Origin of the sequence: Pseudomonas syringae (assembly GCF_021605415.1) — a bacterium.
Lineage (GTDB): Bacteria > Pseudomonadota > Gammaproteobacteria > Pseudomonadales > Pseudomonadaceae > Aquipseudomonas > Aquipseudomonas syringae_S.
This window is the reverse complement of the sequence record NZ_WKEQ01000001.1, coordinates 56,486-171,828: the sequence shown is the minus strand read 5'-3', so window position 1 is coordinate 171,828 and position 115,343 is coordinate 56,486. Positions and strand designations below refer to the sequence as shown.

The following is a 115,343-nucleotide window of genomic DNA, read 5'->3' as shown; positions in this document are numbered from 1 at the left end:
AGCAGCTCCTGGGTCAGGCGTTCAAGCAAGGCGAAGCGGTTGCCTTCGACGTGGGCGATGATCGCCTTGGTGATCGTGCGGTAATTGAGCGCATGGTCGATGTCGTTGTCGCGCACGGCTTCTTGCGCGGCGTACAGGATGGTGAGGTTGATCAGCACATCCTGCTTGTTGAGGATTTCGTCCTCGTTGATTCCGATAAAGGTGCGCAGGCGCAAATCCTTGACCCGGATACGCGCCATTCCCGGTTGAAGTTGTGGCATTGCTACTTGCTCCGTCCAATCAATTGCAGGAACTCCTGACGGGTGTTGCTCGAATCGCGAAAGGCGCCAAGCATCACCGAGGTGTTCATGGTCGAGTTCTGTTTTTCAACACCGCGCATCATCATGCACATGTGCTTTGCTTCGATGACCACCGCGACGCCGGCGGCATGGGTCACTTCCTGCACGGCGTCGGCGATTTGTCGCGTGAGGTTCTCCTGGATCTGCAGGCGTCGGGCGAACATGTCCACCAACCGCGCGATCTTCGACAATCCCAGCACTTTGCCCGTCGGAATATAAGCCACATGGGCCTTGCCAATGAAGGGCAGCAGGTGATGTTCGCACAGCGAATACAGCTCAATGTCGGCGACGATGATCATTTCATCGGTATCGGAGTCGAATAAAGCGCCGTTGACGATCTCTGCAACGCTTTGTTCATAACCATGACACAGATACTGCATGGCTTTGGCCGCACGAACCGGGGTGTCGCGCAATCCTTCGCGATCAGGGTTTTCGCCCAGGTCAACGAGGATTTCACGGTAATGCTGGGGCAGGGTAAGCGACATGGAAAATCCTCGCGGGGCGGCGTTATTTGACGTGCCGTCCGCCGTTGACGGTCAGGGTTGTACCGGTGACATAGGGGTTGTCGAGCAAATAGCGCAGGCTGTGATAAAACACTTCGCTGCCGGGCTCGATGCCCAGTGCGGATTTGGCCAGCGCTTTGGCACGGTACGCCGCGTCGTCGTCGGGATTGAACAATAGCAGGGCAGGCGCGATACCGTTGACCTTGATGTCGGGCGCATAGCGAGCGGCGAAGGACAGGGTCAGGCTGTCGAGCCCGGCTTTGCTCGCGCAATAACCGATGTGTTTGCTGCTGCCCTTGCGGGTGACGTCGTCACTGATGTGTACGATGTCCGCCGGCGTCGAGCGTTTAAGCAGGTCGGCGCAATGCAGATTGATCAGGTAGGGGGCGAGCATGTGAACATTGACCATGCGACTGAATGCTTCGGCTTCGTTGCCCGGCGATTCCGCCAGCCATTCAGAAGCGTTGTGCACAACGGCGCGCAGGCTGTCGGTGCGGATTTTCAGTTCATCGATAAAGGCGAGGATGCCGGCCTCATCGGAGAAATCCGCGTGAAGGGCGATGGCACCGAGATCGCGCAGCGTTTGCACGCCCGGACGCTCGCTGCGGTAGGTGAAGATCACACGGTGGCCGTCTTCCAGCAGACGCCGCGCGCAGTGCAGGCCAACACGTTGGCCGGCACCGGTGATGAGGATCGGGGCGGAAGACTGGGTCATGTATGGCTCGCGTCGCAGTTCGAGGAAAAACTATAACAGCGACGGGCCAGAAAAAGCCCCTACAGGGCATCGCCCATTCCCATGTAGGAGCTGTTGAGTGAAACGAGGCTGAGATCTTTACCTGTTTTGTGACACAGCTTCAGCAGATAATCGCCTGGCCGGCGTACTGTGCAGCCAGTTGGCCAGCAGCCGCGTTGACAGCGGAATAAACAGGTAAACCATCAACGGCGTCAGACACAAGGTGCTGATGAATACGCGCGGCAGCAGGCTCATGTCACCGAGCAGCGGGCCCAGGACAAAGTTGAACAACAGCGATACAGGAAAAAACGCCAGCCAGATGGCCACGGCTTGTTTCCAGCGCGGTGGTCGCTGATCGGTCGCGCCGAACCAGCCTTCGATGCCGCTGACGCGGTGTTCGGTCGGATGGGCAAACAGGTCACTGCCTCGGGCCAGCCACGCAGTGCGTGACGCCGAATGCTCCCAGGCGTGCAGGGTCTGCTCATCGACAAAACGGAATATGATCTGGAATTCGTCATCATCGGGTGGCGGCGCTAGCACGCCAGAGCCGAGATAGCCGGGAAAGTCGGTAGCCAGTTGCTCGCCTTCGCGCAGCCAGGCGATCAGATCCTGATAGCGACCATCGGCGACGCGACGTGCAACCATCAGCGTGACGGGGGAAGTAGACATTGTGTATCTCCGTATTTCAAGCGCGTCTCTCCGGGTAGGAAATTCGCCATACGCAGCGCCGGGGTAAAGGGCTGCGCTTTGAACAAGCAAGGATTATTCCGTAATTTCGCGAATATGCCAGTGACTTTGGTCGATTGATCGCTGCTTGCTTGTCTACTGCACATAGGCGTTAGAATGGGATCCAATTATTTTGAAAGGGAGAGTACCTGCACGATGCCTGTTTTGACGGATCCTGCCCAGATATTGCGGGCGCCTGGCACGCTGGAGCGCGAGGAGCTTTTCCCTATTCGTGAGGTCGCGCGACTCACCGGCGTCAACCCGGTCACGCTGCGGGCATGGGAGCGGCGTTATGGTTTGATCGTTCCGACGCGAACCGAAAGCGGGCATCGGCTGTATTCAATGACCGATATCGAGCGTGTTCGCAGCATTCTCGACTGGATCGATCGTGGGGTCGCGGTCAGTAAAGTTGGTAAGATCCTGGCCAAAATCGAACCGCTGAAAGTGCTCTCGCATTACATCCCCGATGATCTGGTACAGGCCGATTATCTGGAGTGGCAGTTGCAGATTCAGCGCGCGGTCAGTTCATTTGATGATGTCGAGCTGGATCGGGTTTATGGCCAGGTTTTTTCCTCGTATCCACTGACCGTTGTCTTTCAAGACATCCTTATGCCGTTCTGGCGCCAGTTGTTGCAGCGACAGGATGCTTTCGGGCAAACCAGCGAGTGGCTGTTTTTCGATGATTTCCTGCGAATGCGGGTGCTGCAGCGGATCATCATGATGCGCGGTTCCCGTCCTCGAAACGTGATTGTCAGCGCATTGTCCAGCCAATGCCGTGAGCTTGAACTGCTAGTCGCCGCGCTGTTTTTAAGTGGCAATGATTCCGGCGTACGCGTATTGACCACCGGCCAGCCGTTCGACGAACTCACGCTGATTTGCGAAAAAATCAAGCCTCAAGTTCTGGTGCTGTTTTCCAATCATGTGCCGACTCCGGACATGCCAAAACGCTTGAAACGTCTGGCATTGAGTCTGGATTGTCAATTATTGCTGGCGGGCGATGCGTCTGATCTGGCGCAAGAGTCTTTCGCGGGTTCGTCGATCGGATGTCTAGGCAATGAAGGCGTATTGATGCGTCAGCGCCTGACGCAATTCATGGCGGGCAGCCTGAATACCTGAAACTCAGCTATGGACAGCGGGATGAGTGAGGCGATGTTGTTGCAGAATGAACTGACGCAGACGTTCGGTTTCATCGCTGTCGCTCTGGCTCAGTTCGTAGGCGTAGAAGCCGTGCTCGGTTTCACGCTCGAACGTGCCGCGCAGGGAAATCCGCTCATAACCTGAAGGACTGAACCACAGGGCAAAATGCTTTGGCGGCTTGGTCTTGTTGCGCACTTCCAGCAGCACACCCTTGTGTGACACCTCATGCACCCAAAGCACGCCGGGCTGACCTTTGGCGTTTTCCAGCGCCACCGGTTCTTCGAGCACCAGGCGCCATGGCCGCACCATCGGCCCATCTTCGTAGATGCTCGGTACGCCCAGACGTAAATGCAGGGCGTGGAACTCGTCTTCTACCAGATGCAGCGGGAAGGTCATTTGCTGATTTTCGAAGTTGGCCTGGATAGTGACCTGCTCATGAGCAGCAAGGCGCGTGAGCAAATCCCGAATCTGCGAGCCACCGTTGACGAGCAGGCTCGATGTCGCATCCCGCACATTCAGTTGCGGGTTGTGCTGCATGGTCTGGATGAAATCCAGCTCGTCCTGTGTCAGAAGGGTGTCACGCTGCATGGCAAACTCGAAGTGATTAGTTACAAAGTCAGTGGTGATTGTAGTTAATGACAATTAGTTCGCAGTTTTGTTTGCACCGTTCGTCGCTTTACATGCAGCCAGCTCGGCTTCCAGCGCTGCAACCCTTGATTCCAGCTGCGCCACACGCTGCTGAGCCTTGACCTGAACGGTCACATCTTTTTGCACGCCGATGAAATACGTTTGCCCGTCATCAGCGTTTTTTACCGTTGAAAGCGACAGCTCGTTCCAGAATGGCGTGCCATCCTTGCGGTAATTACGCAAAACCTCCCGGCATGAACCGTTTTTGCTCAATGCCTCTCGAATCAGCGTAAGGCTTTGCTGATCCCGATCGCCTGCCTGAAGAAAGCGGCAGTCCTGATACAGGATTTCCTCGCTGCTATAGCCCGTCATGCGCTCGAAAGCGGGATTCACGTAAATAAGGATGTTGTCGTTCTCACCTTCTCTTTCTGCCACGACGATGCCGTCGTTCGACGCGTTGATCACCAGTTGCAGAAGGTTGGCGCTGATCATTTGCGAATCACTTTATGGTTGTAGTGCCTGGCATTCTAAAAGATCGCCGGGCGCTGTCTACTGGCCATTAGCGCCGTTGAGAGCCAATCGCAACATTGTGTCTTCGGCTGCTACAATCGCCGCTCTTTTTTCCGTTTCAGGATCAGATTGATGAAAGTCGCCATCCTCTCCGGCTCGGTGTACGGCACCGCCGAAGAAGTCGCTCGTCACGCCCAGAACCTGTTGAAAGACGCCGGTTTTGAAATCTTTTACAACGCCCGCGCCAGCCTTGCCGATCTGCAAGCGTTTGCCCCCCAAGCGCTTCTTGCGGTGACCTCGACCACCGGGATGGGTGAACTGCCTGACAATCTTCAGCCGTTGTATTCGTCAATCCGCGATCAGCTGCCGGCTGCCTGGCGTGGCTTGCCGGGCGCGGTCATTGCGCTGGGCGATGCCAGTTACGGCGACACCTTCTGCGGCGGTGGCGAGCAGATGCGTGAGCTGTTCGAAGAGCTGGGCGTGCGTGAAGTGCAGGACATGCTGCGTATCGACGCCAGCGAAAGCGTCACCCCGGAAACCGACGCCGAGCCTTGGCTGGCGCAATTGATCGAAACGCTCAAGGGTTGACCGCGTGCTCGTTGCCGCGCTCGATGAGCGCGGCAACGCTTGAAATGAATCCGGACCACCTTTATTGCTGACTCGTTCAGTCATCAAGCTGGCTGCCAATGCAACTACGCGAATCGGAGAGGCTGACTAGACTGCTGACAGGTGCAAAACAATAAGAACGCAGAGGTGCATACAGTGAGCGTAGCCCCCGTCCAACCGTCCCTTAATGTCAAAGACCAGGTCAGTGCTGCGGAGTGGCAGGCCCGCGTCGATCTCGCCGCCTGCTATCGACTGGTCGCGCTGCATGGCTGGGATGATCTGATCTTCACTCACATTTCCGCCAAGGTGCCCGGCACCGAAGACTTCCTCATCAACCCGTTCGGTTTGATGTTTCATGAGATCACCGCTTCGAGCCTGGTGAAGGTCGATCAGAGCGGCAAAAAACTCATGGACAGCCCTTACGAAATCAATCCCGCCGGTTACACCATCCACAGTGCCGTCCACGAAGTGCGTCACGACGTGGTGTGCGTGCTGCATACCCATACCGCGTCCGGCGTGGCCGTGTCGGCGCAAAAGCAGGGCGTGCTGCCGATCAGCCAGCAGTCGTTGTTTGTGCTGTCCAGTCTTGCTTATCACGCCTACGAAGGTGTGGCGCTGAACCATGAGGAGAAGGCGCGTTTGCAGGCGGACCTTGGCGACAACAGTTTTCTGATGTTGCACAACCACGGCCTGCTGACCTGCGGCGGCACGATTGCCGATACCTTCCTGATGATGTTCACCTTTCAGCGTGCCTGCGATATTCAGGTAATGGCGCAAACCGGCGGTGCTGAGCTGATCGCCATCGAACCGCAGATTCTGGCGGGCGCCAAACAAATGATTGCCGGCGTCACCAAAAGCGCCCAAGGCATGGGAGGCGCGCTGGCCTGGCCGGCGCTGCTGCGCAAACTCGATAAACAAGACCCGGGGTTCAGACTCTAATGCCCCTCGCCGAGATTCCGCTCAGCGTCTGGCGCAAACACGGCCAGACCTTCGACTTCCGTGGCCACGCGATCCGTTACTGGACGGCCGGGCAGGGCGAGCCATTGTTGCTGATCCACGGTTTTCCGACCGCCAGTTGGGATTGGCATTACTTGTGGCAACCGCTGACCCAGCGCTACCGGGTGATCGCCTGCGACATGCTCGGCTTCGGCGATTCGGCCAAACCGACGGATCACACGTATAGCCTGTTGGAACAAGCCGATCTGCAACAAGCCTTGCTCGCGCATCTGCGCCTGGAACAACCGGTGCACATTTTCGCTCACGATTATGGCGACAGCGTTGCCCAGGAATTGCTCGCGCGCCACTACGAAGGGCTGATCGACGTCGCCAGTTGCGTGTTTCTCAACGGTGGGTTGTTTCCGGAAACCCATCGGCCGGTGCTGATGCAAAAACTGTTGATGAGCCCGTTGGGCTGGATGATCGGTCGCGCTTTCAGCCGAGAGGGCATGGTCAAGAATTTCAGCCAGATCTTCGGCCCGCAGACGCGTCCGAGTGAAAGCGAGCTGGATGATTTCTGGAGCCTGATCGACAGCAATCGCGGCACCCGGATCATGCACAAGTTGATCAGCTACATTCCTGAACGGCGAGTGCAGCGTGATCGCTGGGTCGCCGCCATGCAGCGCGGTGAGATCCCGTTACGGGTAATTGATGGAGAAGTCGATCCAATCTCGGGCGCGCACATGGTCGAGCGTTATCGGCAACTCATTCCTGACCCTGACACCGTGCTGCTGCGCGGCATCGGCCACTACCCGCAGACTGAAGCGCCGGCTCAGGTACTCAAGCATTACTTGGAATTTCGCGACCAATATGTCTTGCCGCCACGCAAAGTGGCGTATTCCTGAAAAGATCGCAGCCGTCGGAATACACCCTGTAGCCGCTGCCGAAGGCTGCGATCTTTTGATTTCGCGTTCCATCATCCCCCCACCTTATCGCGCACCATTCAGCGCCAGCCGTATTCGTTGTGACCGAAACCCTCGTGCCTGACACTCGCAGCACTGTCCTCAGGCCTGCTGGAGTCACCCTCGATGAATGAATCTGTACGTTTCGAAGATAAAGTCGTGATCGTCACCGGCGCCGGTGGCGGCCTCGGTCGTGCCCACGCGCTGCTGTTCGCCAAGCAAGGCGCCAAAGTGTTGGTGAACGACCTCGGTGGCTCCGCCCAAGGCGAGGGCGCCAACGCATCCGCCGCTGACCGCGTGGTTGCGGAAATCCGCGAGGCCGGCGGCATTGCCGAAGCCAACCACGACTCCGTCACCGACGGCGACAAACTGGTGCAGAACGCCCTCGACAGGTTTGGCCGCGTCGACGTGGTGGTCAATAACGCCGGCATCCTGCGCGACAAGACCTTCCACAAAATGGACGACGCCGACTGGGATCTGGTTTACCGCGTCCACGTCGAAGGCGCCTACAAAGTCACCCGCGCCGCGTGGCCGCACATGCGCGAGCAAAACTATGGTCGCGTGATCTTCACCGCGTCGACCTCCGGAATCTACGGCAACTTCGGCCAATCCAACTACGGCATGGCCAAACTCGGCCTCTACGGCCTGACTCGCACCCTTGCCATCGAAGGCCGCAAGCACAACATCCTCGTCAACGCCATTGCCCCCACCGGTGGCACGCGCATGACCGAAGGCCTGATCCCGCCGCAAGTGTTCGAACAACTCAAACCGGAACTGGTCAGCCCGTTGGTGGTGTACCTCGCCAGTGAAAACTGCGAAGAAACCTCGGGCCTGTTCGAAGTCGGCGGTGGCTGGATGGGCAAGGTGCGCTGGGAACGCAGCCTCGGCGCCGGATTCGATCCGCGCGCGGGTTTCTCTCCGGAAGACGTCGCGGCCAACTTCCAGCAGATTTGCGACTTCGAGGGTGCGGCGCATCCGAAAGACAACATTGAAGCGCTGAAGGAAATGATGGCGAATTTGCAGAAGTATTCGTTGTAACCGGACAACGCCACCAGGGGGGATTCTGGTGGCGGGTCAGCGCTTTACACGTATCGGTTTTCAACCATGAACTTCGGTGGTTTCCAGTTGGGGCCTTTGATGGACAAACCATTCTCCCCACTGGCTAGAACACCCGTGGTCAATAGCCGCGTGTAAGCCCTTTCAAGCGCTCCGTATTCTTTAAGCATTTCGCTGTTGTGGAGCCTGATCATCATGTCCAGATGTGGATTGGATTTGAACAGTGCAAATACAGTGACAATGTCATCCAGGGTTTCATTTTTGATGATCTGTTCGATGCTGTTCATATCCACATTTCCTTCAGTAGACGCTTGTATTCAAGCTCATCTTGTTCAAGGGCGGCTTCCAGCGCCTCTGGCGTGTAAAGCAGACTTGGGTCGTCCTTCATTTTGAAATCTTCCAGCGTTGCTGTAGGCACATCTTTCCATGCAGGAGATTTTTTGATCCGGCATTTCGTTAGTGTTCTGACCAGATTCAATACTTACGAATATTTATTATTTTTCAGGAACTCGGGCGCTTTCCAGTTAGGTCCCTTAACTGCTACGGCGCCTTCACCATTGGCCAAAATGCCTTCTTCGAACAGTCTTGCGTAGATTTTGAGCAGCTCCCCGCTGGCGATGACTTCGAATCGGTAACGCCCAAACATTCGATCTAACGATGGGATAGCAGAGCCAAGTGCGAAAACAGTCAATGCGTCTTCTATTGATTCATTTTGAATGATCTGTTCGACCCTGTTCATCACTTGCCCCCTTTAAGTAAGTTGTTGAAAAAATCTTCATCCTGTCTGTCCGCAGCCGCAATGGCGTCTTTCGTGTAAAGGAGAGATTCATCATTTGTGAGCTCGAAATCTTCCAAAGTGGCTGTGTGCGCATTGTTCCATAGTGAAGACTCCTTGTCGGGTTTGAATCCGTCTTTTAGCCCTAGTGCTCGAAATCTTTCCAACTCTCGAATCTCATGAGAGTAATAGCGCAAATCTGTATCAGACGGCTCCATGTATCCGCTCATTATTTTTTCCAGGCGCCGGATCATTATGTCGTTGGCGTCAGATTGGTCGAGTCGTGCAATGTGTAATTTAACGCCATCAATCCCGGCTTGAGTGATGAATGTCGTACGCCAATCCAATCTAAGTGTCGGACCACCGGCTTGCTCCGGATTGTAATAGCGACCACTGTATTTCCCTCTGACGGAGGCTCCCTCATAAGGACTACTGAACACCACATACAGCGGTGGAATCCCCGAATCGTCCGGAAAAACGATGATAAATCTGTCCCAGCCCTCCACCAGTACGGGATGCAGATCCAGTCGCCCCTCAACTGGAAAAATCGGAGCGCCCGAATAATCGGGTGTTTCGGTGTCAGTAACAGGCAGCTCAGTCGTACTGCTTGCAGGCGAGAGTGCGGGAGTCCAGGTCAGGAAATCTGTCGGGGAGTCCGGTAGGACTGTTTCATAGACGTCATTAAATAAATCGTACGTCCCGTGTAGCACCGGGACGCTGCTGCGAGCGTCAAAGTCGTCAGCAGAAACGACGAACACCTCTGCCCCGGTATCTACGTGCCTTATCCCCAAACCGACGGGTAGATCCAGCGCCCCTTGGCGATCCGCAATCTCGCGCAAGCGCTCGACATTTTCTAAGGCCAGTTCGGCAAGCGGTACGCTCATGGAGAAGCGTTCTCCATTGCCCAGGCGCGAAGGCATCAGCAGGGCGGCAAAGCCTACGAGCACCGGGCCCAGCATCGTGGTTGCCGCAGTTGTGACTGTCAAAACGGCTGATCGCAGAGTCGTGAGTATTGCCAACTCCGTTGCGGGAGCAAGACGGATCGCATTTGAAGCAAAAGAAAAGACCGGGCTGGAAGCTGCAGCGTGGCCCGATGCGGGGTAGACCTTGTGAAGTTCTCCCTGCCGAGGAGAATCACTTCTTTCGTGCTGCTCTGAATCCTTTTGTTCGAGCATTTCTTTTTGTTGATGGATCTTCTTTGTTGCAAGTTGAGCCTGCCGCTTCGCCATGGCAGTAGCGGTATGGATAACTTTCCAGCGTGTCTCCAGACTCTGTCGTTCTGTCTCCAGTCGTATTTGGATGTGCTCGATTTTCTGCTCCATTTCAGTCTGAAGAAGTTGTTGTTCTTGTTCGAATTGCTCCGCAGCCGCTTGCATATCCTCTTCGGCTTTGGTTAATGCCGTTCGCAACGCTGCAACCTTTATCTTTTCTTGGGCTTCTGCCTCGGCATTGATTCGCGCAGTTTCGGCAGCTCGTTGCGCTTGCTGGACGGCTAGTTGTCGGGCTTCTTGCAGTGCTGCCAGCCGGGCCGCTTCGCGAGCGTTGATTTCGTTTTGCTCTACTTGTCTGCGCGCCGCCTCTGCAAGGTTTTTCTGACGCTGTTGTTCTGCGGCGACGCGCGCGCGTTCGGCAGCCTGGCGAGCGCTTTCTGCCGCTGCCGCTTGTGCCTGATCGTTGCCTTGCACAGCGGCCAGCCATTTATGCACATCAACCTGTTGCTGGTTGAGCATCTGGATTGACTGCGACAGCAACTTGGCTTCGTGGGCGGCCTTGTATGACGACGTCCAGGCCTTCATGGCAATACCCGTTGGGTCGACTTCGCGGTGGTTGCCCCGTGCTTTTTTGTAGTAATCGTTAAAGTTTTTATTGATTGGAGACTCTCCAAAAAACTGATGGGCAAGAGCAGTCTTTTGATGAAGTTCGGCAGTTTTTCTGGCAATCAGCGTCTGACGCACGCCTAACTCTCGGATAATCGCTTGTGCGGGAGGAAGCGGATGTGTGGGTACTTGTAGCCGGGTCGCGGCGAGGTCGTGCTCGATGGATTGCGCCAATTGCTGTAGCCGGTTCCGAACCTCCTGCTCAGTTCTCGATTTGCTGGCCAGATACTCTTTCGAATTGACGACGACATTGATCGGCACGCCAAACATACCGCTGTCGGGGATGATTGGAGACGTCCCGTAAGTGATTGGAGTGTTTTCTGGTGCCGGCGCGGTTGTATGAACTGCTTCGGTTAATACAAAGGGGGGAGTATTTTGCATATTCATGTCCTTTGAGTCTGCGTGATGAAAGCATGGCGTCCGTGCCATTTGTAGTTGGTCTTTTAAAGTTACAACGAAACTTAAAGTGAAGTTTCCGAATGCGGTGTGAGTAAAGTTTTCCTGTATTGGAAGAGGTTTCAGGATGTTAAATGGAATCGTGTTTTAATCTTTTAATTTATAGGAATCTTCTGATGGTCTTTTCAGAATCTTCTCTCAGGGCTGTGCCCCCAACTTTTCAACAGGCATAAAAAAGGCCGCTGCAAACGCAGCGGCCAAGGTAAGACGTTGGATCAAGGAGCTACAAATCAACGTCAGTGAACACCGGGGCGATGAATCGAACGACGCTTCAATCCATCTGAAATCTGACGCCGCTGGCGGTGAGTGACTCACCCGCCGGGGCTTCGCGCTTTCTGGCGGTCTGCCGTGAAAGCGGGGCCAGAATAAGCCGCTGATGCGAAAGGAAAAATAGCCGACTCAGAGATGCACTGTTACGGGGCATGTAACAGTGCCGCGCATCCGAAGTGCGCATCATCCGTTGTTTTGATAGTGCGCCATCCAGCCGATGCATGACCCGCGCAATACCCCGTGCCGCAAGGGCACTCATCCTTTCGAGGTACAGCGCGAATACCTCCTTGGTGCGCTTATCGATCCCGGTACACCGCAGTAGGGTGGGGCCTTCTGTCACTCACCGGGGAAGACGCATGACAAAAACAACAATGCGCGCCATCTTCACGCCGCAAGCGCTGGCCGCTGCGGTGGCCATGGGCTGCTGCGCCCAGGCGCACGCGGTTTCATTCAACATCGGGGAAATCGAGGGCACGTTCGACTCCTCGCTGTCGGTTGGCGCGAGCTGGGGCCTGCGCGATGCCGACAGTTCGCTGGTCGGCACCGTCAACGGCGGCACCGGGCAGTCTTCCACGGGCGACGACGGGCGCCTGAACTTCAAGAAAGGCGAAACCTTTTCGAAGATCTTCAAGGGCATCCACGACCTCGAACTGAAGTACGGCGACACTGGCGTCTTCGTGCGCGGTAAATATTGGTATGACTTCGAACTCAAGGACGAAGACCGCGAGTTCAAGCAAATCAGCGATAAGGGCCGCAAGGAGGGCGCCAAGTCCTCGGGCGGGGAAATCCTCGATGCCTTCGTCTACCACAACTACTCCATCGCCGACCTGCCGGGCACCGTGCGCGCCGGCAAGCAAGTGGTGAGCTGGGGCGAGAGCACCTTCATCGGCAACTCGATCAACAGCATCAACCCGATTGACGTTTCAGCGTTTCGCCGTCCGGGTGCGGAGATCAAGGAAGGCCTGATTCCGGTGAACATGCTGTTCGGTTCCCAGAGCCTGACCGACAAGCTTTCCGTGGAAGGTTTCTACCAACTTGAATGGGATCAGACCGTTCTCGACAACTGCGGCACTTTCTTCGGTGTCGATGTGGCGGCGGATGGTTGCAACAACGGTTACACCGTGGGCAGTCCGGCAGTTGCGCCGCTCGTGCCGCTGACCCAGGCGTTTGGCCAGGGCATTCAGGTCACGCAGGAAGGCGTGGTGATTCCCCGTGGCGGCGACCGTGATGCGCGGGATTCCGGGCAATGGGGTACGGCGCTGCGCTGGCTCGGCGATGACACTGAATATGGCCTGTACTTCATGAACTACCACAGCCGCACGCCAACGGTTGGGACGACCACGGCGGGTCTGTCGACGCTGGCGGCGTTGCCGGCGATGGTCGGCATTGCCAACGGTCTGGCGCCCGGCAGCGGCGCGGGACTGGCGCAAAGTGTGATGCTCGGACGCGGCCAGTATTACCTCGAATACCCGGAAGACATCCGCCTGTACGGTGCCAGTTTTTCCACTACCTTGCCGACCGGCACTGCGTGGACCGGTGAGATCAGCTATCGCCCGAATGCTCCCGTGCAGGTCAACACCAACGACCTGACCCTGGCGTTGGTCAACCCGATCGCCGGCGGCACCGCTTCGCCACTCGCGACATCGCCTGGCGCTGACAACAAAGGCTATCGCCGCAAGGAAGTGACGCAACTGCAAAGCACCCTCACGCACTTCTTCGATCAGGTGCTCGGTGCCCAACGGCTGACCCTGGTCGGCGAGGCGGCGGTGGTTCACGTTGGCGGTCTGGAGTCGCGCGACACGATTCGTTACGGCCGCGACTCGGTCTACGGCCAGTACGGTTTCGGCGGCGACACCGACGGCTTTGTCACCTCGACCTCGTGGGGCTATCGCGCCCGGGCGATCCTCGATTACGCCAACGTGATCGGTGGCATCAACCTCAAGCCGAACCTGTCCTGGTCCCATGACGTCGCCGGTTACGGCCCTAACGGTCTGTTCAACGAAGGCGCCAAGGCGATCAGCGTCGGCGTCGATGCCGACTACCGCAACACCTACACCGCGAGCCTCAGTTACACCGACTTTTTCGGCGGTGACTACAACGTCCTCGAAGACCGTGACTTCGTGGCCCTGAGCTTTGGCGTGAACTTCTGATCTGCGAGAAGGATGAATTTAATGCGCAAGATGATTCTGCAATGCGGCGTGCTGGCCCTGAGCCTGCTGGCTGCGAACGTGATGGCGGCGGTGTCGCCGGACGAAGCCAATAAACTCGGCACCAGCCTGACGCCGTTGGGCGCCGAGAAGGCCGGCAATGCTGACGGCTCGATTCCGGCCTGGACCGGTGGCATCGCGAAAAACGCGGCGGCAGTGGACAGCAAGGGCTTCCTGGCCGACCCGTTTGCCAACGAAAAACCGTTGTTCACCATCACCGCGGCCAATGTCGACAAATACAAGGACAAGCTCTCCGAAGGGCAGGTGGCGATGTTCAAGCGCTATCCGGAAACCTACAAGATCCCGGTCTATCCGACTCATCGCAGCGTCGGGGCGCCGGCCGACATTTACGAATCGGCCAAGCGCAGCGCGCTCAACGTGACCACCATCAATGATGGTAACGGTCTGGCCAACTTCACCGGCAACCGCTATTACGCCTTCCCGATTCCGAAGAATGGCGTCGAAGTGCTCTGGAACCACATCACCCGATATCACGGCGGCAACGTGAAGCGCATCATCACGCAGGTCACGCCGCAGACCAACGGCAGCTACACGCCGATCCGCTTCGAAGAAGAGATCGCCGTGCCGCAACTGATGAAGGATCTGGATGCGGACAAAGCCGCCAACGTGCTGACCTTCTTCAAGCAGTCGGTGACGGCGCCGGCGCGTCTGGCGGGCAACGTGCTGCTGGTGCACGAAACCCTGGACCAAGTGAAGGAGCCGCGTCTGGCGTGGATCTACAACGCCGGCCAGCGCCGGGTTCGCCGCGCACCGCAGGTGGCGTACGACGGCCCGGGCACGGCGGCTGACGGGCTGCGTACCTCCGACAACTTCGACATGTTTTCCGGTGCACCGGATCGCTACGACTGGAAACTGGTCGGCAAGAAGGAAATGTACATCCCGTACAACAGCTTCAAGCTTGATTCGCCAGCCTTGAAGTACGACGACATCGTCAAGGCCGGGCACATTAATCAGGATCTGACCCGTTATGAGTTGCACCGTGTCTGGGAAGTGATCGGGACAGTCAAGGCGAACGAGCGGCATATCTACGCCAAACGCCATATGTACATCGATGAAGACAGCTGGCAGGTGGCGCTGGTCGATCACTACGACGGTCGTGGTCAGCTGTGGCGGGTGGCCGAGGGGCATTCTCAGTACTACTACGATCATCAGACCCAGGGCTACACGCTCGAAGCGCTCTACGACATCATTGCCGGTCGCTACATCGCCCTGGGGATGAAAAACGAAGAGAAGCGCAGCTACGTATTCGGCTGGGACGCGAAAGCGGCGGACTACACGCCGTCAGCCCTGCGTGCCGAGGGTGTACGGTAAGCGTTCTGCTAAAAAAGCCCGATACAAGGCGACCCCATGGGTCGCCTTTTTTATGGGCCGCAATCAGCGTGCTGAATACTCGTCAACAAGCGCCGTAGAGCGGGCTAGGGTGAGGCCATAACGATAAAAAGGCTCTCCCGATGACCGCCATGACGCAGCGCCTGGATCGCCCGGGGTTTGTTCCACGTCTTTCCATCCATCATCAGGCTCGCCTGCGTTTAAGCGAGCCGTTGCTCGCCTCGACCGCCCGTGTTCGCTTGATTTGTGCGCCCGCCGGCAGTGGCAAAAGCGCGCTGCTCACGGAGTGCCTGTTACAGGCGCCTGCCCATTGCGCAGTTATCTGGGTGCCGCTGGCTGGCGCGGGATTGAGTGTCGGCGATTTTTGCGAGCGCCTGGGGCAAGCGTTGGGCATTCAGGCCCGCGATGAAGCGTCATTGCTGGGGGAGTTCGCCCGTTGGCAGGCGCCCACCTGGTTGTTCCTGGACGATTACTGCCGCATTCCCGATGCTGCTTTAGATGCGTTGCTTGATCGACTTTTGGCGGTCAGCAGTCCCGCGCTGACCTGGTGGATCGGCACGCGGCGACGTCCGCAATGCAACTGGCCGCGATTGTTGCTCGATGATGAACTCTATGAGTGCGAAAGCGTGACGCTGGCGCTGAACCTCTGTGAAGTCGCGCACTTGCTCCACCACTTGCCGGTCGAACAGGCCGAGAGTGTCGCTGCCCGGATCATGCAGCGCACTGGTGGCTGGTGCGCCGGTGTGCGCATGGTATTGCTGCAAAAGTGCGACTGGTCGCAAAAGGCTCCACCGCAGCAACGGGTCGATACGTTGCTCGATTATCTGCAGCACGAACTCTTTAACAGCCTTTCGCCCGAGTTGGCCGAAGCCTGGCGGGTGCTGGCGCATTTGCCACGCTTTAACGCCGAGCTTTGCGATCACCTGTTCGGCGCCGGTGATGGCTCAAATTATCTTCATCAATTGCAAACGCTTGGCTGCTTCATCGAACCGTGGCAGTCGTCATCCGACTGGTTGCAGATTTTCGTGCCGTTGTCGCAGTTGATGCGCGCCGAGCAATGGCCGGCGGGTCGCTCTTGGCACCGTCGGGCATGCCAGTGGTTTGCGAGCCGGGAAGACTGGAGGTCAGCCTTCGAACAGGCGTTGCTGGCGCAAGAGTTCGAAGTCGCGGTCAGCCTGTTGCAGCATTTCAACTTCGAGCAATTGTTTGAAGAGCAGACCGTCGTGCTGCTGTTGCGCCTGCACGAGCAGCAGGGCGAGGAGTTGATGCTCGCATCGCCGCAATTGGTCGGGCTGATTGCGGCAGCCTTGATGTTTGCCGGGCGTTTCGAACAGGCCGAGGTGTGCATCGAATGCCTGTCGCGGTTCATGCCGCAGCCGACGGCGGAACAGCAGCGGCAATTGATCGCCCGATGGCAGGCGCAGCGGGGCTGGCTCCTGCATTTGCAGGGCCAGATGGCGGCGGCGCGAGCGCATTTCCATCAGGCCTTGGCCGAGCTCGACCCGCAGGCCTGGCCGACCCGTTTGATGTGCCTGTCAGGGCAGACCCAACAAGCGTTGTTGTGCGGCGAACTGGAACAGGCGCACGCGATCAATCGCGAAGCCTTGTGCCTGGCGCGGGCGCAAGGCTCGTTGCTGTTTGAGGGCTTGCTGGAACTTGATCACGCGCAGTTGCTGGAACAACGCGGCGCGCCGGCACGTGCCGCCAGTCTGTTGGCCGACATGCATGATCTGCTGGGTCAGCGCGCGGAACGGCCAGTGCCCCTGCTTGGGCGCATCGCTTTGCGTCGAGGGCGGTTGGCGTTGTGCATGGGGCAGGAAGAGGACGCGGCCGGTTTTTTCCAGAGCGGACTGGATGACTGCCTGCGCAGTCATGACAAGCGAGTGCTCTATGGTTTTCTTGGATTGGCCGAACTCGCCGCGAACCGAGGCGATTATGCCCAGGCATTCGTACGCCTGCGTGATGCCGAGCGACTCATGCAACAGCGGCAGATTCCGGACACCGTTTACCGAGGTGTTCTTTTGCAGATCAGCAGCCACATCTGGTTGCAGCAAGGGCGCCCGGAACTGGCGCACGAAGCGCTGAGCCGCCTGCTTAAACACTATCGCGGGACTCACGCGTTGCAGGCACCACCGGCGACCCTGGAGTTGATCGCCCGGGTGGAATATTTGCTGGTACTGGCTGAAACGCAACTGCAGCAAAGCGATCAGCCAAAGGAACATCTTCGATCCATGCTGCAAGAGGCCCGTCAGCACGGCAGGGTGCATCTGCAAGCGGAATTGCTGCTGGTGCTGGCGCAGGTGGCCTGGCGGGTGGGTGATCTGACGCTGGCACAACAGGCGCTCGGGGAGGGACGGGCGTTGGCACAGCGTTGCCAACTGCATCAGGCACTGCATGAATTGAATCGGCGACAGCCCGATTTGTGTATCGGTCATCTCGCGAGTGAACTGGCTGGTGACCCACTGTCGGCGGCCAGGGATGACCATGCATTAAGTCGGCGCGAACTTGAGGTATTGACGCTGATCGCCCAGGGCAACTCCAATCAGCAAATCGCTGAAAGACTTTATATCTCCGTACATACGGTCAAAACTCATGCGCGCCGCATTCATGGAAAGTTGGGCGTAGAGCGCAGGACGCAGGCTGTTGCGAAAGCGAAAGCATTAAGCCTGTTATAAAACACGCGTTACGTTTGGACGTATTCAATCGCTGTAATACAGCGGTGGTTTATTTGTTCTGCGCATTTTGCTTAAGTCGGTCCGAATTTAATTAACGGGTATAACCATGCCCGTTCGAACCGATAGGCAGGATAAAGCGATGAACAGGATGTTTCCAAGTTTGATGCTCGACAGCATGCATCAAATGGTTGATAGCGCGACTGAGTTGGGCAAGGCGAAGTTGGCAGCAGAACACCTCGACAAGTTGTTGGTGTCAATCCCGATGTTCAAGAAAATGGTACTTGAGCTGTTCAGCGAAAAACTCTCCCGTTTGATACCGGGCGTCGAAGCTGATCAGGTTTTCATTGCCAGAGGTACATCGACAAAAAATATCGAAGTGCGGCCGGTTGGATCATTGACCAATGTTTTGTTCGAATGCCTGTTTCAGCGAATTTCGCCTAACTATGTAATCGGTGATGACGGTGTGTACGACCGCCCCGATACCCACGCTCCGGAACACCAGATCGCCGGGTTAAAAATTGTTGATGTTGAAACCTTGATTGACAACCTGCGTACCAAGCTCGACTGGGAGCATGTTGCTCGGCTGGATCAATACTGGAGGGCTCCGGTTGGTGTTCAGTCGATGTCGTCCACACACAAGGAAATCTTGCATCAGGCCATGGCCCGGATGTTGATGGCCGAGCTGTCGCTCAGCGTATTTGCGGGACGACTGGATGCCGCTATGGCAGCGCGGATGGCGCAGGCGTTAAGCGCCCCTGGCGCTGCGCGATACGAGGTTGCGGTGAGGGATGGCAAAACCCTGAGTGGTAGCTTTGTACTGGACTCGAGCGGCGTGGCGTCTTCCGAAATCCCATTGGGCAGCGATAACTACGGCTACATCTTATATACATCCGGGCGAGGTTTTGAGTACTTCGCCAACAGCATCGAAATGCACACGGTGTTGTGTGAGCGTCTTTCTGTGACAGGTAACTCGATTACCTTTCCGTTTCTTCAGCAAAGTGCTTTTGATTATGGCGTTGATAGCGCGCTGAAACAGCAGCGAGCCGAAATCAAACGTCTGCTTGGTTATGACAATGGTGGAGTTTCGGGTACGGCTCTGGCACTTGCACTTGATCGTCAGCAACATTTGTTGTCGATACAGTCCGGGGTAATGATGAACCTTGAGTCGCTGCGTAAAGATATACAGCGCATGGAGTGGACGGGGTGGTTGAAAGAGGCGCCCGTTCAGGTACAAAACAAGTACGTTGAACTTGAAGCCTCCATGACCCGGTACGACATCGACTTCAAACGTTCGCACGGGCCTTATTTTTCACTGCGGGACTACACCCGTGAACAAGTGGCGGATTGGTTGAACGTTGCGTTGGGCATCGAACTTGACTCCGACAATATCCGGGTTCATACAACTTACGATATCAACGTTGGCGGCAAGACAATCCGACAGAAAGACAACAGGACATTGACCGAATTTGTCTGCTACGGCGTGCACGACGTCGGTCATGCCCTGCAAATATCCCTGGAAGGTGCCGAAGGAACCGGCCTGACGGCCGACAACCTCGAACGCTGGATGAGTGGCAACAATGTGCGCAAGGGGTTCGTCGAGACGCGTTCGGTGAATCCTAGCGCCGAATATTTCCAGGCGTTCTGCAACAAAATTCACAGCCGCCTGCTGTTTGATCTCTGGGTCGCGCGGCATTCCGGGCTATTCAGTCAGGCCGATTTTGATCTGGTCAGTCGGGCGGTCAGCGGTGATCAATCACTGTTCATCAAAGGTGTCAGCTACTCGCAAGGCATTCAGCCTTTGCGCGATGTGCTGGTCTTCCAGGATCTGCAGCACGATGACGGCCCACAACAGGTTTATCTGAGAAACCCCCAAGGTGTGTTTGGGTTCTTGCGCTTCAATCGCTTCAGCGATTTCAGGGTCCAGTTGCTCCGGTGGATGATCGATGACACCGCGTATGCCTCATCACTGGTTCATCCTGATGACTGGGCGCGAGTCAGCCTGGAACTTCGCCAACGGCGCGAGCAATGGGCAGTCGGAGCGGTGGCGTTGGACACCACGCAGAATCCCTTGGCCGATGCCGTGAAATGCGATTATCGCTACGCCCTGGCAACGGCTGGGCGCATTGCCCCGCCAGCGTTTCGAGAGGTTACGCCAGCTGTTCGTCAGCGCCACGCGCGACTCAACACTGAACTCAAGGCGTTGTACACCGTTGGGCTTCAGGAAACCGGGTTTGTATCTTTCGAAGTGTTCTCGCGCAAGCTGATCAAGGAGCGGGTCGAGCAAGTGCTTCAATCCCGTGGCATTCATGTCCAGGTCGACCCCGACCAAGTATTCGTCCAGACAACGGAACAGACCACCTACAGTCTGTCTGAGCTTATTTTCCGACAACTCAGCTTCGAACCGCCGAGCAGCCCGCATTACGACCCGCGTGACTATCCGAGGTTTTACTGGTCGGGCGCGCACCCTGCGCTGGATGCACTGTCGATTCGGGACATCGCCAGTTGGTCGAAAACGTTACGTGCGGGCGAGCAATACATTGATCACTTGAAGCAGCAGTACACGCCGATAAATCGCCAGTACGCGTTCAAACAAGCGGTGTATTTCCAGCGGCAACTGGCTGAAATGGCGCAGGCTGCGCTGTCTCAGTTCTTCGACGCAAGCTTAAGTGTTCAGCAATACAAAAGCCTGGATCGCCTCATCACCGGGCTGCACACACCTGAAGCGCAAAGGCTGGGCGATCCCGTGGTCAAGACTGAAAGCGTCTATGAGTTCTGGCTCAATGCCAACCGTCGTGTGGACGGCGTGTATTTGTTCCGGACAGTCAACTCCGTGGGGATCGAAGATTTCATCTACACGCCAGATGCTCCGGATGGCCTGGCGTTTCGTAGTGCCGACGATTTCGCCTGGTCGATTCGCGACCGCTATAGAGGGCTGCGCAATTACTACATTGAGCGGGTAAGGTTTGTTGAGAAAAAAAGCGTCAACGGTCTTTTCGACAAGATCTTCGCGACAACGGATCCTGTTGTCGTTGCGCCACAGATCGGCGCCCGGGTCAGGGATCTACGCGTCGCTTACGCTGCCCATGTCGACAAAGTCATCCATGATGTGGATGAGCAAACCACGAGCCTTGGCGAAATCATCGGCAAGCTGATCTATGACAACGTGAAACTGGCGCTCGCTGTGATCAGCATCGTCGTTCCACCGGCAGGGCTGGTGCTGACGGCAGTGGAGACGGCGAAAAACATCTACGACGGTTTGTATGCGCTGCGCTATGAAGACAATGAAAAAGCGTTTACCCATCTCAAGGATGCATTGATCGGATTGGCGACGCTGGGCAAAGCAGCAGCAGGCACGGCCAGTGTGACCAGTGCGCAAAAAACCCTGATCGATCTGTTCGGCGATGCCAACACGTTGGTGGAGCTGGTAGGGCAAGCGACTGGGCAAACCCTTGGCAAAGATCGCTTGCTGGAGATCATTCAGCAGGTATTGGATGAAAAAATAGCGGGCAGCAGCCAGACCATCATTGTCTGATTACGGCGATTGGTGTGGGCACTCAATCTTGCGGTCGAGTGCCTGAAGGTCAGTTTGCGCGGGCTGGCTCAAACCCCATTCGCCAGCTAACGGCCTGCGTCGCCGCCAGCAAACGCTGCGCCGCCGGGCCGTTTTCGTCGGCATGAAATAACGAGGTCGGGCCGACGATGGTCATCACGGCGGCAACCTGGCCCACTGCATTAAACACCGGCGCGGACAAAGCATCCACGCCCGGCATCAGCAAACCGTGAACGTGGTGCAAGCCGCGTTCGCGGATCTGTTCGCACAAACTTGCGTAAGTCACGTCGTCAGCGAGTGGATGACCGACGACGTTGGTTTCCAGATCCCGCAATTCATCGGTTTCCCGAGACGGGAGAAACGCGCTGAACACCAGACCGGTGGATGAACTGAGGAGCGGCAACACTGAACCCAATTGCGTCACTACCGTCACCGCGCGCACGGCCGGCTCGATGTGAACAACAGTCGCGCCTTGATTGCCCCACACCGCCAGAAAACAGGTTTCGTTGAGTTCGTCGCGCAGTTCGGCCAAGGGCAGGGCGGCGACTTTCAGCACGTCCATACTGTTGAGTGCGGCCAGACCGACGCGCAGCGCTTCACGACCGAGGCCGTAATGGTTGGTGGCGCTGTTCTGTTCGGCAAACCCCGAGGCGATCAGCGCTTGCAAGTAACGGTGAACCTTACTTGCCGGCATTTGCACATGTTCCGCCAGGCGCGACAACGAAGTGGCGGGCGATAACTCAGCCAGAGCCTTGAGGATATCGGTGCCGACCTCGGCGGAGCGAACCTTTTGTTTGCCGTTGCTTTCGCTGGTTTTTTCCATGGGAGTGCCGGGTTACGAAACGAGTGGGCGTCTTTATAGCTTGACGCTGGATGTCGAGCAAATTACGTTATGCGTAATCCGATTACGATAAAAATAACCGCGGCGTGCCAAGACCTCTGTTGTAGAGCGTCGGCCATTGCCGCCTCCCTGTTCAGGAGGCTCCATGAACCTCGATTCAACGTCGTCGACGCTGGCTTATCAGTCCGGTTTCGGCAATGAATTCAGCAGTGAAGCACTGCCCGGCGCGCTGCCCGTCGGCCAGAACTCCCCGCAAAAAGCCCCTTACGGTCTCTACACCGAACTGTTCTCCGGCACGGCTTTCACCATGAGTCGCGGCGAAACGCGGCGCACCTGGATGTACCGCATTCAGCCGTCGGCCAATCACCCGGCCTTCGTCAAACTCGATCGGCAACTGGCCGGCGGCCCATTGGGCGACGTGACGCCAAACCGCCTGCGCTGGAATCCACTGGACATGCCGGGTGAGCCGACCGATTTCATCGATGGCCTGGTGAGCATGGCGGCCAATGCCAGTGCGGATAAACCGGCCGGGATCAGCATCTTCAGTTACCGCGCCAATCGTTCGATGGAGCGTGTGTTCTTCAATGCCGACGGCGAACTGTTGCTGGTGCCTGAGCAAGGACGATTGCGTATTGCCACGGAGCTGGGCGTGCTGGACGTCGGACCGCTGGAAATCGTCGTGCTGCCGCGCGGCTTGAAATTTCGCGTCGAACTGCTCGATGCACAAGCACGCGGTTATGTCGCCGAAAACCATGGCGCGCCCTTGCGGCTTCCGGATCTGGGCCCGATTGGCAGCAATGGCCTGGCCAATCCACGGGACTTCCTGACCCCGGTGGCGCATTACGAAGACCTCAAACAACCCACCACGCTGGTGCAGAAATTCCTTGGCCAATTGTGGGGCTGTGAATTGAATCACTCGCCGCTGAACGTGGTCGCATGGCACGGCAATAACGTGCCGTACAAATACGATCTGCGTCGCTTCAACACGATTGGCACGGTCAGTTTCGATCATCCGGATCCGTCGATCTTCACCGTGCTGACCTCGCCGACCAGCGTGCATGGCTTGGCGAATCTCGACTTTGTGATTTTCCCGCCGCGCTGGATGGTGGCCGAGAACACCTTCCGTCCACCGTGGTTCCACCGCAACCTGATGAACGAATTCATGGGTCTGATCCAGGGCGAATACGACGCCAAGGCCGAAGGTTTCCTGCCTGGCGGTGCCTCGCTGCACAGCTGCATGAGCGCGCACGGCCCTGACGGTGAAACCTGCATGAAGGCGATCAGCGCCGATCTCAAACCGGCGAAAATCGACAACACCATGGCCTTCATGTTCGAGACCAGCCAAGTGCTGCGCCCAAGCCGCTTCGCCCTCGACTGCCCGCAACTGCAATCCAGTTATGACGCCTGCTGGGCCACACTGCCCGCCTCATTCGACCCGACCCGGAGATAACCCATGACCCAGACTTCCATTGCCCGCAGCTGGGTTGTTTCCGCCAACGGTCATGCCGATTTCCCGTTGCAGAACCTGCCGCTGGGCGTGTTCAGCATCAACGGCTCGGTCCCGCGCAGCGGTGTTGCTATCGGCGCACACATTTTCGATCTCGAAGCGGCGCTGGACGCCGGCCTGTTCGACGGTGTCGCGAAGGCGGCCGTCGAAGCCACGCGCGGCGGTCAACTGAATGCGTTTTTCGAACTCGGTCGCCCGGCCCGGGTTGCCCTGCGTAAACGTCTGCTGGAGTTGTTCAGCGACGGCAGTGCGCTGCGCGGCAAGATCGAAGCCCAAGGCGCGAAGTGGCTGCCATTGGCTGCCGATTGCCAGATGCATCTGCCGGCCCGGATCAGCGATTACACCGATTTCTATGTCGGCATCGAGCACGCGCAAAACGTCGGCAAACTGTTTCGACCGGACAACCCGCTGCTGCCGAACTACAAATACGTGCCGATCGGTTATCACGGCCGCGCTTCCACCGTGCGGCCGTCCGGCACTGAGGTCCGTCGTCCGAAAGGCCAGACCCTGCCGGCCGGTCAGACCGAGCCGACCTTCGGCCCCTGCGCGCGTCTGGACTATGAGCTGGAACTGGGGATCTGGATCGGCCAGGGCAACGAGATGGGCGAGTCGATCGCCATTGGCGATGCCGCTGAGCATATTGCCGGTTTCTGTCTGCTCAACGACTGGTCGGCGCGGGATATCCAGGCCTGGGAATATCAGCCGCTGGGGCCATTTCTGTCGAAGAGCTTCATCACCAGCGTCTCGCCGTGGGTAGTGACGGCCGAAGCGCTGGAGCCGTTCCGTCGCCCACAACCCGCGCGTCCGCAGGGCGATCCGCAACCGCTGGCGTATCTGCTCGACCAGCGTGATCAGGCCGCCGGTGCTTTCGACATCGAACTGGAAGTCCTGCTGCTCACCGAGGCCATGCGCGAGCAAAATCTTCCCGCGCATCGTTTGACCTTGAGCAATACACGGCACATGTACTGGACCGTCGCGCAAATGGTCGCGCACCACAGCGTTAACGGCTGCCAGTTGCAGGCCGGCGATCTGTTCGGTTCGGGCACGTTGTCGGGGCCTGAAGACGGTCAGTTCGGCAGTCTGCTGGAAATCACCGAGGGCGGCAAAAAGCCGATCGAGCTAGCCTCCGGCGAAGTGCGTAAGTTCCTGGAAGACGGCGACGAAATTATCCTGCGCGCCCGTTGCGCCCGTGACGGTTTTGCCTCCATCGGTTTCGGCGAATGCCGAGGCAAAATCGTGGCGGCGCACTGACAGGAGCGGGTAATGGATCTCTACACCTATTACCGTTCCACGTCGTCGTATCGGGTGCGCATCGCGCTGGCGCTCAAGGGCCTGGATTATCAGGCGCTGCCGGTGAATCTCATCGCCCCGGTGGGAGGAGAGCATCGTCAACCGGCGTATTTGGCGATCAATCCGCAGGGCCGCGTGCCGGCCTTGCGTACCGATGATGGCGCGCTGTTGATTCAATCGCCGGCGATCATCGAGTTCCTGGAGGAACGTTATCCACAGGTGCCGCTATTGCCCGGGGATCTGGTCGCTCGTGCGCGAGTGCGTGGCGTGGCGGCGGTGATCGGTTGCGATGTGCATCCGTTGCACAACGTCAGCGTATTGAATCGTTTGCGGCAACTCGGTCATGACGAGCCGCAAGTGGTCGAGTGGATCAGCCACTGGATCGGTCAAGGTCTGGCGACGGTGGAGCAGTTGATCGGCGACGCCGGTTACTGCTTCGGCGAACAGCCGGGGTTGGCCGACGTGTATCTGATTCCACAGCTGTATGCGGCCGAGCGTTTCAACGTCGATCTTGAGGCTTACCCTCGGATTCGTCGCGTGGCCGCTCTCGCTGCAACGCATCCCGCGTTCATCAAGGCGCACCCCGCCAACCAGCCCGACACCCCGTAACCCATGTAGAAGCCGGGCTTGCCCGCGAAGAAGGTGTGCCAGACAAATTATCTGCACCTGACACACCCATTTCGCGGCCAAGCCACACGATCGCCTGTAGGAGCGAGGGGCTGTCTCTGAGTGTGTTGGAGCAGAAATCCTTGTGGGAGCTGGCTTGCCAGCGATGGCGGTTGTGTGAGCCAGCATCTTCATCAGCTGACCCGGCGCTTTCGCGAGCAGGCTCGCTCCTGCAGGGGTTAATGAACTACCGAGTTGGGTGGCAAATGCCCGAGCCGTTCGGTCAGGCGCAACCGCTGGATCGGATCTTCACTGAGCAGCAGGGCATGTTCCAGGTCGAATCGCTCGGCGCTGGGGCAATCGAGCCGCTGATACAGGCTGGCGCGGGCCAGGTAATCGGCGGCGCTGGCATTGCCCAGTTCCAGCACGCGTTCGGCGTCCATCAGTGCGGCGATGAAATCGTCGTGTGTCAGGTGCAACTGACGCAGATTGCGGGACAGGCGCTGGAGCATCTGAACCGGCGTGGCGGTTGCCAGATGTTCGGCATTGAGCTTCATCTGCGAGCCGTACTGACGCTGCAACAACTCGCGGCAGTCGTTTGGATACAGACGTCGACCGCCACACGGATCAAGCAAATGATCGGCGCCGGGCACCCGCAGCAGGAAGTGTCCGGGGAAGTTGACACCCACCAGCGGAATCTCCAGCCCCCGCGCCAATTCCAGCGCAATCAATGCCAGCGCGAGGGGCTGTCCGCGACGGGTTTGCATTACCTTGTGCAACAACGCAGCTTGCGGGCGCAGCGGGGTGAAATCGTCCTTGGCATAACCCAGGTCGTTCATGCGTCGCAGCAGCGGTTGCGCCAGTTCGCTGACCGGCATCATTGGCAAGCCGTAACTGACCCGTTGCTGCAGCTCGGTGAAGTCCTGCAACAAGGCGTGTGGGTTGGCCTCTTTATCGTGCTCGGCCGCCATCCACAGCGCAGCTTCGAACAGCGCGGGAGGGGAACGATGCAAACAGTCGAGGAAACGTTGGCGCGGGCTCATCAAAATCTCCGGAGAATGCCTCGTTTTAGCCCCGTCTCCGCTATTCGTCCAGTGCCGCGCTGCACTCGCGTCGAGTTATGCCGCAAAGCCCGGTTTGCAGCCCGTGCTTATTCCGGTGCGCTCCAGCAATTTTTTGTTGCAAGCCTATACTGGCGTCTACAAGAAGTGATTCGGGAGCCTGTCGATGTTTGCTCTCATGCAAAGCACTCGCCTGGAATCGCTGCATCTTAGCGTTGACCCGGTCTCCGGGTTGAAGGCGGTCATTGCTATTCATAACAGTCGCCTCGGGCCAGCCCTTGGCGGATGTCGTTACCTTGCCTATCCCAACGACGAATCTGCTGTCGAGGACGCGGTGCGCCTGGCCAAGGGCATGAGCTACAAGGCCGCGCTTGCCGGTCTGGAGCAGGGCGGCGGGGTGGCAGTGATCGTGCGTCCGGCCCATGTCGAAAACCGCGCGGCGCTGTTCGAAGCGTTCGGCCGTTGCATCGACCAACTGGACGGTCGCTACATCACCGCCATCGACAGCGGCACCTCGGTGGCGGACATGGATTGCATCGCCCAGCAGACCCGACATGTCACCAGCACCACCTCTGCCGGAGACCCGGCGCCTCATGCGGCGATGGGCGTTTTCGCCGGCATTCGCGCAACAGCGATGGCGCGCCTGGGCAGCGATAATCTCGAAGGTTTGCGCGTGGCGATTCAGGGCCTGGGCAATGTCGGTTATGCACTGGCCGAACAGCTTCATGCTGTTGGCGCCGAGCTGCTGGTCAGCGACATTGATCACGGCAAGGTGTTACTGGCGATGGAACAACTCAATGCCCATCCGATTGCCAACGACGCATTGCTCAGCACGCCGTGCGACATTCTTGCGCCATGCGGTCTGGGCGGTGTGCTGAATCGCAACAGCGTCGCGCAGTTGCGCTGCGCGGCGGTGGCGGGTTCGGCGAATAATCAACTGACTCATCTGGACGTCGCCGATCAACTGGAGCGGCGCGGCATTCTTTATGCGCCGGATTATGTGATCAATGCGGGCGCGTTGATTTATGTGTCGCTCAAGCATCGCGGCGAAGAATTGCCGACGATCACGGCGCACCTGTCGAAGATCAGCTCGCGGTTGACCGAGGTGTTTGCCCATGCGCAGGCGGAGAAGCGTTCGCCGGCGCGGGTGGCGGATGAGTTGGCGGAGCGGGTTTTGTATCGGTGATTTTTGGGGAGGGGAATAACAAAGATTTGAGTATCAAAAGATTTGAAGATCAAAAGATCGCAGCCTTCGGCACTCCTACAAGGGGTAGGGTGTTGGGGCTGCGATCTTTTTATTTTGCGGCTTTGGGTGCCTTGGCCGGTTTGACCGGTTCGGCGGGTTCTGCCACTTCTTCAGTTGCTACGGGCTCGGCCGGTGTGTTGATCAGCTCCGACAGTGCATCGGGCTGGCTCTTGAACGCCTTGGCAAATACATCGCGATTTTTCGCCATGTAGATCCCGACTTCATCCACCTGCTGCTCGTTCAGCGACGGCACGGCTTTTTGCAACACTTCAGCCAGCAATTCGGCGAGTTCGAGCATTTTGTCATGACGGTCAGCTTCGGCTTTATCCATGAACAAGCGCTCCAGATCTCGGCTGCTGCGGTATACCACTTCGACGGCCATTCACCACCTCACATGCCTTCACGATTAATTGTCTTGCGACTACTGTATCTATATACAGCGAAAAGGATAAGCGAATCCTTTGCCTTTGGGTAGTGGCTTTTTAATGTAGACCGGATTCAGGGTTTGTCAGCCCCAGGCTCATGCCTGGTGCGACCAAACGCCACGGCGCGCGTTTGCTGGCGGCTCGCCATGATGTCGTGGCCTTCTTTCTGCATGAATTCCCATGAACGCAGAAAACTGTCACGTCCAACCGGCAACATCCGCTCGAATCGGGCTAAGGAATCTTCATCGTGAAAATCAACTGGGCCGAGAAACTGCGGCAAAACGTGCATCAACTGGCCGAGTCCCTGGGCAACCTGTTCGTCGAAACCTTCCACTACCTGGCGTTGTTCGCCATTGGTGCGGTGACGGCATGGGCGGCGGTAATGGAATTCCTCGGGATGCTCGAGGTGGGGCACATCAAGATCGATGACATTCTGTTGCTGTTCATCTATCTGGAACTGGGCGCGATGGTCGGGATTTATTTCAAGACCAACCACATGCCCGTGCGCTTCCTGATCTACGTGGCGATCACGGCGCTGACTCGCCTGCTGATCTCCAATGTCTCGCACCACAATCCGCCGGACATGGGCATCCTGTATCTGTGCGGCGGGATCTTGCTGCTGGCGTTTTCGATCCTGGTGGTGCGCTACGCGTCTTCGCAGTTTCCTTCAGTGAAGATCGACAACCCGCACCGCAAGATCGGCACGGGTTCGAGTGAACACCCGGAGGTCGAGAAGGGCGAGCTTTAAAGGCGCGCTGACTGCGGCAGGCTTTCAACCTGCCGTGGTGGCGGCGTCGGGCTGTTGCCGCCAGTCATGGCTTCCAGAATCGCCACGGCGCTGTGGCCTTGTTCGATGGCGATGCCGAACTGAATACTTTGCACCAGCCGCTTGAGGCGTTCCGGATCGTTACGCTGTTCGGCACTGATCATGCGTTTGGCCACGATTCGACCGCTGTTGGACAGGGTCAGCATGATGCTGCCGTCCAGGCCCTGAATGCTCAGGTTGATTTGATAATCCGGCGCGAAGGCATCGGTAATCATCTGAAAAGGGTTGTCCATGATGCGTCACCGCCTGATTGAACGTGCAGTTGTTGACTGGCTTTGATCAGGATTAGTTCGCAATACCAGACCATTGGCCGCTCCGTGGCTTTTGCTTCCGTGAGGAGCTGCCGCAAGCTCGGGCCTGCGGCAGCTCCTACAGAGACATAGCAAGGCGTGTGCCGGAAAGATTGTCGAACAATAAACACGGCTGGAAGCCGGCGAACTTTGCAGTTCGCCGGTTTTTTTTCGGCTCGTTTCAGGGCAGGAACGAGAAGATGATCGCTGACAGTGCAATCAGGCCGATCAGCACCACAAACACGTTGGAGACCTGTCCCGAATACTGGCGCAAGGCCGGCACGCGGCGGATGGCGTACATCGGCATCAGGAACAACAGACAGGCAATCACCGGCCCGCCGAGGGTTTCAATCATGCCCAGAATGCTTGGGTTGAACGTCGCCACGGCCCAGCAGCTGAGGATCATGAACAGCGCGGTTGCGCGGTTCAGCCAGCTCGTCGACATGACCCGGCCACGGCTGCGCAAACTCTTGACGATCATGCCCTGGAAACCTTCGCTGGCACCGATGTAGTGGCCGAGAAAGGACTTGGTGATTGCCACCAGCGCGATCAGCGGTGCGGCGTAGGCGATGACCGGGGTCTGGAAGTGGTTGGCCAGGTACGACAGGATCGAAATGTTCTGCGCCTTGGCGGCCGCGAGATCCGCCGGCGACAGTGCCAGCACGCAACTGAAGCAGAAGAACATCACCGTCACCACCATCATCCCGTGGGCCATGGCGAGAATGCCGCTGCTCTTGCGCTCGGCCTCGGCGCCGTAGCGTTGTTTCTGCTCAACGGCGAAGGCGGAAATGATCGGCGAGTGGTTGAACGAGAAGACCATCACCGGGATCGCGAGCCACAACGTCTTGAAGAACATTGGCAGCGGCATGCCTTCCCGGGCGCTGGCGAAGAAGGCGCCATTCCAGTTCGGAATCAGGCTAAGACCCAGCAACAACAACGCGGCGACGAACGGATAAACCAGCACGCTCATGGCTTTGACGATGACGTGTTGGCCGCAGCGCACGATGGCCATCAGACCGAGGATCAGCGCCAGCGACAACACCGCGCGCGGCGGCGGGGCAATGTGCAATTGGTGTTCGAGGAAACTGCTCAACGTGTTGGTCAGCGCGACGCTGTACACCAGCAGGATCGGAAAGATTGCAAAGAAATACAGCAGCGTGATCAGTTTGCCGGCGCCGATGCCGAAGTGTTCTTCCACCACTTCGGTGATGTCCCCGGAGCGTCCGGACAACACGAAGCGGGTCAAGCCTCGGTGCGCGAAGAAGGTCATCGGAAAGGCCAGCAAGGCCAGGATCAACAATGGCCAGAACCCGCCGACTCCGGCGTTGATCGGCAGAAACAACGTGCCGGCACCGATGGCCGTGCCGTAGAGGCCGAGCATCCAGGTGGTGTCGAATTTGCTCCAGCCCTTGTGGGTCGTTTCGGTATTGCGCGTGAGGTCTACAGCAGGATTTTCGGCAGCAGGTGTACGTACATCGCTCATCGTTTTTGCCTCGTTATTGTTCTTGCTCGGGCTCACGTGTTGTGGACGGTCAGGGAACGCTCCTCAGCATTCCACCCAGTTCACCGCCAGGCCGCCCCGTGAAGTCTCTTTGTATTTGTCGTGCATGTCGGCACCGGTATCGCGCATGGTGCGGATCACCCGGTCGAGGGAAATGAAGTGTTTGCCGTCGCCACGCAGGGCCATTTGCGTGGCATTGATCGCTTTCACCGCCGCGATGGCGTTGCGCTCGATACATGGCACTTGCACCAGACCGCCGACCGGATCGCAAGTCAGGCCTAGGTTGTGCTCGAGGCCGATTTCGGCGGCGTTTTCCAGCTGTTCCGGGCTGGCGCCGAGAATCTCAGCCAGACCGGCAGCGGCCATTGCGCAGGCCGAGCCGACTTCGCCCTGACAACCCACCTCGGCGCCAGAGATCGAGGCATTCTTCTTACACAAAATGCCGACGGCGGCAGCGCCGAGAAAGAAGGAGACGACGTCGTCATCGGACGCGTCCGGGTTGAATTTCATGTAGTAGTGCAAAACCGCCGGAATGATCCCCGCCGCACCGTTGGTTGGCGCGGTGACCATGCGCCCGCCGGCGGCGTTTTCTTCGTTGACGGCGAGGGCGAACAGGTTGACCCATTCCATCGCCGACAGCGTCGAACTGATCACATTCGGCTTGCCGATTTCCAACAGGCTGCGGTGCAATTTCGCCGCGCGACGCGGCACATTCAGACCGCCCGGCAGGATGCCTTCGTGGCGCATTCCCTGTTCGACACACTCACGCATGACCGACCAGATGTGCAGCAAGCCTTGGCGGATCTCTGCGTCGCTGCGCCAGGCTCGCTCATTGGCCATCATCAGTTCGCCGACGCGCAAATTGTGCCGGTTGCACAACGCCAACAGCTCGGCGGCGCTGGAAAAGTCGTAAGGCAATTCCACATCGCCTGTCGGCGCCACGCCAGACTCGGCTTCGGCCGCTTCGATGATGAAACCGCCGCCCACCGAGTAGTACGTTTGCGCGAACAGCTCGCCGGTTTCGCCAAAGGCTGTCAGCGACATGGCATTGGGATGGTAGGGCAGGCTCTCGTCGAGTAGCAGGAGATCGGACTGCCAGTTGAAGGCAATCGTCTGTTGGCCTGCGAGCGACAATTGGCCGCTTTCGCGCAACTGCTGGATGCGTGGATCAATCGTGTTCGGGTCGATGCTGTCCGGCCATTCACCCATCAGGCCCATCACGCAGGCGCGGTCGGTGGCGTGACCGACGCCAGTGGCGGAAAGCGAACCGTAGAGGCGGATTTCCACGCGCCGTACGTCGCCCAACAGATATTGATTGATCAGCGCTTGTGCGAAGGTCGCCGCGGCGCGCATCGGCCCGACAGTGTGGGAGCTGGACGGACCGATGCCGACTTTGAAGAGATCGAAAACACTGATAGCCATGCTAAACCCTGACAGGTAATGGAGTAGGAATCGCTGCCATTTTTTGTAGGACAAGCGCAATGTCGGCGATACTGCCTAGCTCGGTTCAGCGTGACCAACGAAACTTCCTAAGACAGCCTTTAGCAGGACTAAACAATGAGTCGTCAATTGCATGCCCAGACATACGTCTGGCTGCAGGTGTTCGCCTGTGCCGCGCGGCACTTGTCCTTCACCCGTTGCGCGGAGGAATTGCACATCACGCCGGGAGCGGTGAGCCAGCAAATCCGACAACTGGAAGAGCGCTTGGGCTTTCGTCTGTTCCACCGCCGGGCGCGAGGTGTTGAATTGAGCGCCGAAGGCCAGCGACTGGCCATTACGGTAAACGAGGCTTACGGCAGCATCGACGCTGAATTGCGGCGCCTGGACGCGGGCATGATCAGCGGGATTTTGCGCGTTCGTTCGATTCCGTCGTTCCTCAGCAAGTGGCTGACGCCACGTCTGCCGCGCCTGCAGCAGCGCTATCCGGATATTCAGTTGCGACTGGTCGCGGAAGACAGCAGCGTGCCGTTGCACGAGGGCGATTTCGATCTGGCCATCGACTTGAACGACGGCAGCTACCCGGGTCTGTTATCCACAGCCTTGCTGGACGAGCAGATTTTTCCGGTGTGTGCGCCGAGCCTGCTGCGCGGGCGTCCGCCGCTACATGGGCCGGCGAATCTGGGGCACTTTCCCTTGTTGCACGACATCACGGCCTGGCGCGGCAGCTATGAATATGCGGAGTGGGAGTTTTATCTCAATGCCATCGGATTCGAAGGCGCGGATGTTCGCCGCGGGCACACGTTTAATCGTAATCACCTGACCATCGAAGCGGCGATTGCCGGCATGGGCGTGGCGATTGCCCGGCGTACGCTGCTTAACGACGAGCTGGAGCGAGGCACGCTGATTGTGCCGTTCGGCGTCGCGGTGCCGAATCACAAACGCTACGTGCTGCTCTACGCACCGGGCGCGCTGAGCCATCCGGGCGTGCGTGCCGTGCATGACTGGCTGGTGGAGGAAGCGGAGATATTTCGCGGCTTGCACCCGTTGAATGACGGGCAACTGTGAGCAGATTTTGCAACAAGGCGAGGCGAAGCAACTCCCGACCTTACCAGTGACGTGTCCCGTTGTCCGGGTTTATTTGCGAAAGCATATTTATCTTTTTCCAGGGGTTGAAATGTTCGGCGGTCGGGCCGATTGTTGTAATCAAGAGGTCACGAAATATCTGTTCAAGGCCTTTTGCGAGCTAGCTGAATTAAGGGATGAACTATGCAAATCCAAGTCAATAGCGATAACCATGTTCAAGGCAGTAAACGACTGGAGGAGTGGGTACGTACTACCATTGAGAGCACGCTCGACCGCTACCAGGAAGACCTGACCCGTGTCGAAGTTCACCTGAGTGACGAGAACGGTGAAAAAGCGGGTCCCCACGACATGCGCTGCCAACTGGAAGCGCGGCCAAAAGGCCATCAGCCGATTTCCGTTACCCATAAAGCCGACTCGCTGGAACTGGCGATCGATGGGGCGGCTGAAAAGCTCGAACATGCGCTGGAGCACCTGTTTGGCAAGTTGCGCGGCAAACCACGCGCCGCTGTGGTGCCGTTCGAGAGACCATCAGCCGATGCGCTGCTGGAAGAGGAATTTCTGGAGAATGAACAGGCAGCGATCAACAGTTGATCCGCTGATTCAAGTCACCCATTGAGAACGGGCCTGCGATTGCAGGCCCGTTTTGGTTTCTGGCACAAGAACGTGTCATCCACCGGCCGGCTTCTCCGACAGCGAATTCGCGGCGTACACCATGCCTGCGCAGGAACTGCCGCAGGCTGCGATCTTTTGTCCTTCGGCAATCGAAGGCTTTTGCGTTTGAGAATATTTATCATTAATATCGCCTCTCATCCGTTCGGCCTGTAAGCCGGACACCTTACGTTTCAAGGTCGAACATGAAAGGCAAACTCGCCGCATGTGCCGTTCCGTGCTGATCGGTCTGCCACCGGAACCCGGTGACGATGAAGCGCGCGGGTCACGTGCGCATTTTCTTCAGGTATTCCTGTCGCAGCGCTCGCAAATGGAAGCGTTGGTGAACAGGCGTGTCGGCTGCCGGGCGACGGCGGCAGATCTGGTGCAGGATCTGTTTGTGCGTTTCTGGCGGCGGCCGCTGGTGCAGGTTGATGAACTCGGCACGTATCTGCTGCGCTGCGCCGGTAATATCGCCATCGACCATTTGCGCAGCGAAGGCACGCGGGCGCGGATTAACGAAGGCTGGCAACCGGATGAGCCGGACAGCCGTGGCAGCGAACCGCAAGCGGCGCTGGAGGCGGGCAACGATCTGCGCCATGTGGAAGCAGCGCTGCGCGCTTTGCCCGAAAAAACCCGGCAGATATTTTTGCTCAATCGCATCCACGGTCGCAAATACGCCGAAATCGCCAACGCCATGGGCCTTTCGCAAAGTGCCGTGGAAAAACATATGATGCGCGCCCTTGAGGCCTGCAAGGCCAGCCTGCGCGAACCCGCGCCACGCACGCCAGGGAAAGCATCGTGAACCCCACCGATAGCGCCGCACCGACGCCCGAACAGGAAGCGGCCGCACTTGCCTGGCTGAGCCTGCTGCATGATCGGCCCAGCACCGGCGATCAGTTGACCTTCAGCCAATGGCTGCATGCCGACCCTGCTCACGCCGAGGCTTACGCTCAGGCACAAGTGGTTTGGGAGCTGAGCGAAAGCCCCGCGCGCACCTTGGCCAATGAAGATGCTCTCGCGTTGCAAGGCTTGCTCAATGCAATGGATCGACCTCGCTACCAAAACGCCCGGCGCTGGTCTGGCGCGCTGGCGATGGCTGCTTGTCTGCTGCTGGTAATCGGTGTCGGCGCCGGTTGGCAGCCACAGCGCTGGATCGATGATCTGGGCGCTGATTTTGTATCGGCTCCCGGTGAAATTCGCACCGTGACGCTGGCCGATCAGTCGCAAGTGACCCTTGATGCCGACAGCGCCATCGCCGTGAATTTCAGCGGTGGCGAGCGCCATGTACGACTGCGCCGAGGGGCGGGATTTTTCAGCGTGACCCACACCGGTGAGCCGTTTGTGGTCGACGCCGAGAAAGGTCAGACGCGGGTGCTGGGTACGCAGTTCGAAGTACGCCTGCAATCATACGGCGCGCAGGTCACGGTGTTGTCGGGCCGGGTTGGCGTCACGGCAGATCGCGATGCTGAACCACAGATCCTCACCGCCGGTCAGCAAGTGGCCTACGGCGAAGGTTCTGCGCAAAAACTTCACGCCGTCGACAGCAAGGCGCAACTGGCCTGGCGCCAGGGTTGGCTGACGTATTACAAGGCGACGCTGGCGGAGGTTGTCGAGGATTTACGGCGTTATTACCCAGGGCGGATCCTGCTGCTCAACGATGACCTGGCCGCCCGCAAAATCAGCGGCAGTTTCCCCAGCAACGATCCGCACGCGGTGTTGAGTTCGCTGCAAGGAGTGATGGGGTTCGAGCAGCATCAGGTGCTGGGGCATCTGATTATTCTGCGCTGACTGCAAAATCAAAAGATCGCAGCCTTCGACAGCCCCGACACAGAACCATGTAGGAGTTGCCGAAGGCTGCGATCTTTTGATCAAAAAAAATAAAAAAAACCAGTGAGGTAAACCCGAACCCCATCCGTGTAGATGACAGAAAGTGCGATTCATTCGCATCCGCAGCGATTCTACACAGGTCATGAGCAATGAAGTCCAGGGCAAAATCGGGTTCGGTCAAACAGTGGTTCGGTGCGCAGGCACTGAGTTTTTCAGCGTTGGCATTGCTGCCCATCAGCGTGGCGCTGGCTGCGGAGACCGTCAGCACGCAGTCACGCGAGCAGTTCAATTTCGCCCTCGCCGCCAAACCGCTGCCCCAGGCTTTGGACGACTTCGCCCGCGTGACCGGACAGAGCGTGGTTTATACCGACGAGGCGCCATACGGCCTCAATGCTCCAGCAGTCAACGGTTCGATGAGCGCCGAGCAAGCGTTGCAACGACTGCTCAGTGGTTCCGGCCTGACTTTCCGCCGCACCGACAACCACACCCTGGCCCTTGAACCACAACCCACTGCAGGCACCTTGAACCTTGGCGCTACCAACATCACGTCGGTGCGCGACGACTCGATGAGCTATCAGCCGCCGCAAACCACTTCGGTGATGCGCTCCTCGGCGTCTCTCCAGGAAATCCCGCAGACGGTCAATGTCATCCCGGCCCAAGTCATCCGCGACCAGGCGCCGCGCAATCTTGACGACGCCCTGGCTAACGTCAGCGGTATCACTCAGGGCAACACGTTGGCGAGCACCCAGGATTCGGTGATGACCCGCGGCTTCGGCGACAACCGCAACGGCTCGATCATGCGTGACGGCATGCCGATCGTGCAGGGCCGTGGCATGAACGCCACGGTGGATCGTGTCGAAGTGCTCAAGGGCCCGGCATCGCTGCTGTACGGCATTCAGGATCCCGGCGGCGTGGTCAACATGGTCAGCAAGAAGCCTGAAATGGAGCAGTACAACGCCCTTACCGCGCGCGGTTCGACCTATGGCGACGGCAAGAACGGCAGCGGCGGTACATTCGACAGCACGGGTGCCTTGGGCGAATCCGGCCTGGCGTATCGGATGGTGCTGGATCACGAGGACGAAGATTACTGGCGCAATTTCGGCACCCATCGCGAGACGCTGATCGCGCCGTCGCTGGCCTGGTATGGCGATAGCACCCAGCTGCTGTTCGCCTATGAACACCGTGAGTTCTTGACCCCGTTCGATCGCGGCACAGTGATCGATCCGCGCACCAATCATCCGTTGGATATTTCTCGCAACGAGCGTCTCGATGAGCCATTCAACGACATGGAAGGGCGCTCGGATCTTTATCATTTCGAGGCCGACCACGAACTCAACGACGACTGGAAAGCCCACTTCGGCTACAGCTGGAATCGCGAAACCTACGACGCCAGCCAGGTGCGCGTGACCGCCATCGACACCACAAAAGGCACATTGACCCGCAGCATGGACGGCACGCAAAACGCGCTCTCCACCGACCGTTTCACCACCGCCAGTCTCGAAGGCAAAGTCAGCGCGCTGGGCATGCAACACGACCTGGTGTTCGGCGTCGATGACGAGTACCGCAAGATTTACCGCGCCGATCTGATCCGGCAGAAAAGCCTGAGCACCTTCAGCTACGTCAATCCGGTGTATGGCCGTGAAGTCGAGGGCACCACGGTCAGCGCGGCGGACAGTGCGCAGACCGATATTCTGCGCAGCGATTCGCTGTTCCTGCAGGACTCTATCCATCTCAACGATCAATGGATTCTGGTCGCCGGCGGGCGCTTCCAGAAATATGACCAGTACGCCGGCAAAGGCGTGCCGTTCAAGGCCAATACTGACAGCAACGGGCAGAAATGGGTGCCGCGTGCCGGCCTCGTCTACCGCTATACCGACGCATTGTCTTTCTACGGCAGCTACACCGAATCGTTCAAACCCAACTCGACCATTGCGCCATTGAGCGGCAGCAGCACCGTGCTTGACGGCAGCCTGGCGCCAGAAGAAGCGAAGTCGTGGGAACTGGGTGCGCGGCTGGATATGCCCGGCCGCATCACGGGCAACGTCGCGCTGTTCGATATCAAGAAACGCAACGTGCTGGTGGCCAACTCCGAAGGCCCGACGACGATTTACAGTGCGGCCGGTGAGGTGCGATCACGTGGCCTGGAAGTGGATCTGAGCGGCCAGCTTACGGATCGCTGGAGCATGATCGGCAGCTACGCCTACACCGATGCCGAGGTCACCGAAGATCCGGATTACAAAGGCAAGAAACTGCAAAACGTTGCGCGTAATTCCGGTTCGCTGTCGGCGGTGTACGACTTCGGCAGTGTGATCGGCGGCGATCAGTTGCGAGTCGGTGCGGGCGCGCGGTATGTCGGTGAGCGCGCGGGGAATGCGGTCAATGATTTCGATCTGCCGAGCTATACGGTTGCGGATGCCTTTGCCACTTATGACACGCGTGTCGAAGGACAGAAGGTGAAGTTTCAGCTCAACGTGAAAAACCTGTTTGACCGTACTTACTACACATCGGCGGCGAGCCGGTTCTTTGTGTCGATGGGGGATTCCCGGCAGGTTTCGCTGTCGACTACGTTGGAGTTTTAAGAACACAGGTCAACAGATCGCACCCTGCGGCAGCTCCACGGATCCTGCCGCAGGCTGCGATCTTTTGATGTGACTTACCGCAAAAACGCCTGCCGATACTCACCCGGCGTCCCACCCAGCGCCTGGCGAAACCGGTTGGCAAAATGACTGGCACTGGCAAACCCGCACGCCAGGGCAATCTCACCCAACGGCAACGTCGTGCAACGCAACAGATCCCGCGCGCGACTCAGGCGCCGAGCCAGTACGTATTGGTGCGGCGGCAGTCCAAAGCTCACCCGGAACATCCGTGCAAAATGGTATTCGGACAACGCGCACAAAGTTGCCAGTTGCCCGAGGCTGATCGCCTCCGCCAACTGACTGTCGATGAACTGCACCAAGTGGCGTCGCTGATGCGCCGCCAATCCGCCCTTGAGCCGCACCCCCTGGCGCGCATTTACCTGACTGAGCAGGGCATGGCTGAGCATTTCGTGGGCAAGGCTACTGGTCAGCAAACGTTCGGCCGGTTCCTCCCAATTGAGTGCGATGAGTTGCCGAAAGCGCTGCGCCTGCTGCGCGTCGTCCAGGAATGTCTGCTCCCGCAATTGCAGCTCCCGTGGCTCACGATCCAGCAGCGTCACGCAGCCCAAGGCAAACTGTTCAGCGCTGAAATACAAATGAGCGAGGCGAATATCGCCATTGATCACCCAGCCCGACTGATGATCCGCCGGCAGGACGCACAGCTTGTCCGGACCGCCCGTGATCCCCGGTTGTCCCCGGCGAAAAGTACCAGTGCCGCCGGCGATGTAGCAGGACAGCGTGTGATGGCTCGGCGCTTCGTATTCCTGGGCGTCGTGATGGTTACTCCACAAAGCTGCGGACAAGCCGTCACCAAGCTCGGCGCTGTGCTCCAGGCGAGCATTTGGCGAGCGGTTGAGGGCTTGAAAGATTTGCAGGGTATCCAGGGCCATGATCGGGTTCTCTTCAACGCCTTGCATCCTACTCCGTAGACTTCGCGCTGCCAGCCCGCGCAGCGACAAAAGCGCAAGTTTGTGCAAGCGCGCCTGATCCGGCGAGGCAGACACTGAAGGTCTATTCAGGAGCCTTTGCCATGAACCTTTCGTTGTATTTGCTGACCGTGCTGATCTGGGGAACCACCTGGATTGCCTTGAAGTGGCAGTTGGGCGTAGTGGCCATTCCGGTCTCGATCGTCTACCGCTTCGGACTTGCCGCATTGGTGCTGTTCGCGGTGTTGCTGATCAGCCGTCGCTTGCAGCCCATGAACCGTCGCGGCCATCTGATCTGCCTGGCACAAGGCTTGTGCCTGTTTTGCGTTAACTTCATGTGCTTTCTGACGGCGAGTCAGTGGATACCCAGCGGTCTGGTCGCGGTGGTGTTTTCGACGGCTACGTTGTGGAACGCGCTCAACGCACGGGTGTTCTTCGGCCAGAAAATTGCCCGCAATGTGTTGATGGGCGGCGCCCTCGGCCTGTTCGGTCTGGGGCTGTTGTTCTGGCCGGAACTGGCCGGGCACGCGGCCAGTCCTGAAACCTTGCTCGGCCTGGGGCTGGCACTGTGCGGCACCTTGTGTTTTTCGGCGGGCAACATGCTCTCGAGTCTGCAACAAAAGGCCGGGCTCAGACCGCTGACGACCAATGCCTGGGGCATGGCCTATGGCGCTGCCATGTTGACCGCGTGGTGCCTGGTCAAGGGCATCCCGTTCGAGATGGACTGGTCATCGCGTTACGTCGGCGCCCTGTTGTATCTGGTGATTCCGGGATCCGTGATCGGCTTCACGGCCTATCTGACCTTGGTCGGGCGGATGGGCCCCGAGCGTGCGGCTTACTGCACCGTGCTGTTTCCCGTCGTGGCGCTGAACGTTTCCGCGTATGCCGAGGGTTACCAATGGACGGCACCCGCATTGGCGGGACTGGTATTGGTCATGCTGGGGAATGTACTGGTGTTTCGAAAACCTAAAATCTGGGTTCCGCCTCAGCACGGAAAACTGGCATAGCCCTCAAGGGTCGGGCGCTGGTTGTCAGCGCTCGACTTTCATCGCGATATAAATCATCAGCGGCAAGATGAAGTCGACGATATGCCGCGCCCAGTCCTTGGCATTCCAGGTGGTCGAAGTGTCCATGTCAAACCATTCGACCCCGATGACTTGCAAGCACACGTAATAAATGAACATGGCAATTAGCAAACCAATAATCGAAAACTTTTTGGCTTCGTGAAAGTCTTCAGCGGACGCGTTTATCTTTTTCAAAAGATGGTAAGTGCCTAACAGGCAGAATGCCGTATAAGTCACTTCCATGGTGATGACAAACCAATAGATTCGATGGTGCAGCAAAGGTGAGGTTATGGCGCGATAACGGATGCTTTCGTTTTGCTGCGTGGTGTCCATGCTGAGGATATGTCCGACGTATTCGTAATTCGACGCGTAGTCGGTAAAGTTGTGGTACATCACCAGTAAGCCGAAGAAACTGATGTAGGCCATTAAAATAAGTTTGCTGTAGCGAATGAGCTGGTTGGTGGTCAAGTTGTTCAAGATGTTCTCCATAACGATATATCGTGGTTACGATAAGTCGGGAGAGTTTATTACGGCTTTTTTTACTTTGGCGCTGGATTCGATTGCAACTTATGTGAAACGACAACTTTATTAATTACGGGAAATGACCCCTGAGTCATTTCCCGCATTGATCAACCGCGCCACACCTGGGGGTTGACCAGGTCTTGCGGACGCTCGCCCAACAGAGCGCTGCGCAAGTTGGACAGCGCACGGTTGGCCATGGCTTCGCGGGTTTCATGGGTAGCCGAGCCGATGTGCGGCAACGTCACGGCGTTTTTCAGCTGAAACAGCGGCGATTCTGCCAGCGGCTCTTTTTCGTAAACATCCAGACCCGCACCGCGAATGCGGTTGCTCTGCAGCGCTTCGATCAACGCCGGCTCGTCCACTACCGGGCCACGGGCGATGTTGACAAGGATGGCGCCCGGTTTCATCAAGGCCAATTCTCGGTGGCTGATGAGGTGGCGGGTCTTTTCGCTCAGTGGCACCACGAGGCAGACGAAATCGGCTTCAGCCAAGAGTTCGTCAAGACTGCGGAACTGCGCGCCGAGTTGTTGCTCAAGGTCGGTCTTGCGACTGTTGCCGCTGTAAATGATCGGCATGTTGAAACCCAGTCGGCCACGTCGGGCGATGGCGGCACCGATGTTGCCCATGCCGACGATGCCCAATGTCTTGCCGTGCACATCGCTGCCGAACAGCGGTGCGCCGACGCTGGCTTGCCATTGGCCGGCTTTGGTCCAGGCATCCAGTTCGGCGACGCGGCGGGCGCTGCTCATGATCAGGGCGAAGGCCAAGTCAGCGGTGCTTTCGGTGAGGACGTCAGGGGTGTTGGTGAGCATGATGCCGCGTTCGTTGAAGTAGTCGACGTCGTAATTGTCGTAGCCGACCGAGACGCTGGAAACCACTTCGAGTTTTGTCGCGATTTCCAGTTGTGCCCGGCCGAGCTTGCGCCCGACGCCGATCAGACCGTGGGCGTGGGGCAGGGCTTCGTTGAATTGGGCGTTGATGTCGCCGCTCTTTGGGGTCGGCACGATGACGTCGAACTCTTGTTGCAGGCGTTCGATCATTGGGGGGGTGATGCGGCTGAAGGCCAGGACTGTTTTTTTCATTGGGCTTAGGCTCGTCGGGGCTCTGAAATTGCCAAGCACGCTAACATTGTTTTTCGGCGTTTGTCTTGGCTTGGCGGCCTCTGGGGCGACCAGGTTCTCGGGGTTTTGGGTGCATATCCGTTGCTGCGGTAGTGGCGGCTTGGGGTTTCGCCCTTACGGCGAGTCCCTTTTGGCAAACGCCGGAATGCCGGCCCAGCCCAAAGGAACCAAAAGGTCTCGCCTCGGCGCTGCGCGCCAATCCCCGGGTGAACACCTCCACTCAGCCTTCCGAAGGGGCGGGCGAGTCAAGATCAAGAGCGACAGCCGAGCTGACGCTCATCCTGTTGAGTGGTGAAGAGCCTATGTGCGGCAGCTCAAATCACTGTGGGAGCTGGCTTGCCAGCGATGGCGGCCTGGCAGCCGACCAATCCATTCCGTTGTGCCCATTTTCCGTGGAGCTGCCGAAGGCTGCGATCTTTTGATTTGAGCGTTAGATGGTAAACCGCAGGTTAGCTTGATTTGACTTTCGGTTTGAGGGGGCGCGGTCTTTAAAGCTAATGTTAATTTGAATGGTTAAGTCCGTGACTGAACCTGTACCTGAGATTGTTGGTGCCTTCCAGGACGCGTCGGGTTTTAGCATGGCGGCGGCAAAAACTGAGTGCAACACCTGACCTTTCCGGTACGGTGCTGCCCCTATGTCTTATACCGAACTCAGCGTTGAAGAGCGCGCCACCATTCAAATCAGTCATGCCCAAGGCTTCAGCCTGCGTAGGATTGCCTGCTTGATCAACCGATCCCCTTCGACCATCAGCCGGGAGCTGCGCCGCAATCGAGATGTCTGTGGCGGCTACTCGGCCCACGCGGCCCAGCAGCAGATGCAGGCTCGCCGCCAGGTGTGTCGACCGAAGCGAAAGCTGTTGCGGGGTGGTGAGCGCTTCGAGTTGGTGGCGCATATGCTCCGTGAGCGTTTGTCTCCCGAGCAGATTGCCGGCAAGCTGCGCAGCATGAACATTCCCAGCCTCAGAGATGCCTACGTCTGTCGCGAGACGATCTATAACGCGATCTATGCCCTGCCGGTCGGTGAACTGCGCAAGGAGCTGATCATCTGCCTGCGGCAAAGCAAGACGACACGCCGACCGCGCTCTGGTGGTGTGGATCGGCGCGGCCAGATTCCCGAGATGGTCAGCATCCATGTGCGCCCACCGGAGATCGAAGACCGGCTAATGCCAGGGCATTGGGAAGGCGACTTGATCAAGGGCAAAGCCAACGCCTCGTGTGTAGGCACGCTGGTGGAGCGAACCAGTGGCTACCTGATGCTGGTGAAGATGAACGACGCGACGGCGACCTCGGCGATGGAAGGCTTCAGTGCAGCGCTCAATGGCATGCCGCTGGCGATGCGCAAGAGCATGACCTACGACCAGGGTCGAGAAATGGCGCGGCATGCTGAAATCACCCAGCAGACTGGGGTGGCGATTTACTTCTGCGACCCGCACAGCCCTTGGCAGCGCGGTAGCAACGAAAACATCAATGGCCTGATCCGCCAGTACCTGCCCAAAGGCACAGACCTGTCGGTACACAGCCAGGAAGAACTGAATGCCATCGCACTGCAACTGAACATGCGTCCGCGTAAGCGCTTCGACTTCAAATGCCCAATCGAAGTTATGGGCGAGGTGATGCAGAAGGCCATGGCTATGCGGCATGATGCTCCAGCTTCAATTCAATGACCGTGTTGCACTCAGCTCCTGCAACCGCCCATCTTAAAAGTCTAAAGTTGAATGCGTTCCGGCATATAAAGTTGGGGTTTTAGATGAATATGGGATTTGTAAGGTGCTCAGCCTCGTTTGTTGTCAGCGTTCATTTTGGTTGTAAGCACTATCGCAAATAGTGATGAAAGCCTGTCAACTTTTACAGTGTTGCATCATGTGGCTTTAGTTGATGCTTGTTCGGCGGTCGTTGCTAATAATCAAGAGGTGGTTTTTATGGATATGCCATTGGCATCATTGGAAAATACAAAGGCGCCTACCGGAAAAATCACGGGAACTTTACAAGGCGAGGAATTCAGCGTGCCCGTCGCGGGATTTCTGTTATCGGAGATCACCGGTTATATGGTCATTCGCGGAAATACGCCGACCGGGCAATCGTCAATGAAAGTCGTACAAATTTTTCTCTCAGATAATGTGACTACCGGACGCCATGAGCTGGACAGTCGCGGACTGTTCAAAAGACTTTATTATGCGAAGTCTCAAGGGGCTGAAATGGAATATTACAACGGCATAGAAGGCGGTGGTTATAACAGTTATATCAATGTTACTCACTTTGATCGGAAGGCAGGGACAATCGTCGCGTCACTTGATGTGACGTGCAAGCCGGCGAATGAGAACAACCCTGTTAACCTGAAAGTTGAGCTAACGGTAGATGCCGGAGGGCTTGAATTCGAACTCCCCCTTGAGGGGGATCGTTTGTAATCCTGCTTTAACGACGCCAACGGGAATGGTGGGGAAAGCGATTTTTCAGTGCTGAAGAATCGCTTTCCTGTTATTGACGGTAGTGAGAATCCGAGTCTGGCACTGGATCGCAACTGTTTGGCATAGCTGATGCCATCCGTCAAAACGATGCAAACTCGTCATCGTCACGTCACTAGCGGGAACCGCCTCAGTTCGCCACTCTCACCCCACCCAGACTCCCGCTCAATTCATACGCCGCCAGTTCCGCCTGATGCGCCGCCAATATCTCCGGCAGTGACCCGCGCAAGTACTCAACCCAGGTTTTGATCTTCGCATCCAGATACTGGCGCGACGGGTAGATCGCGTACAGGTTCAGTTCTTGCGAACGGTAGTTCGGCATGACGCGCACCAGCGTGCCGTTGCGCAGGCCGTCGATCGCTGCGTACACCGGCAGCACGCCGACGCCCATGCCGCTGGTGATCGCGGTTTTCATGGCGTCGGCGGAGTTGACCAGGAACGGTGAGCTGTTGATGGTGACCATTTCCTGGCCTTCCGGGCCGTCGAAGGCCCATTTTTCCAGGGGGATGACGGGGCTGACCAGGCGCAGGCAGGCGTGGTTGAGCAGGTCGCTGGGTTTTTGTGCGCTGCCATTGGCTTTCACGTAGGCCGGCGAGGCGCAGACGATGCTGTAGGTGATGCCCAGGCGTTGCGAGACGAAGCCGGAGTCAGGCAGTTCGCTGGCGAGCACGATGGACACGTCGTAGCCCTCGTCGAGCAAGTCCGGCACGCGGTTGGCCAGGGTCAGGTCGAAGGTCACATCCGGGTGCGTTTTGCGGTAGCGGGCGATGGCGTCGATGACGAAGTGCTGGCCAATGCCGGTCATGGTGTGGACTTTCAGCTGTCCGGCGGGGCGGGCGTGGGCGTCGCTCGCCTCGGCTTCGGCTTCTTCGACGTAGGCGAGGATTTGTTCGCAACGCAGCAGGTAGCGTTTGCCCGCTTCGGTCAATGCGATGCGGCGGGTGGTGCGGTTGAGCAAACGGGTTTGCAGGTGGGCTTCCAGATTGGAGACCGCGCGCGAGACGTTGGCGGTGGTGGTGTCGAGTTGCACGGCGGCGGCGGTGAAGCTACCGGCTTCGGCCACACAACTGAAGGCGCGCATGTTTTGCAAAGTGTCCATGGGGTGCTCTCAAGGGAGGTGGCAAATTGTGACACGAAGTTACCGGGGTAGAGACCCCCGACCTTGGGATTATCTCGTTAACCGTAACAAAGATTCACAGGATTCCCAGCTTATCGCCGTGAAATCCACCCCATAGAATTGCGCCGATCCTGTAGGAGCTGCCGCAGGCTGCGATCTTTTGATCTTGAAACACAACATCAAAAGATCGCAGCCTGCGGCAGCTCCTACAGGGGATCTTTTCCAACCTCAGGAATTCGCAGCTGTGCCGCGTCGCATCTACAGAGCGCTTATGCCGCTCAGTGTTCTGGCTTTCTCTTTGGCAATCGGCGGCTGCATTGGAACCGGAGGCATCGCCCCGCAGGGGGAGGCATTGGAGGCCAATTCACTGGCCACCGACGACGCCATCGCCCACGCCGCCCGTGACGCAAACTGGCCCACCGCGCAGTGGTGGCAGGCCTACGGCGACCCGCAGTTGAATCGCTGGATCGATCTCGCCGTGCAAGGCAGCCCGACCATGGCCATGGCCATCGCGCGGGTGCGTCAGGCCAAATCCATGGCCGGTGTTGCCGAAGCGGCCGAGTCGTTGCAGGTCAATGGCGAGTCGACCCTCAAGCGTCACAACTGGCCGACCGATCAGTTCTACGGCCCCGGTGAGCTGGCCAACAGCACCACCTGGGACAACAACGCGGCGCTGGGCTTCAGCTATGCCCTCGACCTCTGGGGCAAGGAAAGCAACGCCAGTGAGCGCGCGGTGGATCTTGCTCACATGAGCGCTGCCGAAGCGCGTCTGGCGCAGCTGGAATTGCAGAACAACATCGTCCGCGCCTACATCGAGCTGTCGCTGCACTACGCGCAACGGGACATCGTCGCCGCCACTCTGGCGCAGCAGCAACAGATTCTCGATCTGGCGCAGAAGCGTTTGAGTGGCGGGATCGGCACGCATTTCGAAGTCAGTCAGGCCGAAACGCCGTTGCCGGAAACCCATCGGCAACTGGATGCGCTGGACGAAGAAATCGCTTTGAGCCGAAATCAGCTCGCCGCACTGGCCGGCAAAGGCCCGGGAGAGGGCGCGCAATTGCAGCGTCCGACCCTGGCGCTCGGCGCCGCGCTGAAACTGCCGTCGGCATTGCCCGCCGAACTGCTTGGCCAGCGTCCGGACGTGGTCGCCAGTCGCTGGCAGGTCGCGGCGCAGGCGCGCGGTATCGAAGTGGCCCACGCCGGTTTCTATCCCAATGTCGATCTGGTCGGCAGCCTCGGCTACATGGCCACCGGCGGTGGGGCGCTGGAGTTTTTGACCGGCAAGAAACTCAATTACACCGTCGGGCCGGCGATCTCGTTGCCGATCTTTGACGGCGGCCGATTGCGCGCTGAACTGGGCGAGGCGTCCGCCGGTTATGACATGGCCGTGGCGCATTACAACCAGACTCTGGTCAATGCGCTGAAGAATATCTCCGATCAGTTGATCCGCCGCGAGTCGATGGACAAGCAGCAAGGCTTCGCCGCCGAATCCGTGGCCACCGCGCAGAAGACTTACGACATCGCGATGATCGCGTACCAGCGCGGCCTCACTGATTACCTCAATGTGCTCAACGCCCAAACCTTGTTGTTCAAGCAGCAGCAAGTGCAGCAACAAGTTCAGGCCGCGCGATTGAGTGCCCATGCCGAACTGGTGACGGCCCTCGGTGGCGGACTCGGGGCTGGCAACGACGTACCAAGCGCCGAGAAAACCCAAGCCCCGAAAACCCCGGCACTCCTTCGATGAATACAATGATCAATGTGGGAGCGGGCTTGCTCGCGAAGGCAGTTTCTCATTCAACATTGAAGTTGACTGGGGATACGCCTTCGCGAGCAAGCCCGCTCCCACAGGTGTTCGGCTTCATTGAGTTTTTGAGCACGATCCTATGACTTCCTTGCCCGCACCTTTGCGCTGGCTCTATTCGCTCGAATGGCGTCGGGGTCTTTTCGACTGGGCGCGCAGCGACGGCGTGACTTGGGTCTACATCTTCAAGGTGTTGATTGCCGCGTTTCTTACCCTGTGGCTGGCGATGCGACTGGAGTTGCCGCAACCGCGCACGGCGATGATTACCGTGTTCATCGTCATGCAGCCGCAAAGCGGTCAGGTGTTTGCCAAAAGCTTCTATCGCTTCCTCGGCACGCTCACCGGGTCGGCCGTGATGGTGGCGCTGATCGCCTTGTTCGCGCAGAACACCGAACTGTTCCTCGGCTCGTTGGCGATCTGGGTCGGTATCTGCTCGGCCGGCGCCGCTCGCTGCCGCAACTTTCGCGCGTACGGTTTTGTGCTCGCGGGCTACACCGCAGCAATGGTCGGTTTGCCGGCACTGGCGCACCCGGACGGCGCATTCATGGCGGCGGTGTGGCGCGTGCTGGAAATCTCCCTCGGCATTCTTTGCTCGACCCTGGTCAGCGCCGCGATCCTGCCGCAAACCGCCAGCGCGGCAATGCGTAACGCGTTGTATCAGCGCTTTGGCGTGTTCGCGCTGTTTGTCACCGACGGCCTGCGCGGACGCAGCCACGCGGAATCGTTCGAGGCCAGCAACGTGCGCTTCATCGCTGAAGCCGTGGGGCTGGAAGGTCTGCGCAGCGTGACGGTGTTCGAAGATCCGCACATGCGTCGGCGCAACGGTCGGCTGAGTCGTTTGAACAGCGAATTCATGGGCATCACCACACGCTTCAATGCCTTGCATCAGTTGCTCGAACGCCTGCGTGTCAATGACGAAGAACACGTCGTCGCGGCGATCAAACCGGGTTTGCAGGACTTGGCCGAAGTGCTCGACGGCTTTAGCGGCCGTGCGTTGACCAGCCCCGATGCCGCGCGCCTGGTGGCGGCGCTCACGGCCTACAAGGAAGGCTTGCCGGCGCGGGTGCGCAGCTTGCGGGCGATCTTTCAGGAGAGCGCGCCGAGCGACGCCGAGCAACTGGATTTCCATACGGCGTATGAGCTGCTGTATCGCTTCGTCGACGACCTGCACAGTTATGCACAGACCCACGCTTCACTGGCCGATCACCGCCACGAACGGGAGCGTTGGGACGAACCCTTCACCCCGCAAACCAACTGGTGGGCGGCAGCGGCTTCGGGGATTCGAGCGTCGTTCATTCTGATCGTGCTGGGCAGTTATTGGGTCGCCACCGCCTGGCCGAGCGGCGCGACCATGACCCTGATTGCTGCCGCCACTGTGGGCTTGTCTGCCGCTACGCCGAATCCGAAACGCATGGCGTTTCAAATGGCCTGCGGCACCTTTCTCGGAGCATTGATCGGCTTCGTCGAGATGTTTTTCATCTTCCCGTGGATCGACGGTTTCCCATTGCTGTGTGTGATGCTTGCGCCGGTCATCGTACTCGGTTCGTTCCTGACGTCGCGGCCGCAATACGCCGGTGTCGGCCTTGGCTTGCTGATCTTTTTCAGCACCGGTTCGGTGCCGGACAACCTGACCATTTACAACCCTTACGCCTTCATCAACGACTACATCGCGATGGTCATGGGCATGCTGGTGTGCGCCGCCGCCGGGGCGATTATTCTGCCGCCGAACAGCCGCTGGTTATGGCAACGCCTGGAGCAGGATCTGCGCGGCCAAGTGGTGTACGCAATCAGCGGCAAGCTCAAGGGGCTGGCGTCGAGTTTCGAAAGCCGCACCCGTGACTTGCTGCACCAGGCCTATGGGCTCGCGGCAGGTCAGCCGACAGTGCAGAAAAACCTGCTGCGCTGGATGTTCGTGGTGCTTGAAGTCGGTCACGCGATCATTGAACTGCGCAAGGAACAGGCGGTTCTTCCGGTGCACCCGGCGTATGCCGAGTCGCAACCGTGGCGCCAGGCGATCCGAGTGATGGGCCGCTCGTTGATGCGCCTTTTCTTGCAGCCGACCCCGAGCAATCTTGAGCGCGCACTCATCGCCGTCGACCATGCGATCAGTCGTGTGGCAGCCACCGACGAACCGTTCGCGCCGCATTTCGATACCTCGGCGCTGCGCCGAGTGAAGAGCTACCTGCACTTCATCCGCACCTCGCTGCTCGATCCGCAATCACCCCTCGCCGCACTGGCCGCCGCCAAGCCACAAGGACTCGTTCATGCCTCGTGAAATCGCGTTCCACGGCGTGTACATGCCGACCATGACCCTGATGTTTTTCATCGCTGCGGCACTGGCCTGGGCGCTGGATCGGTTCCTTTCGGGGTTCGACTTGTACCGTTTCTTCTGGCACCCGGCGCTGCTGCGCCTGAGTCTGTTTACCTGTCTGTTCGGCGCCATGGCGCTGACTGTCTACCGTTGAGACCGTTCTGATGAAAAAGTTTTTCAGCCTGCTCGCGACCCTGCTGGTGCTGGCCCTGGCATTGTGGATCGGCCGAACTTTGTGGGTGCATTACATGGACACCCCGTGGACCCGCGACGGTCGCGTGCGCGCGGACATCATCAACGTCGCGGCAGACGTCACCGGTGAAGTGGTCGAAGTGCCGGTGCGCGACAACCAGCTGGTGAAGAAGGGCGATCTGCTGATGCGCATCGACCCTGAGCATTATCGCCTCGCGGTCAAACAGGCGCAGTCGATGGTCGCGTCACGCAAGGCCACCTGGGAGATGCGCAAGGTCAACGCCCATCGCCGCGCCGATCTGGACAACCTGGTGATCTCCAGGGAGAACCGTGACGACGCCAGCAACATCGCCGACTCGGCCCTGGCTGACTATCAACATGCCCAGGCACAACTGGAAGCCGCCGAACTCAACCTCAAACGCACCGAAGTGCGCGCGGCGGTAGACGGTTACGTGACCAATCTGAATGTCCATCGCGGCGATTACGCGCGCATCGGCGAAGCGAAAATGGCCGTCGTCGACATGAACTCGTTCTGGGTCTACGGCTTCTTCGAAGAAACCAAACTGCCCCACGTAAAAGTCGGCGACAAGGCCGATATGCAACTGATGAGCGGCGAAGTGCTCAAGGGCCATGTGGAAAGCATTTCACGCGGCATCTACGACCGCGACAACCCCGAAAGCCGCGAGCTGATCGCCGACGTCAATCCAACCTTCAACTGGGTGCGCCTGGCGCAACGCGTGCCGGTGCGCATTCACATCGATGAAGTGCCCGAGGGCGTGCTGTTGGCGGCGGGGATTACGTGCACGGTGGTGGTGACGCAATCTCCGGCGCGTTAGCGGAACCTTTGAGGCATCATGCAAGGTAATTGATCAGCTTGCCGGTCGATCCTCCTCCAACGCCGGTGGTATTGCCTGTCCACATGAATGTGTTGTCCACCCGCGCTGAAAGAATGATCGGCTGTTGTGAGGATTCGGTGTCTTCCGACACGAAACCGCCATCGCCGAATCCATCATCGACGCTACCGTCATCCATCCAGCGGGAAATGTAGATGTAATGGCGGCCCGTGGAGGTAATAACCTTTCCATCGGTTTGTACCAGACCGCAAATCCAGGCGTTGTCTATTTCGGGATGATACTTGGCCACATGAGGTTTGCCGTTGTTGAACGCCGGATCCTCGGAGCCATTGGTCGTAATGCCGACTAACAACCCCAGAGTACTTGGATGGTTTTGAGAGCCGGCTTGTCCGATGCCAATGAAGCCACGGGACGTGGCGACCAGGTCGTTGAATCGGGTCACTTGGTCTTCAAGGCCGACGCTGTAATAACCCGGTGAATTGCGGCGGCCGAAACTGACATCGAGAATACCTTGGCTATCGAAGCGTGCGATGACCGCTGTCTCGCGCGCTGGCTGAAAGAATCCATGACCCGCCACGACGATTTTTCCATCCGGTTGTGAAAGGCACGCCGTGATGGCGGTAGCTGCATTCGGATCTTGCACTTTAAAGTCCAGGCGACCCGTTTGATTGAAAGTAAGATCCAGCCTGCCATTGAGCTCGATGCGCAAAAGGCAGCCGGTGGTTTGGGTGTAATGATCAAAATCGTAATAGGTCGTGGAAACAAGCAGCTTTCCATCGGACTGCTGTACGACTCTGGACAAATCTGGCATGCAAAGCTCATTGCCTTTGTTTTCGATGACGAGATGCCCTTGATCGGCGAACGTCGTATCCAGGGTGTAATCGCTGGAATAGCAGGCCATCGCCAAATGTGGAATCGGCTCCGGTCCCTGATAAGTGAAGCGGACACCGAGCATCAATAGGCGTCCATCTGCAAGTCGCAGAAGTCTGCCTCCCCCATGACTCTCTCCGCCCGGAAATCGATCGGTTATTAATCCTCCGTTGGCGAAATTAATGTCCAGGTTTCCAGTAGGGCTAAACCGTGCCAATCCGTAAACAGTGTGGGCATCCGATATTTGCAAATTCACGCTCAGCAGGATCTTGTTGTCAGGGAGCACCAGAGAGCCCTTGATCAGGCGGACGGGAAGGTCATCAGGCCAAGGAAGCTTGCTCAGCGTAACTTCACCATCAGTGCCAAATGTGGTGTCGCGATCGCCCGCGTGGCTTGGGGATTTCTTGATATCCATAAACACCTCTGGATGACGTAAGAACCGTTGGGTATTCATCCGGGTTGCACGAGGTGACCTGAGATGCAGCCATGCACGTTCCAGCTCCGGCTGCGTCGGAGTCTGGAATTCAGAGGGTGGGGTGTCTACTGTCAGAGTTGACAGGTAGAGGCGGTTTACAGACAGACGGTCGTGAGCGTTGGCCTCTGTTTACTTCGGTCAGCGCTCACATCCCAGGCAACTCAAAGCTGTCCGCGCAATCCGAAGCGCTTCATCAACACTGACTCAAGAATGCCTTTGGGCAACAACGTCGCCAGCAACGGCAATGCCCGGCTGCCGTTACCAATGCGCAGCATCCTCGGCGGCTTGCTCTGCCGCACTGCTTTGAACAATTCAGCCGCAAACTCACTGGCCGGCGTCGGTTTGTCCTGCGAAGCCTTGGCCCTTGCGCGAATACCTTCACGCAACGGAAACCATGGCGATTGTTCGCTAATCAACTGCTCGGCCTCATGCCCGGCGTTTTTGGCGAAGCTTGATTCGATGGCGCCGGGCTGAACTTCCATCACCCGAATGCCGAACGGCGCCAGTTCCATGCGCAGCGCGTCGCTCAGGGCATGGACGGCGGCTTTCGAGGCGCAATAGGCGCCGGCGAACGGGGTGACGAGGACGCCGGAAACGCTGCCGATGTTCACCACCAGGCCCTTCGCCCGGCGCAGTACCGGAAATAGCGCACGGGTGACGCCGACAATCGAAAACACGTTGGTTTCGAACTGTCTCTGCATCGCCGACACCCCGCCATCGAGCAACGGCCCCATGGCACCGTAACCGGCGTTGTTGATCAATACGTCGAGGCCGCCGCGCTCTTGGTTGATGCGCTCGGCCAACTGTTCCAGCGCTTGCGCATTGTTGACGTCAAGTTGCACGGCGATAAACCCGGCGGCGCTCAGCGTGGCGACGTCTTCAGCCTTGCGCGCGCTGGCCCAGACTTCATAACCGGCGGATTTGAAAACATCGGCGAGGGCGCGGCCGATGCCGCTGGAGCATCCAGTGATTAACGCAACGGGCATGGCGCATTCCTTGTGCGAAACAGTGGGAGAGGCAATCAGTCGGAGAAACTACCCTGCAATCGTTCGGCGCGGAATTCCAGGGTTTGCGGGCGGTAACCGGGGCGTAGCGGCGGCATCGGCAAGCAGTCTTGCCAGTTGCCGCCGGCCTGCAATTCGCCGGGGCCACGATAGCGCGGGGCCGAGTATTGATTGTCGGCGAGATTGACGGTGTCACCGGGCGCATAGGCCGCGATGCGCCAACGCAACTCGGTCAGCGGCACGCTGTTACCGTTGTTCATGGTCAGCCGTAGCGGACGATCCGCCGGACATTGTTCTGGCGCATAGATGATGCGCAATTCAAGGCGCGCCAGTTGCTTGACCTCGCGGTTATCCAGCCACACAACCCACATCGCCACCAATCCCAGCCCGATAGCGGCGGCTACCGAGACAGGCAATGCCTTGGCCGGGTACCGCAACAGCAGGATCAACCAGGTGATGACCAGCAGGATGCCGATGAACATGAATGAGCGCTCCAAAAAGACCTGGCCCCCATCCTACCGAAGGGCCGCAGGAATAGACATTCGCCCTGCACGCGAACCCGCCGTTGGTCGGTACTGTAATTTCTGACAGTAGCCACATCGGAGCCTGTCCTTTAGAAGTCAGGTGTCGATCACACCGAGCTGACGAGCGCGACATGACATGACACTGCACCACAAGACACCGGCATTGACCGCCACCGATCCACGTGGTTTGGCGATTCGTACAATCGCCTATTGGCGTTGCGTGGAAAGCGCGCCCGTCGAGAGCCGGGTCGAGCGCAGCGTCCATGACGCAGCGGGGCGGGTGGTCGAGCATTGGGATGCGCGTTTGTGGGCGTTGCAAGCGTCTGACCCGCAGACACCGGCAAATCTTCGCAGTGTTTATTCCCTGACCGGTCAGGTCGTGCAAACGGTCAGCGTCGATGCCGGCACGCAAATCGAGCTGCGCGGTCCTGGTGCTGAAATCCTGTGGGGATGGGACAGCCGTGAAATCGCCCGCGAGGTTGCCCATGACGTCCTGGTACGGCCGATAGCGATATTTGAAGCAGGCGCGGGCGAACCCAGGCAATGCGTTGAGCGTTTGACTTATGGGCGGCCTGGCGCGGGCGATCCGCTGCATAACCAGCTTGGGCAATTGATCCGCCATGATGACCCGGCAGGCAGTCTGTTGCTCGACGGGTTTTCGCTCAACGCACAATGCACCGAGAGCACCCGCCATTTCACCCTTGATCCGGTAATGCCGGACTGGCCGGAGGCTGTGGTGGATCGTCAGCGCTTGCTGGAACCAGGCCCCGGCGCGTCTTCGCGCTGGCGGTTTGGAGCGTTGGGCCATGTGCTGGAGCAAAGCGATGCGCGTGGTAATCGCCATGCATTCAGGCTGACTGTCGAGGGTCGAACACAGGCGAGCCGTTTGCTGTTGCGCGGGCAAACCGTCGAGCAGTGGCTGGTCGGCGATATCGCTTATGACGCTGACGGTCATGTCGAATTCGAACGCGCCGGTAACGGGGTTCGGACCCGTCTGGCTTATCGCCCCGAGGACGGACGCTTGATGGCTCGACACACAGAAGATGCCAACGGCCGGATCCTTCAGCATTTGCTCTACGGTTACGATCCGATGGGGAACGTGCTGAGCATCGAGGATCAGGCGCAGCCGATCCGTTACTTCGCCAACCAGCGCATCGATCCGATCAGGCAATTCGGCTACGACAGCCTTTATCAACTGATTGAAGCGAGCGGCTGGGAAGCGGGCACGCCATTCCAGGGGCCGGAATCCGTCAGCCGCTCGAATCCGGCGGCGGTCAGCAATTACCGGCAAACCTATCATTACGATGTCGCCGGCAATTTGCTGGAACTGGTGCATGTCGGCGCCCAGCAGCATGGTCACCGGATGAAGGCGGCGCGCTACAACAATCGCTGCTTGCCGTATCGCAATGGTTTGCCGCCCACCGAAGAGGAGATTGCGGCGGGATTCGATGCGCGGGGCAATCTGCTGATCCTGGATCCGGGGCGGCAATTGCTGTGGAATCTGCGCAACCAGTTGCAGTCGGTCAGCCCGGTGGAGCGTGACCAGGAGGTGTGCCTCTATGACGGCGCGGGGCAGCGGGTGCGCAAGATCCGCTCGTTACGAACCCGTGCCCGTACCGTTGTGGCCGACGTGCGTTATTTGCCCGGGCTGGAATTACGCACCCATAACGGCACCGGCGAAATCCTCGAAGTCGTCATTGGGCAGACCAGTCTTAACAGTGTGCGATTGCTGCACTGGGAAAGCCCGCCGCCCTCGGGCATCAATGATCGCTACCGCTATGCCCACACCGATCATCTGGGCTCGGTGTGTCTGGAGCTGACAGCGGATGCGCGGATCATCAGCGACGAACATTTTTATCCCTTCGGCGAGACGGCCATTCTGGCCGGGGCCGATACGGTCGAGGTCAGCTACAAGGTTGTGCGCTATTCGGGGAAGGAGCGCGATGCGACCGGGCTGTATTACTACGGTTACCGTTTCTACATCCCTTGGCTGCAACGTTGGGTCAATGCCGATCCCAACGGTTTCATCGACGGCCCGAACCTGTTCCGGATGGTGGGTAACTCGCCCATTGGCCATGTGGACAGAGACGGTGGCGTGAAGGTCGACGCTTCAGCGTTGACTGACAGCGTGTCGAAGCAGCAGACGCTCTTGAGTACTGTGGACAGAACTGCTTCGGACATGCGCGATGCACTGCTCAATCATGTCTATCCGCAACAGCGATTTCGCGCCCTCGCAAGACGTGTCACTACTCAACTCGTCGGCAACAGCATCATCGCCGGTGGCAAGGCGTTGGGCGGGGCGGGCGGAAGTGCCGTAGGCGGCTTGTTCGGGCCGGCAGGCGTGGCGACAGGCGCAATGATCGGCCAGCACCTTGGCGAAAAAGCGGCCGATTCGCTGGTATCCAGGGTGATCGACACCTATCGGCTGGATCGTGCGATCAACTTCAAAGGAACTGAAATGAATCCGAAGGCACTGGTGGAAAGTGTCGAACCGAAAAAATCGATGAGCCTGACCACTTTGGGGCACGACTTGTCCGCGTATGACCCCCGTCATCCTGAGGGGCGGTCGCTTCTTGTCGGGAAAGTCGGTAAAGCGCTGGCTGACAAAGCGGTTGAAAAAGTCGCCGACAAATTGGGCGCGCAGGCGCCGGGTCTGATCAAGACAGGCGTCGAGTTTTATCGCGCCAGACGAGGGCTGAACGCGACAGCATTGAGCGAAGCCTTCGAGCAGACACCGGTGGTGATCGACATGCTGGAATTCAGGATGCAGGCGATCGCATTAGAGTTCGCCGGATCCGGCGCAATGGATCCGCAGGTGTTCGAAGACATCGCGCAACTGTCGCTGCAAACACCCTCGGTGATTGAAAAACTCAAGCGCAATCAAGACACCGTCGCGTTGGTTGCACCTACCCCCTACGCGGGGCGCCACCAATCGCTCAGGGCTCGAACCCGAGCCACTGCCCCCCGGCAGGTTTCAATGGGTTGAGACGAAAAAAAGCACCCGCCCAACCCGCTGCGGATGGGGGATCGCAGCGGGCTGGACGGGGGCTTCTTGTGTTGCCGGACGCTTACTGCGCGATGGTTTTCACCGACACGCCGCGCTCGATCGGCGTGGAGCGACCGTAGATATCTTCGAAACGCTCGATATCGTCTTCGCCCAGGTAGCTGCCCGATTGCACTTCGATGATTTCCAGCGGGATCTTGCCCGGGTTACGCAGGCGATGCACCGAGGCGATCGGGATGTAGGTCGACTGGTTTTCGCACAGCAGGAACACGTTTTCATCGCAGGTCACTTCGGCAGTGCCGCTGACGACGATCCAGTGCTCGGCGCGGTGGTGGTGCATTTGCAGCGACAGGCACGCACCCGGCTTGACCGAGATGTGCTTGACCTGGAAACGCCCGCCCATGTCCACCGAGTCGTAGGAACCCCACGGACGGTAAACTTCGCAGTGGTTCTGGGTTTCGCTGCGGCCCTGCTCGTTGAGCGTGTTGACCATCTGCTTGACGCCCTGAACCTTGTCCTTGTGGGCGATCATCATGGCGTCCTTGGTTTCGACCACCACGATGTTTTCCAGACCGATCACCGACACCAGTTTGCCGTTACCGTGGATCATGCAGTTTTTGCTGTCCTGCACAACGACGTCGCCCTTGGTGACGTTGCCATTGGCGTCTTTTTCATTGACTTCCCATAGCGACGACCAGCAGCCGACATCGCTCCAGCCGGCGGTCAGCGGCACCACGCAGGCGCGCTGGGTTTTTTCCATCACTGAGTAGTCGATGGAATTGTCCGGGCAGCAGGCGAAAGTGGCTTCGTCGAAGGTGATGGTGTCCGGGTCCTGTTCGCTGCGCTCAAGGGTCAGCAGGCAGGTGTCGTAGATGTCCGGATCGTGCTTTTTCAGCTCTTCGAGGAAACGGCTGGCGCGGAACAGGAACATGCCGCTGTTCCAGTAGTAGCCGCCGGATTCGACGTATTCGGTGGCACGCTTCACGTCAGGTTTTTCGACGAAGTGCGAGACGCGGCTGACGCCTTCGGGCAGCAGCGAATCGTTCGCCGACTTGATGTAACCGTAACCGGTTTCCGGTTTGGTGGCCGGTACGCCGAACAGCACCATCTCGCCGTTTTCAGCAGCGACAGTGGCCAGGGCCAGCGCACGTTGCAGGGCTTTCTGGTCTTCGAGCACGTGGTCGGCCGGCAGCACCAGCATCAGTTCATCACGGCCTTCATTGACCAGCATCATCGCAGTCAGAGCCACGGCCGGCGCGGTGTTGCGACCGAACGGTTCCATCAGGATGCGCTGCACTTCCAGCTTACGGCTGGCCAACTGCTCGTTGACGATGAAGCGGTGATCCTTGTTGCAGACCACGATCGGCGTGTCCATGCCTTCGAACACGAGGCGCTCGAGGGTTTGCTGGAACAGCGTGTGTTCGCCGGTCAGGGCGAGGAATTGTTTAGGGAACTGTTTACGGGAAAGCGGCCAAAGACGTGAGCCGCTACCACCTGACAAGATCACCGGAATCATATTGTTACTCCTAATAAATGCAGTTGGGAGCTACAAGCTGCAAGCAGCGAGTTAGAAGCGCTTGCAGCTTGTGGCTTGTAGCTGATAGCTCGCGCGTTTAGCGCGTCGACACTGGGCGTTTTACCCAGACTGGCGACAGGCTGCTGCCGCTGCCGGTGACGTACAGCACTGCTGCTTCACCGCGCTCCAGGGCGACCGGTTTGACGTCGCCGACTTTCTTGTCGCCTTCGTACAGCGCCAGGCTGACTTTGACCGGGTTGATTTCACGCTCGCCACGGCCTTTGGCGGCCACGGTCTTGACCACTTCGGTCTTGCCGTCGGCAGTTTTCAGGGTCAGCGGTTTGTCGCTGAGGTTTTGCACGCGTACCAGGGATTTCTGCTTGTTCTTGAACGGCGGCTCTTCGATCAGTTGCGGCGCGCCGGAAGCGTTGTTGACCAGGGTGTAGTAGTGATCACCGGCAAGTTTTACCGGCAGGGTCTGGCTGCCGACCTTGGCGCTGTAATCGCCGCCCGGCATGAAGCTGAAGTCGCTGCTGGCCAGTGGCGCAACGTCGCTCAGGCTGGTGCTGCCGACGGTGGCGCTGACTTCAGCGTTACTGGCGTTGTAGACACGCACGAAGGTCGAGCCTTTCGGTGCTGTCGGGCCGTACAGGGCGGCGTCGCCACCGGCAAATGCAGCTACGGAAAGCACGCTGAGGCCAGCAACCAGAGCGAAGCTTTTAGCGAGACGACGAGGAGTAGTAGTGAAAGTCATGGTGTACCTCTCTTTCAGTTTTGCGCCCGGTCGGGCGTCTCGGATTTAGTGTTTACAGCTACGTTTTGTTGGCGTGCGCCGGCTTGTTTGAGCTCTGCGACCCACTGCGGGTCGGCGTCACCGATTTCGTTGTTCACAGGCAGATATCGTTCAGGAAACTCCCAGATCAGCACTTGTGGCGGGCTGTTCTTGAAGTCGTCACTTTTCAGGTAGCTGAGCATCGGCAGAATCGGGCCATGGCCGTCTTCGGCGTAATTGACCACGTCGCTGTGCAGCGCTTGTTTCAGCGCACCGACGAAATTCCAGTTGGGGTTGGCGCTGTAGCTGGTGCCGATCAACGCAACCGGTACTTCGCTGTTGGCGAACAACGCATCGTCCCCGGCAGGCTGATCGCCAGCCGCCACGGTGTTGCGTTTTTGCAGCGGCTCCGGATTCGGCATCATGTTTTCAAACAGCGGGTCGAGCGGCAGGAACAGACGCAGGTCGCCCTTGTGCGTGATCTTCTCCGCTGGCGTGGTAACGAAGCGCTGTGGTTCGCCGCTGAGCGGAGATTTGTCGGCGATGGTCTTGGCCAGGGCATTGGCGGCGATTTCCGCGCCTTCCGGCGTCCAGTGCGTGTCGGTGCGCAGGAACACTTGCTGACCGTTCTGCTTGGCCTGTTGCAGCGGCTGCAGCAGGTCAGGGGCAAGGATCTTGTCCGCCGCGACGCGCTGGTGGAAATCCTGATAAAGGTTGGCGTGGATGCTCGACGGTTTCACTTCACCCAGATGTTCCGGGTACAAACGAGCCTTGGCCGGCACAATCGCCATCACCAGTTTCACGCCTTTGTCTTTCAGGGTCTGGCGCACACCTTCGACCAGTGCGTAGTTGCCTTGCAGGTTCAGCTCTTCGTTGACGATCGGGTTGAATTCCTCGTCGCTGTACAACCACTGATCGCGACCGAGTACCACGCCCGGACGACCTTCGTTGAACAGCTTGAAATCCAGCGCGGCCCAGAGGTTGGTACCCAGACGCTTGATCGGAAACTCGTCGTCGTAGTGCGTTTCCACGGCTTTGGTCCAGCGACCGTTGAGCACCGTGGCATCGGCATTGGTGCTGAAGCCGAAGAAGCTGCGCACCGACCACAGGCCAAGCACCGCGAGCGTCACCAGAAACAGCGCGATGTAGAAAATGCGTAATGAGCGGGTCATGTCAGATCCCTCAGAACTGGAAGTAAAGGAACGGCGAGAAGCTTTGCGCCGAGAGTTTGAGAATCGAGGCGATGAACAGCAGCAGGATCAGGCCGCGCATCACGTAGCGGGACCAGTCCGCTGTCCAGTAGGCCGGTTGCACCTGGGCTTCGACGCCGACGGTGTAGCCAGGTTCATGGATGCTCGCCGGGTTTTCACCAGGAGCGGCTTTGATCATTCCCGGGGTCGCCGTCGCAGGGCCGTTGGCCTCAACATCGACTTCAGGTTTGGTCTTGGCTGGCGGCTGGTTGGTGTACAGATCGCGCAGGCCGAAGAACGCCAATGTTGCGTACGCAACGACGAGGGTCGCCACTTGCAGACCGGTAAGGCTGGCCTGATTGAGTTCCGACAGCGACCACTCGCCGAAGCTGAACATCGCGCCGTACATGCGGCCGGCGACGTGCAGGTTCTCTGCGCGGAAGATCACCCAGCCCATCACCACCAGCAGGAACGTCAGTGCCCAACGGATCGGATTGAGGCTGCGTGGCGACGTATTCAGCCCCAAGGCTTTTTCAATCGCCAGCCACATGCCGTGCCAGGCGCCCCAGATGATGTAAGTGATGTTCGCGCCGTGCCACAGACCGCCGAGCAGCATGGTCAGGAACAGGTTGCGATAGGTCATCAGCGTGCCTTTACGGTTACCGCCGAGGGTGATGTAGAGGTAGTCACGCAGCCAGGTCGACAGGCTGATGTGCCAGCGGCGCCAGAACTCGGTGATCGACTGGCTGATGTACGGCTGCTTGAAGTTTTCCATGAAGCGGAAACCCATCATCAAGCCCAGGCCGATGGCCATGTCGCTGTAACCGGAGAAGTCGAAATACAGCTGCGCGGTGTAGGCCAATGCGCCGAGCCAGGCATCGCCCGTGGTCGGGTTTTGCAGGGCAAAGCAGTGGTCGGCAACCACCGCCAGGGTGTCGGCGATAAAGACTTTCTTGATGAAACCCTGCATGAACCGCGTGCAGCCCTCGGAGAACTTGTCGAGGGTGTGCGTGCGGTTGTTGAACTGGTCGGCCAAGTCACGGAAACGCAGCACCGGGCCGGCAATCAGGTGCGGAAAGATCGCCACGAACGCTGCGAAGTCGATCAGGTTACGGGTGGCCGGGGTGTCGCCGCGATACACATCGATGATGTAGCTGATGGACTCGAAGATGTAGAACGAGATACCGATCGGCAACAGCACGTGGGTCAGGATGAACGGCTCAAGACCGACCGACGTCATCATCGTGTTGATGCTGTCGACGCCGAAGTTGGCGTACTTGAAATAGCCGAGGATGCACAGGTCGACGGCCACGCCGAGCAGCAGCCAGCGCTGGGCCGGTTTGGTGCGCACACCGGCGGCACCGACTTTCAGGCCGATCCAGTAATTCCACAAGGTGACGGCGGCGAACAACGCCAGGAAGTCCACCCGCCACCACGCATAGAACACGTAGCTGGCGATCAGCAGCAGCAGATTGCGATAGCGTTGCCCGCTCAAGTAGTACAAGCCGAGAAAGATCGGCAAGAACAGAAACAGGAACACGTTGGATGAAAATACCATCCCGATCTCTCCATGTTTGAATCAACAGTCAAGGGCCAAAGCCCCCCCAAACCCCCCGTGGTATTGGAGGGGTGAAACGGTGTTTTTGTCAGAGTGTGTGATCGTTCCCACGCTCTGCGTGGGAACGATCAGCGACTAACTGCCTTTGTTACCTTTTTCACGCGAAGGGTCGTAGACCTTGGTCAGATCCCCGCCGAGGCGGAAGGTCTTGAACGGTTGCATGTCGTGCTTTTTCTCCAGGACATCCGCCGGGCAGGTGTAAAGGGAGCAGAACGGCTCAAGCCAGGCCCATTTCATGTCCTTCTTGAGGTCGGTCATGTCCTGTTTCTTGCCGTTCTTCTCTTCAAATTCGTCCGGGTCTTTTGCCCCGGCGAGAACGCGATCGCCCAGGCGCTTCAGCGCGCCGTTGTTTTCCTGACGCAGATCCACACCGTTGACCTGAGCGAAACTGGCGATCATCGCCAGCGGCGGCAGGGCATAGTTGTGGTAGGCGAGGGCGCGTTGCTGGCGCTTGAGTTCGTTCGGCAGGTAACCGTCGGCATCGACTTGATTGACGCCGACCTTGTATTCCTTCACCGCCCAGTCAAACAGGTCGCGGCGGTTGGTAGCGACGGACGTCGCCATCACCGACCAGGCGGCCCAGTACGAGTGGTTGTTGGTTTTTTCCAGCGGCAGGTTGTCCCAGTCGCTGATGACCTGCTCGGCCATCTTGCTAAACCATGCTTCGATCTGCTGCGCTTGCTGCGGGTGTTGATCCAGCGGATGCGAGTCGGAGAACTTCAGGTGAATGTACGAAGACGCCATGCTGCCCAGCGCCCATTTGCGCATCGATTTGCCGGTGTGGTTGAAGTCTTTCGACATCAACGCATCGGCCTTCGCCCACGCGGTCAGCCAGTTGAGCGTGCACTCAAGCTGTTCCGGACGACCGTCGCGCATGTACTGCATGACGCGCTTGGCGGTGCCGCGTTCCAGCGTGGTGATGTCTTTGGTGGTCTCGCGAAAGGCTTTTTCCGACTGCTTGTTCAGCGTCGAGCGAGCCTTGTCCGAGCCTTCGTATTTGCTGCGAAATTGCAGCGGGCCGGTGTACGGCGTCGGCATCGCGTCGCAGCCTTCGCTTTTGTCGCCGGTCTTGAATTTATCCACAGGCGCGAAATAACCCTGGGGTGGACGCAGTGGCGCGGCGGCCTGGGTCGCTCCGGCGAACATCGCCAGAGTGAGCAGGGATGGCGCGAGCCAATGTTTGATCGTTCGATTTCGCATAGCAGACCTCATTGCCCGGCCTGAGCGGTTTGTTGCCCAGCGCCCGGGAATACGTTGCGTTTGCAGATTTTCGCTTCGACTTTCTGAGGCGCGGCACCCGCTTCGGGACCCTGGACTTCGACCGCCAGCAGGTTTTGCGAGCCCCAGTCTTCGTCAGTGCGCAGCTCAAAGGCGAAACGACCGTCGGTGTCGGAGGTTTCCGGTTTATCGATCTTGATGTCCTCGTGGCGACCGTTCATGTACCAGAGGGTGGCTTGCAGGGTTTTCACCGAGGTGTCGGCGAAACGGATGTCGACCTGATGGTTGGCGTTTTGCAGGTTCATGTTCTTGCTGTTGACCATCAGCTCTTGCTTGGTGCCCGGCTTCAGGGTGGCGCTGCCGGTCATTTGTGCATCTTTGCCTTCGCAGCCGTTGTCGAGCAGGGCCATCATCTGGCGATAGATGGTTTCCTGGTCGAGGCGATACAGTGGCGAGAATTCCCAGATGAGAATTTTCGGTGGGGTCTTCTGGAATTCGTCGCTGCCCAGGTACTGCAACATCGAGCCTTCCAGGCCGCCGCCGGGGAAGGCGACATTGAGAATGTCGGCACCGATGGCCTCTTGGAGGAAGCCGGCGAAGTTATAGTTCTTGCCGCTGTGGGACGTACCGACCAACGTGATTTGTGGGTTGCCGGAATCGCCGAACAGGTCGCCGTCTCCCGCCTCGCCTTTCGGTTCGGTGGTGAACTGATCCATGTACTGAATTGCGTAACTGGTGCCGCAGAGTTGCCCGGCCATGTTGTGCAAAGTGCCGGTCTTGCCCATGCGTCCAGACTTCTTGGTCTCGAATTCACGCTTGGGAATGTCGGCGAAGGCGGGAATCTGCTTGACCTTCTCGGCGACGATTTTGGCTGTGCGCTGAGCGCCGTATGGCGTCCAGTGCTGGTCACCGCGAAAGTAGAAGTCGTGGGCGGGCAGGGTGTCGGGCAACGATTCGTTGGTCAGCGGCGACAAGTCCGGCACTACGTAACCCATCTTGGCAAAACGGCCGAGCATGGTTTTGTAATTGCCCAGTGCCTTGTCGAAATCGAACGAGGCTTTCTCTTGCGGGTTGAGCTTGTTGCGGTTCACCAGGCCACGGGTCGGCTGGTACACGATGACCAGTTCGACGCCTTTGGCCTTGAACGCATCGTGCAACTGTTGCATGCGTTTGTAGCCGGCCGGCGTGGTGTTGAATTCAGTGCGCAGGTCTTCCTGAGTCCGGAACAGCCAGTCGCCTTGCGCCTGCACCAACGTGGTGAAGTTTTGCTGATAACGCGTGGTGTAATTCTTCGCGTCATGGGCAGCGGGGCACAGGCTGCAGCAAGGCTCGGCCGTGAATTTCGGTGCCTGGATTTCATCGGCACGGGCGCCGTTGCTGGCCGCCAGAATGCCCACGGTCAGGGCCGACAGGCTGAGTAATTTGATCAAGTGTGGGTGCATAAAATTATCCTCAGTCCTGCAATTCGGTCTGGCGTTCGACAGGGTCGATCAGCACGGCTTTCTGCTGGCGCACCAGCAAGTCGAGAATTTCATCCTGGCGCTCGCCGAGGATGCCGTTGAAGCTGATGCCGCTGGATTTGGTCGGCGCCAGCATCGACACGCGATACAGCTCGACACTCAAGGGCGAGTCGATGGACAGCGGGCCGCTGCCGTTCGCCGCCAGTTCACCGCCCACCACGATCAGCGACACCTGGGCGTCGAACGGGTCGAGCTCGATGTCACGGTCGGTGTCGGTCAGGTCCTTGATGTGCCCGTAGACACCGGTCAGGCCGTTGGCCACGGCGATGTTTTCGTAGAGGCGAATGTTCACGCTGTTACGAATACGGATGCCGTGGCGCTTGTTGCTGATGACCTTGTTGCCCCACAGCAGATTGTCGGCAGACTCGTAGAGGGTGATGCCGTCGGTGTGGTTCTTGTAGATCTCGTTGTAGGCGATGATGTTGTTGACGCTGTTACGGTCGATCACCAGGCCCGAGAGTTTGTTGTCGTAGCTTTTGTTGTTGAAGATGAAGCTGTCGTCCACCTCGCGGGAAATAATGATCCCGTGTTTCTTCTTCGTACCGTAAACGGTGTTCTCGGCAATGATCAGACCGTGGGATCGGTCATGCGGGTCGATGCCGTAGACGATGTTGTCTTTGTAGGTGCTGCCCTTGACCACGAAGTCGCGCGTCTCGTAGCAGTAGAAGCCGTACCACATGTCCGAGAACTCGGAACCGACGATCCAGCCGGTCGGCTCGGGGCGCTTGAGCACTTTGGCCATGTTCGGCGTGTACTGGGAAATACTCACGCCGTACGACTTACTGTTGGCGTAGCCGAAGCTCGCCATTTTGCTGTTAACGATGTAAGTCTGGGTGCCGCCCCAGGCCAGCAGGAACGGCCGGAATTCCTTCGGCGAACGGAAGGTGGCCGGGCCGTTTTCCTTCTCGCGCCATCCCGTGACTTTGGTGTCGCGCACGAACAACTGACCGTCGTTGACCAGGAACGAACCGGCCTCTTGGGACAGGCGCAACTCTTGCGTCTGGCCGTCGATTTCGAGGATGCCTTTTTCGCCGACCACGATCGGCAGTTTCGCCAGATACACGCCCGGCGACGTCTCGCTGAAATACTGCTTGGGCAGTTTTTTCGCCAGATCCTTGAGGTTCATATAACCGTCGTCGACGAAGATCGCCTGCGGGATACCGTGCTGACGCACCACCCACTCGGCCATTTTGTTGTCGCCGCCGATGAAGTCCTTCAGGGCGTTTTCCTGCATCATCCGGCGCACGCTGACCTTGCCCGGTTTGCTGCGCACGATTTTCGCGGCGGCGGCTTCGGCGGTGTAGCCGGAGAGGTCGGGCAGTGTCGGTGCCGCCAGTTGCAGCACGTCGGTCGGCGCGCTACTGACGGTGTAGGTTTTCGCTTGCTGCAGTTCTTTGGCGGTGGTCGCAGGCTTCGCCGGTTCCACGTTGGCGAAGGCGCTCGCGCTGGCCAGCAACATTGCGCCGGCCAGCAGGCTGATCGAGCCTATCCTCGTACTCTTCATGTCGGGCACTCCCTTCGCGGTTTGCATCAGAAGCGCCAGATCACGTCGACGAACGCGCGGTGCATGTACGAATCGACCTGGCTGCCGTAGGCATCGCCCGGCTTGAACACACCGCCACGGAACCGCACCAGCGCCGAAGGCTCGTCGATCGACTGGCTCAACGCCGCCGGTAACAGGCCTTGCTTGAAGTACTTGGTGACCACCAGATCCATCTCCTGACCCAGATCCTTGCGGCCGTCTTCAAGCGGCAGCGAGGTGCTGGACAGAATGGCGCCGGTGACATCGTCGGTGTTGTTTTCCACGGCGTTGATACCGTTGCTGCCGACCGGCTTATTGCCGTCCACGCGCCAGAACTTGTGGTAGATCAGGCTGGCGTCGTATTCGTCGTTGAGCATCCACGAACCGAACAGGGTGGCGGTCTGCATGTTGTTCATTTCGCCACGGAACGCTTCGCCGAAACGGTGAACCCGCGAGCGAGTGCCGGTGTAGTTCGAGCGGTTGCTTTCCAGACCGTTCTGTTCGTAATCGGCGCTGGCACGGGCGTAAGCCGCACCCACTTGCCACTGCGGATCGAGGCGCAGGCGCACGCCCAGATCAGTAGCCCAGCCGTCGACGTTGTCGCTGCGCTTGGCCTGGGCCGGCGCGGTGCCGTCAGCATTCAGCGGGTTGACCGTGTCACGGTCGCCGCTCATGCCGGTGATGCTGCCCCAATAGTTGACGGTGTTGGTGTTGCGCCAGTTGTAGGCATCGCTGTCGGCGGTCAGGCCGATCCAGCTGATGTCGCCATTTTCGGTTTTATCGAGCGAATCGCGGGGTACGCCCGGCTCCGAATAATCGAGCTTGCCGTCATCGTGAGTGTGATGACCACGGATGCCGACCCACTGGCCCGGCGTCCACTGATACGCGGCGTCGGCGTAGGCGTGCAGGCGATCCTTGTCTTTCGGCGCCAGCTCCTTGAGGTCGGTGCGGTATTCGCTGAAGCGTTCGGCGACACCGGCGTTGGCACGCAGCAGGGTTGTGTCGAACGTCCAGTTCAGCGCTTCGATGTTGGTGTCGCGCCATTGGCCGTCGTCATTGCGCAGGCGCTGGCGGCCGAACTTGAGCATCTCGCCCGGGTACGGCGTCAGGCCGCTGTAGCCGACCCAGAACTCGCGCATCGCCAAATAGTTTTTCTTGGTCTTGCGGTCACCGCTGTCGGTGCTTTGGGTGCCGTCGCTGTCGGACTGTTGCAGGGTGTCGGTTTCGATGATGTCGGTCGAGGTGACAGCCTGGCCCATGGCGTAGGCGCTCCACGCGCCGCTTTCGCCATAGACCCAAGGACGCAGGTCGAGGCCGACACCGTTGACGTCGCCGCCACTGGCGGTGCCAAGGTCACGGTCGTCTTCAGACTGGCCGGTGATTTTCACGTCGAGACCGAAGTTTTTCGATTCAGTCATCGCAGCCAATGTCGGGCAAGACCACAACAGGGCGAAGGTGAGGCCAATGCCGGCCTTCACGAATGGGTTGAGCTTCATAATTTTTCCTCGCCGTCTTCTTCTTGCAGGGCGTGCAGTTGCAGCGTGTTCTGATTCAGGGCGCCACGGCTGGCTTGCTCCTGTTGCAACAAACGCTGGGCTTCGGCCAGGCGCTCGGGCGGCAATTGCGCGGCCAGTGTGGTCGCCAGTTCATCGGCTTGCGGGGTGTTTTGCGCCTTGGCCAATTGGCTGAATACATAGGCGTTCAACGGATCAGGCTTGGTGCCCTTGCCTTGGGAAAACAGTTGCGCGATGGCGAAGTCGGCGCTGTTCTGGCCGTTGCGCGCAGCGGTCAGCAGATGGTCGAGGGCTTTCTGTGGATAGACCTTGCCGAGGTAGCCACGGCGATAAATCTGACCGAGGTAGTAATCGGCGGCGACTTCACGGCCGACGGCTTTCTGGAAGTGTTCCTCGGCGACTTTCGCATCGGCCGGCACCATTTTCCCTTCGTAGTAGAGCTTGCCCAGTAACAGCTCGGCGCGCGGCTGGTCGGCGGCGCGGCCGTTGTCCAGGTACTTCATCATCTGGTCGATGTCGCCCAGTTCCGGGAAGTCGTAAAGCAACTGCGCAAGGCTGACCCACGCCGCCGGGTAACCCGGTGCGATGGGCTCAAGCAGCGACTGCGCGGTTTTTTCGTCGGTCTTGCCAAGGGTCGGATCGGCCAGCACACGAGCGACAGAATCCACACGTTGCGCGGTGACGGTGCCACGGCTGTAACCGGCTTGCATCTGCTTGATCAGCTCGGCTTGTTGCTCCGGCTGAGCGCGTTTCTGGTACACAGTGGCCAGTTCGACGTAGCAGATATCGGTGGTGTTGATCGCGGCTTTGCAGATCTTTTCCACGTCATCCAGGTGCTGGTCGTAGGTGCCTTGCGTGCGATAGAGCAGCACTTGCGCCAGGCCCGCTTCCGGGTAACCGGCGGTGCGCCATTGATCGATTTGCTGCTGCGCGTTGATGTTCGGGAAGCTGTGTGGGTATTGCAGGTACAGCATTGCCAGCGGGATCAACGTATTGCCTTGGCCACTGGCGGCGGCTTTTTTCAGCAGGCTTTCGGCTTCGTGATGCTCGGCCTCGGTGGAACCGGGCTTGGCGACGAGCAGACGACCGAGACGGGCCTGGGCGCGCGGCGAAACACTGGCCGCTGCGCGATAAGTCGCTTCGGCCTGTTTCATCTGCGCCGGGTCACGGCTGTCGACCTGGATATCGGCGAGGCCGACTTGCGCTTCGCTGTAACCCAGATCGGCCAATTGCTGATAATTCTGCGCAGCGGTGGCGGTGTCGCCCCGCTTCAGCGCTTCGTTGGCCAGACGCTGGTCAGGCAGACCGGCGCAACCGGCGAGGCTGACTGCCAGCGCCAATGCACACACAGATCCTTTGTGGGAGCTGGGTTGCCAGCGATTCAGACGACTCGGTGTTTCAGCTAGACCACATTGATCCGATCGCTGGCAAGCCAGCTCCCACAGGGATCGTGGTGTTCTGAAAAGACGGGTGATATTCACAGGCATGTCCTCGACTTAAAGGCCGGCAGCCATGGCTTTGTCGATCAGCCAGTTCACGTTCGGGCCGCGGTCGCTGTTCACTTCCACCGGGCGGCCGGCGAACTTACTGTCCAGCGGCTCGTCAGGCTGGATCTGCACGCGGATATCGGAAGACAGGTCAGCGCTCTTCAGACTGGTGCTGCTGACGATCTTGCCGGTGCGGGTCTTGTCTTCGCCGGCGATCTGGAAGCTGACCGTGGTGCCCGGACGCACGTCGCCGAACTGGCGATAGGTGAAGCGCGCATCTACGGTGGCCTGGGTGTTGCGCGGCACCAATTGGAAGATCACGTCGCCCTTGCTCGCGTATTGACCGTCGGCCACCAGTTGCTGGGCCACGGTGCAATCGCAAGGGGAGGTCAGGGTGCCAGTCATTTGCTTGCCGAACAGTTCTTCAACCTTGGCCGGTTGCAACTGATCTTCTTCCAAATGCCCCTTGAGCACGTCGAGCATGCTGGTGCTGAACGTCGCCAGCGGTGCGCCTTTGGCTGCCACGCCGTCGGATTTCACCAGGCTCTGCACGGTGCCGTCGCGCGGCATGGTGATGTTCATGCCCGGGACGCTGACGATGCCGGCTTCGGCGTGGCTGACGAAGTACATGCCGTAGACCGATTTGAAAATGAAGCCCGCCGCCACCAGGCCGACCGCGAAGATACCGGCGCTGAATGTCACCGCTTTCAGACGCCCGAACGCGGTCATGCCATTGTCGCCGTCCTTGATTTTGCGTGCCTTGGTGAAGTTGTCGCGCTGCAAGGTTGCCAGCACTTCGCCGATGCTGACGATGTCGCCGGCCAGGTGCGAAGTGATCAGGTGACGCAGGGTCGAGATGTCCTGTGGTTCCAGATTCTGGAACTGGCAACCGACGCGGCCGGTCGGGCGGTCATAGGAGCGAACCTGCAACTCGACGTCCATGGCCAGGCCAAGATTGTCGATGACGAATTGCAGGCGCGCCTTGTACACCTCACCCACGGTCAGCGGCATCTGGCCGGCGTTGAATGCCAGGCCACCGGCGGACAGGTCGAGCACCCGCGCTTCGACCGGTGTCCGGTCAGGGCCGAAAAAGCGCAGCTTGGCCGGGATTTTCACTCGGGCGTGTTGGCGCTGGGCTTCGGATTCATGCACTACGTTGGCGTTCACGGCGGTATTCATAGGGGCGATTTCCTTGTTAATTCAATAGGGGCGGTTCAGACCATCATCAGCAGCACGGCGACAAAAATGCTGCCGGCGGAGAAGGTCATGGTCCGAGACGACCAAGTGTTGAACCAACGTTGAAAGCTGGCGAGATCACGGGTCAGCGAGGTTGGCTGGCGAGTCCAGGACTGTTGATCGAGGCGGAAGAACACGTAGATCTTCACCAGTGCACCGACGATCTGGTTGTAATAGAGAATCAGCGGATAGGCCGGGCCGATCCGGTGACCGGAGCACGACAACAGCAACGTCAGGATCAGGCGGGTAATGCCGATCCACAGCAGATAAACCAGGATGAATGCGGTGCCGTACTTGAAGCTGGCGATGATCGCGACGGTCAGGCCCAGCAGCGACGTCCACATCGACACGCGCTGATCGAACAGCACCACTGACGTGAAGGCGCCGAGGCGACGAACACCCAGGCCCAACGCGCGCGAATTCTGGCGCAGGTTGTTGCCGTACCAGCGGAACATCAGCTTGCGGCTGGCCTTGATGAAGCTCTTTTCCGGCGGGTGTTCAACGGTGTTGATGTTGGCGTCCGGCACGTAGAACGTGTCGTAACCCAGGCGCATCAGGCTGAACCAGCTCGACTTGTCGTCGCCGGTCAGGAACTTGAAGCGGCCCAGACGCCAGTGTTGCAGCGAGTCGCTTTCAACATCGGCGATGAACTCGGGATTGGTCACGACCGAGGCTTTGAACACCGACATCCGGCCGGTCATGGTCAGCACGCGCTTGGACAAAGCCATCGAGCACATGTTGATGTGACGTTGGGCGAAACGCAGCTTGTGCCATTCGCTCATGATGTAGCCGCCACGCACTTCGCAGAACTCGTTGGTGGTCAGGCCGCCGACATTGCCGAACAGCTGGAACCACGGCACGGTCTTGCGCACGACGCCTTCGCCGAGCACGGTGTCGCCGTCGATCACGGCCACCACGGCGCGGTCGTCCGGCAGGTGACGGGAGATGGCGCGGAAACCATAGGCCAGGCCATCGCGCTTGCCGGTGCCGGGAATGCGCACGAAGTCGAGCTTCACTCGGTCCGGCGGATTCATCCGCGCCCAGAGGGCTTTCACCAACAGCTCATCGGACATTTCGACGATGGAGCAGACCATGGTGGTCGGCAGACCGCAGTCGATGGCTTCGCGGATCACCGAGCTGTAGACCTGCGCTGTCGTCAGCGCGTCAATACGGAAACTGGTGACCATCAGAAACACGTGGGATGGGTCTGCAGCCTTGCCCAGCTTGCGCACTTTGCGGCGCAGGTGCGGGTAGACGATGTACAGAAAAATCATGCCGCGCACAAAGTGCGTTACACCCATCGAATAGCGCCAGATACCCACGGCGCCAATCAGGAAAATGAAGTCTTTGGATTCGGAGTCGAAGGTCGACGCGGGCAGCAGCAACGCGATGCCCATCAAAAGACTTAAGTAAAACAGCCAACCGGCGGCCTGAAGTAGGCCGTGCTTTAGCCTGTGCATAGTCAAAATCCTAAAGTCAGTTGCAAACCTCAAGCCCCAAGCGACAAGCCAGGGGCGAGGCGCTTAGAGCTTGTGGCTTGAAGCTTGAAGCTTGCGGCTGCTTTACCAGCAGATGCCTTCGGTGCGAGCACCGGCGTCAGTGGCTTTGGCCATGAAGCCCACCAGGTCGATGACTTGCTTGCCGTGCGGCACGTCCTGGGCAAGGGCGCGGAATTTCTCGTCGCGGTTGCCGAGGATGATCACGTCGGAGTTGTCGATGACCGAGTCAAAGTCCGAGTTGAGCAGGGACGAGACGTGCGGGATCTTCGACTCGATGTACTCCTTGTTCGCGCCATGAACGCGGGCGTACTCGACGTTGCTGTCGTAGATGCTCAGGTCGTAACCCTTGCCGATCAGCATTTCGGCCAGTTCCACCAGCGGACTTTCGCGCAGGTCGTCGGTGCCGGCCTTGAAGCTCAGACCGAGCAGGGCGACTTTGCGCTTGTCGTGGCTGGAGACGATGTCGAAGGCGTTCTGCACTTGCGATTCGTTACTGCGCATCAGCGAGTTGAGCAGCGGTGCCTCGACATCCAGAGAACCGGCGCGGTAGGTCAGGGCGCGGACGTCCTTGGGCAGGCACGAACCGCCGAAGGCGAAGCCCGGGCGCATGTAGTACTGGGACAGGTTGAGGGTCTTGTCCTGGCAGACCACGTCCATCACTTCACGGCCATCGACGCCGACGGCTTTGGCGATGTTGCCGATCTCGTTGGCGAAGGTCACTTTGGTGGCGTGCCAGACGTTGCAGGTGTACTTGATCATCTCGGCAACGGCGATGTCCTTGCGGATGATCGGTGCGTCGAGTTCTTCGTACAGCGATTGCAGAACGTCGCCCGACGCCTTGTCGAACTCGCCGATGACGGTCATCGGTGGCAGGTCGTAGTCCTTGATCGCGGTGCTTTCACGCAGGAACTCAGGGTTGACCGCGACGCCGAAATCGACGCCGGCCTTTTTGCCGGAGCAGTCTTCCAGGATCGGGATCACCACGTTGGCGACGGTGCCCGGCAGCACGGTGCTGCGCACCACGATGGTGTGGCGGGTGGTTTTTTCACGCAGGACAAAACCGATCTCGCGGCACACCGCCTCGATGTAATTGAGTTCCAGGTCGCCGTTTTTCTTGCTCGGCGTACCCACGCAGATCATCGACAGGTCGGTGTCGCGAATCGCCTCGGCGAAGTTGGTCGTGCCGCGCAGACGACCGGTCTCGATCCCCTTGGCCAACAGCTCGCCCAGACCTGGTTCAACGATCGGCGATTTGCCAGCGTTGATCATGTCGATCTTGTCTTTGGCAACATCGACGCCAACCACGTCGTGGCCCCGAGCAGACAGGCAACCGGCACAGACTGCGCCAACGTAACCCAAACCAAATATGCTGATGCGCATCGCAATTACCTCAGTGTTTTATCAAGCCATTAGATGGCCGGAGTTAATGGTGTTCAGCGGTTCCAGTGCGCTCGAAAGTACGGCTTACAGGCGCCGAAATGCCGGGCACAGGCATACTAAGTTCGAGTGTCTAAATAAGTGCACTCAAGGTGTGCGCAACTAGTCCTTGTTTTTGTTACTTGCCCTGTTTTGCAGCCGATCTTTCATCTGAAAGATATTCGTGCAGTCGTATAACGCGCTCGATTGTCGGACAAAAGGCCGATGAATCAAGCGGTTGGGTGCTACGGCGAGCACGTTTAAAGGGGCGTGGCCTTGGCCTTGTAGGGGATATTAATGGTGCATATCTCCTGTCCTCTGCAGGTTGTCCAAACAAGTGCATCATCTAGGCAAGTTGCTGTGACAACTTGGTTACATGGTGTACTTCTCTGCGTAAGTTATCTCGTACAAACTCGGCGAGAATCGTTACCGGTGGTATGAGCTATGCATTTGGACATAGTTCCTGTCCGCCCATCGGCTCTAGTGAAATTTTTTGAAATATTGCCAAAGATGGCACTAGTTTCAAATTGATAGCACTTTCGATGTGGCCCTTTATTGACAAGGGAATTATCGCCTTAGATGGTTTTGTGCCACTACAGGGAAGTTTCTTACGTGCCACTACTGAAAAAAAACATCAAAGTCGAATGAAACTAATATAAGAAATTAGGATGATGTTTTTTTGACGCCAAAATACAGGCGAATTGGAGGGGGTACATAGAGGGATCGTGCGAGGTGCACGACTCTGCCGGTAGAGAGTCGTGCAGAGGGCATGCTTTATTCCGGTGCGTGGTCGCGCAAAAACACCAGATTATCGGGCTTCGATTGCTCGTCGCTGAAGCGGTAGCCCTGCACATCAAACTGTTTGAGGGCGGTCGGATCGTTGATTTTTTCCTGAATGACGAATCGGCTCATCAGGCCACGGGCCTTTTTCGCGTAGAAACTGATGATCTTGTATTGGCCGTTCTTGAAATCCCTGAATTCGGTGTTGATGATTCGCGCGTTCAGGGCCGTGCGCTTGACGGCTGAGAAGTATTCATTGGACGCCAGGTTCAGCAGCACATCGTCGCCTTGATCGGCGAGCGCTTCGTTCAGCCATTCGCTGATGCGCGTGCCCCAGAACGCATACAAGTCCTTGCCGCGGGCGTTGGCCAGTTTGGTGCCCATTTCCAGGCGATACGGCTGCATCAAATCCAGTGGGCGCAAGAGGCCATAGAGGCCGGACAGCATGCGCAGATGTTGTTGCGCGTAATCGAAATCCGCTTCACTGAACGACTGCGCATCGAGGCCGGTGTAGACATCGCCTTTGAAGGCCAGCAACGCCTGCTTGGCGTTTTCCGGGGTAAAAGCGGGCGTCCAGCTGCCGAAACGCGCGGCATTGAGGCCGCCAATCTTGTCGGAGACGTGCATCAGTTCGCTGATCTGCGCCGGCGACAGTTCGCGCAGTTGCTGGATCAACTCCTGGGAGTGGTCGAGGTATTGCGGCTGGGTAAAGCGCGAGGTCGCCGGCGGTGTTTCGTAATCGAGGGTCTTGGCGGGGGAAATCACCATCAGCATGAAGTCGTCTCCTTTAATCGTGGGGGCGATTCTAGGGGGTTGGGCGCGTTGACTCCAGCTATCAAGCCCATAGGTGATCGGTGGCTCACTCCTACAGGCAAGGGGTGGATCAGCTATAGTGCCGCGCGGGTTTTGTTACGGAGACATCCCATTGCGCACCCTTCTTCTATTCACTGTGTGGCTTTTGAGCTTCGGTGCCATGGCGGCGCCTGGCGATGTGGCGACGCTGGATCGCAACACCTGGCCCGAGCAATTGAGCAGTCCGACCCTGTTCGACGTGGCGTCGCGGGCGGAAATCCTGATGTTTTCCCGAGCGCTGCTGGCCACCGAAGGGCTCGATGAAGCGGCGCTGACCCAACGACTCGGCTTGCGCACAATCAATATCGATGCCATCAACGGCTTGCGCCAGCGCCTCTGGCAACGCTTGCTCGCCAACTATAACTTCGCCCAGCGAAGTTGCGATCAGGACGCCTCGTTCTGCTTCCTCGTCGAGGACATGCCGACCCTGCGCGAGCAAGCGGCCAAATTCGTGGTCAGCGACGACAGCTATTACACCCAATGGGCGGAGCCTAGCCGCTTGTTCCACGCCCAGTACCTTGATGAGCTCCTGCGCAAAGCGGCGCTGTTCCCACAGACCAGCAGCGAAATCGATCGTTTCGGCGACTACGAACGCAATGGCGATGACATGCACGATCGCCTGTTCCTGCTCAGTTTCGACAGCGCTGCCAATGTGCAACCGGACAACACCGACTGGCTGGCCGAGTACCTGCGCAAGGCCAACCTGAGCGGCACGTTCTTTGTGTTGGGCAAGGACATTCAGGCGCGGCTGGCCGAGCGTTCAGTCAGTAATCTGCAAACAACGTTCTCGCTGCAATGCGTCGGGGTGCAGGGCTGGGAATTTCGCTCCCACAGCCACTGGCAGGACTGGCAGGACTCAGTGCGCCGCAGCGCCGATCTGGTGAAGAACAAATTGCCGGAAAACTACGTGCCACTGTTCCGTCCGCCGGATGGCCAGCGTCGGGGCGATGCGCAGAGTTTCTTCAACAGTCAGGGCCTGCAAGTGGCCCTGTGGGACATTGATGCCCAGGATGGCGCCGGCAAACTCAAGGGCGGCCCGAGTGCTCAGCGAGTGCTGACGCTGATGCTGCTGTGGCGTCACGGGGTGATCAATTTCAATACCCGCCAGGATGCGGTGAAGACGTCGTTGCCATGGCTTATTACGCAAACGGCGCAAAGCGGCATCGGTTGGGAGGACTGTCAGGACGCGTTTCGTTGAAATCGAAAGAAAGGCCGGAAACGTTGGGCTTGGGGTGTTTTTTTTGCGGAGTTTGATGCAGGTCGACTTCCGACTCTAACGGGGGCGGGAGCGTCCGCCAAGGGCTTTTCGTCACTTTGCAAAATAAACTTCAAAAAAGCGTCAAAGTGCTTTTTTCTGTCATGGGTTTTGGAGTATTACGAAGACAGACCGCCGAAACCTGCAACACAGGTGGCGTCTTCCAAGACCCATTTGTGTGCAGTTCACCTGTCTTCCTCAGCAAGAGCACAACAGGTGAATCGGTAGTCGTTCGAGGCGCAGCACTGTCACGGTATTGCGTCGACTGGCTCCCACAAAGGTGACCGAGTATGGATGATCACGGACGTAGTTCTTCCTCCAACCAGCCAATCCTTTATGTACTCGATACCAACGTACTGATTCACGATCCAAACGCCCTCCTTAATTTCGAAGAACACCACGTCGCGCTTCCAATGACCGTGCTTGAAGAGCTGGACAAGCTCAAGAGCGGCCATCACAGCGTGGCCGCCGAATGCCGTCAGGCGATCAGGTTGATCGACAAGACTCTGGGCGATGCCTCCCCTGAAGACGTCGAACAAGGTGTGCCGATCCAGCGTGGCAAGAGCGGGCCCAAGGGTTTGCTGTCGATTCTGATGAGTAAACGCGCCGAGCCGACGATCATTCTGCCCGAGCATTTGAACGACAACAAAATCATCAACCAACTGATCGAACTGCACACGCTGAACCCGAAACAACCAGTGGTGCTGGTCACCAAAGACATCAACATGCGCCTGAAGGCGCGCGCCTGCGGGATCGCCGCCGAGGACTACAGCACCGACCAACTGGTCGATGACGTGTCCCTGCTGCCCAACGGCTATCACAACATGACCGGCTCCTTCTGGGATCGGGTCAGCAAGGTCGAAACCCGTCAGGATCACGGCCGCACCTGGCATCAAGTGCAATTGATCGACAACCTGCCGGCGGTGCACATCAACGAGTTCATCATCGATGAACAGGGCTTCGTCGGCTGGATCAAGGAGATTGAAGAGGACAAGCTGCTGATCCTCGACCTGCACCAGGAACCGCTGCTGCACCAGGAGGCGTGGGGCCTGAAGCCGCGCGACATCTATCAGAGCCTGGCGTTGTACGCGTTGCTTGATCCGGACATTCACCTGGTCAACCTGTCCGGCGCCGCCGGTTCCGGTAAAACCATCCTCGCGCTGGCCGCTGCGATCGAGCAGACCATGGTCAGCAAACGCTATCGCCGCATTATCGCCACCCGCAGCGTGCAAGGCCTGGATCAGGAAATCGGCTTCCTGCCCGGCACCGAAGCGGAAAAAATGGAGCCTTGGCTCGGCGCCATCACCGACAACCTCGAAGCCTTGCACATGGATGACGAAAACACCCATGGCAGCGTCGATTACATCCTCAGCAAAGTGCCGTTGCAGTTCAAATCGCTCAACTACATTCGTGGTCGCAGCTTCCAGCAGAGCCTGATCCTGATTGACGAGTGCCAGAACCTCACGCCGCACCAGATGAAAACCATCATCACCCGTGCCGGTGCCGGTTCCAAAGTGGTGTGCCTGGGTAACCTGGCGCAGATCGACACCCCTTACCTGTCCGCGACCAGTTCCGGGCTGACCTACCTGACCGAACGCTTCAAGGATTTCCCCAACGGTGTACACATCACCCTGCAAGGGGTGCCTCGCTCGATTCTGGCCGAATACGCCGAATCGCATTTGTAACAGGAGCAGCTACAAGCTTCGAGCCGCAAGCTGCAAGTGGTACGAGTGAAGTTCACTCGCCGCTTGAAGCCTGCGGCTTTCGGCTGTTTAAATGCGAGCTTTCCTGACGCCTGCCTACTGCGCTTTTAACTTGCCGCTCGTAGCTTGCCGCTTGCAGCTGCCTCAAGGAGGCCCCCGTGCTGACTCATCTCGATTCCCAAGGTCGCGCCAATATGGTCGACGTCACCGAAAAAGCCGTGACGTTCCGTGAAGCGACTGCCCAAGCCTTTGTGCGCATGTTGCCCGAAACCCTGCAAATGATCGTCAGCGGCGGCCATCCCAAGGGCGACGTGTTTGCCGTGGCGCGCATTGCCGGCATTCAGGCCGCGAAGAAAACCAGTGATCTGATTCCCCTGTGCCATCCGCTGATGCTCACCGGCGTCAAGGTCGAGCTGAGTGCCGAAGGCGATGACAGCGTGCGCATCGTCGCGCGTTGCAAACTGTCCGGGCAGACCGGGGTGGAAATGGAAGCGCTGACCGCCGCCAGCGTCGCCGCCCTGACGATCTATGACATGTGCAAAGCCGTGGATCGCGGCATGGTGATCGAGAGTGTGCGTCTGCTAGAGAAGGTCGGCGGCAAAAGCGGTCACTTTCAGGCGGAGCAGCCATGAACGTGAAGGTCATGTTTTTCGCCCGTTATCGTGAAGCGCTGGGCGTCGATGCATTGAAGGTCGAAGGTGATTTCGCAACGATTGATGACGTGCGCCTGCACTTGGCGCAGCGTGATGGTTTCGATGTGCTGAATGAGCAAAACCTGATGTGCGCCCGCAACGAAGACCTTTGCCAGCTCGACGAACCCGTGGTCGACGGCGACGAAGTGGCATTTTTCCCGACCGTGACCGGAGGCTGAGCCATGGCGATCCGCGTACAGTCCCAACCGTTTGATCCGGGCGCTGAAGTCAACGCGATGCATGCGGCGAATGTTGGTGTCGGAGCCGTGGTGAGTTTTGTCGGCTACGTGCGCGACTTCAATGACGGGCTCGATGTCGCGGGGATGTTCCTCGAACACTATCCGGGCATGACCGAAAAAGCCCTCGGCAAAATTGCCGTCGAGGCGCAGCAGCGCTGGCCGCTGTTGAAACTCGAAGTCCTGCACCGCATCGGCGCGCTGGAGCCGGGCGAACCGATCGTGTTCGTCGGCGCTGCCAGTGCCCATCGCCAGGCGGCATTCGACGCCTGCAACTTCGTCATGGATTACCTGAAAACCCGCGCGCCGTTCTGGAAGAAAGAGAACACTCGCGAAGGTTCGCGCTGGGTTGAAGGGCGCGCCAGTGACCATGCGGCGGCGGATCGCTGGAAGCAGTAATTTTTGTAGTGCCCTCAAGTCAGTCTTCGCGAGCAGGCTCGCTCCCACATTGGATCCTCAGGTACACAAATTTTGTGTCCGCCCGAGATTCCCTGTGGGAGCGAGCCTGCTCGCGATGGCGTCCTCTGCCACAGCGAAATTCTCCCTTCCTGCGCAATTGACGATCTGTACGTTAAAGTCCAGTATGGAATTAACAATCCAGCTAGATGCTTGAAGCTCCAAGCTCGCAGCTGCTCTCCTCCGCCAAACCAACAACAACCCGCGAGAGAACGATCATGAAGAAATTCCCCCTCATCACCGGTCTGGCCCTCAGTCTGTTGGCGTGCAGCGCCGCGTTCGCCGCCGAGAAAACCCTGCGCATCGGCATCGAAGCGGCCTACCCGCCGTTCGCCTCAAAAACCGACAAAGGTGAAATCGTCGGTTTCGACTACGACATCGGCAACGCACTGTGCGCGCAGATGCAGGTCAAGTGCGTGTGGGTCGAAGGTGAGTTCGATGGCCTGATTCCTTCGCTCAAAGTGAAGAAAATCGACATGGCCTTGTCATCCATGACCATCAACGAAGACCGCAAGAAGTCAGTGGACTTTTCCAACAAGTATTACTTCACCTCTTCGCGTCTGGTGATGAAGGATGGCGCAGTGGTGGACGACCAGTACGCCAGTCTCAAAGGCAAAAACGTCGGCGTGCAGCGTGCGACCACCACCGATCGTTACGCGACCGAGGTGTTCGAGCCGAAGGGCGTCAACGTCAAGCGCTACAGCAATAACGAGGAGATCTACATGGATCTGGCGGCCGGTCGTCTCGATGCGATCTTTGCCGACACCATTCCGCTCAATGACTTCCTGTCGATGCCGCGTGGCGAGGGCTATGCGTTTGTCGGACCGGAGTTGAAGGATCCGAAATACGTGGGTGAGGGCGCGGGGATTGCGGTGCGCAAGGGCAATGGCGAACTGGTTAGCCAGTTGAACGCGGCCATTGAGGGGATTCGGGCGAGTGGTGAGTACCAGAAGATTTCCGACAAGTATTTCAAGTCCGACATCTACGGCGACTGATAAACCCCTTTCGCGAACAGGTTCGCTCCCACACTGGATATGTGAACGCCCTGTGGGAGCGAGCCTGCTCGCGAAGAGGCCAGTCCAGCCAATAAATCTGCTAAATCTTCAGCCCTTCAATTCTTTCAAATGCTTGTACACCGTCGCCCGTCCCATGTTCAGCACATTGGCCACATAGTTCGACGCGCTTTTGCCCTTGAATGCACCTTCGGCGTGCAGCGCGAGCACCAGCTCGCGTTTGTGGTCGCGGGTCAGCACATTCAAACTCAGTTGCCGCTCGCGCAGCCAGGCGTGCAGGAATGTATTGATCCGCTCCTGCCAGTCATCACGAAACAGTGAGTCCGGTTGCGGGATCAGTTTGCTCGGCGAAAGGAACAGATCCAGCGCAGCCTTGGCATTCTCGAACAGCGAAATATTCAGGTTGATGCACAGCACCGCCAACGGATGACCGTCGCTGTCACGCAGGACGCTGCTGAGGCTGCGAATCTTCTGACCGTCCCAGTTGAGCTTTTCATACGGCCCGATATTACGGTCGCAGACGTCCTCGCTGAGCATGTCTTCCAGCGACGAGTCATCGCCGACATCGCGCTTGGACAGGTTGTTGGCGATGTAGTCGACCTTCTGCGTGCGCAAGTCGTGCAATACCACTTCGGCATGGGGAAAAAACAGCGTGGCGATGGCGTCGGCGATAGCACGGAAGTTATCCAGTGCGGGATCGAGTTCGGGGGCGGTCATGACAGTGGAGCTCCAGGCAGCGTCAACGCCTCCCCGGGCAGGAGGCGTTGCGAGTGTGCCGCAATCGGCACGGCGCGTCATCCGAGGCGGGCAGGGGAAAGCATGTTTGCCGTAAGGCCGAAGCGCTCAAGCTGATCCGGCAACGGTAAACCACGCACCAGCGCCGCGCTCGCCTGACCCATCGCTGGTGATGTCTGAATACCGTAGCCGCCCTGCGCCGCGACCCAGAACAGCCCCGGCATCCGTTGATCGAAACCGGCCAGCAAATCGCCGTCGTCGACGAAGCTGCGCAATCCGGCCCAGGTGCGCGTCGGCCGGCGGATGGTCAGGGTGGTGGCTTCTTCGATCTGGTAAATGCCCATGGCAATGTCCAGTTCTTCCGGCTGCACATCGTGGGGCTCGACCGGGTCGGCGTTGGCCGGCGAGCCGAGAAACATGCCGGCGTCCGGCTTCATATAGAAGGACTCGTCGAGGCTGACCAACATCGGCCAATGATGAATATCCACGCCCTCAGGTCCCGCAAAGATAAACGCAGCGCGGCGCTTGGGTTGCAGGCCCAGCGGTTGCGCGCCGGCCAGTGCGGCGATTTTGTCGGCCCAGGCTCCGGCGGCGTTGATTACCACGGGTGCGCTGAAGGTCTGGCCGTTAGTCTGAACCTGCCAGATGTCTTGGGCATCGCGGCTCAGGCCGAGCACTTCGCAATCGGTGTGTACTTCGCCGCTATTGCGACGGATGCCGCGCAGGTAACCCTGATGCAGAGCATCGGTGTCGATGTCGCACGCCGTAGGGTCGTAAATTGCGCCGTGGACTTTTTCCCGGCGCAGGATCGGCAGGCGCGTGCAGGCTTCGTCCGCACCGAGCAATTGCATCTCGGGCACCGTGGCTTTGGCGCTCAGGTACTGGTTGTTCAGTTCGTCAGGGTCACCAGTGAAATCCACGGTCATTTCGCCACGGGGCGTCAGCAGCGGGTGCTCGCAGAAACCGGCGGGCGGGGCATCGAAAAAATCCCGGCTGGCCTGGGTCAGCGCGCGTACCTGCGGGGTGCCGTAAGCGGCGGTGAACAGGGCGGCAGAGCGTCCAGTGGAGTGATAGGCCGGATGGGATTCGCGTTCGAGCACGATCACTTTGGCATGGGGCGACAGCCAGAACCCGGTGGAAGCGCCGGCAATCCCGCCGCCGATGATGATGAAATCTGCCTGGCTCATAAAATCTCCGAAAATATTGAAAACCCCTACATGCGATTGGGTATTACTGATGGAGGTGATAAATGGCGTTCGCCAGCGCAATGTCTTCCAGGCCCAGGCCGATTGAGCGGAAGAATACGTGGCGAGGGTAATCCGGACGGGGGATCTTTTCGCTGAGCAAGTCGGCGAGGTCACCGACAATCGCATCCGGACGCCAACCGTGTTGTTCGCTCGCGATGAGCATTTCGCCCGCCGAGTCCGGCGTGGTCAGTCGATAGTCGCAAAACACCTGCATGTCATTGAGGCTTTGCGGCGGCACTTCGTGGGCGCGGGGAGCGTTGGTGCTGATCGAGGTGATCAGCGCCGGTTTACTTAAGGTTGCCGGATCGATTACCGGGCCGGCGGAGGACGTGCAGAGCATGATCACATCGGCGTCCTCGACGGCCGCTTCACGGCTGTCGGCGATGATCAGGCGTGGGTCGATGGCTTTCAGCCGTGCCTGGGTTTCAAAATCTTCTGCCAGACTCGGCGAGTACAGACTGATGCTCTGCCAGGCGCGCAGGCTTTTGACGTAATGCACATGCGCCTGGGCGACGCTGCCGGTGCCGATGACCGCCAAGCGTTTTGCATTCACCGGGGCAAGGGCGTCGACGGCGACGGCGGTGGTCGCGGCGGTGCGTGCGGTGGTCAGCTCGCCGGCATCGCACAGTAACAAGGGTTGGCCGGTCTGCATCGACATTAGCAGCGTCCACGCTGTGACTAGCGGCCCCTGCTCACGGACGATGTACGGCGACGTCTTGATGCCGTAGACGCCGTCGTCGGCCAGCACACCTAGAAAGTTGATGAAGTCCCCAGCGGCTTGTGGAAACTCCACCAGTTGCTGTGCCGGTTGCACCGCTCGCCCTGCTGCGAGATCGCGGAACAGTTTGCGCAGGATGTGCGGCACGTCGATTTGACTCAACAGTTCGCGGGCCTGGGTCTGATCGATCACGAAGGGTGTCTTGAACATGTCCGGCTCCGAATGCTGGGTATAAACTAATTTGTCTATTATGGACATTTAGTTTCACCGATCAAGAGCCCGTTAAATCGCCGGGCAAAAAAAAGCGCAGTCCGTTGCCGGCTGCGCCTTTTTAAAACGTCGCTTATTGCGGACGCTTACGCTCAACCGCACGCAGCAGATGCGTTGGCGGCGTCTCACAACTGATCTTGCGGCCCAGTTTTTCTTCGATGGACGGCAACTGATAGGAGTCGTCCTCGCCGGCGAAGCTGATCGACACGCCATCAGCGCCGGCCCGACCGGTACGGCCGATGCGGTGCACGTAGTCGTCCGGGACTTCCGGCAGGGTGAAGTTGATCACATGACTGATGCCGTCGATGTGGATGCCGCGACCTGCCACGTCGGTGGCAACCAGGACACGAATCTTGCCTTCGCGAAAGCCCTCCAGCGTTTTGATGCGCTTGTGCTGCGGCACATCGCCGGACAATTGCGCAGCGTTGACGCCGTCGCGCACCAGGCGCTCTTCGATCCGCCGGACTTCGTCCTTGCGGTTGGCGAAGACCATCACGCGTTCCCAGCCGTTATCGTTGACCAGGTTGTAAAGCAGCTTGTATTTGTCGGCTCCGGCCACGGCATAGATATGTTGCTCGACGTTTTCGTTGGCCACGTTAGTGACTTCGATTTCGACGATGGCTGGATCCGTGGTCCACTGCTTGGCGAGGTTCATCACGTCTTCGGTGAAGGTCGCGGAAAACAGCAGCGTCTGGCGCTCATTCTTCGGCGGCGTCTGGCGAATGATCTGACGCACTTGCGGAATGAAGCCCATGTCGAGCATGCGGTCGGCCTCGTCCAGCACCATCACTTCGACCATGTCCAGATGCACGTCGCCACGCTGGTTGAAATCGAGCAGGCGGCCCGGGGTCGCGACGAGAATGTCGCAGTGGCGTGCTTCGAGGTGCTTGAGCTGCTTGTCGAAATCCATGCCTCCGACGAACGTCATCACGTTCAGGCCGGTGTATTTGGTCAGGTCGGCGGCGTCCTTGGCGATCTGCACCACCAGTTCGCGGGTCGGCGCAATGATCAGTGCCCGTGGCTCGCCCATGTAGCGTTCTTTCGGCGGCGGGGTTTGCAGCAACTGGGTGATGATCGAGATCAGGAACGCGGCGGTCTTGCCGGTGCCGGTCTGGGCGCGGCCGATGGCGTCTTTTCCGGCCAGCGTAAAGCCGAGCACCTGGGCCTGGATCGGTGTGCAATACGGGAAGCCCAGATCCTGAATGGCGTGCATCAGTTCGGGGGCGAGTTTGAAATCATGGAAGCGGGTTTTGCCTTCCTGGGGTTCGACGACGAAGTCTTCGAGTTTCCAGGCAATGACCGGCGCCTTAGGCTTCGGTTCGCGGCGGGGCCTGGCCGGTTTCGGCGTTTCGCTGAGCACAGGTTCGGCGGCGATCGGTGCGGCCGGGGCCGGTTTCGGCTGGTGTTTCGGTGCCGCTACGGGAGCGGGGCGGTCGGCCTGCGGGGCATCGTTGCGATGGCCGGGGGCGTGCGACGGCGCACTGGGAACTGGCGCGAGCTGCTCAGCCTCGCTTTTACCAAACATCTTTTTGAGTGCTTTGAGCACGGTCATCTCATCAATTGGTTAAGGAATGTACGCCGGCCAGTGTAATGCAAGAATCGGGCGCGGCGTAGTGGGATGATCAATGGGCGGATTTTGCCTGTGGAATCAGCGCAGGCGCTCGGTTAGCCACACGCCGATGTCCTGAATCTCCTCGGGTAACACTTCGTGCTCCATTGGGTATTCCTGCCATGTCACGGTGACACCATGGGACTTCAGGTACTCATAAGCGGTACGGCCCATCGAGTTTTGCACAACATTGTCGTATTGGCCGTGCAATGACAGCACCGGAATCCGCTGTTGGCTGGCGGACAGTTCAAGTTCATCACTAAAGGTCGGCGCATACGTCGACAATGCCAGCACCCCTCCCAAGGGACCCTGCCATTTCAGAAATGCGGCGTGCAGAACCACGGCGCCACCCTGGGAAAATCCGGCCAGGAAAATCCGCGAGGCGTCTATTCCGGCCTCGCGCTCGATTTCGATCAATTCGATGATTCGATCCGCTGACGCTTCGAGCTGATCGAGATCGATCGCTCGCGCCGGCGTCATGGCTTTAATGTCATACCAGCTCGGCATGGCATATCCGCCATTTATCGTCACGGGACGGGTGGGCGCCTGAGGCAGAACAAAGCGCGTGGTCAGCAGGGTTTCCTGCAACGCTTCGGCCACTGGCAGGAAGTCATAGCGGTCGGCGCCGAGGCCGTGAAGCCAGATGACGCAGGCGTCTGCGGTCTTTACAGGCTGAAGAATCAAGGGCTCGGTCATGGCTGCTCCAAAAATGTGCGTGCGCGCTTATTGAGTGCGTGATTCAAGTGCGCGTCGGGTGGATCCGTTAAGAAGATGTCGCAAGGCTACAAGTTTTGCTATTGACCTGTCGCTGAATCGCTTTAGTGGCAGGGATGGTACGGGCTTTGCTATGGGAAACGGGTGCAACCTGTCCCAAGGCCTGGCGGTAACACTATCAGTGTATGCCGGGTGACGGGATAGCAAAAAATCCGGTGATGGATGTTCGCCAATGGCCGCTACGGGCTTCGCGAACGTGAAAGGGCTACCGCCCGTTCGGCCGATTGGTGAGAAGTGAGTTGTCCATGATGTGGATTGTCTCCTACTAGACTCATAGCGAAAGTCCAAATGTCGGTTGACCCTAAAAAAAGCCAACACGGGTCGGCAATGCCTCAAAAGGGTGCGACAGGACTCTAGCTCCGACACAACAAGAGCAAAACTGGAGGTTTGAATGAAGATGTTGAAATCCACTCTGGCTATCGTGACTGCAGCCGCAGTACTTGGTGTCAGCGGGTTCGCTCAGGCGGGTGCAACCCTGGATGCAGTGCAGAAGAAAGGTTTCGTGCAGTGTGGCGTGAGCGACGGTCTGCCGGGCTTCTCGGTACCGGACGCATCCGGCAAGATCCTCGGGATCGACGCTGATGTCTGCCGCGCTGTGGCCGCTGCCGTGTTCGGCGACGCGAACAAAGTCAAATTCAGTCAGCTGAACGCCAAGGAGCGCTTCACCGCGCTGCAATCCGGCGAAGTCGACATCCTGTCGCGCAACACCACCATGACCAGCTCCCGTGACGCCGGTATGGGCCTGAAATTTCCGGGCTTCATTACTTACTACGACGGCATCGGCTTCCTGGTAAACAACAAGCTCGGCGTCAAGAGCGCCAAAGAACTGGACGGTGCAACCATTTGCATCCAGGCCGGTACCACCACCGAGCTGAACGTTTCCGACTACTTCCGTGGCAACGGTCTGAAATACACCCCGATCACTTTCGACACCTCCGATGAAAGCGCCAAGTCGCTGGAATCCGGTCGTTGCGACGTGCTGACCTCCGACAAATCCCAACTGTTCGCCCAGCGCAGCAAGCTGGCCGCGCCGAAGGACTACGTGGTTCTGCCGGAAACCATTTCCAAGGAACCTCTGGGTCCGGTCGTGCGTAATGGCGACGACGAGTGGCTGGCCGTCGTCCGTTGGGTTGGCTACGCCATGCTCAACGCTGAAGAAGCCGGCATCACGTCGAAAAACGTTGAAGCTGAAGCCAAATCCACCAAAAACCCGGACGTCGCTCGTCTGCTGGGCGCTGACGGTGAATACGGCAAGGATCTGAAACTGCCGAAAGACTGGGTCGTGCAGATCGTCAAGCAAGTCGGTAACTACGGCGAAATCTTCGAGAAAAATCTCGGCAAGAACACTCCGCTGGAAATCGACCGTGGCTTGAACGCCCTGTGGAACGCTGGCGGCATTCAATACGCACCACCTGTGCGCTAATGGTTCTATCACCCGGCGGGCCAACCGCCGGGTGATGTTCTTGTTCCATTATTCCTGGGGCACTTCATGCAAAATTCAATCGGCGCACCTAAGCAGAGGCTCAGCCTCAGCGATCCACGAGTGCGTGCGTGGCTATTTCAGATCATCACCATTGTGGGGGTGGTCTCGCTGGGCTGGTTTCTGTTCGATAACACGCAAACCAACCTGCAACACCGGGGCATCACCTCCGGTTTCGACTTCCTTGAACGCAGCGCCGGGTTCGGCATCGCCCAGCATCTGATCGACTACACCGAAGCGGACAGTTATGCCCGCGTGTTCGTCATCGGCCTGCTCAATACGCTGCTGGTCACTGTCATCGGCGTCGTGCTGGCGACGATTCTCGGGTTCATCGTCGGCGTTGCACGGCTGTCGCAGAACTGGATCATCAGCAAACTGGCGACTGTGTATGTGGAAGTGTTCCGCAACATTCCGCCGCTGCTGCAAATTCTGTTCTGGTACTTCGCGGTGTTCCTGACCATGCCGGGGCCACGCAACAGCCATAACTTCGGCGACACCTTTTTTGTCAGCAGCCGTGGCCTGAACATGCCGGCCGCGTTGGCCGCCGACGGTTTCTGGCCGTTCGTGATCAGCGTCGTCGTGGCGATTGTCGGCATCGTGCTGATGAGCCGTTGGGCGAACAAACGCTTTGAAGCCACTGGCGTGCCGTTCCACAAGTTCTGGGTCGGCCTGGGCATTTTTCTGGTGATCCCGGCCTTGTGTGCACTGATCTTCGGCGCACCGGTTCACTGGGAAATGCCCGAACTCAAAGGCTTCAACTTCGTCGGCGGCTGGGTGCTCATCCCGGAATTGCTCGCATTGACCCTGGCCCTGACGGTGTACACCGCTGCGTTCATTGCCGAAATCGTGCGTTCGGGGATCAAGTCGGTCAGTCACGGCCAGACCGAAGCGGCCCGTTCCCTCGGCCTGCGTAACGGCCCGACCCTGCGCAAGGTGATCATCCCGCAAGCCCTGCGTGTGATCATTCCGCCGCTGACCAGCCAATACCTGAACCTGGCGAAAAACTCATCGCTGGCGGCCGGTATCGGTTACCCGGAAATGGTTTCGCTGTTCGCCGGCACCGTGCTCAACCAGACCGGTCAGGCGATCGAAGTCATTGCCATCACCATGAGCGTCTACCTGGCGATCAGCATCAGCATCTCCTTGCTGATGAACTGGTACAACAAGCGCATTGCGCTGATCGAGCGGTGAGGAAACGCGCATGACATCCCATACTTTCAAACCTGACATGCCCCCACCGAGCAGCAGCATCGGCGTGGTGGCGTGGATGCGCGCAAACATGTTCTCCAACTGGCTCAACACGCTGTTGACCCTGTTTGCGTTCTATCTGATTTACCTGGTGGTTCCGCCGATCATCAACTGGATGATCCTCGATGCCAACTGGGTCGGCACCACCCGCGCAGACTGCACCAAGGAAGGCGCCTGCTGGGTGTTCATCCAGCAGCGCTTCGGCCAGTTCATGTACGGCTACTACCCGGCCGATTGGCGCTGGCGCGTTGATCTGACCGTGTGGCTGGCGGTCATCGGCGTGGCACCGCTGTTCATCTCGCGCTTCCCGCGCAAAGCGGTATACGGGCTGAGCTTCCTGGTGCTGTACCCGATCATTGCCTGGTGCCTGCTGCACGGCGGCGTCTTCGGTTTGCCAGCGGTTGCGACCAGCCAGTGGGGCGGCCTGATGCTGACCCTGGTGATCGCCACGGTCGGTATCGCCGGCGCCTTGCCGCTGGGGATCGTCCTTGCGCTGGGCCGCCGTTCGAACATGCCGGCGATTCGCGTGGTCTGCGTGACCTTCATTGAATTCTGGCGCGGCGTGCCGTTGATCACGGTGTTGTTCATGTCCTCGGTGATGCTGCCGCTGTTCCTGCCAGAAGGCATGAACTTCGACAAGCTGCTGCGGGCGCTGATCGGCGTGATTCTGTTCCAGTCGGCTTACGTGGCCGAAGTGGTGCGTGGCGGTCTGCAAGCGATTCCCAAAGGTCAGTACGAAGCCGCCGCCGCGATGGGCCTTGGTTACTGGCGCAGCATGGGCCTGGTGATTCTGCCGCAAGCCCTGAAAATGGTGATCCCGGGCATCGTCAACACCTTCATCGCGCTGTTCAAGGACACCAGCCTTGTGATCATCATCGGCCTCTTTGACCTGCTCAACAGCGTCAAGCAAGCCGCTGCCGATCCGAAATGGCTGGGCATGGCCACCGAAGGCTACGTGTTCGCCGCCCTGGTGTTCTGGATTTTCTGTTTTGGTATGTCGCGCTATTCCATGCATCTGGAACGCAAGCTCGACACTGGCCACAAGCGTTAGGAGTTCTCTGTAAATGAGCGAAGCAATCAAAAAGCCAGTGGGCCCTGAAGGCATCATTCAGATGCAGGGCGTCAACAAGTGGTACGGCCAGTTCCACGTGTTGAAGGACATCAACCTCGACGTTAAACAGGGCGAACGTATCGTTTTGTGCGGCCCGTCGGGCTCCGGCAAGTCGACGACCATTCGTTGCCTGAATCGTCTGGAAGAGCACCAGCAGGGCCGCATCGTCGTTGACGGCGTGGAACTGACCAACGACCTCAAGCAGATCGAAGCGATCCGTCGCGAAGTCGGCATGGTGTTCCAGCACTTCAACCTGTTCCCGCACCTGACCATTTTGCAGAACTGCACCCTGGCGCCGATGTGGGTACGCAAAATGCCCAAGCGCAAGGCCGAGGAAATCGCCATGCATTACCTGGAACGCGTGCGCATTCCAGAGCAGGCGCATAAATTCCCGGGGCAACTGTCCGGCGGTCAGCAACAACGCGTGGCCATCGCCCGCGCCCTGTGCATGAAACCGAAAATCATGCTGTTCGATGAGCCGACTTCAGCCCTCGACCCCGAGATGGTGAAGGAAGTACTCGACACCATGATCGGCCTGGCCGAAGACGGCATGACCATGCTCTGCGTGACCCACGAAATGGGCTTCGCCCGCACCGTGGCCAATCGCGTGATCTTCATGGACAAAGGCGAAATCGTTGAACAGGCGGCGCCGAACGACTTCTTCGACAATCCGCAGAATGACCGGACGAAGCTGTTCCTGAGTCAGATTCTGCATTGATGATGGATGCGTAAAACCAACCCGGCCTTGTGCCGGGTTTGTTTTTTTTGGGGTCAGGATACGTTGAGCGTTTCGTGTTCTTTGTGGACGGTGAACTTGAAGCCTCTGAGATCCGCGCCTTCGGCCAAAGCCTTTGCGTCGGCGAGCATATAGGGATAACGATCCAGCAGACGCATCAGCAGTATCAACGCCTTGGGCGGTAATATTTCACCGCGTTCATAACGGGAAAAAGCGTTGTGGCCTCCTCCAGAGAGCAAGAGCACGGCGTCCTTTTGTGACAGGTGCAGCTTGCGGCGGATTCTTTTCATCTCGTTGCCGATCATCTTTCTGCTGGCTTTAATCAGCTCGTCGCCTGCATCTGAATGGCGCTGTCCGCAACTTTCATCAAACTCGACCTCGCCGCAATTTTGGCGTTCCCAGCCGGACAAGTCATCAACCCGACGCTCCATGTGTCTCCCTTTGAACCTAGGCGGTTGCCGTCCTACGTGGGTCTGATTAACATGTCGGAAAATTCATCCCATGATTGGATGAAAGAGCGAGGCCAATGTCAGACATTTCTCCACTTGTTAAACGCTCTCTGGTCGATCAGGCCATGGATCAATTACGTCAGCGCATTACCGACGGTGTATGGGCGGTCGGCCAGCGCCTGCCGACCGAGCCTGAGCTGTGCGCCGAGCTCGGCATCAGCCGCAACACTGTTCGCGAAGCCATGCGGGTGCTGGCGTTTTCCGGGTTGATCGAGATCCGGCAGGGTGACGGCAGTTACGTGCGCGCCAAAGTCGATCCCCTGGACACCGTGAAAGCGTTGTCGCGCTGTTCGCCGGAGCAGGCCCGGGAAACCCGGCACATCCTCGAAGTCGAGGCGATCGGCCTGGCTGCCCTGCGGCGTACCGATGAAGATTTGGTCGCATTGCGCGAGGCGCTGGGCGTCAGCGGCAGCCACTATCACGGCGACCTCGACACTTACATCGCCTGTGACCTGGCCTTCCACGGTCGTCTGGTGGATGCCGCGCACAACCCGACCCTCAGCGAGCTGTATCGCTATTTCTCCAGCGTCATCGGCGCGCAATTGCGCCAGACCCTGAACATCGTCCCACGCCGTCAGGAAGTGTTCGACCTCCACATCGACCTGCTCGATGCGGTGGAACAACGTGACCCGGAGCGAGCCAAAGCCTTGTCGAGGCAGTTGATCAATGAACCTTGAAACCGAGAAGTCCATGTCCCGCAATGATGTATCCACAAATCCTCAACGCGCCGCCGAACTCGAAGCGTTGCTGATCGACGCCGAAGCCGATGACGACCAGGTGCAGCAAAGCCATCCGCTGTTGCGTCGCCCATGGCTGTTGCTGCTGGGTCTTGTTCTGGTTGCACTGAATCTGCGGCCGGCGCTGTCGAGCATGGCGCCGATGCTCAGCGAGGTGTCGAAAAGCCTTGGGCTGTCGGCGTCGCAGGCCGGTTTGCTGACGACGTTGCCAGTGCTTTGCCTTGGCTTGTTCGCACCGCTGGCGCCGGTCCTGGCACGGCGCTTCGGTGCCGAACGAGTGGTGCTGGGTATTTTGCTGACGTTGGCGGGCGGCATTATTCTGCGCAGCAACTTTGGTGAAACCGGTCTGTTTGCCGGCAGCATTTTGGCCGGCGCGAGTATCGGCATCATCGGTGTACTGTTGCCGGGGATCGTCAAACGCGACTTTGCCAAACATGCCGGCAGCATGACCGGCGTCTATACCATGGCCCTGTGTCTTGGCGCGGCCATGGCGGCGGGTTCGACCGTGCCGCTGAGCGTGCATTTTGATAACAGTTGGGCGCTGGGACTCGGTTTCTGGGTGATCCCGGCGCTGGCGGCGGCGGTGTTCTGGCTACCGCAAGTGGGCCGTAAACACGGAGCGCACAATGTCGCCTATCGCGTTCGCGGGTTGCTGCGTGATCCGCTCGCCTGGCAGGTAACGTTGTACATGGGCCTGCAATCATCCCTGGCGTATATCGTGTTCGGCTGGTTGCCGTCGATCCTGATCGGCCGTGGCCTGACACCGACGCAGGCCGGGCTGGTACTGTCCGGTTCCGTCATCGTCCAGCTCGCCAGTTCTCTGGCCGCACCGTGGCTGGCAACACGCGGCAAAGATCAGCGTCTGGCCGTCGTCGTGGTCATGGCGCTGACCCTTGGCGGACTGTTCGGTTGCCTGTACGCGCCGATCGAAGGCCTGTGGGGCTGGGCGATTTTGCTGGGACTGGGGCAGGGCGGTGCGTTCTCTCTGGCGCTGACGCTGATCGTGTTGCGCTCGCGCGATTCCCATGTGGCAGCGAACCTTTCAAGCATGTCTCAGGGCTTTGGTTACACGCTGGCGTCGATGGGGCCGTTCGCGGTCGGTGTCGTGCATGACTGGACGGGCGGCTGGAATGCCGTGGGCTGGATTTTCGGGGTCGTGGGTATCGGTGCGATCCTCGCCGGTCTCGGCGCCGGACGTGCGTTGTACGTGCAGGTCGAAAGCGAAAAGATCTGATCTTCTAATGCAGGAACGAGCCTGCTCGCGATAACGGTGGATCGGTCCTCGCAATATGGCCAGGTCGGACGCTATCGCGAGCCGGCTCGCTCCTACAGGGTTTGGGTGTATTCGGTATTCGGAGCGCGAATGCCGATAGTGTTTCCGTGCTTTGCAGATTAAGGTGATGGCAATCTGTACATTCCCGGAGCTTGCCCATGAGTGACGCCCACAGCGCCCTGATCACCCGTTTCTACCAAGCGTTCCAGCGCCTCGATGCCGAGGCCATGGCGGCGTGCTACACCGATGACGTGGTGTTCAGCGACCCGGCCTTCGGCGAATTGCGCGGCCGCGATGCCGGCGACATGTGGCGCATGCTCACCACCCGCGCCAAAGACTTCTCCCTGACCTTCGACAACGTCCGCGCCGACGATCGCACCGGCGGCGCGCACTGGATCGCGACGTACCTGTTCAGCCAGACCGGCAATATCGTCATCAACGATATCCAGGCACGTTTCGTCTTCCGTGACGGCAAGATATGCGAGCATCACGACCGTTTCGACCTATGGCGCTGGTCGCGTCAGGCGCTGGGCTTCAAAGGCCTGTTGTTGGGCTGGACGCCGTTGGTGCGCAACGCCGTGCGGGCACAGGCATTGAAGGGACTGAAGGCATTTCAGGCCGGGCGCTGATAAGATCGCGGCCTGTTTCCTACACGCCTTTGATCGACCAGTGACGACCCTCAGCGAAAATTCTGTCGATGCCGACGTTCCAGCGAGCAAATCCTGGTTCGTCTACCTGGTGCGCGCCGCCAATGGCTCGCTGTACTGCGGCATCAGTGATGATCCGGTGCGCCGCTTTGCCAAGCATCAAAGCGGCAAGGGCGCGCGGTTCTTCCTTTCCAGTCCGGCGATGGCGCTGGTCTACACCGAGCTTTGCCGCGACAAAGGGGATGCATTGCGTCAGGAACGGCTGATCAAGAAACTCAGGAAAAGCGCCAAGGAGTGCCTGGTGGCGTCTTATCAATCTGACTGATTGGTTCCCATCAGGCAGATCTGTAGGCTGCTATTCAAATGCACGTTAAGCTGCCGATTCACTATTTGAGCGGCGGAGCCGAGCATGTCTGAATTGATTCTGCACCATTACCCGACTTCTCCATTCGCCGAAAAGGCCCGTCTGTTGCTGGGCTTCAAGGGGCTGTCCTGGCGCTCGGTTCATATCTCGCCAGTGATGCCTAAACCCGATCTCACTGCACTGACTGGTGGATACCGCAAGACACCGGTGTTGCAGGTCGGTGCCGATATCTACTGTGACACCGCGCTGATCGCCCGTCGTCTGGAGCAGGAAAAAGCCCTGCCGGCGTTCTTTCCCGAAGGTCAGGAAATGATCGCGGCCACTTTCGCGGCATGGGCCGATTCGGTCGTTTTCCAGCACGCAGTCAGCCTGGTGTTCCAGCCAGAATCCGTGGCAGTGCGATTTGGCAAGTTGCCGCCGGAAGCAATCAAAGCGTTCATTGCTGACCGGGCCGGTCTGTTCAGCGGTGGCAGCGCTACCCGACTGCCTGCCGAACAAGCCAAGCATCAGTGGCCGACGATCATGGCGCGACTTGAACAACAGTTGCAGCGCGAGCAAGGTGACTTTCTGTTCGGTGAACCATCGATTGCCGACTTCGCGTTGGCACATCCGATGTGGTTCCTCAAGGCAACTCACGTGACGGCGCCGTTTGTCGATGCTTATCCGGCGGTCAGCGCGTGGCTGGGTCGTGTGCTGGGCTTCGGGCATGGCGCCGCCAGCGAAATGAGTTCGGAAGAAGCACTGGAGGTCGCGCGAAATGCCACGCCGGCGGCGCTGCCGGATGAACAGTTTGTCGATCCGAACGGTTTTGTCGCGGGGCAGCAAGTGACGATTTCCGCCATTGACTATGGCGTTGATCCGGTCGCGGGGGAGTTGTTGTTTGCTGGTCGTGAGGAATTGATTGTGCGTCGTGAAGACGAGCGCGGCGGCGTGGTGCATGTGCACTTCCCGCGTTTTGGTTTCCGTATCGAAAAGCACTGACGATCGATGCCAAGAGCGAGCCTGCTCGCGAAAACGGTATGTCGGGTACACAGATGTTGAATGTACTGTCGCCTTCGCGAGCAGGCTCGCTCCTGCATTTATTTCAATGCGGCCAGAATTTCGTCAGGATCAAACCCGCGAATCAACGTGCCATTCACATCGATCAACGGAATCCCGCGCCCGCCCAGCGCTTCATACGCCTTGCGCGCCTCGGCGTCCTTCTCGATATCGAATTCCTTGAACGCAATCCCCTTGCTGTCGAGAAAGCGCTTGGTCTGCTTGCAGTAGCCGCACCAGTCGGTGGCGTAGAGCACGACGTTGGCATTTGCGCGCGTCTGCTCCGAAACCATCTGCGAGGGATTGAACAACCGCTCGACCTTGCCCCAGTTCTGATAGACCACGACGACCAGCAGAACCAGCAGAACCTTTTTCAGTACATTGCCGAGCATCAGTTACGCCGCTTCAACTGATCGGTGAGCGACGTCGGCAAGCCCTTGATGACCAGTGTTCCGGCTTCTTCGTCGTACTCGATCTTCGAGCCCAGCAGGTGTGCTTCGAAACTGATCGACAGGCCTTCGGCGCGACCGGTGAAGCGGCGGAACTGATTCAGGGTGCGTTTATCCGCCGGAATCTCCGGCGACAGCCCATAGTCCTTGTTGCGGATATGGTCGTAGAAGGCTTTCGGGCGTTCTTCGTCGATCAGTTCCGAAAGTTCCTCCAGGCCCATCGGCTCGCCCAGCTTGGCCTGGCTGCTGGCGTAATCCACCAGGGTTTTGGTTTTCTCGCGGGCGGATTCTTCCGGCAGATCTTCGCTTTCGACAAAATCGCTGAAGGCCTTGAGCAGCGTGCGGGTCTCGCCCGGCCCGTCGACACCTTCCTGGCAGCCGATGAAGTCACGGAAGTATTCCGAGACTTTCTTGCCGTTTTTGCCCTTGATGAACGAAATGTATTGCTTGGACTGTTTGTTGTTCTGCCACTCGGAGACGTTGATCCGCGCCGCGAGATGCAACTGGCCGAGGTCGAGGTGGCGCGACGGGGTTACGTCCAGAGCATCGGTCACCGCCACACCTTCGCTGTGGTGGAGCAGGGCGATGGCCAAATAGTCGGTCATGCCTTGCTGGTAATGAGCGAACAGCACGTGACCGCCCACCGACAGGTTCGATTCTTCCATCAGCTTCTGCAGATGTTCCACTGCCACCCGGCTGAATGCCGTGAAGTCCTGCGCGCCTTCAAAGTATTCCTTCAGCCAGCCGCTGAACGGGAACGCGCCGGATTCCGGATGGAACAGACCCCAGGCTTTGCCCTGTTTGGCGTTATAGCTTTCATTGAGGTCGGCAAGCATGTTCTCGATGGCATCGGACTCAGCCAGTTCGGAGTCACGGGCATGCAAAACTGCGGGTGTGCCGTCGGGTTTTTTGTCGATCAAATGGACGATGCAATGACGGATCGGCATGGGCTTCTCGGCTGTTGGAAGGGAGGAGGGCAGGCTCCCCCGAAAAAGCGCCCAGTGTACCGCAAACCTCAGTTGGAACGCTGTGCGCATGGCCGTGTAGGAGCCGCCGAAGGCTGTAATCTTTTGACCTTGTTTTTTAAAAACGAAAATCGAAAGATCACAGCCTTCGGCAGCTCTTACACGGGGGGTGTAGGACAATTCCGGGTCTCGGAGCGGGGCTTATGCAGTTTTTTAGCGTTTTGGTGCAATAAAGCTGACCAAATAGGTAGCTAGAAGCGGATATTTCCTTGTCGCTGTGCTAGTTTTGCCCGGTCTTACGCGAAGTCACTGCGTTAAGCGTGCATTCAGCATTTGTCAGGTCGAACCAAACCCTGATTTCGGCATCTATAACCCGACTCGTCGTGGTTATCGCCGAGGGTGCCAGATCCAGAAGATCGGGCTCGATGGCTGACACTGCACTCTGCAATCCATATGAATTTGATAGGGAAGGAACACTACATGGCTCTTACTAAAGACCAACTGATCGCCGACATCGCTGAAGCTATCGACGCGCCGAAAACCACCGCGCGTAACGCTCTGGAGCAACTGGGCCAAATCGTTGCTGATCAGCTGGAAAACGGTGCCGAAATCACCTTGCCAGGTATCGGCAAGCTGAAAGTGACCGAGCGTCCTGCCCGCACTGGCCGTAACCCTTCGACTGGCGCTGCCATCGAAATCGCTGCCAAGAAAGTTGTTAAGTTCGTTCCAGCCAAAGCGCTGACCGACGGCATTAACAAGTAAGACTTTGTAAAAAACCGTGCACCGGAGTGATCCGGGCACGGTTTTTTTATGCCTGCGATTTAACGATGCTACGAAACCATCGCTCAGTCTCTGTGGGAGCGCGCCTGCTCCCTCCCACAATTGATTGGGGTTAAACCGTAATCAGGCTTAGCGTGTCCAGCGCTCGCGGCGCCAGATCTGCTGCTCGGACTTGGTCTGGAACGTCCAGGCCACGAAGCGGCTCTGCTTCTGCCCCTGCGACATCTCCACGACCTGGCTTTCCAGCACGCCAGCCTTTTTCAGGGCGGTTTCGATGGCGGGCAAGTTCGAGGCTTTCGACACCAGCGTGCTGAACCACAGCACTTTGTGCTGGAAATTCGCGCTTTCGGCGATCAGTTGCGTCACGAAACGTGCTTCGCCACCTTCACACCACAATTCGGCCGATTGGCCGCCGAAATTCAATACCGGCAGTTTGCGTTTCGGGTCGGCACGGCCCAGTGCGCGCCATTTGCGCTCGCTGCCCTTGGTCGCTTCGTCCATCGAAGCGTGGAACGGCGGGTTGCACATGGTCAGGTCAAAACGCTCGCCCGGTTCCAGCAAGCCAATCAGGATGTGCTTGCGGTTTTCCTGCTGACGCAGCTGGATCACCTTGTTCAAATCATTGGACTGAACGATTGCTTTAGCGGCAGCCACGGCCGTCGGGTCGATCTCCGAACCAAGAAAATGCCAGCGGTATTCGCTATTGCCAATCAGCGGATAAACGCAGTTGGCGCCCATGCCGATGTCCAGAACGTTGACGATCGCGCCGCGCGGCACCTTGCCGTCGTTCATGCTGGCCAGCAGGTCCGCCAGGAAGTGCACGTAGTCGGCGCGCCCCGGGACCGGTGGGCAAAGGTAATCCGCCGGGATGTCCCAATGCTGGATGCCGTAGAACGACTTGAGCAGCGCCCGGTTGAACACGCGCACGGCGTCGGGGCTGGCGAAGTCGATGCTTTCCTTGCCGTACGGGTTGATGATCACGAACTTCGCCAGTTCCGGCGTGGTTTTGATCAGCGCCGGGAAGTCGTAGCGACCCTGATGGCGGTTGCGCGGGTGAAGGCTGGCCTTTTCACGCGGCTCAACGGTCTTGGCCGGGGTCGCGGAATCAGGCTTCTTGCGCGCAGGTTTGGGTGTGCGGGGGGCGTTCATGGGCGTGGTCGATTCGGGTATGGCTGAAAGTGGCGGGCATTGTCCCACATATACGAGGCAACACCGATCTATTGAGCTGCCACAGGCTGCGATCTTATGATCTTGATCTTAAAAAAATCAAAAGATCGCAGCCTGCGGCAGCTCCTACATGGGCATGAAAAAGGGAGGCCTTTGCGGGGCCTCCCTTTTTCCTTGCGGTTTGCCGTTACAGGCTGGCAATCCGCGCGTGCTGCTCGGCCAGTTTGCCCAGGGCTTGTTCAGCCTCGGCCAGTTTGGCGCGTTCCTTCTCGATGACTTCGGCCGGGGCCTTGTCGACGAAACCGGCGTTCGACAACTTGCCACCGACACGCTGGACTTCGCCCTGCAGACGCAGGATTTCCTTGTCCAGGCGCGCCAGTTCGGCGCCCTTGTCGATCAGGCCGGCCATGGGCACCAGCACTTCCATCTCGCCCACCAGTGCGGTGGCGGACAGCGGCGCTTCTTCGCCGGCGGCGAGGACGGTGATCGATTCCAGGCGCGCCAGTTTCTTCAGCAGCGCTTCGTTCTCGGTCAATCGGCGCTGATCTTCGGCGCTGACGTTTTTCAGATAGATCGGCAGTGGTTTGCCCGGGCCGATGTTCATTTCGCCACGGATGTTACGCGTGCCGAGCATCAGTTCCTTGAGCCATTCGATGTCGTCTTCGGCCGCCGGATCGATGCGCTCTTCGTTGGCCACTGGCCACGGTTGCAGCATGATCGTCTTGCCCTGAATGCCGGCCAGCGGCGCGACGCGCTGCCAGATTTCTTCAGTGATGAACGGCATGAACGGGTGCGCCAGACGCAGTGCCACTTCCAGTACGCGAACCAGTGTGCGACGGGTGCCGCGCTGGCGCTCGACCGGCGCGTTTTCGTCCCACAGCACAGGCTTGGACAGTTCCAGATACCAGTCGCAGTACTGGTTCCAGATGAACTCGTACAAGGCTTGCGCCGCCAGGTCGAAACGGAACTGATCCAGTTGACGGGTCACTTCGGCTTCGGTGCGTTGCAGCTGCGAGATGATCCAGCGATCCGCCAGCGACAGCTCGTAGGCTTCGCCGTTCTGGCCGCAGTCTTCGCCCTTGTCCAGCACGTACCGCGCGGCGTTCCAGATCTTGTTGCAGAAGTTGCGATAGCCTTCGACGCGGCCCATGTCGAACTTGATGTCGCGACCGGTGGACGCCAGCGAGCAGAAGGTAAAGCGCAGGGCGTCGGTGCCGTAGCTGGCGATGCCGTCGGCGAACTCGTCGCGGGTCTGCTTCTCGATCTTCTTCGCCAGTTTCGGCTGCATCAGGCCGGAGGTGCGTTTCTGCACCAGTTCTTCCAGCTCGATACCGTCGATGATGTCCAGCGGATCCAGGACGTTGCCCTTGGACTTGGACATCTTCTGGCCCTGGCCATCCCGCACCAGACCGTGTACATAAACCGTTTTGAACGGAACCTGCGGCGTGCCGTCTTCGTTTTTCACCAAATGCATGGTGAGCATGATCATCCGGGCGACCCAGAAGAAAATGATGTCGAAGCCAGTGACCAGCACGTCGGTGGAGTGGAATTTCTTCAGGAATTCGGTCTGCTCAGGCCAGCCCAGGGTGGAGAACGTCCACAGACCGGAACTGAACCAGGTGTCGAGTACGTCGTTGTCCTGTTGCAGCGCAACGTCCGGACCGAGGCCGTGCTTGGCGCGCACTTCGGCTTCGTCGCGACCGACGTAGACTTTGCCCGACTCGTCGTACCAGGCCGGAATGCGGTGGCCCCACCACAGCTGACGGCTGATGCACCAGTCCTGGATGTCGCGCATCCACGAGAAGTACATGTTCTCGTACTGCTTGGGCACGAACTGGATGCGGCCGTCTTCAACGGCTTCGATCGCAGGCTCGGCGAGCGGCTTCGTAGAGACGTACCACTGATCGGTCAGCCAAGGTTCAATGACCGTGCCAGAGCGGTCACCTTTCGGCGTTTTCAGGTTGTGGTCGTCGATACTCACCAGCAGGCCGGCGGCGTCGAACGCGGCGACAATCTGCTTGCGCGCCTCGAAACGCTCGAGACCGGCGTATTCGGCCGGAATCTTGCCGTCGATGCTGTCGTTCAGCGTGCCGTCGAGGTTGAACACCTGGCAGGCCGGCAGCACATTGGCGTTCTTGTCGAAGATGTTCAGCAGCGGCAGGTTGTGGCGTTTGCCGACTTCGTAGTCGTTGAAATCGTGGGCCGGGGTGATTTTCACGCAGCCGGTGCCGAATTCAGGATCGCAGTAATCGTCGGCGATGATCGGGATGCGGCGGCCAACCAGTGGCAGCTCGACAAATTTGCCGATCAGGGCTTTGTAGCGCTCATCGTTCGGGTTCACCGCGACGGCGGCGTCGCCAAGCATGGTTTCCGGGCGGGTGGTCGCTACAACCAGATAGTCCTTGCCTTCAGCGGTCTTGGCGCCGTCGGCCAGCGGGTATTTCAGGTTCCAGAGGAAACCTTTCTCATCGTGGTTTTCCACTTCGAGGTCGGAAATCGCCGTGTGCAGCTTGGTGTCCCAGTTGACCAGACGCTTGCCGCGATAGATCAGGCCGTCTTCATGCAGGCGTACGAAGGCTTCTTTCACGGCTTCGGACAGGCCGTCGTCCATGGTGAAGCGCTCACGGCTCCAGTCCACGGACGAGCCGAGGCGGCGGATCTGACGGCTGATGTTGCCGCCGGACTGATCCTTCCATTCCCAGATTTTCTCGAGGAATTTCTCGCGGCCCAGATCGTGGCGATTCTGGCCCTGGGCTTCGAGTTGACGCTCCACCAGCATTTGCGTGGCGATACCGGCATGGTCGGTGCCCGGCTGCCACAGGGTGTTGCGACCCTGCATGCGGCGGAAACGGATCAGGGCATCCATGATCGCGTTGTTGAAACCGTGACCCATGTGCAGGCTGCCGGTGACGTTCGGCGGCGGGATCATAATGGTGTAAGACTCGCCCGCGCCTTGCGGGGCGAAGTAATTCTCGGACTCCCAGGTCTTGTACCAGGAAGTTTCAATGGCGTGCGGCTGGTAGGTCTTATCCATGCGCGGCGGGACCCTATTGGCATTTATTCAGGAAAAGCCGGGAAGTATAGCGGGGGGGGCAGCCGCAAGCTACAAGCCGCAAGCTGCAAGAGGGCGCATCCGGCTTTTGCTTGTGGCTTAAAGCTTGCCGCTTGTCGCTGCGGCGAGTAGCCGCTCCATCCGCGCATCGAGGCGGCGTTTGATTTCGGTTTCGATGTGCGGGGCGAAATCGTCGATCACGTCTTGCAGGATCAATTGCGCGGCGGCGCGCAGTTCACTGTCCAGGTGTAGGAGGGCGTCGGGGCCTTTATCCACAGGCGCGGCGGCAGATTTTGCGGGAGTGGCGGGTGCAGGCTCGACCGCTTCGGGCGCATTGCCGACAGCGTCGAACAGCATCGGAATCTGTTCCTGTTCGCCTTCGTCGACCGTGTCGGTCAGCAGCGGCGGTTGCAGGTTGTCATCACCGAGCAACTGGCGGATCGATTCGAGATCATCCAGCAGTGCAGGCTTTTGCAGCGGTTTTGGCGTGTCCATCGGCGTACTCAGAGTCGCTGTAAACGGTGGTCTTGCAGAGGATAGCCCTGTTCGCGGTAGAAGCGAAAACTCTCCCGCGCGGCCTGACGAATCACCGGATCTTCCACCACCACTTCCGCGATGCGAGCGAACTTGTTGGCGAAGGTCGGGACTTTCAGGTCGAGGTTCACCAGTAAATCCTGATGCTCACCGCAGTCGTCGCCCAGTCCCAAAACGATCAGACCGTCCGGTTCGCTGTCGGCGGGGCCGTGAGGAATGAACGTTTCACCCTTGAATGCCCACAGACGCGCATCGAGATCGTCGCGCTGGGTAGCATCACTGCAATGCAGGTAGATGCGGTGGCCCATGCGCCAGGCTTTCTCGGTGAGCTTGCAGGCGAAATCCAGCCGTGCCGAGGGATCGGCGCTGGGCAGGATATAGAAGTCGACTTTGGTCATTGCGGTTCCTGAGCGGTCAGGGGCGCCACCCGAAAGTGGCGCCGCCGTCCGTCATTGGTTTCAGGCTTTGGCGCGATCCAGCAGGTATTGGGTCAGCAATGGAACCGGGCGGCCAGTGGCGCCCTTGTCTTTACCGCCGCTGGTCCATGCGGTGCCCGCGATGTCCAGGTGCGCCCAGTTAAGGTTCTTGGTAAAGCGCGAGAGGAAGCACGCGGCAGTGATGGTGCCGGCCTTCGGACCACCGATGTTGGCGATGTCGGCGAACGGGCTGTCCAGTTGCTCCTGGTATTCGTCGAACAGCGGCAGTTGCCAGGCGCGGTCATCGGCGGTCTTGCCAGCGCTCAGCAGTTGCTCGATCAATTCGTCGTTGTTGCCCAGCAGGCCGGAGGTGTGCGCGCCCAGTGCAACCACGCAGGCACCGGTCAGGGTCGCGATGTCGATCACCGCTTGCGGCTTGAAGCGTTCGGAGTAGGTCAGGGCATCGCACAGCACCAGACGGCCTTCGGCGTCGGTGTTGAGGATTTCGACAGTCTGGCCACTCATGGTGGTGACGATGTCACCCGGACGCGAAGCGTTGCCGCTCGGCATGTTTTCCGCGCAGGCCAGAATGCACACCAGATTGATCGGCAGTTTCAGCTCAAGCACGGCACGTACGGTGCCGAATACGCTGGCGGCGCCGCCCATGTCGTATTTCATCTCGTCCATGCCGGCGCCCGGCTTCAGGCTGATGCCGCCGGTGTCGAAGGTGATGCCTTTACCAACCAGTGCGTATGGCTTTTCGGATTTCTTGCCGCCGTTGTATTGCATCACGATCAGGCGCGGCGGTTGGGCGCTGCCCTGGCCGACGGCGTAGAACGAACCCATGCCCAGCGCTTTGATCTTCTTCTCGTCGAGGACTTCGACTTTCAGATCCTTGAATTCTTTACCGAGGTTTTTGGCTTGCTCGCCCAGGAAGGTCGGGTGGCAGATGTTCGGCGGCAGGTTGCCGAGGTCGCGGGTGAACGCCATGCCATTGGCGATTGCAGTGGCGTGGCTCACGGCGCGCTGCACTTCGGCTTGAGCAGCCTTGATGGTCAGCAGAGTGATTTTCTTCAGGGCGCGTGGTTCGGCTTTCTGGCTCTTGAACTGGTCGAAAGTGTATTCGCCGTCGACCAGGGTTTCCGCCAGCAGACGGGTCTTGCCGTAGCTGTCACGACCCTTGACGATCACTTCGTCCAGCGCCAGCACAGCGTCGCTGCCGCCCAGGCCTTTGAGAGTATTGAGGATGCCGGCAGCCATCTTGCGGAACGGACGGTCGCCCAGTTCGGCGTCTTTACCGACGCCCACCAGCAGAACGCGCTCGGCCTTCATATTCGGCAGGCTGTGCAGCAAGAGGCTTTGGCCAACCTTGCCGGCCAGATCGCCACGCTTGAGTACGGCACTGATGGCGCCACCGCTCAGTTCGTCGATCTGCTTGGCCGCGACGCCGAGTTTGCGGCCTTCGCCAATGGCAACTACCAGGGTGGCGGTTTTCAACGTTTCTGGGCTAACGCTTTTTACAACCAGTTCCATGTCCGGATCCCTAATGAATGGTCAACGCGCAGGCAATCTACGCTGACGCAGTCGCTTGCTTATAAATAGAAGAGGCGCAGGACAGCGCCTGCGACAGACGCAGCAGTTTGAACCTCGCTCCCCGCGCCTGACAACCCTCGGGTTGTACGATCTTCAACGGATTGCACGCTTGAATGAGTGTGCGCAGTGACAGGCGCACTCAATCACAGGATAATGCCGCATCTTTTTTCGGCGGCTCTGCCTGGCGGGCCTGCCGATACGTTTGCTTGTTTGGCCGCCTTAGCCTGACAACCCTGGAGTGTCTGGTTTGATCGTCTTCCGTTATCTGTCCCGCGAAGTCCTGTTGACCTTGAGCGCTGTCAGCGCCGTGCTGCTGGTCATCATCATGAGCGGTCGTTTCATCAAATACCTCGCACAGGCCGCCGCCGGCCAGCTCGATCCGGGTTCGCTGTTCCTGATCATGGGCTTTCGTCTGCCGGGCTTTCTGCAGCTGATTTTGCCGCTGGGCCTGTTCCTCGGAATCCTGCTGGCGTATGGCCGGTTGTACCTGGAAAGCGAGATGACCGTGCTGTCGGCCACCGGCATGAGCCAGCAGAAGTTGCTGCGCATGACCCTGTTCCCGGCAACGCTGGTCGCGCTGGTCGTGGCGTGGCTGAGTTTGAGCCTGGCCCCGCAGGGTGCCAATCAATTCCAGTTGCTCTTGAACAAGCAGGATGCGCTGACCGAATTCGATACCCTTGAACCGGGCCGCTTCCAGGCTTTGCGCGATGGTACTCGCGTGACCTACACCGAGTCCCTGAGCGATGACCGGATCAACCTCGCTGGCGTGTTCATTTCGCAAAAGAACCTGGGAACCGACCAGAAGGATCGCGGAATTTCCATTCTGGTTGCTGAAAAGGGCCAGCAGGAAGTTCGTCACGACGGCAACCGCTACCTGATTCTCAAGAACGGCTACCGCTACGACGGCAGCCCGGGCCAGGCTGACTACCGCGCCATTCATTACGAAACCTATGGCGTGCTGTTGCCAAAACCGGAAGTCAGCGAGGAAGTCACCGACCGTGACGCCATGCCGACGTCGTCCCTGTTGGGCAGTGACGACATCCGTTCCAAGACCGAGCTGCAATGGCGTCTGTCCCTGCCGCTGCTGGTGTTCATCGTGACCTTGATGGCGGTGCCGCTGTCGCGGGTCAATCCGCGTCAGGGACGTTTCCTCAAGTTGCTGCCGGCGATTCTTCTTTATATGGCTTACCTGACCATCCTGATTGCCGCCCGCGGCGCCCTTGAAAAAGGCAAGATTCACCCGGTGCTCGGATTGTGGTGGGTGCACGCAATCTTCCTGTTCATCGGTCTGGGCCTGCTGTACTGGGAGCCTTTGCGCCTGAAGATGGCGAGCCGTCGCAGCGCAGCGCTGGAGGTGGCCCGTGGTTAAACTCGACCGCTACATCGGCAGCAGCGTGTTCATGGCGATCATCGCGGTGCTGGCGATCATTCTCGGCCTGGCCACACTGTTTGCCTTCATCGACGAGATGAGCGACGTCAGCGATACCTACACCTTGCTCGATGTCCTTGGCTACGTTTTGCTGACAGCGCCACGCCGGCTCTACGACATGCTGCCAATGGCGGCGCTGATCGGTTGCCTGATCGGCCTCGGCAGCCTGGCCAGCAATAGCGAACTGACGGTGATGCGCGCGGCAGGTGTTTCGGTCGGGCGTATTGTCTGGGCGGTCATGAAGCCGATGCTGGTGCTGATGCTGGCCGGCGTGCTGATCGGTGAGTACGTGGCGCCGGCAACGGAAAGCATGGCCCAGGCCAATCGCTCCCTGGCGCAGGGCAGCGGCGACGCGCAGAGTGCCAAGCACGGCATGTGGCACCGTCAGGGTGAGGAGTTCATCCATATCAACTCCGTGCAACCTAACGGTCGCCTGTATGGCGTGACCCGCTACCACTTCGACAAAGAGCGCCACTTGCTGTCGTCGAGCTTCGCCAAACGTGCCGATTTCGATACGGATCACTGGCAACTCACCGACGTGACCACCACGGTGTTCCATGAACGCAGTACCGAAGTGGTCAACGCGCCCGTTGAGCGTTGGGACGTGTCACTGAGCCCGCAACTGCTGAGCACCGTGGTCATGGCGCCTGAGTCACTGTCGATCACCGGGTTGTGGGGTTACATCCACTACCTGGCGGAGCAGGGCTTGAGTAACGGCCGCTACTGGCTGGCGTTTTGGGTCAAGATATTGCAGCCGCTGGTCACCGCCGCGCTGGTATTGATGGCGATTTCCTTCATCTTCGGTCCGCTGCGTTCGGTCACCTTGGGGCAGCGTGTATTTACCGGTGTACTGGTGGGTTTCACCTTCCGTATTGTTCAGGATCTGCTCGGTCCGTCGAGCCTGGTGTTCGGTTTCTCGCCGCTGTTTGCGGTGCTGGTGCCCGCCGCCGTTTGTGCCCTGGCCGGGGTCTGGTTGCTGCGCAGAGCCGGTTGATGAACGAGTTTTCATCTGTGCGCTGACCTCGAAAACGCCTCGATCCACGGATCGGGGCGTTTTTGCATGCCATCAGGGTGACAGGCGAACGTGACGCTTGCGCCGTGTATCAGGTACAATTCCCGGCTATTTTTCGGCGGGCCATGCCTGCAGCCTTTTTGAGTGTTGATCCGTGAGTGATTTGAGTCATATCCGCAATTTCTCCATCATCGCCCACATTGACCATGGCAAGTCGACGCTGGCCGATCGCTTCATCCAGATGTGCGGCGGCCTGGCCGAGCGCGAAATGGAAGCCCAGGTACTGGATTCCATGGACCTGGAACGTGAACGCGGGATCACCATCAAGGCCCACAGCGTCACCCTTTATTACAAAGCCAAAGATGGCATCAACTACCAGTTGAACTTCATTGACACTCCGGGCCACGTCGACTTCACCTACGAAGTCAGCCGTTCCCTCGCGGCGTGTGAAGGTGCCTTGCTGGTGGTCGATGCTGGTCAGGGCGTTGAAGCCCAGTCCGTGGCCAACTGCTACACCGCCATCGAACAGGGCCTTGAGGTCATGCCGGTGCTGAACAAGATCGACCTGCCACAGGCCGATCCTGATCGCGTCAAAGAAGAAATCGAGAAAATCATCGGCATCGATGCCACCGACGCGGTCACTTGCAGTGCCAAGACCGGTCTGGGCGTTGATGAAGTGCTCGAGCGCCTCGTCGCCACCATTCCTGCGCCGACTGGCAACTACGAAGATCCGCTGCAAGCGTTGATCATCGACTCCTGGTTCGACAACTACCTGGGCGTTGTTTCCCTGGTGCGCGTGCGTCATGGCCGAGTGAAGAAGGGCGACAAGATTCTGGTCAAGTCCACCGGCAAGGTGCACTTGGTCGACAGCGTGGGCGTGTTCAATCCAAAGCACACCGCAACCGTTGACCTCAAGGCCGGTGAAGTAGGCTTCATCATTGCCGGTATCAAGGACATTCACGGCGCGCCGGTCGGTGACACGCTGACCCTCAACTCCACCCCGGACGTTGAAGTGCTGCCAGGCTTCAAACGCATCCAGCCACAGGTTTACGCCGGTCTGTTCCCGGTCAGCTCCGACGACTTCGAAGATTTCCGCGAAGCGCTGCAGAAGCTGACCCTCAACGACTCGTCGCTGCAGTACACCCCGGAAAGCTCCGACGCCCTGGGCTTCGGCTTCCGTTGCGGCTTCCTCGGCATGCTGCACATGGAAATCATCCAGGAGCGCCTGGAGCGCGAGTACGACCTGGATCTGATCACGACGGCACCAACGGTAATCTTCGAATTGCTGCTGAAAACCGGTGAAACGATCTACGTCGACAACCCATCCAAGCTTCCGGACATCTCGTCGGTCGAGGACATGCGCGAGCCGATCGTGCGCGCCAACATCCTAGTGCCGCAGGAGCATCTGGGCAACGTCATCACCCTGTGCATCGAAAAGCGTGGCGTGCAGCACGACATGCTGTTTCTCGGCTCCCAGGTGCAAGTGACCTACGACTTGCCGATGAACGAAGTGGTGCTCGACTTCTTCGACCGGTTGAAATCCACCAGTCGCGGCTATGCTTCTCTGGACTACCATTTCGATCGTTACCAATCGGCAAGCCTGGTGAAGCTGGACGTGCTGATCAACGGCGACAAGGTCGACGCTCTGGCGCTGATCGTGCACCGTGACAACGCGAACTACAAAGGTCGCCAGTTGACCGAGAAGATGAAAGAACTGATTCCACGCCAGATGTTCGACGTTGCGATTCAAGCTGCCATTGGCGGTCAGATCGTTGCCCGGACAACCGTCAAGGCACTCAGAAAGAACGTATTGGCCAAATGCTACGGCGGTGACGTCAGTCGTAAGAAAAAGCTGCTTGAAAAGCAGAAGGCCGGTAAAAAACGCATGAAACAGGTCGGTAACGTGGAAATTCCACAAGAAGCCTTCCTCGCCGTGCTCAGGTTGGATAGTTAGGTCCTATGTCACTAAATTTCCCGCTGTTGCTGGTCATCGCCGTGTTTGTCTGCGGTCTTTTGGCGTTGCTCGATCTGTTGATCCTGGCACCGCGTCGGCGCTCTGCCATCGCTTCCTATCAGGGCAGCGTCAGCCAGCCAGATGTGGTGGTGGTCGAGAAGCTGAGCAAAGAGCCGCTGCTGGTCGAATACGGCAAGTCGTTCTTCCCGGTGTTGTTCATCGTGCTGGTGCTGCGTTCGTTCCTTGTGGAACCGTTCCAGATTCCGTCCGGCTCGATGAAACCGACCCTGGACGTTGGCGATTTCATCCTGGTGAACAAGTTTTCTTACGGGATCCGCCTGCCGGTGATCGACAAGAAGATCATCGAAGTCGGTGATCCGCAGCGCGGCGATGTGATGGTGTTCCGCTACCCGAGCGACCCGAACGTCAACTACATCAAGCGTGTCGTCGGCCTGCCGGGCGATACTATTCGCTACACCGCCGAGAAGCGTCTGTTCGTCAACGGCGAATCGGTAGCCGAACAGTTGGTCGGTTCCGAGCCGGGCACTCTGGGTAGCGCCGAGTTGTACATGGAAAAACTTGGCGCCGCCGAGCATCAGATCCGCAAGGAAATGAGCCGTTACCGCGCAACGCCCGACCATTCGTGGACAGTGCCGGCCGGGCACTACTTCATGATGGGCGACAACCGCGACAACTCGAACGACAGTCGTTACTGGGATGATCCGAACATTCCCAAGGATCTGCTGGGCATGGTTCCCGACCGCAACATCGTCGGCAAAGCCTTCGCGGTCTGGATGAGCTGGCCGGAACCTAAACTCAGTCACCTGCCGAATTTCTCGCGGGTCGGCCTGATCAAGTAATCACACGGCGCTGTTGACCACAGCGCCGAATGCATTTCTGGAGCCGACACAATCGTCTCCGGGGCATGAAGCCAACGATATTCAGGATGTAATTTTTGAACACAGCGTTAATTGTCCCAGGCCTGCGCCGCATCCCGGCGATGGCAGTGGAATCCAGCCACGAACTCAGCGTGGGTAAACCGTGAGCGTTTCCTTAAGTCGTCTCGAGCGTCAGCTCGGTTACACCTTCAAAGATCAGGAACTGATGATCCTGGCCCTCACGCATCGCAGCTTTGCCGGGCGTAACAACGAACGTCTGGAGTTCCTCGGTGATGCCATCCTCAATTTCGTTGCAGGCGAGGCCTTGTTCGATCGCTTCCCGTTGGCCCGCGAAGGCCAGTTGTCGCGCTTGCGCGCTCGCCTGGTGAAGGGCGAGACCCTGGCCGTACTGGCGCGCGGATTCGATCTGGGCGATTACTTGCGTCTGGGTTCCGGCGAGCTGAAAAGCGGCGGCTTCCGTCGCGAGTCGATCCTGGCTGATGCCCTCGAAGCGCTGATCGGTGCCATCTACCTCGACGCCGGTATGGATATGGCCCGGGAGCGGGTACTGGCCTGGCTGGCCGGCGAGTTCGAAGGCCTGACACTGGTCGACACCAATAAAGATCCAAAGACTCGCCTGCAGGAATTCCTGCAATCGCGCAGCTGCGATCTGCCGCGTTATGAAGTGGTGGATATCCAGGGCGAGCCGCATTGCCGAACCTTCTTCGTCGAATGCGAAGTTGTCCTGTTGAATGAAAAAAGCCGAGGTCAGGGTGTGAGCCGTCGTATTGCCGAACAGGTAGCGGCCGCCGCAGCACTGATTGCCCTGGGCGTGGAGAATGGCCATGACTGATACAAACGTTACTCGCTGTGGCTATGTCGCCATCGTCGGCCGCCCGAACGTGGGCAAATCGACGCTGCTGAACCACATCCTCGGCCAGAAGCTCGCAATCACCTCGCGCAAGCCGCAGACCACCCGTCACAACATGCTCGGCATCAAGACCGAGGGCGATGTGCAGGCGATCTACGTCGATACGCCCGGCATGCACAAGGGCGGCGAAAAGGCCCTGAACCGTTACATGAACAAAACCGCTTCGGCGGCGTTGAAAGACGTCGACGTGGTGATCTTCGTTGTCGACCGCACCAAGTGGACCGAAGAAGACCAGATGGTGCTGGAGCGCGTGCAGTACGTCACCGGCCCTTTGATCGTCGCATTGAACAAGACCGATCGCATCGAGGACAAGGCCGAGCTGATGCCGCACCTGACCTGGTTGCAGGAGCAACTGCCGAACGCGCAGATCATTCCGATTTCGGCCCAGCACGGTCACAATCTCGAAGCTCTCGAGCGCGTAATCGCCCAGCACCTGCCGGAAAACGATCACTTCTTCCCGGAAGACCAGATCACCGACCGCAGCAGCCGCTTCCTCGCCGCCGAACTGGTTCGCGAGAAAATCATGCGCCAGATGGGCGCCGAGCTGCCGTACCAGATCACCGTGGAAATCGAAGAGTTCAAGCAGCAGGGCAAGACGCTGCATATTCACGCACTGATTCTGGTCGAACGTGACGGCCAGAAGAAAATCATCATTGGCGACAAGGGCGAGCGGATCAAACGCATCGGCACCGAAGCGCGCAAGGACATGGAGTTGCTGTTCGATTCCAAGGTCATGCTCAACCTGTGGGTGAAGGTGAAGGGCGGCTGGTCCGACGATGAGCGCGCATTGCGTTCACTTGGTTACGGCGACCTGTAAGCGCCGATCCCGAAAACACTGATACCCACTGTGGGAGCGAGCCTGCTCGCGAAGAGGGTGTAACATCCCAGCGTTTATGTTGGCTGTTGCACCGCTTTCGCGAGCAGGCTCGCTCCCACAATGGTTTTAGGCTGTGTGTAAATCTGCGTTTGTTCATTGAGAATTCCATGTCGCAAACCCCGCCCATCGCCCAACTCGCCTATGTCCTCCACTCCCGCGCCTATCGTGAAACCAGCGCTTTGGTCGACTTCCTCACGCCGCAAGGTCGGTTGCGGGCGGTGTTACGCAGCGCGCGGGGCAAGGCCGGGACGCTGGCGCGGCCGTTTGTGCCGCTGGAAGTGGAGTTTCGTGGCAAAGGTGAATTGAAGAACGTCGGTCGCATGGAAAGTGCGGGGAGCGCGACCTGGATGGTCGGCGAGGCACTGTTCAGCGGTCTCTATTTGAATGAACTGTTGATCCGTCTGCTACCCGCCGAGGATCCGCACCCATCCGTATTCGATCACTACGCTGCCACGTTGCTGGCTCTTGCCGAAGGCCGGCCGCTGGAGCCACTGCTGCGCTCTTTCGAGTGGCGTCTGCTCGATGACCTCGGTTACGGCTTCGCGCTGAACACCGATATCAACGGCGATCCCATCGCCACGGACGGTCTCTACCGTTTGCAGGTCGACGCCGGCCTTGAACGGGTTTATCTGCTTCAGCCCGGCCTGTTCAACGGCACTGAACTGTTGGCCATGGCCGAAGCCGACTGGACCGCCACCGGCGCCTTGTCGGCCGCCAAGCGTCTGATGCGCCAGGCACTGGCCGTGCATCTGGGCGGTCGTCCCCTCGTCAGTCGCGAGCTGTTTCGCAAGCCCTGATCTCACCGTATGCTGTGCGCCGAATCTTTCAATTCAGGAGCGCATCCGTGACCACCAGCAATCGCATTCTTCTTGGCGTGAACATCGACCACGTTGCCACCCTGCGTCAGGCTCGGGGCACGCGCTACCCGGATCCGGTCAAGGCTGCACTGGACGCGGAAGAGGCGGGCGCCGATGGCATTACCGTGCACTTGCGTGAAGACCGTCGGCACATTCAGGAGCGCGACGTCCTGCTGCTCAAGGATGTGCTGCAAACCCGCATGAACTTCGAAATGGGCGTCACAGAAGAAATGATGCTGTTCGCCGAGCGCATTCGCCCGGCACACATTTGCCTGGTGCCGGAGACGCGTCAGGAGCTGACCACAGAAGGGGGGCTGGACGTCGCGGGGCAGGAAGCGCGGATCAAGGCGGCGGTGGAGCGTCTGTCGAAGATCGGCAGCGAAGTGTCGCTGTTCATCGATGCTGATGAACGCCAGATCGCAGCGTCCAAACGCGTTGGCGCCCCGGCTATCGAACTGCACACCGGCCGTTACGCCGATGCCGAGACGCCGACCGAAGTGGCGGAAGAATTGAAGCGCGTAGCGGATGGTGTGGCGTTTGGTCTGGCTCAGGGTTTGATCGTCAATGCCGGCCATGGCCTGCACTACCACAATGTTGAAGCGGTCGCGGCGATCAAGGGCATTAACGAATTGAACATCGGCCATGCGCTGGTGGCACACGCGTTGTTCGTGGGCTTTAAGTCGGCGGTGTCGGAAATGAAAGCGCTGATTCTGGCTGCTGCAAAGCAATAAGCTTCAACACAAACCCGCTGTAGGCGTGAGCAGGCTCACTCCTACATTGGGTTTGGGGGGATGGTTAGAGCGGGGCAGGTTCCTGCGCAGGTTTCGACTTGTCGATCCCCGGCACATGCAGGTTACCCTCGGCCACCTGATCGCCCTCAAGCTGCGGTTGCGTTACCCACGTCAGAATGTCGTAGTAGCGACGGATGTTCGCCACGAAATGCACCGGCTCGCCGCCCCGGGCGTAGCCGTATCGCGTCTTGCTATACCACTGCTTCTGCGACAGGCGTGGCAGCATTTTTTTCACGTCCAGCCACTTGTCGGGGTTCAAGCCTTCCTTCACCGCCAGTTTGCGCGCGTCATCGAGATGGCCGCTGCCAACGTTATAGGCCGCCAGCGCAAACCAGGTGCGATCCGGTTCCTGGATCGAATCGTCGAGCTGATCCTTCATGTACGCCAGGTATTTGGCGCCGCCCATGATGCTCTGCTTCGGATCGAGGCGGTTTGAAACCCCCATCGCCTGAGCGGTGTTCTGGGTCAGCATCATCAGGCCGCGCACACCGGTCTTCGAAGTGACTGTTGGTTGCCACAACGATTCCTGATAACCGATGGCTGCCAGCAGGCGCCAGTCGACTTTTTCTTTCTTCGCGTAAGCCTTGAAGTGCTGTTCGTACTTCGGCAAGCGCTGCTGCAAATGCTGGGCAAACGTGGTGGCGCCCATGTAACCGAGGACGTCGACGTGACCGTAGTAGCGATCCTTCAGTCGTTGCAACGTGCCGTTTTTCTGCACCTTGTCGAGGTAGGCGTTGATTTCGTTGAGCAGGCTGTTGTCTTCCCCCGGCCCGACCGCCCAACTCTGGCTGCGCGCGTCGCCAAGGTCGAAGGCGACGCGGATGTTGGTGAAATACACCTGGTTCATCGCCACTTCGTTGGAGTCCACCAGCGTCAGGTCGATCTGGCCTTCATCCACCATGCGCAACAGGTCGACCACTTCCACGGCGTCGGATTCTTCGTATTCGATGCCCGAAAATTTCTGTTTCAGCTCGGCCAGTTGCTCGGCGTGGGTACTGCCCTTGAGCACCATGATTTTTTTGCCCACCAGATCGCCAGGGTCGGTCGGGCGCGACTGGCCATTGCGGTAGATGATCTGCGGGGTGACTTCCAGATAGGAGTGCGAAAAGCGCACCTGCTTCTTGCGCTGTTCACTGCTGACCAGGCCAGCAGCGGCGAGTACCGGGCCGTTGGGTTTGCCGATCTGGTTGAAGAGGTCGTCGAGGTTGTCGGCGGTCTCGATTTTCAGTTCCACCCCCAAATCGTCGGCAAAGCGCTTCACCAGCTCGTATTCGAAGCCGGTTTCACCGCTGCGATCCTGAAAGTAGGTGGCGGGACTGTTTCGGGTAATGACCCGCAGCACGCCATCCTCCTTTACGCGCTCGAGTGTGTTGGGTTTGTCAACACAGCCACTGAGCATCAGGAAGAGTCCGGTTGCGATCAGCCATTTGGCATACCGCGGACGCAAAGCCGTTGGGGAAAACATGTGCGCAGTATACGCAAAGGACCGTGGGCGCCATATCTCGACAGCGAAGGGGTTGTCTGGTAGCGATCACAAAACCGGACGAAACCCAGCAGGAATGGGGCTATACGGCATTTTGTGACAGAAAAAATAAGCGCTGATCTTTTGTGGTCGGAATTTGACCTGAAAGGCAGGAACATTGATCGACCTTCGGGTGCAACCGTGCGTAGCGTTTCGGGTGATGTTGAGGGCGGTTTAGGCTAGAATGCACGGCCTCAAAGCACACCCCTTCCCGAGGCTGTCCCGAAGATGTTGATCCTGCGCGGCGCTCCTGCCCTTTCTGCCTTTCGCCACAGCAAACTCCTTGAGCAACTGAGCCAGAAGGTTCCGGCTGTCAGTGGCTTGTATGCTGAATTCGCTCACTTCGCCGAAGTCACCGGCGTCCTGACCGGCGACGAACAGCAGGTGCTCGCGCGCCTTCTGAAGTACGGTCCAAGCGTTCCGGTTCAAGAGCCGACCGGCCGACTGTTCCTGGTGTTGCCGCGTTTCGGCACTATCTCGCCATGGTCGAGCAAGGCCAGTGACATCGCCCGTAACTGCGGCCTGAGCAAGATCCAACGGCTGGAACGCGGCATTGCGTTCTACGTGGCCGGTCAGTTCAGCGATGCCCAGGCGCAACAGATTGCTGATGTGCTGCATGACCGCATGACCCAGATCGTCCTCGGCAACCTCGAACAGGCCGCCGGTCTGTTCAGCCATGCCGAGCCGAAGCCGCTGACCGCCATCGACATCCTCGGTGGCGGCCGCGCCGCGCTGGAAAAAGCCAACACCGAGCTGGGCCTGGCTCTGGCGGAAGACGAGATCGACTACCTGGTCGACGCCTTCAACGGTCTCAAGCGCAACCCGCACGACATCGAACTGATGATGTTTGCCCAGGCGAACTCCGAGCACTGCCGCCACAAGATTTTCAACGCCAGTTGGGACATCGACGGCCAGAGCCAGGAAAAAAGCCTGTTCGGCATGATCAAGAACACTTACGTGATGCACAGCGAAGGCGTTCTGTCGGCTTATAAGGACAACGCCTCGGTGATCGTCGGCAACGTCGCTGGCCGTTTCTTCCCGAACCCTGAAACCCGCCAGTATGGCGCGGTGCAGGAGCCGGTGCACATCCTGATGAAGGTTGAAACCCACAACCACCCGACCGCGATCGCCCCGTTCCCGGGCGCATCGACCGGTTCAGGTGGCGAGATCCGCGACGAAGGTGCCACCGGTCGCGGTGCCAAGCCAAAGGCTGGCCTGACCGGTTTCACCGTATCCAACCTGCAAATCCCGGGTTTCGAACAGCCATGGGAAGTGCCGTACGGCAAGCCTGAGCGCATCGTCACCGCACTGGACATCATGATCGAAGGCCCGCTCGGCGGCGCCGCGTTCAACAATGAATTCGGTCGTCCGGCC

102 protein-coding genes and 1 pseudogene (2 of these 103 running past the window's edge) are annotated in these 115,343 nt (G+C 58.8%); 52 read left to right on the top strand and 51 right to left on the bottom strand.

Translation table 11 applies throughout. From position 1 onward, the window contains the following. From folX to GIW69_RS00770, 4 genes are all read right to left on the bottom strand, one after another. Positions 1–260 carry the 5' portion of a dihydroneopterin triphosphate 2'-epimerase gene (gene folX / locus GIW69_RS00785; RefSeq protein WP_090281808.1) on the bottom strand. Its footprint begins 112 nt before the window's first position, so only the first 260 of its 372 coding nucleotides appear in the window; the start codon lies at positions 258–260; the stop codon falls past the left edge of the window. A 2-nt stretch (positions 261–262) separates the two neighbouring features. Next, positions 263–823: a GTP cyclohydrolase I FolE gene (gene folE / locus GIW69_RS00780; protein ID WP_236480252.1), complete on the bottom strand. Its 561-nt coding sequence runs from the start codon at positions 821–823 to the stop codon at positions 263–265. 22 nt (positions 824–845) lie between these two features. Continuing rightward, positions 846–1,556 (bottom strand): dihydromonapterin reductase, encoded by a 711-nt coding sequence (gene folM, locus GIW69_RS00775; protein ID WP_236480251.1) that lies wholly within the window; start codon positions 1,554–1,556, stop codon positions 846–848. Positions 1,557–1,673: 117 nt separating this feature from the next. Continuing rightward, positions 1,674–2,243, bottom strand: coding sequence for an antibiotic biosynthesis monooxygenase (locus GIW69_RS00770; RefSeq protein WP_236480250.1), 570 nt, complete (start codon positions 2,241–2,243; stop codon positions 1,674–1,676). Between the two features lie 213 nt (positions 2,244–2,456). On the opposite strand from GIW69_RS00770, the gene GIW69_RS00765 reads away from it, so the two are divergent. Continuing rightward, entirely contained in the window at positions 2,457–3,416 is a 960-nt protein-coding gene (locus GIW69_RS00765) for a MerR family transcriptional regulator (protein WP_236480249.1), read from the top strand. A 3-nt stretch (positions 3,417–3,419) separates the two neighbouring features. Here GIW69_RS00765 and GIW69_RS00760 read toward each other — a convergent pair whose 3' ends face one another. Further along, on the bottom strand, positions 3,420–4,025 hold the full coding sequence (locus GIW69_RS00760; protein WP_236480248.1) for a hypothetical protein: 606 nt from the start codon (positions 4,023–4,025) through the stop codon (positions 3,420–3,422). A 54-nt stretch (positions 4,026–4,079) separates the two neighbouring features. Further along, on the bottom strand, positions 4,080–4,556 hold the full coding sequence (locus GIW69_RS00755) for a PAS domain-containing protein (protein WP_236480247.1): 477 nt from the start codon (positions 4,554–4,556) through the stop codon (positions 4,080–4,082). A gap of 150 nt (positions 4,557–4,706) precedes the next feature. Here GIW69_RS00755 and GIW69_RS00750 point away from each other — a divergent pair, with 150 nt between their 5' ends. The 4 genes from GIW69_RS00750 to GIW69_RS00735 all read left to right on the top strand — a co-directional run bounded on the left by GIW69_RS00750 (position 4,707) and on the right by GIW69_RS00735 (position 8,116). Beyond that, positions 4,707–5,162: a flavodoxin gene (locus tag GIW69_RS00750; RefSeq protein WP_236480246.1), complete on the top strand. Its 456-nt coding sequence runs from the start codon at positions 4,707–4,709 to the stop codon at positions 5,160–5,162. Between the two features lie 174 nt (positions 5,163–5,336). After that, complete coding sequence (locus GIW69_RS00745; protein ID WP_236480245.1) at positions 5,337–6,119, top strand: class II aldolase/adducin family protein; 783 nt, start codon at positions 5,337–5,339, stop codon at positions 6,117–6,119. Then, a complete protein-coding gene (locus GIW69_RS00740) occupies positions 6,119–7,021 on the top strand; it encodes an alpha/beta fold hydrolase (protein ID WP_236480244.1) in 903 nt (300 codons plus the stop codon). The genes GIW69_RS00745 and GIW69_RS00740 overlap by 1 nt, the downstream gene beginning before the upstream one ends. A 183-nt stretch (positions 7,022–7,204) precedes the next feature. Then, positions 7,205–8,116, top strand: a complete 912-nt coding sequence (locus GIW69_RS00735; protein WP_236480243.1) for an SDR family oxidoreductase — start codon at positions 7,205–7,207, stop codon at positions 8,114–8,116. A 44-nt stretch (positions 8,117–8,160) separates the two neighbouring features. Here the strand turns inward: GIW69_RS00735 and GIW69_RS00730 are convergent, their stop codons facing one another. The 4 genes from GIW69_RS00730 to GIW69_RS00720 all read right to left on the bottom strand — a co-directional run bounded on the left by GIW69_RS00730 (position 8,161) and on the right by GIW69_RS00720 (position 11,167). Further along, positions 8,161–8,421 (bottom strand): hypothetical protein, encoded by a 261-nt coding sequence (locus GIW69_RS00730; RefSeq protein WP_236480242.1) that lies wholly within the window; start codon positions 8,419–8,421, stop codon positions 8,161–8,163. After that, positions 8,418–8,552 carry a hypothetical protein gene (locus GIW69_RS26190; RefSeq protein ID WP_268945707.1) on the bottom strand — a complete coding sequence of 45 codons (135 nt, stop codon included), beginning with the start codon at positions 8,550–8,552 and terminating at the stop codon, positions 8,418–8,420. Before GIW69_RS26190 ends, GIW69_RS00730 begins: the two co-directional genes overlap by 4 nt. Positions 8,553–8,615: 63 nt before the next feature. Continuing rightward, positions 8,616–8,873, bottom strand: coding sequence for an immunity protein (locus GIW69_RS00725; protein WP_236480241.1), 258 nt, complete (start codon positions 8,871–8,873; stop codon positions 8,616–8,618). Continuing rightward, a complete protein-coding gene (locus GIW69_RS00720; protein WP_236480240.1) occupies positions 8,873–11,167 on the bottom strand; it encodes an S-type pyocin domain-containing protein in 2,295 nt (764 codons plus the stop codon). Before GIW69_RS00720 ends, GIW69_RS00725 begins: the two co-directional genes overlap by 1 nt. A 701-nt stretch (positions 11,168–11,868) precedes the next feature. Between GIW69_RS00720 and GIW69_RS00715 the strand changes: the two genes are divergently transcribed. The 4 genes from GIW69_RS00715 (at position 11,869) to GIW69_RS00700 (ending at position 21,276) form a co-directional block, all read left to right on the top strand. Beyond that, the gene (locus tag GIW69_RS00715) at positions 11,869–13,662 is read left to right on the top strand and encodes a DUF1302 domain-containing protein (RefSeq protein ID WP_236480239.1); all 1,794 of its coding nucleotides are present in this window, start codon (positions 11,869–11,871) and stop codon (positions 13,660–13,662) included. 21 nt (positions 13,663–13,683) lie between these two features. Continuing rightward, on the top strand, positions 13,684–15,051 hold the full coding sequence (locus GIW69_RS00710; protein ID WP_236480238.1) for a DUF1329 domain-containing protein: 1,368 nt from the start codon (positions 13,684–13,686) through the stop codon (positions 15,049–15,051). A gap of 140 nt (positions 15,052–15,191) precedes the next feature. Then, positions 15,192–17,744, top strand: a complete 2,553-nt coding sequence (locus GIW69_RS00705; protein ID WP_236480237.1) for a LuxR C-terminal-related transcriptional regulator — start codon at positions 15,192–15,194, stop codon at positions 17,742–17,744. Positions 17,745–17,883: 139 nt separating this feature from the next. After that, a complete protein-coding gene (locus tag GIW69_RS00700) occupies positions 17,884–21,276 on the top strand; it encodes a dermonecrotic toxin domain-containing protein (protein WP_236480236.1) in 3,393 nt (1,130 codons plus the stop codon). Between the two features lie 49 nt (positions 21,277–21,325). On the opposite strand, the gene GIW69_RS00695 is transcribed toward GIW69_RS00700, so the two are convergent. After that, entirely contained in the window at positions 21,326–22,117 is a 792-nt protein-coding gene (locus GIW69_RS00695) for an IclR family transcriptional regulator (protein ID WP_236480235.1), read from the bottom strand. A 163-nt stretch (positions 22,118–22,280) separates the two neighbouring features. Between GIW69_RS00695 and hmgA the strand changes: the two genes are divergently transcribed. From hmgA to maiA, 3 genes are read left to right on the top strand one after another with little or no spacing between them, the layout of a single operon-like run. Next, a complete protein-coding gene (gene hmgA, locus GIW69_RS00690) occupies positions 22,281–23,585 on the top strand; it encodes a homogentisate 1,2-dioxygenase (protein WP_236480234.1) in 1,305 nt (434 codons plus the stop codon). Between the two features lie 3 nt (positions 23,586–23,588). Further along, positions 23,589–24,893: a fumarylacetoacetase gene (fahA, locus tag GIW69_RS00685; RefSeq protein WP_236480233.1), complete on the top strand. Its 1,305-nt coding sequence runs from the start codon at positions 23,589–23,591 to the stop codon at positions 24,891–24,893. A 12-nt stretch (positions 24,894–24,905) separates the two neighbouring features. Next, on the top strand, positions 24,906–25,541 hold the full coding sequence (gene maiA, locus GIW69_RS00680) for a maleylacetoacetate isomerase (RefSeq protein ID WP_236480232.1): 636 nt from the start codon (positions 24,906–24,908) through the stop codon (positions 25,539–25,541). A 236-nt stretch (positions 25,542–25,777) separates the two neighbouring features. Here the strand turns inward: maiA and GIW69_RS00675 are convergent, their stop codons facing one another. Next, on the bottom strand, positions 25,778–26,581 hold the full coding sequence (locus GIW69_RS00675) for a transglutaminase family protein (protein WP_236480231.1): 804 nt from the start codon (positions 26,579–26,581) through the stop codon (positions 25,778–25,780). Positions 26,582–26,765: 184 nt separating this feature from the next. Between GIW69_RS00675 and GIW69_RS00670 the strand changes: the two genes are divergently transcribed. Continuing rightward, positions 26,766–27,785 (top strand): Glu/Leu/Phe/Val dehydrogenase dimerization domain-containing protein, encoded by a 1,020-nt coding sequence (locus GIW69_RS00670; RefSeq protein ID WP_236480230.1) that lies wholly within the window; start codon positions 26,766–26,768, stop codon positions 27,783–27,785. A 187-nt stretch (positions 27,786–27,972) separates the two neighbouring features. Here the strand turns inward: GIW69_RS00670 and GIW69_RS00665 are convergent. Continuing rightward, positions 27,973–28,227, bottom strand: a pseudogene (locus GIW69_RS00665) (YebG family protein); the annotation flags it as partial. Positions 28,228–28,517: 290 nt separating this feature from the next. Between GIW69_RS00665 and GIW69_RS00660 the strand changes: the two are divergent. Next, positions 28,518–29,018, top strand: a complete 501-nt coding sequence (locus GIW69_RS00660) for a phosphate-starvation-inducible PsiE family protein (protein ID WP_236480229.1) — start codon at positions 28,518–28,520, stop codon at positions 29,016–29,018. On the opposite strand, the gene GIW69_RS00655 is transcribed toward GIW69_RS00660, so the two are convergent. From GIW69_RS00655 to GIW69_RS00645, 3 genes are all read right to left on the bottom strand, one after another. Further along, positions 29,015–29,329, bottom strand: a complete 315-nt coding sequence (locus tag GIW69_RS00655) for a DUF3509 domain-containing protein (RefSeq protein ID WP_236480228.1) — start codon at positions 29,327–29,329, stop codon at positions 29,015–29,017. The genes GIW69_RS00660 and GIW69_RS00655 overlap by 4 nt on opposite strands. 238 nt (positions 29,330–29,567) lie before the next feature. After that, positions 29,568–30,869, bottom strand: coding sequence for a serine/threonine transporter (locus GIW69_RS00650; RefSeq protein WP_236480227.1), 1,302 nt, complete (start codon positions 30,867–30,869; stop codon positions 29,568–29,570). Positions 30,870–30,932: 63 nt separating this feature from the next. Further along, positions 30,933–32,309 carry an L-serine ammonia-lyase gene (locus tag GIW69_RS00645; RefSeq protein ID WP_236480226.1) on the bottom strand — a complete coding sequence of 459 codons (1,377 nt, stop codon included), beginning with the start codon at positions 32,307–32,309 and terminating at the stop codon, positions 30,933–30,935. Positions 32,310–32,444: 135 nt separating this feature from the next. On the opposite strand from GIW69_RS00645, the gene GIW69_RS00640 reads away from it, so the two are divergent. After that, entirely contained in the window at positions 32,445–33,392 is a 948-nt protein-coding gene (locus tag GIW69_RS00640) for a LysR substrate-binding domain-containing protein (protein ID WP_236480225.1), read from the top strand. A 201-nt stretch (positions 33,393–33,593) separates the two neighbouring features. Beyond that, complete coding sequence (locus GIW69_RS00635; protein ID WP_236480224.1) at positions 33,594–34,001, top strand: HPF/RaiA family ribosome-associated protein; 408 nt, start codon at positions 33,594–33,596, stop codon at positions 33,999–34,001. Positions 34,002–34,076: 75 nt separating this feature from the next. Here GIW69_RS00635 and GIW69_RS00630 read toward each other — a convergent pair whose 3' ends face one another. Then, positions 34,077–34,256 (bottom strand): hypothetical protein, encoded by a 180-nt coding sequence (locus GIW69_RS00630; protein WP_236480223.1) that lies wholly within the window; start codon positions 34,254–34,256, stop codon positions 34,077–34,079. 28 nt (positions 34,257–34,284) lie between these two features. Here GIW69_RS00630 and GIW69_RS00625 point away from each other — a divergent pair, with 28 nt between their 5' ends. The 3 genes from GIW69_RS00625 (at position 34,285) to GIW69_RS00615 (ending at position 38,467) form a co-directional block, all read left to right on the top strand. After that, a complete protein-coding gene (locus GIW69_RS00625; protein WP_236480222.1) occupies positions 34,285–34,863 on the top strand; it encodes an RNA polymerase sigma factor in 579 nt (192 codons plus the stop codon). Continuing rightward, positions 34,860–35,849 (top strand): FecR family protein, encoded by a 990-nt coding sequence (locus GIW69_RS00620; protein WP_236480221.1) that lies wholly within the window; start codon positions 34,860–34,862, stop codon positions 35,847–35,849. The genes GIW69_RS00625 and GIW69_RS00620 overlap by 4 nt, the downstream gene beginning before the upstream one ends. Before the next feature lie 188 nt (positions 35,850–36,037). Beyond that, complete coding sequence (locus tag GIW69_RS00615; protein ID WP_236480220.1) at positions 36,038–38,467, top strand: TonB-dependent receptor; 2,430 nt, start codon at positions 36,038–36,040, stop codon at positions 38,465–38,467. 74 nt (positions 38,468–38,541) lie between these two features. On the opposite strand, the gene GIW69_RS00610 is transcribed toward GIW69_RS00615, so the two are convergent. After that, the gene (locus GIW69_RS00610) at positions 38,542–39,417 is read right to left on the bottom strand and encodes a helix-turn-helix transcriptional regulator (RefSeq protein WP_236480400.1); all 876 of its coding nucleotides are present in this window, start codon (positions 39,415–39,417) and stop codon (positions 38,542–38,544) included. Positions 39,418–39,554: 137 nt separating this feature from the next. Between GIW69_RS00610 and GIW69_RS00605 the strand changes: the two genes are divergently transcribed. Then, positions 39,555–40,457, top strand: coding sequence for a DMT family transporter (locus tag GIW69_RS00605; protein WP_236480219.1), 903 nt, complete (start codon positions 39,555–39,557; stop codon positions 40,455–40,457). A gap of 24 nt (positions 40,458–40,481) precedes the next feature. On the opposite strand, the gene GIW69_RS00600 is transcribed toward GIW69_RS00605, so the two are convergent. Further along, on the bottom strand, positions 40,482–40,991 hold the full coding sequence (locus tag GIW69_RS00600; RefSeq protein WP_236480218.1) for a DUF2165 domain-containing protein: 510 nt from the start codon (positions 40,989–40,991) through the stop codon (positions 40,482–40,484). A gap of 152 nt (positions 40,992–41,143) precedes the next feature. Next, on the bottom strand, positions 41,144–42,118 hold the full coding sequence (locus GIW69_RS00595; RefSeq protein ID WP_236480217.1) for a 2-hydroxyacid dehydrogenase: 975 nt from the start codon (positions 42,116–42,118) through the stop codon (positions 41,144–41,146). A 674-nt stretch (positions 42,119–42,792) separates the two neighbouring features. On the opposite strand from GIW69_RS00595, the gene GIW69_RS00590 reads away from it, so the two are divergent. Further along, entirely contained in the window at positions 42,793–43,821 is a 1,029-nt protein-coding gene (locus GIW69_RS00590; protein ID WP_095016300.1) for an IS30-like element ISUnCu4 family transposase, read from the top strand. Positions 43,822–43,938: 117 nt separating this feature from the next. Next, on the top strand, positions 43,939–44,562 hold the full coding sequence (locus GIW69_RS00585; RefSeq protein ID WP_236480216.1) for a hypothetical protein: 624 nt from the start codon (positions 43,939–43,941) through the stop codon (positions 44,560–44,562). A 187-nt stretch (positions 44,563–44,749) separates the two neighbouring features. Here GIW69_RS00585 and GIW69_RS00580 read toward each other — a convergent pair whose 3' ends face one another. Further along, a complete protein-coding gene (locus GIW69_RS00580; protein WP_236480215.1) occupies positions 44,750–45,718 on the bottom strand; it encodes a LysR family transcriptional regulator in 969 nt (322 codons plus the stop codon). Positions 45,719–45,980: 262 nt separating this feature from the next. Between GIW69_RS00580 and GIW69_RS00575 the strand changes: the two genes are divergently transcribed. The 4 genes from GIW69_RS00575 (at position 45,981) to GIW69_RS00560 (ending at position 50,876) form a co-directional block, all read left to right on the top strand. Next, complete coding sequence (locus tag GIW69_RS00575) at positions 45,981–47,480, top strand: efflux transporter outer membrane subunit (RefSeq protein WP_236480214.1); 1,500 nt, start codon at positions 45,981–45,983, stop codon at positions 47,478–47,480. A 139-nt stretch (positions 47,481–47,619) separates the two neighbouring features. Further along, entirely contained in the window at positions 47,620–49,812 is a 2,193-nt protein-coding gene (locus tag GIW69_RS00570; protein ID WP_236480213.1) for an FUSC family protein, read from the top strand. Then, a complete protein-coding gene (locus tag GIW69_RS00565; protein WP_015096751.1) occupies positions 49,802–50,002 on the top strand; it encodes a DUF1656 domain-containing protein in 201 nt (66 codons plus the stop codon). Before GIW69_RS00570 ends, GIW69_RS00565 begins: the two co-directional genes overlap by 11 nt. Before the next feature lie 10 nt (positions 50,003–50,012). Then, complete coding sequence (locus GIW69_RS00560; RefSeq protein ID WP_236480212.1) at positions 50,013–50,876, top strand: HlyD family secretion protein; 864 nt, start codon at positions 50,013–50,015, stop codon at positions 50,874–50,876. Positions 50,877–50,892: 16 nt separating this feature from the next. Here the strand turns inward: GIW69_RS00560 and GIW69_RS00555 are convergent, their stop codons facing one another. The 3 genes from GIW69_RS00555 to GIW69_RS00545 all read right to left on the bottom strand — a co-directional run bounded on the left by GIW69_RS00555 (position 50,893) and on the right by GIW69_RS00545 (position 53,725). Further along, complete coding sequence (locus GIW69_RS00555) at positions 50,893–52,179, bottom strand: delta-60 repeat domain-containing protein (protein WP_236480211.1); 1,287 nt, start codon at positions 52,177–52,179, stop codon at positions 50,893–50,895. A 221-nt stretch (positions 52,180–52,400) separates the two neighbouring features. After that, positions 52,401–53,225 (bottom strand): SDR family oxidoreductase, encoded by an 825-nt coding sequence (locus GIW69_RS00550; protein WP_236480210.1) that lies wholly within the window; start codon positions 53,223–53,225, stop codon positions 52,401–52,403. 35 nt (positions 53,226–53,260) lie between these two features. Beyond that, positions 53,261–53,725, bottom strand: a complete 465-nt coding sequence (locus GIW69_RS00545) for a multidrug transporter (RefSeq protein WP_236480209.1) — start codon at positions 53,723–53,725, stop codon at positions 53,261–53,263. 178 nt (positions 53,726–53,903) lie between these two features. On the opposite strand from GIW69_RS00545, the gene GIW69_RS00540 reads away from it, so the two are divergent. Next, positions 53,904–56,753, top strand: coding sequence for an RHS repeat-associated core domain-containing protein (locus tag GIW69_RS00540; RefSeq protein WP_236480208.1), 2,850 nt, complete (start codon positions 53,904–53,906; stop codon positions 56,751–56,753). 82 nt (positions 56,754–56,835) lie between these two features. Here the strand turns inward: GIW69_RS00540 and GIW69_RS00535 are convergent, their stop codons facing one another. The 13 genes from GIW69_RS00535 to yaaA all read right to left on the bottom strand — a co-directional run bounded on the left by GIW69_RS00535 (position 56,836) and on the right by yaaA (position 74,833). Beyond that, complete coding sequence (locus GIW69_RS00535) at positions 56,836–58,287, bottom strand: mannose-1-phosphate guanylyltransferase/mannose-6-phosphate isomerase (protein WP_236480207.1); 1,452 nt, start codon at positions 58,285–58,287, stop codon at positions 56,836–56,838. A 97-nt stretch (positions 58,288–58,384) separates the two neighbouring features. Further along, entirely contained in the window at positions 58,385–59,041 is a 657-nt protein-coding gene (locus GIW69_RS00530) for an alginate O-acetyltransferase AlgF (protein ID WP_236480206.1), read from the bottom strand. 14 nt (positions 59,042–59,055) lie between these two features. Next, complete coding sequence (locus GIW69_RS00525; RefSeq protein WP_236480205.1) at positions 59,056–60,231, bottom strand: alginate O-acetyltransferase; 1,176 nt, start codon at positions 60,229–60,231, stop codon at positions 59,056–59,058. A 10-nt stretch (positions 60,232–60,241) separates the two neighbouring features. After that, positions 60,242–61,807, bottom strand: a complete 1,566-nt coding sequence (locus GIW69_RS00520; protein WP_236480204.1) for an MBOAT family O-acyltransferase — start codon at positions 61,805–61,807, stop codon at positions 60,242–60,244. A 135-nt stretch (positions 61,808–61,942) separates the two neighbouring features. After that, positions 61,943–63,067 (bottom strand): mannuronate-specific alginate lyase, encoded by a 1,125-nt coding sequence (locus GIW69_RS00515; RefSeq protein WP_236480203.1) that lies wholly within the window; start codon positions 63,065–63,067, stop codon positions 61,943–61,945. 8 nt (positions 63,068–63,075) lie between these two features. Continuing rightward, entirely contained in the window at positions 63,076–64,527 is a 1,452-nt protein-coding gene (locus GIW69_RS00510) for an alginate O-acetyltransferase (protein WP_236480202.1), read from the bottom strand. Between the two features lie 10 nt (positions 64,528–64,537). Further along, entirely contained in the window at positions 64,538–66,109 is a 1,572-nt protein-coding gene (gene algG, locus GIW69_RS00505) for a mannuronan 5-epimerase AlgG (RefSeq protein ID WP_236480201.1), read from the bottom strand. A 26-nt stretch (positions 66,110–66,135) separates the two neighbouring features. After that, positions 66,136–67,623: an alginate export family protein gene (locus GIW69_RS00500; RefSeq protein ID WP_236480200.1), complete on the bottom strand. Its 1,488-nt coding sequence runs from the start codon at positions 67,621–67,623 to the stop codon at positions 66,136–66,138. Next, positions 67,620–69,128, bottom strand: a complete 1,509-nt coding sequence (algK, locus tag GIW69_RS00495) for an alginate biosynthesis TPR repeat lipoprotein AlgK (RefSeq protein ID WP_236480199.1) — start codon at positions 69,126–69,128, stop codon at positions 67,620–67,622. The genes GIW69_RS00500 and algK overlap by 4 nt, the downstream gene beginning before the upstream one ends. A gap of 9 nt (positions 69,129–69,137) precedes the next feature. Beyond that, entirely contained in the window at positions 69,138–70,307 is a 1,170-nt protein-coding gene (locus tag GIW69_RS00490; RefSeq protein WP_236480198.1) for an alginate biosynthesis protein Alg44, read from the bottom strand. 35 nt (positions 70,308–70,342) lie between these two features. Beyond that, a complete protein-coding gene (gene alg8 / locus GIW69_RS00485) occupies positions 70,343–71,824 on the bottom strand; it encodes a mannuronan synthase (protein ID WP_236480197.1) in 1,482 nt (493 codons plus the stop codon). A 102-nt stretch (positions 71,825–71,926) separates the two neighbouring features. Beyond that, positions 71,927–73,243 carry a nucleotide sugar dehydrogenase gene (locus tag GIW69_RS00480; protein WP_236480196.1) on the bottom strand — a complete coding sequence of 439 codons (1,317 nt, stop codon included), beginning with the start codon at positions 73,241–73,243 and terminating at the stop codon, positions 71,927–71,929. An 810-nt stretch (positions 73,244–74,053) separates the two neighbouring features. Beyond that, positions 74,054–74,833, bottom strand: coding sequence for a peroxide stress protein YaaA (yaaA, locus tag GIW69_RS00475; RefSeq protein ID WP_236480195.1), 780 nt, complete (start codon positions 74,831–74,833; stop codon positions 74,054–74,056). A gap of 199 nt (positions 74,834–75,032) precedes the next feature. Between yaaA and GIW69_RS00470 the strand changes: the two genes are divergently transcribed. The 6 genes from GIW69_RS00470 (at position 75,033) to GIW69_RS00445 (ending at position 80,248) form a co-directional block, all read left to right on the top strand. Continuing rightward, positions 75,033–76,109 (top strand): polysaccharide deacetylase family protein, encoded by a 1,077-nt coding sequence (locus GIW69_RS00470; RefSeq protein WP_236480399.1) that lies wholly within the window; start codon positions 75,033–75,035, stop codon positions 76,107–76,109. Between the two features lie 347 nt (positions 76,110–76,456). Further along, entirely contained in the window at positions 76,457–77,851 is a 1,395-nt protein-coding gene (locus GIW69_RS00465; protein ID WP_236480194.1) for a PhoH family protein, read from the top strand. Positions 77,852–78,027: 176 nt separating this feature from the next. After that, positions 78,028–78,501, top strand: a complete 474-nt coding sequence (gene moaC, locus GIW69_RS00460) for a cyclic pyranopterin monophosphate synthase MoaC (protein WP_236480193.1) — start codon at positions 78,028–78,030, stop codon at positions 78,499–78,501. Continuing rightward, positions 78,498–78,740, top strand: a complete 243-nt coding sequence (locus tag GIW69_RS00455; RefSeq protein WP_236480192.1) for a MoaD/ThiS family protein — start codon at positions 78,498–78,500, stop codon at positions 78,738–78,740. Before moaC ends, GIW69_RS00455 begins: the two co-directional genes overlap by 4 nt. Before the next feature lie 3 nt (positions 78,741–78,743). Beyond that, a complete protein-coding gene (moaE, locus tag GIW69_RS00450; protein ID WP_236480191.1) occupies positions 78,744–79,196 on the top strand; it encodes a molybdopterin synthase catalytic subunit MoaE in 453 nt (150 codons plus the stop codon). Positions 79,197–79,471: 275 nt separating this feature from the next. After that, positions 79,472–80,248 carry an ABC transporter substrate-binding protein gene (locus GIW69_RS00445; RefSeq protein ID WP_236480190.1) on the top strand — a complete coding sequence of 259 codons (777 nt, stop codon included), beginning with the start codon at positions 79,472–79,474 and terminating at the stop codon, positions 80,246–80,248. Between the two features lie 108 nt (positions 80,249–80,356). Here GIW69_RS00445 and GIW69_RS00440 read toward each other — a convergent pair whose 3' ends face one another. The 5 genes from GIW69_RS00440 to GIW69_RS00420 form a co-directional block, all read right to left on the bottom strand. After that, complete coding sequence (locus tag GIW69_RS00440) at positions 80,357–80,983, bottom strand: PAS domain-containing protein (RefSeq protein ID WP_236480189.1); 627 nt, start codon at positions 80,981–80,983, stop codon at positions 80,357–80,359. Between the two features lie 77 nt (positions 80,984–81,060). Continuing rightward, a complete protein-coding gene (locus tag GIW69_RS00435) occupies positions 81,061–82,188 on the bottom strand; it encodes an NAD(P)/FAD-dependent oxidoreductase (protein ID WP_236480188.1) in 1,128 nt (375 codons plus the stop codon). A gap of 43 nt (positions 82,189–82,231) precedes the next feature. Further along, positions 82,232–83,176 carry an ornithine cyclodeaminase family protein gene (locus GIW69_RS00430; RefSeq protein WP_236480187.1) on the bottom strand — a complete coding sequence of 315 codons (945 nt, stop codon included), beginning with the start codon at positions 83,174–83,176 and terminating at the stop codon, positions 82,232–82,234. Between the two features lie 133 nt (positions 83,177–83,309). Continuing rightward, positions 83,310–84,788 carry an ATP-dependent RNA helicase RhlB gene (gene rhlB, locus GIW69_RS00425; RefSeq protein ID WP_236480186.1) on the bottom strand — a complete coding sequence of 493 codons (1,479 nt, stop codon included), beginning with the start codon at positions 84,786–84,788 and terminating at the stop codon, positions 83,310–83,312. A gap of 96 nt (positions 84,789–84,884) precedes the next feature. Continuing rightward, positions 84,885–85,541: an alpha/beta fold hydrolase gene (locus GIW69_RS00420; RefSeq protein ID WP_236480185.1), complete on the bottom strand. Its 657-nt coding sequence runs from the start codon at positions 85,539–85,541 to the stop codon at positions 84,885–84,887. Between the two features lie 469 nt (positions 85,542–86,010). Between GIW69_RS00420 and GIW69_RS00415 the strand changes: the two genes are divergently transcribed. From GIW69_RS00415 to GIW69_RS00400, 4 genes are all read left to right on the top strand, one after another. Continuing rightward, positions 86,011–87,042: an amino acid ABC transporter substrate-binding protein gene (locus GIW69_RS00415; RefSeq protein ID WP_236480184.1), complete on the top strand. Its 1,032-nt coding sequence runs from the start codon at positions 86,011–86,013 to the stop codon at positions 87,040–87,042. 66 nt (positions 87,043–87,108) lie between these two features. Beyond that, on the top strand, positions 87,109–88,290 hold the full coding sequence (locus GIW69_RS00410; protein ID WP_236480183.1) for an amino acid ABC transporter permease: 1,182 nt from the start codon (positions 87,109–87,111) through the stop codon (positions 88,288–88,290). Positions 88,291–88,300: 10 nt separating this feature from the next. Further along, a complete protein-coding gene (locus GIW69_RS00405; RefSeq protein ID WP_236480182.1) occupies positions 88,301–89,398 on the top strand; it encodes an amino acid ABC transporter permease in 1,098 nt (365 codons plus the stop codon). Positions 89,399–89,411: 13 nt separating this feature from the next. Then, positions 89,412–90,176 (top strand): amino acid ABC transporter ATP-binding protein, encoded by a 765-nt coding sequence (locus tag GIW69_RS00400; RefSeq protein WP_236480181.1) that lies wholly within the window; start codon positions 89,412–89,414, stop codon positions 90,174–90,176. 53 nt (positions 90,177–90,229) lie between these two features. Here the strand turns inward: GIW69_RS00400 and GIW69_RS00395 are convergent, their stop codons facing one another. Next, positions 90,230–90,688 (bottom strand): type II toxin-antitoxin system MqsA family antitoxin, encoded by a 459-nt coding sequence (locus GIW69_RS00395; protein WP_496570880.1) that lies wholly within the window; start codon positions 90,686–90,688, stop codon positions 90,230–90,232. A gap of 32 nt (positions 90,689–90,720) precedes the next feature. Between GIW69_RS00395 and GIW69_RS00390 the strand changes: the two genes are divergently transcribed. The 5 genes from GIW69_RS00390 to GIW69_RS00370 all read left to right on the top strand — a co-directional run bounded on the left by GIW69_RS00390 (position 90,721) and on the right by GIW69_RS00370 (position 94,705). Next, positions 90,721–91,380, top strand: a complete 660-nt coding sequence (locus GIW69_RS00390) for a FadR/GntR family transcriptional regulator (protein ID WP_236480179.1) — start codon at positions 90,721–90,723, stop codon at positions 91,378–91,380. After that, positions 91,370–92,674, top strand: a complete 1,305-nt coding sequence (locus GIW69_RS00385) for a CynX/NimT family MFS transporter (RefSeq protein WP_236480178.1) — start codon at positions 91,370–91,372, stop codon at positions 92,672–92,674. The genes GIW69_RS00390 and GIW69_RS00385 overlap by 11 nt, the downstream gene beginning before the upstream one ends. Positions 92,675–92,871: 197 nt before the next feature. Then, entirely contained in the window at positions 92,872–93,342 is a 471-nt protein-coding gene (locus tag GIW69_RS00380) for a nuclear transport factor 2 family protein (RefSeq protein WP_236480177.1), read from the top strand. A gap of 40 nt (positions 93,343–93,382) precedes the next feature. After that, positions 93,383–93,685, top strand: a complete 303-nt coding sequence (locus GIW69_RS00375; protein ID WP_236480176.1) for a GIY-YIG nuclease family protein — start codon at positions 93,383–93,385, stop codon at positions 93,683–93,685. Positions 93,686–93,769: 84 nt separating this feature from the next. After that, positions 93,770–94,705: a glutathione S-transferase family protein gene (locus GIW69_RS00370; RefSeq protein ID WP_236480175.1), complete on the top strand. Its 936-nt coding sequence runs from the start codon at positions 93,770–93,772 to the stop codon at positions 94,703–94,705. Between the two features lie 98 nt (positions 94,706–94,803). Here the strand turns inward: GIW69_RS00370 and GIW69_RS00365 are convergent, their stop codons facing one another. Together GIW69_RS00365 and yejK are read right to left on the bottom strand one after the other, a co-directional pair. Next, complete coding sequence (locus tag GIW69_RS00365) at positions 94,804–95,154, bottom strand: glutaredoxin family protein (protein ID WP_236480174.1); 351 nt, start codon at positions 95,152–95,154, stop codon at positions 94,804–94,806. Then, the gene (gene yejK / locus GIW69_RS00360; RefSeq protein WP_236480173.1) at positions 95,154–96,158 is read right to left on the bottom strand and encodes a nucleoid-associated protein YejK; all 1,005 of its coding nucleotides are present in this window, start codon (positions 96,156–96,158) and stop codon (positions 95,154–95,156) included. Before yejK ends, GIW69_RS00365 begins: the two co-directional genes overlap by 1 nt. Positions 96,159–96,656: 498 nt before the next feature. Here yejK and GIW69_RS00355 point away from each other — a divergent pair, with 498 nt between their 5' ends. Beyond that, a complete protein-coding gene (locus GIW69_RS00355; protein WP_217832322.1) occupies positions 96,657–96,938 on the top strand; it encodes an HU family DNA-binding protein in 282 nt (93 codons plus the stop codon). Between the two features lie 147 nt (positions 96,939–97,085). On the opposite strand, the gene rlmF is transcribed toward GIW69_RS00355, so the two are convergent. From rlmF to GIW69_RS00330, 5 genes are all read right to left on the bottom strand, one after another. Then, a complete protein-coding gene (gene rlmF, locus GIW69_RS00350; RefSeq protein ID WP_236480172.1) occupies positions 97,086–98,105 on the bottom strand; it encodes a 23S rRNA (adenine(1618)-N(6))-methyltransferase RlmF in 1,020 nt (339 codons plus the stop codon). 205 nt (positions 98,106–98,310) lie between these two features. Then, positions 98,311–101,157, bottom strand: coding sequence for a valine--tRNA ligase (locus GIW69_RS00345; protein WP_236480171.1), 2,847 nt, complete (start codon positions 101,155–101,157; stop codon positions 98,311–98,313). A 117-nt stretch (positions 101,158–101,274) separates the two neighbouring features. Next, positions 101,275–101,670 carry a DNA polymerase III subunit chi gene (locus tag GIW69_RS00340; protein ID WP_236480170.1) on the bottom strand — a complete coding sequence of 132 codons (396 nt, stop codon included), beginning with the start codon at positions 101,668–101,670 and terminating at the stop codon, positions 101,275–101,277. A gap of 8 nt (positions 101,671–101,678) precedes the next feature. Then, positions 101,679–102,107 (bottom strand): DNA polymerase III subunit chi, encoded by a 429-nt coding sequence (locus GIW69_RS00335; RefSeq protein ID WP_236480169.1) that lies wholly within the window; start codon positions 102,105–102,107, stop codon positions 101,679–101,681. A gap of 60 nt (positions 102,108–102,167) precedes the next feature. Further along, complete coding sequence (locus tag GIW69_RS00330) at positions 102,168–103,658, bottom strand: leucyl aminopeptidase (RefSeq protein WP_236480168.1); 1,491 nt, start codon at positions 103,656–103,658, stop codon at positions 102,168–102,170. Positions 103,659–103,965: 307 nt separating this feature from the next. Here GIW69_RS00330 and lptF point away from each other — a divergent pair, with 307 nt between their 5' ends. The 8 genes from lptF to pdxJ all read left to right on the top strand — a co-directional run bounded on the left by lptF (position 103,966) and on the right by pdxJ (position 112,387). Continuing rightward, on the top strand, positions 103,966–105,087 hold the full coding sequence (gene lptF, locus GIW69_RS00325) for an LPS export ABC transporter permease LptF (protein ID WP_236480167.1): 1,122 nt from the start codon (positions 103,966–103,968) through the stop codon (positions 105,085–105,087). Continuing rightward, positions 105,080–106,141: an LPS export ABC transporter permease LptG gene (gene lptG, locus GIW69_RS00320; protein ID WP_236480166.1), complete on the top strand. Its 1,062-nt coding sequence runs from the start codon at positions 105,080–105,082 to the stop codon at positions 106,139–106,141. The genes lptF and lptG overlap by 8 nt, the downstream gene beginning before the upstream one ends. Positions 106,142–106,313: 172 nt before the next feature. Then, positions 106,314–108,113, top strand: coding sequence for a translation elongation factor 4 (lepA, locus tag GIW69_RS00315; protein ID WP_236480165.1), 1,800 nt, complete (start codon positions 106,314–106,316; stop codon positions 108,111–108,113). Between the two features lie 5 nt (positions 108,114–108,118). Then, the gene (gene lepB / locus GIW69_RS00310) at positions 108,119–108,973 is read left to right on the top strand and encodes a signal peptidase I (protein WP_236480164.1); all 855 of its coding nucleotides are present in this window, start codon (positions 108,119–108,121) and stop codon (positions 108,971–108,973) included. 181 nt (positions 108,974–109,154) lie between these two features. Beyond that, the gene (gene rnc / locus GIW69_RS00305) at positions 109,155–109,844 is read left to right on the top strand and encodes a ribonuclease III (protein WP_236480163.1); all 690 of its coding nucleotides are present in this window, start codon (positions 109,155–109,157) and stop codon (positions 109,842–109,844) included. Continuing rightward, entirely contained in the window at positions 109,837–110,739 is a 903-nt protein-coding gene (era, locus tag GIW69_RS00300) for a GTPase Era (RefSeq protein WP_236480162.1), read from the top strand. The genes rnc and era overlap by 8 nt, the downstream gene beginning before the upstream one ends. Positions 110,740–110,906: 167 nt before the next feature. Then, a complete protein-coding gene (gene recO, locus GIW69_RS00295) occupies positions 110,907–111,596 on the top strand; it encodes a DNA repair protein RecO (RefSeq protein ID WP_236480161.1) in 690 nt (229 codons plus the stop codon). A 47-nt stretch (positions 111,597–111,643) separates the two neighbouring features. Continuing rightward, complete coding sequence (pdxJ, locus tag GIW69_RS00290; protein ID WP_236480160.1) at positions 111,644–112,387, top strand: pyridoxine 5'-phosphate synthase; 744 nt, start codon at positions 111,644–111,646, stop codon at positions 112,385–112,387. Positions 112,388–112,451: 64 nt separating this feature from the next. Here the strand turns inward: pdxJ and mltF are convergent, their stop codons facing one another. Continuing rightward, a complete protein-coding gene (mltF, locus tag GIW69_RS00285) occupies positions 112,452–113,912 on the bottom strand; it encodes a membrane-bound lytic murein transglycosylase MltF (RefSeq protein WP_236480159.1) in 1,461 nt (486 codons plus the stop codon). A 285-nt stretch (positions 113,913–114,197) separates the two neighbouring features. On the opposite strand from mltF, the gene purL reads away from it, so the two are divergent. Next, on the top strand, positions 114,198–115,343 hold the 5' portion of the coding sequence (gene purL, locus GIW69_RS00280) for a phosphoribosylformylglycinamidine synthase (protein WP_236480158.1). It continues 2,751 nt past the right edge of the window; 1,146 of the gene's 3,897 nt are visible here — the first part of the coding sequence; the start codon lies at positions 114,198–114,200; its stop codon lies beyond the right edge, outside the window.

What these genes read in the sequence shown, in the direction of transcription:
- folE (WP_236480252.1), bottom strand. Translation starts at nt 823, where the DNA reads ATGTCGCTTACCCTGCCCCAGCATTACCGTGAAATCCTCGTTGACCTG.
- folM (WP_236480251.1), bottom strand. Translation starts at nt 1,556, where the DNA reads ATGACCCAGTCTTCCGCCCCGATCCTCATCACCGGTGCCGGCCAACGT.
- GIW69_RS00770 (WP_236480250.1), bottom strand. Translation starts at nt 2,243, where the DNA reads ATGTCTACTTCCCCCGTCACGCTGATGGTTGCACGTCGCGTCGCCGAT.
- GIW69_RS00765 (WP_236480249.1), top strand. Translation starts at nt 2,457, where the DNA reads ATGCCTGTTTTGACGGATCCTGCCCAGATATTGCGGGCGCCTGGCACG.
- GIW69_RS00760 (WP_236480248.1), bottom strand. Translation starts at nt 4,025, where the DNA reads ATGCAGCGTGACACCCTTCTGACACAGGACGAGCTGGATTTCATCCAG.
- GIW69_RS00755 (WP_236480247.1), bottom strand. Translation starts at nt 4,556, where the DNA reads ATGATCAGCGCCAACCTTCTGCAACTGGTGATCAACGCGTCGAACGAC.
- GIW69_RS00750 (WP_236480246.1), top strand. Translation starts at nt 4,707, where the DNA reads ATGAAAGTCGCCATCCTCTCCGGCTCGGTGTACGGCACCGCCGAAGAA.
- GIW69_RS00740 (WP_236480244.1), top strand. Translation starts at nt 6,119, where the DNA reads ATGCCCCTCGCCGAGATTCCGCTCAGCGTCTGGCGCAAACACGGCCAG.
- GIW69_RS00735 (WP_236480243.1), top strand. Translation starts at nt 7,205, where the DNA reads ATGAATGAATCTGTACGTTTCGAAGATAAAGTCGTGATCGTCACCGGC.
- GIW69_RS00730 (WP_236480242.1), bottom strand. Translation starts at nt 8,421, where the DNA reads ATGAACAGCATCGAACAGATCATCAAAAATGAAACCCTGGATGACATT.
- GIW69_RS00725 (WP_236480241.1), bottom strand. Translation starts at nt 8,873, where the DNA reads ATGAACAGGGTCGAACAGATCATTCAAAATGAATCAATAGAAGACGCA.
- GIW69_RS00720 (WP_236480240.1), bottom strand. Translation starts at nt 11,167, where the DNA reads ATGCAAAATACTCCCCCCTTTGTATTAACCGAAGCAGTTCATACAACC.
- GIW69_RS00715 (WP_236480239.1), top strand. Translation starts at nt 11,869, where the DNA reads ATGACAAAAACAACAATGCGCGCCATCTTCACGCCGCAAGCGCTGGCC.
- GIW69_RS00710 (WP_236480238.1), top strand. Translation starts at nt 13,684, where the DNA reads ATGCGCAAGATGATTCTGCAATGCGGCGTGCTGGCCCTGAGCCTGCTG.
- GIW69_RS00705 (WP_236480237.1), top strand. Translation starts at nt 15,192, where the DNA reads ATGACCGCCATGACGCAGCGCCTGGATCGCCCGGGGTTTGTTCCACGT.
- GIW69_RS00700 (WP_236480236.1), top strand. Translation starts at nt 17,884, where the DNA reads ATGAACAGGATGTTTCCAAGTTTGATGCTCGACAGCATGCATCAAATG.
- GIW69_RS00695 (WP_236480235.1), bottom strand. Translation starts at nt 22,117, where the DNA reads ATGGAAAAAACCAGCGAAAGCAACGGCAAACAAAAGGTTCGCTCCGCC.
- hmgA (WP_236480234.1), top strand. Translation starts at nt 22,281, where the DNA reads ATGAACCTCGATTCAACGTCGTCGACGCTGGCTTATCAGTCCGGTTTC.
- fahA (WP_236480233.1), top strand. Translation starts at nt 23,589, where the DNA reads ATGACCCAGACTTCCATTGCCCGCAGCTGGGTTGTTTCCGCCAACGGT.
- maiA (WP_236480232.1), top strand. Translation starts at nt 24,906, where the DNA reads ATGGATCTCTACACCTATTACCGTTCCACGTCGTCGTATCGGGTGCGC.
- GIW69_RS00675 (WP_236480231.1), bottom strand. Translation starts at nt 26,581, where the DNA reads ATGAGCCCGCGCCAACGTTTCCTCGACTGTTTGCATCGTTCCCCTCCC.
- GIW69_RS00670 (WP_236480230.1), top strand. Translation starts at nt 26,766, where the DNA reads ATGTTTGCTCTCATGCAAAGCACTCGCCTGGAATCGCTGCATCTTAGC.
- GIW69_RS00655 (WP_236480228.1), bottom strand. Translation starts at nt 29,329, where the DNA reads ATGGACAACCCTTTTCAGATGATTACCGATGCCTTCGCGCCGGATTAT.
- GIW69_RS00650 (WP_236480227.1), bottom strand. Translation starts at nt 30,869, where the DNA reads ATGAGCGATGTACGTACACCTGCTGCCGAAAATCCTGCTGTAGACCTC.
- GIW69_RS00645 (WP_236480226.1), bottom strand. Translation starts at nt 32,309, where the DNA reads ATGGCTATCAGTGTTTTCGATCTCTTCAAAGTCGGCATCGGTCCGTCC.
- GIW69_RS00640 (WP_236480225.1), top strand. Translation starts at nt 32,445, where the DNA reads ATGAGTCGTCAATTGCATGCCCAGACATACGTCTGGCTGCAGGTGTTC.
- GIW69_RS00635 (WP_236480224.1), top strand. Translation starts at nt 33,594, where the DNA reads ATGCAAATCCAAGTCAATAGCGATAACCATGTTCAAGGCAGTAAACGA.
- GIW69_RS00625 (WP_236480222.1), top strand. Translation starts at nt 34,285, where the DNA reads ATGTGCCGTTCCGTGCTGATCGGTCTGCCACCGGAACCCGGTGACGAT.
- GIW69_RS00615 (WP_236480220.1), top strand. Translation starts at nt 36,038, where the DNA reads ATGAAGTCCAGGGCAAAATCGGGTTCGGTCAAACAGTGGTTCGGTGCG.
- GIW69_RS00605 (WP_236480219.1), top strand. Translation starts at nt 39,555, where the DNA reads ATGAACCTTTCGTTGTATTTGCTGACCGTGCTGATCTGGGGAACCACC.
- GIW69_RS00595 (WP_236480217.1), bottom strand. Translation starts at nt 42,118, where the DNA reads ATGAAAAAAACAGTCCTGGCCTTCAGCCGCATCACCCCCCCAATGATC.
- GIW69_RS00590 (WP_095016300.1), top strand. Translation starts at nt 42,793, where the DNA reads ATGTCTTATACCGAACTCAGCGTTGAAGAGCGCGCCACCATTCAAATC.
- GIW69_RS00580 (WP_236480215.1), bottom strand. Translation starts at nt 45,718, where the DNA reads ATGGACACTTTGCAAAACATGCGCGCCTTCAGTTGTGTGGCCGAAGCC.
- GIW69_RS00570 (WP_236480213.1), top strand. Translation starts at nt 47,620, where the DNA reads ATGACTTCCTTGCCCGCACCTTTGCGCTGGCTCTATTCGCTCGAATGG.
- GIW69_RS00565 (WP_015096751.1), top strand. Translation starts at nt 49,802, where the DNA reads ATGCCTCGTGAAATCGCGTTCCACGGCGTGTACATGCCGACCATGACC.
- GIW69_RS00560 (WP_236480212.1), top strand. Translation starts at nt 50,013, where the DNA reads ATGAAAAAGTTTTTCAGCCTGCTCGCGACCCTGCTGGTGCTGGCCCTG.
- GIW69_RS00555 (WP_236480211.1), bottom strand. Translation starts at nt 52,179, where the DNA reads ATGGATATCAAGAAATCCCCAAGCCACGCGGGCGATCGCGACACCACA.
- GIW69_RS00550 (WP_236480210.1), bottom strand. Translation starts at nt 53,225, where the DNA reads ATGCCCGTTGCGTTAATCACTGGATGCTCCAGCGGCATCGGCCGCGCC.
- GIW69_RS00545 (WP_236480209.1), bottom strand. Translation starts at nt 53,725, where the DNA reads ATGTTCATCGGCATCCTGCTGGTCATCACCTGGTTGATCCTGCTGTTG.
- GIW69_RS00540 (WP_236480208.1), top strand. Translation starts at nt 53,904, where the DNA reads ATGACACTGCACCACAAGACACCGGCATTGACCGCCACCGATCCACGT.
- GIW69_RS00535 (WP_236480207.1), bottom strand. Translation starts at nt 58,287, where the DNA reads ATGATTCCGGTGATCTTGTCAGGTGGTAGCGGCTCACGTCTTTGGCCG.
- GIW69_RS00530 (WP_236480206.1), bottom strand. Translation starts at nt 59,041, where the DNA reads ATGACTTTCACTACTACTCCTCGTCGTCTCGCTAAAAGCTTCGCTCTG.
- GIW69_RS00525 (WP_236480205.1), bottom strand. Translation starts at nt 60,231, where the DNA reads ATGACCCGCTCATTACGCATTTTCTACATCGCGCTGTTTCTGGTGACG.
- GIW69_RS00520 (WP_236480204.1), bottom strand. Translation starts at nt 61,807, where the DNA reads ATGGTATTTTCATCCAACGTGTTCCTGTTTCTGTTCTTGCCGATCTTT.
- GIW69_RS00515 (WP_236480203.1), bottom strand. Translation starts at nt 63,067, where the DNA reads ATGCGAAATCGAACGATCAAACATTGGCTCGCGCCATCCCTGCTCACT.
- GIW69_RS00510 (WP_236480202.1), bottom strand. Translation starts at nt 64,527, where the DNA reads ATGCACCCACACTTGATCAAATTACTCAGCCTGTCGGCCCTGACCGTG.
- algG (WP_236480201.1), bottom strand. Translation starts at nt 66,109, where the DNA reads ATGAAGAGTACGAGGATAGGCTCGATCAGCCTGCTGGCCGGCGCAATG.
- GIW69_RS00500 (WP_236480200.1), bottom strand. Translation starts at nt 67,623, where the DNA reads ATGAAGCTCAACCCATTCGTGAAGGCCGGCATTGGCCTCACCTTCGCC.
- algK (WP_236480199.1), bottom strand. Translation starts at nt 69,128, where the DNA reads ATGCCTGTGAATATCACCCGTCTTTTCAGAACACCACGATCCCTGTGG.
- GIW69_RS00490 (WP_236480198.1), bottom strand. Translation starts at nt 70,307, where the DNA reads ATGAATACCGCCGTGAACGCCAACGTAGTGCATGAATCCGAAGCCCAG.
- alg8 (WP_236480197.1), bottom strand. Translation starts at nt 71,824, where the DNA reads ATGCACAGGCTAAAGCACGGCCTACTTCAGGCCGCCGGTTGGCTGTTT.
- GIW69_RS00480 (WP_236480196.1), bottom strand. Translation starts at nt 73,243, where the DNA reads ATGCGCATCAGCATATTTGGTTTGGGTTACGTTGGCGCAGTCTGTGCC.
- yaaA (WP_236480195.1), bottom strand. Translation starts at nt 74,833, where the DNA reads ATGCTGATGGTGATTTCCCCCGCCAAGACCCTCGATTACGAAACACCG.
- GIW69_RS00470 (WP_236480399.1), top strand. Translation starts at nt 75,033, where the DNA reads ATGGCGGCGCCTGGCGATGTGGCGACGCTGGATCGCAACACCTGGCCC.
- GIW69_RS00465 (WP_236480194.1), top strand. Translation starts at nt 76,457, where the DNA reads ATGGATGATCACGGACGTAGTTCTTCCTCCAACCAGCCAATCCTTTAT.
- GIW69_RS00455 (WP_236480192.1), top strand. Translation starts at nt 78,498, where the DNA reads ATGAACGTGAAGGTCATGTTTTTCGCCCGTTATCGTGAAGCGCTGGGC.
- moaE (WP_236480191.1), top strand. Translation starts at nt 78,744, where the DNA reads ATGGCGATCCGCGTACAGTCCCAACCGTTTGATCCGGGCGCTGAAGTC.
- GIW69_RS00445 (WP_236480190.1), top strand. Translation starts at nt 79,472, where the DNA reads ATGAAGAAATTCCCCCTCATCACCGGTCTGGCCCTCAGTCTGTTGGCG.
- GIW69_RS00440 (WP_236480189.1), bottom strand. Translation starts at nt 80,983, where the DNA reads ATGACCGCCCCCGAACTCGATCCCGCACTGGATAACTTCCGTGCTATC.
- GIW69_RS00435 (WP_236480188.1), bottom strand. Translation starts at nt 82,188, where the DNA reads ATGAGCCAGGCAGATTTCATCATCATCGGCGGCGGGATTGCCGGCGCT.
- GIW69_RS00430 (WP_236480187.1), bottom strand. Translation starts at nt 83,176, where the DNA reads ATGTTCAAGACACCCTTCGTGATCGATCAGACCCAGGCCCGCGAACTG.
- rhlB (WP_236480186.1), bottom strand. Translation starts at nt 84,788, where the DNA reads ATGACCGTGCTCAAAGCACTCAAAAAGATGTTTGGTAAAAGCGAGGCT.
- GIW69_RS00420 (WP_236480185.1), bottom strand. Translation starts at nt 85,541, where the DNA reads ATGACCGAGCCCTTGATTCTTCAGCCTGTAAAGACCGCAGACGCCTGC.
- GIW69_RS00415 (WP_236480184.1), top strand. Translation starts at nt 86,011, where the DNA reads ATGAAGATGTTGAAATCCACTCTGGCTATCGTGACTGCAGCCGCAGTA.
- GIW69_RS00410 (WP_236480183.1), top strand. Translation starts at nt 87,109, where the DNA reads ATGCAAAATTCAATCGGCGCACCTAAGCAGAGGCTCAGCCTCAGCGAT.
- GIW69_RS00405 (WP_236480182.1), top strand. Translation starts at nt 88,301, where the DNA reads ATGACATCCCATACTTTCAAACCTGACATGCCCCCACCGAGCAGCAGC.
- GIW69_RS00400 (WP_236480181.1), top strand. Translation starts at nt 89,412, where the DNA reads ATGAGCGAAGCAATCAAAAAGCCAGTGGGCCCTGAAGGCATCATTCAG.
- GIW69_RS00390 (WP_236480179.1), top strand. Translation starts at nt 90,721, where the DNA reads ATGTCAGACATTTCTCCACTTGTTAAACGCTCTCTGGTCGATCAGGCC.
- GIW69_RS00385 (WP_236480178.1), top strand. Translation starts at nt 91,370, where the DNA reads ATGAACCTTGAAACCGAGAAGTCCATGTCCCGCAATGATGTATCCACA.
- GIW69_RS00380 (WP_236480177.1), top strand. Translation starts at nt 92,872, where the DNA reads ATGAGTGACGCCCACAGCGCCCTGATCACCCGTTTCTACCAAGCGTTC.
- GIW69_RS00370 (WP_236480175.1), top strand. Translation starts at nt 93,770, where the DNA reads ATGTCTGAATTGATTCTGCACCATTACCCGACTTCTCCATTCGCCGAA.
- GIW69_RS00365 (WP_236480174.1), bottom strand. Translation starts at nt 95,154, where the DNA reads ATGCTCGGCAATGTACTGAAAAAGGTTCTGCTGGTTCTGCTGGTCGTC.
- yejK (WP_236480173.1), bottom strand. Translation starts at nt 96,158, where the DNA reads ATGCCGATCCGTCATTGCATCGTCCATTTGATCGACAAAAAACCCGAC.
- GIW69_RS00355 (WP_217832322.1), top strand. Translation starts at nt 96,657, where the DNA reads ATGGCTCTTACTAAAGACCAACTGATCGCCGACATCGCTGAAGCTATC.
- rlmF (WP_236480172.1), bottom strand. Translation starts at nt 98,105, where the DNA reads ATGAACGCCCCCCGCACACCCAAACCTGCGCGCAAGAAGCCTGATTCC.
- GIW69_RS00345 (WP_236480171.1), bottom strand. Translation starts at nt 101,157, where the DNA reads ATGGATAAGACCTACCAGCCGCACGCCATTGAAACTTCCTGGTACAAG.
- GIW69_RS00340 (WP_236480170.1), bottom strand. Translation starts at nt 101,670, where the DNA reads ATGGACACGCCAAAACCGCTGCAAAAGCCTGCACTGCTGGATGATCTC.
- GIW69_RS00335 (WP_236480169.1), bottom strand. Translation starts at nt 102,107, where the DNA reads ATGACCAAAGTCGACTTCTATATCCTGCCCAGCGCCGATCCCTCGGCA.
- GIW69_RS00330 (WP_236480168.1), bottom strand. Translation starts at nt 103,658, where the DNA reads ATGGAACTGGTTGTAAAAAGCGTTAGCCCAGAAACGTTGAAAACCGCC.
- lepB (WP_236480164.1), top strand. Translation starts at nt 108,119, where the DNA reads ATGTCACTAAATTTCCCGCTGTTGCTGGTCATCGCCGTGTTTGTCTGC.
- era (WP_236480162.1), top strand. Translation starts at nt 109,837, where the DNA reads ATGACTGATACAAACGTTACTCGCTGTGGCTATGTCGCCATCGTCGGC.
- recO (WP_236480161.1), top strand. Translation starts at nt 110,907, where the DNA reads ATGTCGCAAACCCCGCCCATCGCCCAACTCGCCTATGTCCTCCACTCC.
- mltF (WP_236480159.1), bottom strand. Translation starts at nt 113,912, where the DNA reads ATGTTTTCCCCAACGGCTTTGCGTCCGCGGTATGCCAAATGGCTGATC.